This window comes from Marinovum sp. E3 (assembly GCF_055755275.1).
Map to the genome: position 1 here is coordinate 3,395,920 of NZ_CM146908.1, position 110,095 is coordinate 3,506,014.

Consider the following 110,095-nt stretch of genomic DNA (forward strand, 5'->3'; position numbering starts at 1 on the left):
GCAGCTCTGGCGAGGCGCTTCTGGTGATCATCAACGACGTGCTCGATTATTCCAAGATCGAGGCTGACAAGCTCGAGCTGCACCCCGAAACCTTCGATCTCGAACGCGCGATCCACGAGATCGTCATGCTGCTGCAACCCACGGCCCGCGACAAGGGGATCGACCTGCTGGTCGATTACGACATCTTCCTGCCGACGCAATTTTTCGGCGATCCCGGGCGCATCCGCCAGGTGCTGACCAATATCATCGGCAATGCGGTGAAATTCACCCTCAGGGGCCATGTGCTCACCCGCGTGGTGGGGGTGCCGCGCGACGATGGCACATCGGCCATCCATGTCACGGTCGAGGATACCGGCATCGGCATTCCGCCCGACCAGCTTGGCCATGTGTTCGGCGAATTCAACCAAGTTGAGAGCGAGCGCAACCGGAAATTCGAAGGCACCGGGCTGGGGCTGGCCATCACCAAGCGGCTGATCGGCCTGATGGGCGGCGAAGTCTGGGTCGACAGCGTGCAGGGCCAGGGCTCTAGCTTCGGCTTTACCCTCACCCTGCCCTGCCCCTCGGGCGAGACCGTGCAACCGCCGGTGATGCCGCGCCATCTGCGCCGGGTGCTGATCGTCGATGACAAACCGGTCAACCGGCTGATCCTGGAAAAGCAGCTTCAGGTCATGCTGGTGGAAACCGCGAGCTGCGCCAATGGTCGCGAGGCACTTGACCTGGTCAGCCAGGGGGGCGGGTTCGACCTCGTGCTGACCGATCACAACATGCCCGAACTTGACGGGCTCGAGCTTGCCGAGGCGCTGCGCGCGGCCGGGCAGGAGGCGCCGATCGTGATGCTCAGTTCGAACACCGGCTTTGCCGAGCAGGATCCGGCCGCCAGGCATTTGCATGCCATCCTGCAAAAACCGGTGCCGCGTGCCCGGCTATTCGAGGTGCTCAGCGGTGTCACCGAGGCGCCGCTGGTCGCCGCACCTCCGTCCTTACCAAAACTGCCGCCGCCGCCGGCCGCGGAAAAGCCGGAACCAGAGCCGCCCGAGGCGGTCAGGCTGCAAGTCCTCGCCGCCGAGGACAACCGGACCAATCAGTTCGTTTTCCGCAAGATGGTCAAATCCCTGCCGGTTGATCTGCATTTCGCCAACAACGGCGTCGAGGCGGTGGCGCTTTTTCGCGAGCTTCGGCCCGATATCGTTTTCATGGATATCTCGATGCCCGAGATGGACGGCAAGGCGGCCACTCTGGAAATCCGCAAGCTCGAGGAGGGCGGCGGGCACCGCACCCCGATCATCGCCTGCACCGCCCATGCGATGACCGGCGACCGCGAGGCGCTGATCGCGGCGGGGCTCGACGATTACATCACCAAGCCGCTGAAACGCGCCGCCATCGAGGAGATGTTGACAAAATACACGCCCCGGAAGGCGGCGATGCGCGCCGGCTGAGGGGTGTCGGGCGCGGAGGGGCGGGCCGACACCCGCCCGGCCTAGCCCCTGTCGTCGTGCAGGAACGCCGGGCGATCCGGTTCCGACAGCTCTTCGTTGTAGCGATAGCCGCCGAGATCGAAACCGAGCAGGTCGTCAGGCGTGGTGAGCCTGGTCTGCACCACATAACGCGCCATCGCGCCGCGCGCTTTCTTGGCAAAGAAGCTGATGATCTTGGGCTGGCCGTTCTTCATGTCATAGAATTGCGGCGTCACCACCCGCGCCTTCAGCGCCTTGAGATCAACCGCGCCGAAATATTCCTGGCTGGCGCAATTGACCAGCACCGCGCTGCCGGTGGCCTCGGCCTGGGCGTTCAGCGCCCGGGCAATCCGGTCGCCCCAGTAGTGATAAAGGTTGCTGCCGCGCCGCGTCTTGAGCCGCGACCCCATTTCAAGCCGGTAGGGCTGGATCGCATCGAGCGGGCGCAGCACGCCGTAGAGCCCCGACAGCACCCGCAGGTGATCCTGGGCATAACGCAACTCGTCCGGCTCGAGCGAACGCGCCTCGAGCCCCTGATAGGTGTCGCCGGCAAATCCGAAGACCGCCGGGCGGGTGGCCTCCGGCGTGGGCTCGGCGGCGAAGGCCTTGAATCGGTCGCGGTTGAGCCGGGCCAGATCGTCGCTGAGGCCCATCAGCCCCTTGAGGTCGCCCAGGGTCAGGTTGCGCGCGGTCTTGGCCAGCCGCAGCGCCTCTTCCTGCATCGCAGGCGCGGTCGTCTCGACATCGACCTCTGACCAATCCAGCCGCTTGGCCGGGGAAATCACCACAAGCATCGCATCCCTCCGTTTCGCCCGGACTTAGGATGCTTCGCGCAAAACGTCCAGAAAGGCCGCGCCAAAACGTTCGCTGCGCCGTTCGCCCAAGAGCCGCTCGAGCTCTTCGGGCAGCGAGGGCCGCCGTTCGGCCACCTTGGCCAGCAGCGAAGCCGAGCAAGACAGCGGTTTTTCGGTGCCACAGGCGCCGCGCGCCAGATCGGCCTGGACCTGCATCAGCCGGTCATAGACCGCGCCGGCGTCGCGCCCGGCCAGCTTGCGCCGGGTCGGGTGCATCTCTTCCGCCGCGCCGGTGATGACGGCGAGGAAATCGGCGCCGTAGCTGTCGAGCTTCTTGGCGCCGACGCCCGAGATCCGCGCCATCTGGTCGAGGTTCGACGGCTTGGTCTCGGCCATCTCGATCAGGGTGCGGTCGTTGAAGATGATATAGGCCGGCACGCTTGCCGCCTCGGCCAGCGCGCGTCGTTTGGCCTTGAGCGCCGACAGGAGCGGCGCATCCTCTTCGCTGACCATCGCCTTGACCGCCGGGCGGCGTTTCGCCTGGGCCCTGGCAATCGTGTCGCGGCGCAGGGTGATCGCGGCCTCGCCACGCAGGATCGGCCGCGCGGCCTCGGTCATCCGCAACGCGCCGTGGCGTTCGGGATCGGGGCGCATCAGGTCATGGCCCATCATCTGCCGGAACACCGCCTGCCAGCCGCGCTTGTCAAACTCGCGCCCGACGCCGAAGGTGGGCAGCTGCTCGTGGCCCTTCTGGCGCACCTTGTCGGTCTCGTTGCCCATGACGATATCGATCAGATGGCCGGCGCCGAACCATTCGCCGGTCCGCAGCGCCGCCGAGAGCGCCTTGCGGACCGCTTCAGTAGCATCAAAGGTCTCGACCGGGGTCTGGCACAGGTCGCAGTGGCCGCAGGTTTCGGCGTCTTCGCCGAAATAGCCCAGCAGGGTCTTGCGGCGGCACTCCAGCGCTTCGGCCAGACCCAGAAGCGCGTTGAGCCGGCCGTGATCGGCGGCGCGGCGTTCCGGCGGGGCAAGGCCCTCGTCGATCTGGGTGCGGCGCAGGCGGATGTCGTCGGGGCCGAAAAGAGTCAGCGTCTCGGCCGGGCCACCATCGCGGCCGGCGCGGCCGATCTCCTGGTAATAGGCCTCGATGGATTTCGGCAGGTCGGCATGGGCCACCCAGCGAATGTCGGGCTTGTCGACCCCCATGCCAAAGGCCACGGTGGCCACCACGATCAACCCGTCCTCGCGGGCAAAGCGGCTCTCGACGATGCGCCGGTCCTCGGCCTCCATACCGCCATGGTAGAAACAGGCGGTGTGGCCATCCTCGGACAGTGCGCGGGCCAGCCCCTCGGTCTTTGCGCGGGTGCCGCAATAGACGATGCCTGACTGGCTGCGGCGGGCGGCGGCAAAATCGAGGATCTGGCGACGCGGGCTGTCCTTGGGCTGAAACGCCAGGTGGATGTTGGGCCGGTCGAAGCCGCGCAGGAAACGCGCCGGTTCCTCGCCGTCAAACAGCCTTGTGACGATCTCGTCCTGGGTCTCGCGGTCGGCGGTGGCGGTGAAGGCGGCCAGCGGCACGTCGAGCGCGCGGCGCAGTTCGCCGATGCGCAGGTAGTCGGGGCGGAAATCATGGCCCCACTGGCTGACGCAATGCGCCTCGTCGACGGCGATCAGGCTGACACCGATGCGGTGCAGCATCTGCATGGTACCGCCGGCGGCCAGCCGCTCCGGGGCGAGGTAGAGCAACTTCAGCGTGCCGGCTTCGAGCGCTTGCCAGACCGCCTCGGTCTCCTCGGGGGTGTTGCCCGAGGTCAGCGCGCCGGCCGCGACGCCGGCCTCGCGCAATCCGCGCACCTGGTCGCGCATCAACGCGATCAGCGGCGAGATCACCACGGTCACGCCCGGGCGGAGCAGCGCCGGAAGCTGGAAACAGAGCGATTTGCCGCCGCCGGTGGGCATGATCGCCAGCACGTTCTGGCCGGCCGCCACGGCCTCGACGATCTCCCCCTGACCGGGGCGGAATCCGTCGAATCCGAACACGTCCCGCAATAGCGTGGCGGCGTCGTCCATGGGGCAAAACCTGCTAGATTTGTGTCAAACTGCTCTTATCCCAACAATCACACATTGAGATTCGGTGAACAAGGCCCCGACACCGCCCCGGACGTGATCCGGGGCGTGCCGCGATCGGGTCTCAGATCAGGCCGAACATCTCGGGCAGGATGAAATCGCGCAGCGAGATCAGGATGATGAAAGCCACCAGCGGCGCCAGGTCAAGCGGGCTGGTGTCCGGCAGGATGTTGCGGATCGGGCGATAGATCGGCTCGAGCAGGCGGTTCAGCCCGTACCAGATCTGCGAGACCAGCGGCTGACGCAGGTTCAGCACCTGGAAATTGATCAGCCAACTCATGATGATATGGGCAATCATGATAAAGAACGCCACATCGAGGATGAGCTTCAGGGGCCCGTAAATCGCGTACATCTGCTTTATGTCTCCGCCTTTTCGCGCAATCTAGGTAAGGCCGGCACGACCAAAGCACAAGTGTCGCCGCGTCACGGCTTGCCGCCCGTCGCGCCGCGGCGCACACCTGCGGCTGGAGGTGGCCCGCATGTATCCGTTCATCCGCATGTTCAAAGAGTTGTACCTGTTCCGCAAGGCGCCGCGCCTGCCGGTGACCGGCACCCATGTGTCGCGCCACCGCTGCTGGCCCTGGGACATCGACTTCTGGATGGAGCTGAACAACGGCCGCACGCTGACGCTCTACGACCTCGGGCGTATCCCGCTGGCCCAGCGGACCGGCTTCATGGCGGTGCTGCGACGGCGCAAATGGGGGCTGACCGTGGCCGGCTCCTGCACCCGCTACCGCCGGCGCATCCGGCCGTTTGAGAGCTTCGAGATGCGGTCGCAGGCGGTGGGGGTGGATCACCGCTTTGTCTACCTCGAACAGTCGATGTGGAAAAACAACGGCGAATGCGCCAGCCATGCGATGTACCGCACCGCGGTGACCGGCCCCAAGGGGATCGTGTCGCCGGCCGAGCTTCTGGCCGAGATCGGAGCGGAGGGGATGCCGGAGCTGCCGGATCATATCAAGGCCTGGATCGCGGCCGAGGATGCCCGCCCCTGGCCACCGATGTCCGAGGGCTGAGCCGGGATGGCGGCGGAGTTTCCGGGCGGTGACTGCCCTGGCCGGAGCAAGTAAATCTTGCGCCACGCCGCGCAGTCGGGCTTAACCGCCGCAAACCACGGGGGCATCATGGACGCGACGAAACGCAAACGGATTTGGGGCTGGTTCTTTTTCGACTGGGCGAGCCAGCCGTTCAACACCCTGCTGCTCACCTTCATCTTTGCCCCCTACGTCAAGGAACTGATGGGTGACGGCAGCGCCGCACAGGCGGCCTGGGGCTACGGCATCGGCGGTGCCGGGCTGGTCATCGCCCTGCTGGCGCCGGTTCTGGGCGCATTGGCCGACACCTCGGGCCAGCGGATGCGCTTCATCTGGCTGTTTTCGCTGATGTATGTGCTGGGCTCGGCCGCGCTCTGGTTTGCCGCGCCGGGGGATTTCAACCTCGTGCTGATCCTGCTGGCCTTTGCCATCGGGCTGATCGGGATGGAATTTGCCACGATCTTCACCAATTCCATGCTGCCGGATCTGGGCAGCCCGCAAGAGATCGGCCGGATTTCGGGCAACGGCTGGGCCTTCGGCTATTGCGGCGGGCTGGTGGCGCTGGTGCTGATGCTGGCCTTCTTTGCCGAAAGCGCCGAGACCGGCCGCACCATGCTGGGCCTCGCCCCGCCCTTCGGTCTCGACGGCGAGGCGCGCGAAGGCACCCGGTTTGTCGGGCCGCTGACGGCGCTGTGGTACGTGGTCTTCATGATCCCGTTTTTCGCCTGGGTGCGCGACCCGAAGCCCACGGCGCGGCACCCCGGCGCCCTGCGCCGCGCGCTGCATGACCTCGGGCGGACGCTGCGGCGGCTGCCGCAAACGCCGTCGCTCTTTGCCTATCTGGCCAGCTCGATGTTCTACCGCGACGCGCTCAACGGGATGTATGTCTTTGGCGGCATCTATGCCGCCGGCGTGCTGGGCTGGAGCGTGGTCGACGTCGGCATCTTCGGCATCCTCGCAATCATCTCGGGTGCGCTGTTTGCCTGGCTCGGCGGCAAGTGGGATGCGCGCTTCGGCCCCCGGCCGGTGATCACCGCCGCCATCCTGGCGCTGACCTGTGCCGCGGTCTCGACGGTGCTGGTCTCGCGCCAGTCGATCTATGGCGTGGCGCTGGCCGAGGGCTCGGCCCTGCCCGACATCGCCTTCTACGTGATCGGCGCGGTGATCGGCGCGGCGGGCGGGGTGATCCAGTCGGCCAGCCGCACGATGATGGTGCGCCAGGCCGACCCGGCGCGGATGACCGAAGCCTTCGGGCTCTATGCGCTGGCGGGCAAGGCGACCTCCTTTCTCGCGCCGCTTCTGATCGGCGTGACAACCCAGATCACCGGCTCGCAGCAATTGGGCGTGACCCCGCTCATCGGGCTTTTCCTGATCGGACTTTTGTTGCTACGCTGGGTAAAACCAGAGGGAGACCGAGCAGCATGGTCCGACATCCGTTCCGCCTAGCCGGCGCCACGATTTTATGTGCTCTCCTCGCCGCTTGCGGCGGCTCTGACGGCACAAGGACCAAGGCGACGCTGGCCAGCGCCCCGCAGCCGACGATCGGCGATTCCCTCGGCGTGCTGTCGAGCAAGCAGGCCAAACAGCTGTTTGGCGCGCAGCGCGCCGGATCGGATCAGCGCACGGCAGCTTATGGCAGCTATGCCAAGGGCTGCCTGGCGGGGGGCGTGCAATTGCCGGAAACCGGCCCGACCTGGCAGGCGATGCGCCTGTCGCGCAACCGCAACTGGGCCCACCCGGAGATGATCGATTACGTCCGCAAGCTCTCGGCCCGCGCCGCGCAGTTTCCGGGCTGGAACGGGATTTACGTCGGCGACATGTCGCAGCCCCGCGGCGGGCCGATGCTGACCGGCCACACCAGCCACCAGATTGGCCTCGACGCCGATATCTGGCTGCGCCCCGCCGCCAATCTCGGCTTGTCCCAGCAGGCGCGCGAACAGATCTCGTCGATCTCGCTGCGCCGCTCGAATGGCGCCTTTACCAATGACGACTGGACGCCCGCGCATCACGCCCTGCTGAAAGCCGCCGCCTCGGATCCGCGGGTGGCGCGGATCTTCATCTTTCCCGGCGCCAAGGTGCGGATGTGCAACGACGAAACCGGCGACCGCGCCTGGCTGCGCAAGATCCGGCCGTGGTGGGGGCATCACTATCATTTCCACGTGCGCCTCTCCTGCCCGCCCGGCGCCAGCGGCTGCGTGAACCAGAACCCGCCCCCCCCCGGCGACGGCTGTCAGGAGGCGCAGGGCTGGGTTGATCGTATCCTCAACCCGCCGCCGCCGGACCCGAACGCCCCGCCGCCCAAGCCCAAACGCGAATTGGTGCTCGCGGATCTGCCCTTGCAATGCGCCAGCGTGCTGGAGGCGAAGTAACCCCGATGACACGATTTCTCAGGGCGGCCTGCCTCGGACTGGCAGGGCTCGCCAGCGGCTGCATCGCGGCCGAAACCCCGCCCACGGCGCGGCATCTTCAGAGCTTTTCCTGGCAAAGCGACGCCGAAGGCTTTGGCGGGATGTCGGGGTTCGAGCTGGCCGAGGATGGCGAAAGCTTCGTCGCGATCTCGGACCGGGGCCGCTTTGTCGAAGGCCGGCTGATCCGCGAAAACGGCCGCATCACCCGGGTCGAGGGCACCGCCCCCCAGCCGCTGATGAACACCGGCGGCAACCCGATGCACCGCAAGGTGGCGCAGGATGCCGAGGGGCTGGCCATTGCCGCCGACGGCCGGCGCTACATCTCTTTCGAGGGCCGGGCCCGGGTCTGGGCCTATCCGACGATGGCGCGGGCGCAGGCGCTGCCCAGCCACCCCGATTTCGACGGCATGCAGAACAATTCCGCGCTCGAGGCGCTGGCGGTGGACAGCCGGGGCTGGCTTTACACGATGCCGGAACGTTCGGGCCAGTTGACCCGCCCCTTCCCGGTCTATCGTTTCAACGGCACCCGCTGGGATCAGCCCTTTGCGATCCCCCGGATCGGCGGCTTTCAACCCACCGGCGCCGATATCGGCCCCGACGGCATGTTCTATCTGCTCGAGCGCGAATTCACCGGCCTCGGCTTTCGCTCGCGGGTCCGGCGCTTTCCGCTTTCGGAAACGGCGCTCGGCCCGGGCGAGGTGCTGCTGGTGAGCCATCTCGCGCGGCACGACAATCTCGAAGGCCTCGCCGTCACCCGCGCCGCCACCGGCCAGATCAGGCTGACCATGATCTCGGACGACAATTTCAACCCGTTCCAACGCAGCGAGATCGTCGAATACCTGCTGCCCTGAGGCAATCGCCCGGATCCGACCCGGCATTCCCCGCGCCCGAAGACCACCCGCCCCGGACCCCGATCCGGGGCCCCCTGGCCCGCGGCGCGCCCCGCCTGCCCGGCTTCCCCTTGACCGAGGCGCAGCACCTCTATATGCCCCGCCCGTTCCCGTTTCGGGAGCCAAGTCGCCGCAACCTTGCAAAAACGGGCATCAGACATGAACCGCACCCATCTTCCCGGCATTCTTGCCATGGCCGCGATCGTCGTGGCTTCGAACATTCTCGTTCAATTCCTCATTCTCGACGGGCTCCTCACCTGGGGCGCCTTCACCTATCCGCTGGCCTTTCTCGTCACCGATGTGATGAACCGGGTCTATGGCGTCCGCGCCGCGCGCAAGGTCGTGCTGGCAGGCTTCGTCACCGGCGTGATCTGTTCGCTTGTGGGCAGCCAGATCATGTTGCAGGGCGACGGCTACACCTATGCCGCCGTGCCGCTGCGCATCGCCGTGGCCTCGGGCCTTGCCTTCCTCGTGGCGCAGCTCACCGATATCGCCGTCTTCAACCGCTTTCGCGCAGGCCGCTGGTGGCGTGCGCCGCTGGTCTCGACGCTGGTCGGCTCGGCGCTGGACACCGCGCTGTTCTTTACCATCGCCTTTTCCGCCTCTGTCACCCTGTTCGGCGCCGAGGCCGATGCCGCGATCAACTGGGCCTGGGAGGCTGTGCCCTTCCTGAACACCGGCCCGCTGGCGCCGCTCTGGGTGACGCTGGCCTTTGCCGACTGGCTGGTGAAGCTCTCGCTGGCGCTGATCGCATTGATCCCGTTTCGGGCAATCGTCGCACGGCTTGGGCAAAATCGCGCTCTGGCCTGAAAAAACCTTTTGCGATTTGGCCTGTCCGTGCCATGATTCGAGTACGGACAACAAACAGAAAGGAGGTGCTTCAGTGTCTAGAGAGGTATTGGAGAAAGGTGTCGGAACAGTTCGGGGAGAGGCCCTCTGAGGCAGCCCTTGGGGGAGTTTCACCCCGAATTGGTAGGACCTAACCGGCCCCACCTCCTGACATTCTCGAAGGGCCATGCCGCCGGGCATGGCCCTTTTCGATTCAAATGACTGGCGGGACCGGCGCGCGACCCCGGGGAGGTCCCGGACCAGGTCCGGGCCGTACTCGGCTCGCGAGGCCCCGCGCCGCTTGCGACCTTGCCGTTCGCCCTCAGCCTGCCATATTCACCCGCATGACCCTGCACATCAACGATCAGATCGAAATCGCCGACTGGGAGCTGACGGAGCAATTCATCCGCGCCTCGGGCCCCGGCGGGCAGAATGTGAACAAGGTCTCGACGGCGGTGGAACTCCGCTTCGAGGCCGCCCGCTCGCCCGCCCTGCCCGATCCGGTCAAACGCCGGCTGCAACGCATCGCCGGCCGCAAATGGACCCGCGACGGCGCGCTGATCATCCAGGTCGACGAAACCCGCTCCCAGGCCCGCAACCGCGAGATCGCCCGCGAACGGCTGGCCGAGATGGTGCGCAAGGCGCTGGAACGCCCGAAACGGCGCATCCCGACGCGGGTGTCGCAGAACCAGAAACGCAAACGCGTGGATGCGAAAAAGAAGCGCGGCGAAGTCAAGGCGCTCAGGGGGAAGGTCGAGGAATAGCCCGGCCTACACCACCACCTCGATCCGCTCCTGCTCGCCCACGCCGAACACCCGCTTGTAGCGCTGGATCTCCGTCTCCGGCCCCATCGCCTTTTCCGGGTTGTCCGAGAGCTTGACCGTCGGCCGCCCCTCGGCCGAGACCGCCTTGCAGACCAGCGAAAAGGCGTCGAGCCCGCCGTCCGGCACCAACCCGCGGAAATCATTGGTCAAATTCGTGCCCCAACCAAAGGACACCCGCACCCGGCCCGAGAATTGCGCGTGCAACGCCGCGATGTTCTCCACGTCGAGCCCGTCGGAAAAGATCACCAGCTTGTTGCGCGGGTCCTCGCCGCGGGCGGTCCACCAGGCGATCGCCGCCTCGGCGGCCTTGGCCGGATCGCCGCTGTCGATGCGGATGCCGGTCCAGCCGGCCAGCCAATCCGGCGCCTTGTCGAGGAAACCTTGGGTGCCATAGGTGTCGGGCAGGATGATGCGCAGGTTGCCGTCGTGCTCTTCGTGCCAGTCGGCCAGCACGTCGTAAGGCGCCCGCGCCAGGGCCGCGTCATCCTCGGCCAGCGCGGCATAGACCATCGGCAGCTCATGGGCATTGGTGCCGATCGCCTCGAGATCGCGGTTCTTGGCGATCAGGCAGTTCGAGGTGCCGACAAAGCTCTGCCCCAGCCCTTCGGTCATCGCCTGCACACACCAATCCTGCCACAGAAAGGAATGCCGCCGTCTTGTGCCGAAATCGGCGATCCGCAGATTGTCGATGGCGCGCAGGCCTTCGACCTTTTCCCAGAGCTTGGTCATCGCCCGTGCATAGAGCACCTGCAATTCGAACCGCCCCATGTCATTGAGCACCGCCCGCCCGCGCAGCTCCATCAGCACGGCAAGCGCCGGGATCTCCCAGAGCATGACCTCGGGCCAGGCGCCTTCGAAGGTCAGCTCGTACTGGCCGTCGCGCTTTTCCAGGTGATAGGGCGGCAGGCGCAGGTTTTCGAACCATTCCATGAAATCCGAACGGAACATCGACCGCTTGCCATAGAACATGTTGCCGCGCAGCCAGGTGCTCTCGCCGCGCGACAAGGACAGCGAGCGGATGTGATCGAGCTGTTCGCGCAATTCGCCCTCGTCGATCAGCTCGGCCAGGCGCACCGATTTCGTCCGGTTGATCAGCGAAAAGCTGACCTGCGTGTCGCGCTTGTTGCGAAACACCGACTGGCACATCAGCAGCTTGTAGAAATCGGTGTCGATCAGCGAGCGGACGATCGGGTCGATCTTCCATTTGTGATTCCACACGCGGGTGGCGATATCGACCATCTCGACCGTCCTTCCCTCAGCGCAGCGTGACGCCGGCGTTCTGCATGTTGGTTGTCGCCGCCGCCAGCGACCCATCCAGATCGATGGCGCGGCAGTGATCGCCCAACACCGTGACGCCAAAGCCGAGATTGGCCGCATCCACCGCCGAAAAGCCGACGCAGAAATCCAGCGCCAGCCCCACCATCACCAGCTCGCTGATCCCGCGCGTGCGCAGATAGCCTTCGAGCCCGGTGGGCGTCGCGTGATCGTTCTCGAAAAACGCCGAATAGCTGTCGATCGCCGGCCGGAACCCCTTGCGAATGATCAGATCGGCGCGCGTCGTTTCGAGTTTCGGGTGAAACTGCGCCCCCTCCGAGCCCTGAACGCAATGATCCGGCCAGAGCACCTGCGGCCCATAGTCCATATCGGTCATCGCGAAGGGCGCCTTGCCCGGGTGCTGGCTGGCAAAGGAGGAATGCCCCGCCGGATGCCAGTCCTGGGTCAGCACCACCGCCTCGAAGTCCGCCATCAGGGCATTGATCGGCGCCACGATCTCGTCGCCGCCCCCGACCGCCAGCGCCCCGCCGGGGCAGAAATCGTTTTGCACGTCGATCACGATAAGAGCGCGCATCAGGCGGCCTCCTGTAGTCCCGGTTTCGCCGCAGCTTAGAATCGGCATTGCGGAATTGCCATGGCCCATCCTTGCCGCTATAGCCGCCGCTTCGCGATGGATCAGAGGTGCGGATGGCACGGCTTGGCATAGATTTCGGAACCTCCAACACCGGCGCCGGCATCCTGCGGGATGGTCGCCCCGCCGCCCTGCCGCTCGAAGCGGGCGCGCAGACCCTGCCGACGGCGGTCTTTGTCGATTTCACCGACAAGCGCTTTGTCTATGGCGAGGCCGCGGCGCGGGCGATGATGGAGGGGCAGGACGGCCGCTTCATGCGTGGGCTGAAAAGCATCCTCGGCACGCCGCTGGCACGCGAAAAACGGCGGTTTCTCAACGAGCGGATGACGCTGATCGAGGTGATCGGCCGGTTCCTGGCCGAGATTCGATGCCGCTCGGAACGGATCACCGGTCAGAGCTTCGAGGCCGCGATCTCCGGCAGGCCGGTCAGGTTCCACTCCGAATCCGAGGACAAGGACGCCCAGGCGGAGATCGACCTGCGCGAAGCCTATGCGCTGGCGGGCTTTCGCGCGGTCGATTTCCTGCCCGAACCGGAAGCGGCGGCGCTGGCGGTGGCCGGCGAGGGCCGCATGCTGATCGTCGATATCGGCGGCGGCACCTCGGATTTCACCCTCTGCGAACGCGCGCGCGGCCAGACCCGGGTGATCGCCAGCCGCGGGCTGCGGCTCGGCGGCACCGATTTCGACCGCAGCCTGAGCCTCGCCCATGTCATGCCGCTGCTGGGCCACGGGGCCGAAATCGGCGCCGAGCTGGGCGCCAAGACCCATGCCGCCCCGCGCGCATTGTTCCACGATCTGGCCAGCTGGGAAAAGATCGCCTTTGTCTATGATGCGGCACTGCTGCGCGAGGTGAAACGCTGGATCCGGCTGGCCCGCGACCCCGTGCTCTTCGAGCGACTGGCCGAGGTGCTCGAAATGCATCTGGGCCATGACATCGCCTATGCGGTCGAGGCAGGAAAAATCGCCGCCAATGACGCCGAGCGCGGCGAAATCGCGCTCGACGTGGTGCAACGCGGGCTGCGGATCGATCTTTGGGGGGTGCAGTTGCAGCACGAACTCTCCTCCGCTGCCGCGCGCATTGGCGACATGGCGCTGGCGACGCTCAAGGACGGCGGTTGCCGGCCCGACCAGGTCGACATGGTGGTCTTTGTCGGCGGCTCCAGCCAGCTGTCCGGCGTCCGGCAGGCGCTGGCAAGGCGGCTGCCGGAGGCGCGGCAGGAAACCGCCGAGGTCTTTACCGCGGTGGTGCACGGCCTGGCCTTCGCGGCGCGGTAATCGCAGGACCGGGCGCCGGCGATCTTGCCTGCGCCGCCCGGTCTGCGTACATGCAGCCCATGTACACCGTTGCCGCGCTCTATCACTTCACCCGCTTCGAGGATCCCGCCGCCGTACAGGGCCCGCTCCGGATGCTCTGTCAAGATCAGGGCATCACCGGCACGCTCTTGCTGGCGCAGGAGGGGATCAACGGGACCATCGCCGGCCCGCGCGCCGGCATCGACGCGGTGCTGGCGCATATCCGCGCCCTGCCCGGCTGCGCTGATCTCGCGCATAAGGAAAGCCGCGCCAGCGCCCCGCCCTTTGCCCGGATGAAGGTGCGGCTCAAGCGCGAGATCGTCACCATGGGCCAGCCCGACGTCGATCCGCGCGCCCGCACCGGCCATTACGTCGATCCCGCCGACTGGAACGAGTTGATCCAGAGCCCGGATGTGGCGGTGATCGACACGCGCAACGATTACGAGGTCGCCATCGGCACCTTTGACGGCGCCATCGATCCCGGAACCGCCAGTTTCCGTGACTTTCCCAAGTGGTGGCAAGACAACAAGCACCGCTTTCACAACAAGAAGGTAGCAATGTTCTGCACCGGCGGCATCCGCTGCGAGAAATCCACCAATTACCTGCTCGGCCAGGGGGTCGAGGATGTGTTCCACCTCAGGGGCGGCATCCTGAAATATCTCGAAGAGGTGCCCGAAGCGCAGAGCAGCTGGCAAGGCGAGTGTTTCGTCTTCGACGGCCGGGTCTCGGTGGGTCACGGTCTCAGGGAAGGCCCGCATCTGCTCTGCCATGCCTGCCGCCGCCCGATCCTTCCCCAAGACCGCGCCCGCCCGGAGTACGAACACGGCGTGGCCTGCCACCATTGCGTGCGCGAGACCTCCGACGCCGACAAGACCCGCTTTCGCGAGCGCCAGAAACAGATCGAACTGTCCCGCAAACGGGGCGAGAAACACCTCGGCGGCGATCACGGCGTCTGATCCTTTTTCTGTTGGCAGATACCGCGGGTGAATCGCCGCGCGCGGCGATGGGACAGCGCCCCCGTCCTTGCCATCCACCAAACGAACGGTCATATTCGCATATGACATTATGTTTGGGAGGACGTCGTCATGGCACTCACCCGCAGAGAGATGCTGGCCGGTCTCGGCGCCGGTCTGGCCCTGGCCGGCCCGGTCTGGTCGGGCACCACCCTTGGCGCAATGCGGATCGACACGCTCAGCGATGGCAACCTGGCGCTGCCCGGCGATTTCATCTTCGGCCCGATGCCGCAACAGGCGCTGACGCCGATCCTGCGCAAATACGATCTCGATCGCGACAGCCTGACGCCGGGCTGCAACCTGACGCTGCTGCGCGATGACGAGAGAACCGTGCTCTTCGACGCTGGCGCCGGTCCGGATTTCCAGCCCTCGGCCGGCAAGCTTCAAGCTGCCTTTGATGCCCTCGGCCTGTCGCCGGACGACATCACCCATGTCGTGGTTACCCATGGCCACCCAGACCACATCTGGGGGCTGCTCGACGATTTCGGCGATCCGCTGTTTGCCGAGGCCACCCATCTGATCGGCGCGACCGAGCTGGATTACTGGCTGGACGACACCACCGTCGACACCATCGGCCCGGCGCGGCAGGCCTTTGCCGTCGGCGCGAAACGGCGGCTCGAGGCCCTGGGTGACCGGATCACCACCTTCACCGATGGCGCCGAAATCCTGCCCGGCGTTTTGGCCCATGCCAGCTTCGGCCACACCCCGGGCCATATGTCCTTCGAGCTGCGCAGCGGCACTGACGCGATGATGGTCGTCGGAGATGCCATCGGCAATCACCATGTCGCCTTCGAACGACCGAGCTGGCCCTCCGGCTCGGACCAGGACGTTGACACCGCCGCCGCCACCCGCCTGCGCCTGCTCGATCGGCTTTCCACCGAGCAGATGCGGCTGATCGGCTTTCACCTGCCCGGCGGGCTCGGCCGGGCCGAGGCCCATGGCGACGGCTATGTCTTCCTGCCGGAGGCGACGTGATGCGGATCGCCCTGGCCTTGGCCCTGCTCGCCGCGCCCGCCCTTGCCAACGAGGAGATCGCCGATCAATACCCCGGCTCGCTGCTCTATTCCAAACCGGTCGAGTTCATTCCCGGGGTCTGGTCCGCCATCGGCGCCACCGCCCCACCGACCTATGAAAACGCCGGCCACAACAACAATCTGAGCTTTATCCGGCATGATAGAATCGGCGCTTCGAAACCCTGCCAGTCTGTGCAGATCGGAGATAGGGTAGCACCATCCGGGATTTGGGGCGCCGGGAGCACGAAAGTGCGGGCAGACCGAGCTTGAGACATGGGCTGCGAGCCCGAAGCTTTATCTGGTCGCCCCTGCGGCTTGCCCGGATGTGCCGAGAGCACGGATCTGTAGTTGCCGCGTGCCCGCCTGCTCCCACGACGTGAATGCTTTTGAAGTGGAGGGAGTATGCGGATCATAGGAATGGACATTCATCGGGACTTTGCCGAAGTGGTGGCGCTGGAAGGTACCGCGCTGACCCATCTGGGCCGAGTAGAGATGACACGCGACAAACTTAGGGCCTTCGCGGCAGAATTGGAGGCCGCGGACCACGTCGTGCTGGAATCGACCGGCAATACGGTAGCGGTGGTCGACCTTCTGTCGCCGCATGTGGCACGGGTTGCGGTAGCCAACCCGCTGCAGGTGCATCTGATCGCGAAGGCCAAGACCAAGACAGACAAGATTGATGCGGGCGTTCTGGCAAAACTCTACGCCGCGGGTTTTCTACCCGAAGTGTGGATCCCGGACGAGGCGACGCTGGCGCGGCGCCGGCAGGTGGCGCGCCGCAGCCAGCTCGTGAAACAGCGTGTCCGGCTGAAGGGCTTCGTTCACTCAATCTTGCATGCGCATCTTGTCCCGCGGTGCCCCCATGCCGATATCTTCGGCGGCAAGGGGCGCGCTTGGCTGCGCGCGCAAGTGTTGCCAGACGATGAGCGCTCCGCAGTGGAGCGCCATATCGCCGAGCACGACCGACTCACAATCGCGCTGAAAGACATTGAAAAAGACATCGCCCAGGCGGCGCTGGCGGACGAAAACGTCCAACGGTTGATGACGATCCCGGGCATCGACATGATCGTGGCAGTCGGCGTGATGGCGGCCATCGGCCGGATTGATCGGTTTGGCTCACCCGACGCGCTTGTGGCCTATATCGGTCTCAATCCCAGCGTCTTTCAGTCCGGGGATGGACCTGCCCGTCATGGCCGTATCACCAAGCGCGGGCGCTCTCACGCGCGCTTCCTGCTGGTCGAGGCTGCCTGGCAGACCGTCCGTTCGCCCGGCCCTCTGCGCGCCTTCTACGAGCGCGTCCGCGCCCGCCGCGGCAATCACATTGCCGCTGTGGCCGTCGCGCGCAAACTGGCGGTCCTCATCTGGCACCTGCTGACCAAACGTGAGGACTATACCTGGGCGAGCCCGGCTCTCATGGCGCGCAAGCGCCGGTCCATGGAACTCGCTGCCGGGATGCCTTCTGAACGCGGAAAAAAGGGCGCCACGGCAGACTACAATCTGCCACATCGCCGGCGTGCCGACCGCGCAGGCGCCGAACTGTCAGAAATCGCCTATCGCCGCATGATGGAGGGCTGGCGAAAGAAGAAGCCGCGGAAGGGTGCGGGCGCCACACCCGAGGAACGACTATGACAAGGCTGCGTGACGGGACTTGAACCTCACGTCCCGTCCTTCGCCACGTGGTCACCCGCGCCTCAAGAATAGCACAAAATCGAAAAATGGGGCTGTTCAATCTCATCTGTATCGTCACCGGCGCGGGGGTGGTCGTCATCAACAGCGGCGCGGCGCACCAGCTGGCTCGGGCGCTGCATGACGAGATCAGGAAAGTGACCAACCAGCCGGTCATCGCGGTCTTCAACGAGAACGGCCAGGGGCATGCGGCGCTGGGCAATTCCTACTGGGCGGCGCAGGGCGTGCCGATCATTGCCCACGAAGATGCGGCGCGGGAGCTGGAGCACTCCGGCGGCCAGATCCTGAGCGGCATGATGCGCTACAACCGCGACCGCGGCGAGGGGACGGAGATCACCCTGCCGACCGAGACCTTCGCCGAGACATACATCCTCGAAAAAGGCGATTTCCGCATCGAAGCGCGCTATCTCGGCCCGGCCCACAGCCCCGGCGACATCGTGATCTGGCTGCCCGAGCAATCGCTGGTGATCTCGGGCGATATGGCGTTTCACGAACGCCTGCTGCCGATCTTCGAACATACGATCACCGCCGATTGGCTGGACACCTGGGACAGGGCGTTTGAACCGCTGGGCGCGACCTATGTGATCCCCGGCCACGGCCATCCCACCAACATGGCTCAGGTGCGGCGCTACACGCGCGACTACTTGGAATTCCTGCGCGGGCAGATCGGCGCCCATATCGACGCCGGCGGCGGGCTGGCCGAGGCTTATTACGTCGACCAGTCGCCCTTTGCCCATCTCGACACCTTCGAAGAACTGGCAACCAAGAACGCCGGCCGGGTCTACGAGCAGATGGAATGGGAGTGAGCCGGCTCAGAACGCCAGCGCTTCTGCGACGATCTCGCCCAGAAGCGTCTCGACCGCGTCCATCGGGCCGGCGGGATAGCTGCGATAGCCGATCTCGACCTTGCCGGCGCGGTCGGTGACAAAGACGCTGTAGGGACAATAGGCGATATTGGCGGGATCGGCCTCCATCACCTGCCGCGAGACCTGCGCCGAACAGAACAGAAAGGCATCCGCCGCATCAAACAGCGGCGCGCCGCCCACGTCCTGACGGGTGCGCGCCAGCATCTCGCCGATGTGGCTGCGGTAATCCACCACCAACCCCTGATTGACGATGGCGTTTTCGACGCTGAACAGCGCATCCTCGTAGCTGCCGTCATAGACATGGGTGATCACTGGCGCTTCGGCCATGGCGGCGCCGGCCAGGCTGGCGGCAAAAGCCAGCGGAATCAGGCGGATCATCTGTAGTGCTCTCCTCAAAGTCGGGCCCCGCCCCGGGGCAGAGCCCGCCCCGGTCCGGTTTCAGCCGAACATGTCACTGGTGATCGCGTCATACCAGCCGAGACTTTCCTCGTAGGTCGCCTTGCGCGTCGCCGCATCTTCACCGGTCTGGCTGACGAAGCCGTCGATCCGGGCGATCTTTTCTTCGGTCGCCTCATAGGTGGCGCCGACCTTGACGCCATCGTCCGCATCGATCAGCGACCAGCAGGTATTGGAGAACCGCGCCGGAAAGACACGGCTTCCGGTCAGCGCGCCGCGCACCGCATTGGCACAGACCTTGGCCTGCGAATTGGCGGAAAAGCCCGATTTCGGCATGTCGCCCTGCGCCGCAGAATCGCCCAGAACGTGGATCTCGGGATCGACCTTGGACGACATGTCGACGGCATTCACCGGCGCCCAGTTGCCCTCGGTCACCCCCGCCAGATCGGCGATATGGCCGGCCTTCTGCGCCGGGATCACGTTGCAGGCCGCCGCCTCGATCACTTCGCCATCGATGTCCACCGTCATCTCGGCCGGGTTCACGGTCACATTCTCGCCGCCGAAATCCGGGCCGATGCGGGTGATCATGCCCGGGTAATGCGCCTCCCAACCGGCCTCGAACAGCCCCTGCTTGGAGAAATTGGCCTTGGAATCGGCGATGATGATCTTGGCGGTCGGATTGCTCTGCTTGAGCACATGCGCCACCATCGACACCCGCTCATAGGGCCCCGGCGGGCAGCGGTAGGGGTTGGGCGGCGCGACCATCACGAAGGTTCCGCCTTCGGGCATCGCAAGGATCTGCGCCTTCAGCAACTCGGTCTGAGAGCCGCCCTTGTAGGCATGCGGCATGGCATTCTGCGACGTGAGGTCCCAGCCGGCCACCGAGCCCGCGACGAAATCGATGCCCGGCGAGAGGATCAGCCGGTCATACGGCACCCGGCCGCCGCCGGCGAGCGCGACGGATTTGGCGGCGCGGTCCACCCCGGTGGCCCAGTCGTGCACCACGTTGATCCCATAGTCGCTGGCCAGGGTGCCATAGGAATGCGCGATGCTCTCGATCGTCCGAAAGCCGCCGATGTAGAGATTGGAGAAAAAGCAGGTGTAATAGCTTCGCGCTGGCTCGATCAGCGTGACGTCGATCTCGCCGGCGCTGTCCTTGGCGATGTAACGTGCCGCCGTGGCGCCGCCGGCGCCGCCGCCCACGACGACAACCCGAGGCTTGCCATGGCTCCCCGCCCGCACCATCGGCGCGCGAAGCGTCGCGGCCGCCGCGGCGGTGCCGATAAAGGCCCGTCTGTTGAATGACATGTCCGTCTCCTCCCATAAAGCAGGGCCGCCCTATGGTGCGAGCGTCCCGAAATATGCGGCCAGCGCCGCAATCTCCTCGTCGGACAGGCGCCCGGCGATCATCTGCATGGCGGGATGGGATCTCTGGCCCGATTTATAGCCGTGCAGGGCGACGACGAAGGCCTCTTGCGGCCATCCGACGATCGCGGGAATGGCGTCGCTGCCAGAGGCCTGATGGCAGGTGGTGCATTCCGATGACAGGTATTCACCATACTCCGGGTCGCCCTCGATGGCGAGGATTTCGCCGATCTCCGTCTCCTCTTCGGCCGTCACCGCCGCCGCCCACCCGAGACAGAGCGCCAGGGCGACGGTCAGCGGGCGGGGGGCGACGGGCATGACTTCACTCCTCGGCGAAGGATTTCAGGTATTCGACCACCGCAGCCTGATCCGCCTCCTTGCGCAGGCCCGAGAAGGACATCTTGGTGCCTTGCAGATAGTCGCGCGGTTTGGCCAGAAAGGCTTTGAGGTCTTCCTCTGTCCATATCAGACCATCTTCGCCGGCCTGCTTCAACGCTTTCGAATACGAGAATCCGTCGATCGCGCCGGCCGGATGGCCGACAATGCCGTTCAGCGCGGGGCCAGTGCGGTTCTTGGCCCCTTCGCCGACCTGATGGCAGGACTTGCACTTCCGGAACACCCGTTCACCGGCCGCCACCAGTTCGGCATCAAGCGCGGCCGGCACCACGGCTTCGGCCTCTTCGACGGCTTCGGTCTCTTCGACCGTGGCCTTTTCGACCGCAGGCGGGTCTTCGGCCGCCCCGGCCTGATCCGGCGTCACGTCCAGAACGGTGGCGCGCATGGTGATTTCGACGCTGTCCTTGCAGTTCTCCATGCAGGGCTCGGCCCGCCATTGCGCATATTCCGCCTCGGCCCGGTCATCGACGATGAAGCCCGCGGCGTTGGGCATCTCGACTTCGAGGAAGTTCTCGTGGCTGAGGGTGAAATCCTCGTCAACGATATCGTTGGAATAGAGGATATAGGCGGTGATCGCATAGACCTCGTCATCGCTCAATGTCTGCGCCGCGCCAAAGGGCATGGAGCGGTGGACATAATCCCAGACCGTCGAGAGATAGGGCCAATAGCTGCCCACGGTCTTGACCGGGTCTTTCCGGTCCAGCGTGTCCCAGCCGCCGGCCAGCGTCGGCCAGTTGCCGACGCCCTCGGCAAAATCGCCATGACAGGCGGCGCATTGCTCGGCAAAGACCTCTTCGCCGGTCCAGACATCGCCGGAACCTTCGGGCAAGCCGGTGCCATCGGGCAGGATATCGACGTCCCAGGCGGCGATTTCCGCTTCCAATGCCGGGCGGCCGAGGCCGAGGCGGCTGTCTGTCAGGCCCTGGGCCGCTGCCATCTTCATCACCGGGGCCTCTGGCGCGCTGGCGGCGGCCCCGGCCTGCGGCACGTCCGCCGGCTCTGCCAGCCCGGCTTGCTCGGCCACTTCGGTCGCGGCCGGGATCACCTCGGCCGCCGGGGCGCCGCCACCGGGGATTTGAAAGGCGATCGTGGGCGCCGTGGCGGGCATCGGGGTGACAAAGCGGTCGGCCAGGGTGATGGCCAGACCGGCGGTCGCGGCAATGCCCGCGCCCGCGCCGACAAACAGAGCGGCTTTAGGAAACTTCGACATTTTCGGCCTCCCCGTTGGATTTGACATGCCAGGTCTGAATGCAGTTGTTGTGATAGATCGAATTTTCGCCGCGCACGTCGCGCAGCTGGGACTTGGTCGGCTGGACATAGCCGGTCTCGTCCATCGCGCGGGCCTGCAACAGCATCTCGCCACCGTCCCAGTCGGTATCGAGATAGAAGCGCACCAGCGCCTTGTTTCCGCCCTCCTGCGAAAGCCGTGCGGTCTCCCAGCTCTTGCCGCCGTCCCGGGAGACGTCGACGCGGGTGATCCGCCCGTGCCCCGTCCAGGCCATGCCAGTGACAACCAGCGGCCCGGGTCCGTGAGTGATGGGCATTTGCGGCGAGGGCGAGGTGATGACCGACTTGGCGTCCATCACCCATGTCCATTTGCGGCTGGTCCCGTCGGCCAGCGTGTCGGTGTATTTCGAGGTTTCTTCGCGGCTTTCGACCGGCTGATCGAGCACCTCGATCCGGCGCAGCCACTTGATCCACATGTTGCCTTCCCAGCCCGGCACCACCAGGCGCACCGGGTAGCCATGCTCCTTGCGCAGCGCTTCGCCATTGGCCTTGAACGCCACCAGAACGTCATCCAGCGCCTTCTCCAGCGGGATCGAGCGGCCGTTCGACGAGGCATCGGCGCCTTCGACATAGACCCATTTGCCCGCCGTCTCGCCCGACAGCCCGGCCTCTTTCAGCAGGCTGCGCAGCGGCACGCCGGTGTATTCCATGTTGTGAATCATGCCATGGGTGAACTGCGCGCCATTGAGCTGCGCGCCGGCCCATTCCATGCCGGTGTTGGCGGCGCATTCGCAGAAATAGACGTGGTTCTCGCGCGGAAAACGCTCGAGATCGGCATAGGTGAAGACCAACGGCCGATCGACCAGCCCGTTGATCATCAGGCGGTAATCCTCCTTCTTCAGGTCGATGGCGCCCGAGTGATGCCGTTCGAAGGCGCAGCCCTGCGGCGTAATCGTGCCGTCGAGCGCGTGGATCGGGGTGAAATTGATCGAGCTGATCGTATCGGCGGTGAGCCATTCGACATTGCGGCGGATCACGTCGCTCTCGAATTCGATGGGCAGGCCATAAGGCACCTCGTCGACGCCCTGGCCGAGCCCGGACGCCCAGTCCTGCACTTCGGTGATCAGCGGATCGGGGGTGGCGGCGCGGGCGGCCCCGGCGGTGACGGCACCGGCGGCGGCGGCCACGCTGCCGCGCAGGAACGCGCGGCGGGATGATTTCAGGATGTCAGACATATGGCCCTTCTCCCTTGGTTGCGGTTTGCCGCTTGGACGGCGCGATTGGAGAGCGCACTGCCCGAGGGCAGTACGGCATGTTCGGTGCGCCCGGGGTCGGGCGGTCAGGCAGGTCTTCTGTGCCTTCAGACGCCGGTCACGGCGACGCTGGTATTCGGATCAAGCCGGACAGTTCCCAGCTTGGAGATATGGGCCTCGACCACATCCCAGATCGGCGGGCCTTCGGTGCCTTCGTTCACAGAGGCCCAGCCGGCGACAACGTAGGTGCGCGCCGGGTCGATGGCCTCGCCGGTCGAAAGCAGCGTCATCTCGGAGATGCGCTCGCCCTGCGGTTTCGAAATGTCGATCCGGTAGCCCATGCCGCCAACGCGCACCATATCGCCGCCCTGCTGGTAATAGGGATCCGGGTTGAAGATGTTGTCGGCCACGTCCTCGAGCACAATTTTCAGGAATTCGCCCGTCATTTCGGTGCGGTAGGCGTTGGGATAGGTCATCGAGGTGACGTTCCAGATATCCTCGCGGGTGATCTTCTGACCGGGGATCAGCGACGGCCCCCAGCGCACGCCCGGAGACAGCGCAATCTCGGCGTCGCGTTCCGACAGCAGCGCATCGCAAATCAGGTCGTCCCACGACCCGTTGAAATTGCCGCGGCGGTAAAGCAGGCTCTCGCTCTCGCCGATCACCTCTTGCAGCTCCGCCTCATAAGGCGCGCGCTCTGCGTCGATGACGGCGGCAACCTCCTTGTCGGGGGTGATCACGTCGGAAAAGATCGGGATCAGCTTGTGCCGAAAGCCCATCATCCGCCCGTTCCGTACATCGAGATCCACGCGCGAGACGAACTTGCCGTTGGACCCGCTCGCCACGATGATCGTGTCGCCCACCAGCACCGGCTCGGGCAGCGCGTCATGGGTGTGGCCCGAGAGGATCACGTCGATGCCGGTGACGATGCCGGCCATCTTCTTGTCGACGTCGAACCCGTTGTGCGACAGGCAAACCACCAGCTCGGCGCCCTGCGCGCGCACTTCGTCGACCATGTCCTGCATGTTCTCGTCGCGGATGCCAAAGGCGTATTCCGGGAACATCCAGCCGGGGTTGGCGATCGGCATATAGGGGAAGGCCTGGCCGATGACGGCGATCTTGACGCCGCCGCGTTCAAAGAACTTGTAGGGCGGGAAGAGCTCGGCCGGTTCGTCCCATTCGGCGTCAAAGATGTTCTGCCCCAGCGCGGCGAAGGGCAGGCCCTCGACGATCTCGGCCACCCGGTCCGAACCCAGCGTGAACTCCCAGTGAAAGGTCATGGCATCGGGTTTCAGCGCGTTCATCACGTTGACCATGTCCTGGCCCTGGGTGTGATAACAGGTATAGCTGCCGTGCCAGGTGTCACCGCCATCCAGCAGCAGCGCATCGGGACGCGCGGCGCGGATCGCATTGATTACCGTGGCCACCCGGTCGAGCCCGCCAACCCGGCCATAAGTCTGCGCCAAGGCCGAGAAATCGCCCGACGACAGCGCATAATGCGCGGACGAGCCGTCGTCGATGCCGTAGAGCCGGCGGAAATCGGCGCCGGTCACATGCGGCACCGCGCCCTTGTTGTCGCCGACGCCGATATTGATCGACGGCTCGCGAAAATAGATCGGCTTCATCTGGGCGTGGATGTCGGTGACATGGATCAGCGAGACATTGCCGAAGGTGTCGAACTCCAGAAGCTGGTCCTGGGTCAGCGCCTGCTGCGCGGCCAGGCGCGACCAGGTGCCGAAACCGGAGGCGCCAAGCATGGCCGAGGCGGCCATCGAGACCTGAAGGAAATCGCGGCGGGAGATCATCGGAGGCTCCTTGTATCACACAGGGCTTTTCTCACACACGGCTTCACATGCGCATATGTGAATAAGTCAAGAACAGAAAACCCCGCGCCAGAGAAACCGGCGCGGGGCGTGGATTATTGGCGAACCGCCGGTGTCTCGACCGAGAGGCCGTTGCCGCGCGAGGCGACATAGAGCTCCAGCGCGCGGAACTCGTCGGAGCCCTCGGCAAAGGTCTCGGCGCGGGTGTCGCGGATGCAGCCGCGGAAGCGGTTGTGCTTGGAGATCAGCTTGGCCTGCTTCAGACGATAGGTCGGAAAGCCGTTGATCTGGCCCTGGCTGAGGTGATCGGCGCGGATGTAGTTGCCGTTGTTGTCCTCATGGCAGGAGGCACAGGACAGCTCGAGCTGGCCATAGCGGGTGTAATACATCTCCTTGCCCTGCTCCCAGTAATCCTGGGCCGGGCCGTCGATGGCCACGTTCATCGGCATGCCGCGCGACTGATGCGCGATGGCGGCGATCATGCCCTGCATCTCGGCGCCCGACCATTTCCACGGTTCGGCTTCCATGCGCTCGGTGCGGCAGGTGTTGACCAGATCTTCCATCACCACCAGTTCGCCGGCCTCGTTGACCTTGGGCATTTCTGCGGTGAGCCCGGCAAAACTCTCGATGTCCTCGTGACAGGAGGCACAGCTCTTGCCGGCGGCGCCTTCGACCACCTCGAACTGATCCAGCGCCTGATCGACAAAGATCATGCCGGGGTTGTCGAAATCGTCGAGCTCCAGCGCCTGGGTCTCGTTGGTGCGGTAGTGCCAGCCCGAGATCACCTTGTCGCCCAGCGCACCGTCCAGATGGGCGGGGGCGTCGGCCTTGGAGACCATCTCGACGTCGCCGTTGATGACCAGCGCGTCATCGTCAGGACCGCCGGCAAAGGCCGGTGCCGCGGCCAACAATGCTGCGGCAGTGAGTGCGGTAAATTTCATATCTTCCCTCCCTAAGCTGTCCTGCCCCGTTTTCGGGGTCAGATGGCGCGCCCGCCCCGGTCCATCCGGAGCAGGCAGGGGCCTCAGCCGACCGCGATTTCCTTGGCTTCCTCATAGACCGAGCCGTCATCGTCATACCAGGTGAACTTGAATTCACCCGATTCAGGCACCGTGGCCTGAAACTGAAAGTACGGGTTGGTCGAGATCGCCGGTTCCAGCGTGACATCGATCACGTTCTCGCCGTTGAAATCACAAGTGAACCGATTGATGATCGAGCGCGGGATGGTGTTGCCGTCCTTGTCCTTGCGCTGGCCGGATTCCATCGTGTGGCTGATCAGGGTCTTGATCGTGATCGCTTCGCCGGCCTGGGCCTTCTTGGGCACCTTGACGCGGGGTTTCACACCTTTTGCCATTGTTCTGTCTCCTTGTTAGCCGCCGCAGCCGCCGATGGTGACCTTGACGGTCTTCGAGGCGCGGACAAAGCTGCCGTCGGCCATCTGTGCGACGGCAATCACGTCCTGGGTTCCGGCAAGGCGAATCCGCGTGGCGGCCTCCTGCGCGGCGGCCAGCGGGCCGAAGTTGAACGTCGCGACCGGCGGCGCCGGGTTGCCGGCGGCAAAGACCGCGATGGCGGTGGCGCCGGGGGCCGAAACCTCGATCGGGACTGTGTTGCCGTTCTCGGCGATCTCGGGCGCGGTCAGCTCGAGCCCGCCCTCACCGGTTTCGGCTCCGCCGGTGAAATCATTGATAAGATCGTCCACCGACGCAAAGGCGCGGAACGGCAGGACGGTCAGAAGCGCGGCACCGGCACCGAGAGCCAGCGTTTCGCGTCGCGTGAAATCCATCATTTGTCTCCTTGTCTCGTCTGACGGGCGGTCACTCGTCTTTCAACGTCATCAAGAACGCCACCACGTCTTCGATCTCCTGCGCCGTCAGCAGCGGCGGCAGCGGCTCTTCGCCCGCCTTGCCGGTAAAGCCGTTGCCGGGACGGATGAAACCGCTGGTCTTGTAGAATGCCGGCATCACCGTGCCGTCATAAGTCATCTTGGCATTGGCGACGATGCCGCGCAGCTCGGCCTCTTCCCAGCGCGAACCGACGCCATCGAGGATCGGACCGACCTCGCCATGGAACGGCGCATCCTTGAGCTCGGTCACCTCGTGGCACGAGATGCAATTGCCCTTGGATTTGGTCTTCATGATCATCGCGCCGCTTTCCGGGTCGCCCGGTGCGCCCGACAGCGAAGTCGCAATGGCGCCGTAATCGTCGTAGGTCACATCCTGCGGGGCCACTTCTGCCGCGAGCGCGGCCTGCGCGCCCAGCGAGGCAACCGCCAGTGCTAGTGTCGTGAGCCTCATATTCCCTCCCTAAGTCGCTACCTTGTAATTTTTTGTATCAGGTTGCTTTGCGTACCGTAGTCCACTGCGGCAGCCGGACGCAACAACAAATTCATGAGTTTGAATTAGTTGATTTGAATCAATCGGTGCTGCCATCGTCGCGTTCCTGGATCATCCGCGCGTGGTATCGCTGAAAATCCTCGCCGTTATCAAGCAGATACCTCTTTTCCGCAACCCAAGTGAACATGTCGAGCGTGGTGCCAGCGCCAAAGGCCCCGGGCATCACCGCCACCGCCACCTGCGGCGCGGTTGCATCCTGCGCCACCTCTTCCGGCAGGAACATCACCGTCGGGGTAAAGAGAATCCCCCATTTGCGCGCCATGTCCTTTTCGCTCAGCGTCTCGCCGTCGAAATCGGTCACCTCGATGTCGCCATGCAGGTTGAGCTGCACCACGAAGTAATTGTCCTTGATCATGCGGGCGATCTCGGGGCGCGGAAACACTTCCTTGTGCATCTTGTCGCAATAGACGCAGCCGCGCTGCTCGAAGATCAGCGCCAGCCGCTTGCCTTCGGCATTGGCCTCTTCCAGATCCTCGCGCAGGTCCTTGAACGTGTCGCGCATCCAGTCCGTCTTGTACAGCCCGTCGTCGCCCAGTTCTGCCGCCCAGAGCGGCAGCGCCAGCAGCAGCGCCGCGAGGCTTGTGATCCAACGTGTCATGTCGTCCTCCCCCTTGAAGGTCGTGGTCAACCGATCTGCATGAAGACCGGAAAGGTCTCGAGCATCCATTGACCGATGTAGTTCATCGTATCGGTGGCAATCAGCACGCCAAAGACGATCAACAGCGCGCCCATCGCCTTTTCGATCTTGGGCAGGTGGCGGCGAAACCGCGCCATCCAGCGCATGAACGGCCCGATGAACATCGCCGCCAGAATAAACGGCAAGGTCATCCCGAGGCCATAGACAAACAGCAGCGCCGCGCCGGTTCCGGCGGTCTCCTGCCCCGCCGCGGTGAACAGGATCGCCGCCAGCACCGGGCCGACGCAGGGCGTCCAGCCAAAGGCAAAGGCGAGCCCGATCACATAAGCGCCGACCAGGCTCATGTTCGAGGTCGCGCCGGTGTCGGCGCGGAACTGGCGATAGAGCAACCCGATGCGGATCACGCCCAGGAAATGCAGCCCCATGACGAGGATCACCGCCGCCGCCAGCCAGCGCAGGATGTCGAAATAGTCGCGCAGCATCTGGCCAAAGACCGTGGCCGAGGCCCCGAGCGCCACAAAGACCGTGATCACGCCGAGCGCGAAACAGCTTGCCGCCAGCACGGCGCGCAGCCGCACCGCGCCCGAGATCTCGGCGCTGGCGGTCACCTGGTTCATCCCGACCCCGGCGAGGTAGCTGAGATAGAACGGCACGATCGGCAGGACGCAGGGTGACAGGAATGACAGCAATCCGGCCAGAAGAGCGCCTGCGAAAGTGACATCGAACATCGTAGGCCCGTCCCGCTTGTAAAATTCACATATTCAGATTAGGTAGTATATCAGGTTCGGATCAAATGAAATCAATTCGCATGCTGAAGATTGTCCCGCTTCTGCTGTCGGCGCTGATGCTGCTGGCCACGGCTGCCCGTGCCGAAATGGCGCTTGTGATGGTCGAGGAACCCGGCTGCGTCTGGTGCGCCAAGTGGAACAAGGAAGTCGGACCGGTCTATCCCAAGACCGACGAGGGCGCCCAGGCGCCCCTGCGGCGGATCGACATCCGCGACCGCCCGCCGGACGACATGCAGTTCGCCCGCGACCTGCATTTCACGCCGACCTTCGTGCTGATGGTCGACGGCGTCGAGAGCGGGCGCATCGAAGGTTATCCGGGCGAGGATTTCTTCTGGGGCCTGCTCGGCAGGCTGATCGATACCGCCAGGACGCAAGAGGCAGCAGGATGACCGACGCGATGAACACCACCCTTGGCGCGGCAAAGGCATCGCCGCTTCCGGCGTTCGACGAGAATACCTGCGAGGAAGACATCGAGCGGATGATGGAAAACGCCACCAACGCCGCCAATTTCCTCAAGGCGCTGGGCCACGAGGGGCGGCTAATGATCCTCTGTCATCTGGCCACCGGCGAAAAATCGGTGACCGAGCTGGAGGATCTGCTCTCGGCGCGCCAGGCGGCGGTGTCGCAACAGCTTTCGCGGCTGCGGCTCGAAGGCATGGTCAAGCCACGGCGCGATGGCAAGGCGATCTATTATTCGCTGGCCGACGACCGGCCGCGCCAGATCATGGAAATCGTCTACGACATGTTCTGCCGGCCGGACACGGAAGACCGCTAGGCCCGCGCCAGGCAGGCCCCGGCGGCCGGGATCTCGGGGAGGGAGGACCGATGCTGGACACCATGGGCGACGCCACCGCCGTGGCGCTTGTCGGACTGCTGAGCGGCCTGATGCTGGGCCTCGCGGCGCGGCTCGGGCGGTTCTGCACCCTCGGTGCGATCGAGGATTATTTCTATTCCAGCAGCGACCTGCGCCTGCGGATGTGGGGCATCGCCATCGGCAGCGCCGTGACCGGCAGCTTCGTGCTGATCGCGCTGGGCTGGCTCGACCCCGCCGCCCCGATCTACCTTGCCACCGCCTGGTCGCCTGTCGCTTCGGTGCTGGGCGGACTGGTCTTTGGCTATGGCATGGCCATCAGCGGCAATTGCGGCTTTGGCGCGCTTGCCCGCCTCGGCGGCGGCGACCTGCGGTCCTTCGTGATCGTGCTGGTCACCGGCATCTCGGCCTATGTGGTGCTGTCGGGGCCGCTGGCCGCGCTGCGCATCACGGTCTTTCCGGTGGTCGAGACCGATCCGCAGGCGCTGCCCGGCCTGGCCCATGCGCTGGCCCGGCTGACCGGCCTGCCGGTGGCGCTGCCGGGGCTGGCCATCGGGCTGGCGATCCTCGCCTTTGTCGCCGCGCCGGCGCGGGTGCGCCGCTCTCGCGAAACGCTGATCTGGGGCGCGGTGGTCGGGCTGGCGATCGTCAGCGCCTGGGCCGGCACCTCCTGGGTTGCGCGCCATGGCTGGGACGATATCGCAGTCTCGTCACATACCTTTTCCAAACCGCTCGGCGACACCCTTCTCTATGCCATGCTGTCGTCGGGGGTGGCGCTGAATTTCGGCACCGGCTCGGTGCTTGGGGTGCTGGCCGGGGCCTTCCTCGGGTCGATGATCAAAGGCCAGTTCCGCTGGGAGGCCTGCGACGACCCGCGCGAATTGCGCCGCCAGATCGGCGGTGCGGCGCTGATGGGGCTGGGGGCGGTGGTGGCCACCGGGTGCAGCGTCGGACAGGGCCTCTCGGCCATGTCCCTGCTGGCCTGGAGCGCGCCGGTGACGCTGGCCTCGATCCTCGCCGGCGGCTACATCGGGCTGCGTCAGCTGATGCTGGGGTTTGCCCCGGCCGAATGACCGGGGCACGCCCGGGCCGTCAGGCCCGGGGGGTATCCTCGCCGACGATCTCGGCGTCATCCGCCATCTTTCCCGCCGCCGGCGGCGTGTTATCCTCGGCCAGCTTCTCGGCCATGGTCTGATCGTCCTCGGCGCCTTCGGCCGAGACGTCGCCCGTGCCCGGACCGTTGTGCATTGCCTCCCCGGCAATCACGCTGTCCTGCGTCGCCATGTCCCGGCCGGAATGATCCTCGATCGCACCGACGATCAGCGGCAGCATGGCGCTGTCGGCGCTGGACGAGGCAGCCTCGGCCGGCGGCGTCTTCCAGCTCAGCGTGTCGAGCGCGCCGCAATTGGTGCAGGTCGCCGACCATTCGCTCTGGATGTTCGAGCAATTGTCGCAGACCCAATGCGGCCCGCGCGGCGCATTCAGCGCCCGGGCCAGCCAGCCCTTGACCACCGCATCCGAGGCGCCTTCGCCGCGTTCGATGGCGGCCATGATGGTCAGCGTGCGGGTGTCGGGACCGGTCTCGGCCAGATCGCCCAGCGCCCGGCGGGCACCGGGGAAATCCTCGTCCGCGATATGCAGCTCGGCCAAGAGCAGCTTGGTCTCGCGATGCTCCGGCGCCAGCCGGGTCAGATGCTGAAAGCGCTTGATCCGGGCTGCCGGCGTCTCGTCGGGCTCGATGGCGGCAAAGGTGGCGGCCAGATCGGGATGCGGCTGCGCCTCCCAGGCCTTCTTGATCACCCGCGTGGCGTATTTCGGCTTGCCCTGCTCGATATAGCTGCGCGCCGCCATCACCGCCGCCGGGATCAGCTCGGGCGAGAGCCGGTTGGCCTCGATCGCGGTTTCGCGCTGTTCGATGGTCCGGCCATCGGCGGCCACCTCGCGCGCCTCCGACAGCGCCAGAACGGCCTCGCGCCGGCGGTGCACGTCGCGCGGCAGGTTGCCGGATTTCAACTTGGCGTTCAGCGTCTTGCGCGCCCCGGCCCAATCGCCGTGATCGGCCTGAAGCTTGAGCAGGATATCCTGCGTCTCTTCATGCTTGGGCTTGATCGCAAAGGCCCGCTCGGCCAGCTTCAGCGCGGTATCGGTGTCGCCATCGGCCAGCCGCTGCTTCATCACGCCGCGCACGCCGACGAAACGGGTTTTCTCGTTGGCCACCAGCTTCTTGTAGACCGCCTCGGCCTTGCCGCGGTCGCCGGCCATCTCGGCGGCCTGAGCGGTCAGCAGGTTGGTCAGCTCGGGCTTGTTGAGATAGCGGTCGGCCTTGGCGGCCTTGGCCATCGCCAGCTTGCCCTCGCCCGAGGCCAGCGCCATCAGCCCGTCGCTCAGCGCCTGAAAGCCCTTGCGCTCGCGGTTGCGGTCGAAATAGCGCGAGATCGCGGTTTCATCGCCATTGACGAAGCGCAGCAGCGCCACGAGGAAGGACACCACCTTGAGCAACACCCAGAGCGCCACCAGCAGCGCCATCAGGGCAAGCACGGCCTGCAAGGCGGTAAAGGTGAATTCCTGACCGTTGAAGGTGACGCGCAGCCCCGCGCCATCATATTCCAGAAGCCAGCCGGCGCCCCAGGCAAGCGCCAGAACCACGGCGACAAAGACGAGGATTTTCAGAAGTGACCAAAGCATGAATTCGTCCTTATCCCTGGTTCAGGCGTGCCGCGATGGCGTTGGCTTCGTCCAGCGCCGACATCCGGGTTTCGGCATCCGCCACCCATTGGGCCAATGGCTCTTTCGCCGCATCCGGCAGAGCCGTTATTTCATCAAGTGCGACACGCAAGTTGCCGCTGCGCACCGCCGCTTCGGCGCGTGACAGAATGGCGTCGGTGTCGACGCCGTCACGCGGCTCGACCGAACGCACCTCGAACATCTTTTCCAGCACGCCGCCGATGCCGCCGTCGACGTCATCCGTTCCGGCCGCGCGCGCGGCGCGCAGCGCGGCGCGCGCGTCATCGGGGAAGCGTTCGCGCAGCGCCGCCTGGGTCACCACCCCGTCGGAGGCCGCCGCCTCAAGCGCCGTCATCGGCGCGTCCACGTTCTCGGCCAGCGTCGCCAGCGGCTCGGCAAAGGGATCGCCGGCCTCGAGCGCGGTCAGCACCTGGGTCAGCGCCGTGCGCGCGGCGGAAATCCGCGCCTCTTCCAGCGCGCGTTCCTCCATCTGGGTGGCTTCGGCCGCGATCTGCTCGATCTCGGCCTTTTCGGCGGCAATCGTCTCTTCGATCGCCAGGCGCTGCTCTTCCATCGAGCCGCGCAGCCGCTCCAGCTCGGCTTCATAGGCCGCAATCGCCTCGCGCGAGACGGTATCGGCAATCGGCCGTTTCGCCAGCGTCGTCAGGCGTTCGTCAATCGCCGCGATCTCCTCGCGCAGCGCCTCGACACCGGTCAGCCGTTCGTTCTGCGCCCCCAGCTCGCTTTCGGTGACGCCCAACGCCTCTTGCGTGGTGGCGAGGTCAGCGGCAAGCGTGTCGATCCGCACGGTTACATCGGCGGCCATGCCGGTGATCTGCTCCGACACGTCGTCCAGCCGCGCGGTCTGCGCCTCGAGCGCGGCGCGGGTCTCGGTTTCGAAGCTGTCATCCTGCCCCAGGAAATAGGCGGCACCATAGCCCAGCCCGGCGGCAACGATGCCGCCCAGCACCATCGGCACAAAGCCCCCCCGACGCTCGATCACCTTTTCAGTAACCGGCGGCGCAACCGGCGCCGCCGCCTGCGGCGGCTCGGCATCGTCAAAGACCTCGGGCTCGGGCTCATTGCCGGCATCCGCTCCGGCCTCGTCGGCGGCCATCTCGGCCTGCACCGGATCTGGGGCGGCCAGCGGATCGGCGTCTTCGACACCGCCTTCGGGCGGCTCCGCGCTGTCGCCGGCGGCTGGCGTATCCGCGCCCGACGTCAGCGTGTCGGCCTCATCGGCGGCCAGCGTATCGGCCTCATCGGCGGGAAAGGAGTCATCGCCGCCGGAAATCATGTCGCCCTCATCGACGGGATAGGTATCGTCGCCGGTGGTAATCGTGTCGGCCGCACCTTCCGGGGGGGTCTCGGGGCCCGCAGCCTCATCGGCGGTATCCGAGACCTCCGGCGCATCTGTCCGGTCGTCGGCCGCCGTCTTGTCTTCGGTTTCTTCCGGTTTCGGCTCTTTCGAATTTGACACCAAGGATCACCCTTTCCGAATCTTACTGCTGCGGCGCAATATCATTACCTTATGGCACCCTCGAGGGCCCCTCAAGCGGACTTCCCCCACCAATGACCCCGGCCACGGCTGCGCATATCGCCGCACGATCGGGCCGCGCGGCGATCACCAGCCGCTCTGGTTTCAGGGGCGCTGCACAGCTGGCCACCGCCGGGCTGAGCGCCACGACCCAGAGCGGCGCCCGCGCCCGGGCCTGCCGCACGACGATCTCGGCGCTTCGCGGGGAAAACAGCGGCAGGATCACCGGCTTCTCTGCGTCAAGTAGCGCACGCGCCTCGCGAGTAAAGTCACAGGCCTGCTGATCATAAACGATCGTTTCGCGCGCGTTCATTCCCATCGCGGTGAGCCGCGCCGCCACATCGCCGCGCGCATGCCGGCCGCGCAGGTGCAGCATGCCACCCTCGGGCCGCAACCCGGCCAGATGCGCGACAAGCTGATCGGCGGTTTCGCCCACCATTTCGGCGACATACCCGGCCGCCTGCGCCGCCTGCGTGGTCTTGCACCCGACGCAGAAGGCGCGCAGCCCGGGCGGCAGCTTGCCGGCGCGTACGCCATTTGCCGAGGTAAAGATCACCGCCGTCACCCCGGCCAGATCCGGCACCGCCCCCGTGGCCACGATCCGCAGCACCGGCGAAATCACCACGGTGCCGGGCGTGACGCTCCGGCGCAGATCGGCCAGAAAGCTCTCGGCATCGACGCGGGGCCGGGTCAGCAGCAGCGCGGGCGGGTGTTGGGCGGGATTGTTTGCCATCATGGCAAGTGTTACCTGCGCCCTGTTCCCTCCGCAACGAACCGGCGCGTCAGATGACCCAATCGCTCACCCTTCTCGGCCTTGAAAGCAGCTGCGACGACACCGCCGCCGCCGTGGTGTGCGGCGCCCCCGGCGCGGCCCAGGTCCTTGCCTCGGTGGTCGAGGGTCAGACCGGGCTGCACAAGGAGTTTGGCGGCGTGGTGCCGGAAATCGCCGCCCGTGCCCATGCCGAGCGGCTCGATGTCTGCGTCAAGGAGGCGCTGGCCCGGGCCGGGCTGGGCTTTGACGCGCTCGACGGCATCGCGGTGACCGCCGGGCCGGGGTTGATCGGCGGCGTCGTCTCGGGCGTGATGTGCGCCAAGGGACTTGCGGCGGGCACCGGCCTGCCGCTGATCGGCGTGAACCATCTGGCCGGCCATGCGCTGACCCCGCGGCTGACCGACGGCGCGGCCTTCCCCTACCTGATGCTGCTGGTGTCCGGCGGCCATTGCCAGTTCCTGATCGCCCGCGGCCCCGAAGAGTTCACCCGCCTCGGCGGCACCATCGACGACGCCCCCGGCGAAGCCTTCGACAAGACCGCGCGGCTTCTCGGGCTGGCCCAGCCCGGGGGCCCCTCGGTCGAGGCCGAGGCGGAACAGGGCGCGGCCCGGCGCTTTGCCTTTCCGCGCCCGCTGCTCGACCGGCCGGGTTGCGACATGTCGTTTTCGGGGCTGAAGACCGCCTTGCTGCGCACCCGCGACGGGGTGATCGCCGACAAGGGCGGGCTGACCCGACAGGACCGGGCCGACATGTGTGCCGGGTTTCAGGCCGCCGTGGTGGATGTGCTGGCGGAAAAGACCCGCCGCGCGCTTGCGGCCTATCTCGCCGAGTCGCCGGCGCAGCCGATGCTGGCCGTTGCCGGTGGCGTCGCCGCGAACCAGCCGATCCGCGCGGCGCTGCAAGCGGTCTGCGCCGAGGCGGGCGCGGGCTTTACCGCGCCGCCGCTGGCGCTTTGCACCGACAATGCGGCGATGATCGCCTATGCCGGGCTGGAACGCATGGCGCTGGGCAAGGTTGACGACATGACCCTCGCGGCCCGCCCCCGCTGGCCGCTGGACAAAAGCGCCGCGCCAATGCTGGGCAGCGGCAAAAAAGGAGCCAAGGCATGAGTATCGGCGTGATCGGAGCCGGCGCTTTCGGCACCTCGCTGGCCATCTCGCTGGCCGCCGCCGGCCGGGACGTGGTGCTCTGGGGGCGCGATGCCGCCGCCATGGCCGAGATGCAATCCGCGCGCGAAAACGCCCGGCGCCTGCCCGGCGCGGGCTTTCCCGAGCGCCTGACGGCCACCGGCGATTTTGCCGAGACCACCGCGCCCGACACCGTGCTGCTCTCGGTGCCGATGCAACAGCTCGAGACGTTGCTCACCGACAATGCCGGGACGCTGGCGCAAAAGACTCTGGTGGCCTGCTGCAAGGGGTTTTCCCTGCGCACCGGCGAAGGCCCGGTCAGCCTGATCAGCCGCATCCTGCCGCAGGCACAGGCGGCGATCCTGACCGGACCGAGCTTTGCCGCCGATATTGCCCGGGGGTTGCCCACCGCGCTGACGCTGGCCTGCGGCGACAAGGAATGCGGCCGGAGATTGCAGGAACAGCTCTCGACCCGCAACCTGCGGCTCTATCGCACCACCGATGTCACCGGCGCCGAACTGGGCGGCGGGCTGAAGAACGTGATCGCCATCGCCAGCGGCGTGGTGATCGGCGCCGGGCTGGGCGAGTCGGCCCGTGCCGCGCTGATGACCCGCGGTTTTGCCGAGATGACCCGCATCGCCCAGGCGCTTGGCGCCCGGTCGGAAACCCTGGCAGGCCTCTCGGGCTTTGGCGACCTGACGCTGACCTGCACCTCGACCCAGTCGCGCAACTACCGCTTCGGCCAGGCATTGGGCCGCAACGAGGAGTTTGCCGCCGGCACCACCGTCGAAGGCGCCGCCACCGCCCGCGCCATGCTCGGGGTTGCCGAGCGCCACGGGGTCGAAATGCCGATCACCCGTGCCGTCACCGCAATCATCGCCGGCGAGCTTGACGTCGGCGCAGCGATGGACCAGCTTCTCGCCCGACCCCTGAAGGAAGAGTGACATGCTGATAGCCCTGATCGCCCGCGACAAAGCCGGTGCCCTGCAAACCCGCAAGGACAACCGCGACGCCCATCTCGCCTATATCGAAGAGACCGGGGTGGTGTTTCAGGCCGGGCCGCTGATCGAAAACGACGGCATGATCGGCTCGCTGGTGATCCTCGATGTCGAGAACATGGAAGCGGCAGAGAGCTGGGCGGCGAATGACCCGTATGCCAAGGCCGCACTGTTCGACAAGGTCGAGCTGATCGAATGGAAGAAGGTCGTCGGCTGATGCGCTATTGGCTGTTCAAATCCGAGCCCTCTACATGGTCCTGGGCGGATCAACTCGCCAAGGGCGCGGCGGGCGAGGAATGGGACGGCGTGCGCAACTACCAGGCCCGCAATTTCATGCGCGAGATGGCCGTGGGCGACCGCGGCTTTTTCTACCACTCGCAAAAGGCCCGCGAGATCGTCGGCATCGTCGAGGTCTGCGCCGCGGCGCATCCCGACAGCACGACAGACGACGACCGCTGGGACTGCGTCGATATCCGCGCGGTGGAGCCGCTGCCGCAGCCGGTGACACTCGACACGATCAAATCCGATCCGGCGCTGTCGGACATGGTGCTGGTCAAGAACTCCCGCCTGTCGGTGCAGCCCGTCAGCGAAGCGGAATGGCGGCATATCTGTGGCCTCGGCGGGCTCTGATCGCGGTTAAGGGCAACAAAACAATTGAAATTGTAAGGAAACCGGTGATCCTGCGGTAAGGTTAATTTCGCCTGAATTCTCGGGCGTGCTTGCAGGGAGCGACTCACATGGATTTTCTCAGCGTCCTCATCGCCGCCGCCGTCGGTTTCGGCCTTGGCGCGGTCTGGTACATGGTGATGGCCGAGCCTTGGATGGCCGCCGCCGGCATCAAGCGCGGGGCGGATGGCAAGCCCGAGGGCGGGCAATCGCCGGCGATCTTCGCGATCACCTTTGTCATGCTGCTGCTGGTCGCCGGAATGATGCGCCACACCTTCGCGCTCTCCGGCGTCGATACCCTGGGCAAGGGCTTTTTGTCCGGCCTGGGCATCGGCTTGTTCTTTATCAGCCCCTGGATCGTCATCAACAATCTCTATGGCGGCCGGCCGTTCAAATTGTCGCTGATCGACGGCGGCTATGCAACTTCGGCCTGCGCGCTGATGGGGCTGGTGCTGGTGCTGCTTTGAAACGACCGGGCGGCAGACGGCAAAAGGGCCCTGACTTCGATCAAGTCAGAGCCCTCTCCTCTCACCCCGGACGCTCCCACACATCCTTCGTGATCTGAATTTCGGCTCCAACCTTTCTGGTCGGGATGAAACTTTAATAGCTTAACGCCGCCCCCGATCCAAATCTTAAGAAGTTAGGGTTTTCCCTAAATCGCGGATAGCTTCATCCCGCTTGGTAAAAATGGAGTAAATGTTCTCCGTCCATCCGCCAGGCGGGTCAACAAAACAAGGGCATCCGGCGCGGCCTTGCCCTTTCGCCACCAAGCCCCGGCATTGCCGGTCTTTTCTCGACAACCGGAAATGAAAAAGGCGCTTCCTTGCGAAACGCCTCTCCGAATATTCGTCAAATCGGTTTGGCTCAACCGTAGACCGATTCCTTGCCAAAGTGCTTTGTCAGGAGATAATAGACCACCGCGCGGTATTTGTTGCGCTCGGAGCGGCCATAGGTCTCGATCACCGAAGTGATTGCATCCATCAGCTCCGGCCCGTCGCCAAGACCCAGCTTCTTGACCAGGAAATTGTCTTTGACGGTCTGCAATTCCTCGGGCTGCGTGCCCGCGACCGTCGATGCATCGGCGTTGTAGATCGCCGGGCCGCATCCGATGGTCACTTTGCGCAACAGATCCATATCCGGCTCGGTCCCGCATTTCGTCCGAAGATCATCCGCATATTGCGCAATAAGATCGTCGCGTTTTCCCATGAGTGTCTCCCCTTTTTGTCCCGTACATCCGGGCTCTGGCTTGGCCCCGCGCAGCATCAGACACTCAAAGCGGTCTGGCAACGGTTAATATGGGTGGGGATTTCCCCCTTCGGGGAGCGCGTGGCACAGATGCCGCAGCGGGCCGCCCGATGGCGGCAGAAGGGCGCGCTCCCCCGGGGTCCGAGGGAGCGCGCTGTGGCTCAATAGCGGTAATGTTCCGGCTTGAACGGGCCTTCCGGCGTCACGCCGATATAGGCCGCCTGCTCGGGCGCCAGCTCGGTCAGCTTGGCACCGATCTTGTCGAGGTGCAGCTTGGCCACCTTCTCGTCCAGATGCTTGGGCAGGATGTAGACTTGGTTGTCGTACTCATCGCCCTTGGTCCAGAGCTCGATCTGCGCCAGCACCTGGTTGGTGAAGGACGCCGACATCACGAAGGACGGGTGACCGGTGGCATTGCCGAGGTTCAGCAGACGCCCCTCGGAAAGCAGGATGATCTTGTTGCCCGAGGGCATTTCGATCATGTCGACCTGTTCCTTGATGTTGGTCCACTTGTGGTTCTTCAGGCTCGCCACCTGAATCTCGTTGTCGAAGTGGCCGATGTTGCCGACGATGGCCATGTTCTTCATCTCGCGCATGTGCTCGATGCGGATCACGTCCTTGTTGCCGGTGGTGGTGATGAAGATATCCGCCGTGGCGATCTCATCTTCCAGAAGCGTCACTTCAAAGCCATCCATCGCCGCCTGCAACGCGCAGATCGGATCGACCTCGGTCACCTTCACCCGGGCGCCGGCCCCGCGCAGAGACGCGGCCGAGCCCTTGCCCACGTCGCCATAGCCGCAGACCACGGCGACCTTGCCGGCCATCATGGTGTCGGTGGCGCGGCGGATGCCGTCGACCAGCGATTCCTTGCAGCCGTACTTGTTGTCGAACTTCGACTTGGTGACAGAGTCATTGACGTTGATCGCCGGGAAGGGCAGCTGGCCCTTCTTGTGCAGATCATAAAGCCGGTGCACGCCAGTGGTGGTCTCTTCAGAAACGCCCTTGATCGCGTCGCGGGTCTTGGTGAACCAGCCGGGGCTTTCCTTCATGCGCTTTTGGATCTGCGCCTTGATCACCTCTTCCTCTTCCGAGCCCGGCACCGCGAGGATATCCTCGCCGGCCTCGGCCCGCGCGCCCAGGAGTACATAGAGCGTGGCGTCACCACCATCGTCGAGGATCATGTTGGCGCCTTCGGGGAAGGCGAAGGACTTGTCGAGATAGTCCCAGTGCTCTTCGAGCGACTGGCCCTTGACGGCAAAGACCGGCACGCCGGCCTTGGCGATGGCCGCGGCGGCATGGTCCTGGGTCGAGAAGATGTTGCAAGAGGCCCAGCGCACATCGGCGCCCAGGTCCACCAGGGTCTCGATCAGCACGGCGGTCTGGATCGTCATGTGCAGCGAGCCGACGATGCGGGCGCCTTTCAGCGGCTTGGCCGCACCATATTCTTCGCGCAGGGCCATCAGCCCGGGCATTTCGGTCTCGGCGATATCCAGCTCTTTGCGACCGTAGTCGGCGAGCGAAATATCTCGTACCTTGAAGTCACTGGTCATATCTGCGGTCCTTGCGGTAATAGCGTCGGACGGCAAATAGCACCGGTGCCCTCTCTGGGCAAGGTGAGGGGTGTCAGCCAGAAACGCCGGCCGGGACGGCTGCGCTGTCGTGCCAGTTCTGACCAGCGGCCAGCACGCAAGAAATGCCATCGGGGCGGGTCATGATGATGGTAAAAGTGCCGGAATCGGCCGAGCGCCAGACTTCGATCAGACGCTGCTCGGTCTGCAAGCCGCCGCCGGCGAGCGTTTCCGAGAACTTGCTGTTCAGCGAATCGACCAGATTGTCACGCGGCATACAGGTCGATTGCGCCACGGCAGGCGGGCCGAGGGCGACGGCGCCAAAGACCAGCGAGGCGGTGAAAAGACGTTTGAACATGGGGCTTCTCCTTGGTCGGGGCCTCATGCAAGCCGGCACGCAGGCCCGGGGTTCTCTGGTATACAAATGCGCACTCCGGCCCTTTGGTTCCATTAACACCGGGTGACGATCTCGTGCTCGGCCGTGGGTTTGGATTTGCAGCGCAGCCGCAACCGGGCTAGGACCGATGCCCGAACGGAGACACCAGATGCCCCCCAAACCCCCGCGCGCATGGCAAAGAATGCTCTCTGGCCGCCGGCTCGACCTGCTCGATCCGACGCCGATGGACATCGAAATCGAGGATATCGCCCATGGCTTGGCTTTTGTCGCCCGCTGGAACGGCCAGACCATGGGCGATTTCGCCTATACCGTGGCCGAACATTCACTGTTGGTCGAGGCGCTGTTCCGCCGGATGAACCCGCGCGCGCCGATCCGCTGGCAGCTTGCCGCGCTGCTGCATGATGCGCCGGAATATGTGATCGGGGACATGATCTCGCCGGTCAAGGCCGCCGTCGGCGCCAGCTACGGCGAGCTCGACAGCCGGCTCACCGCCGCCATCCACATCCGTTTCGGCCTGCCCGCCGCCCTGCCGGTCAGCGTCAAGAAACAGATCAAGCGCGCCGACCGCGTCAGCGCCTGGATGGAAGCCACCCAGATCGCCGGGTTCACCGAAAAAGAGGCCAACGGTTTCTTTGGCCGCCCCGACAAGACCCTGATCGAGGGCCTGTCGATCACCCTGCGCCCCCCGCGCGAGGTGCGCGACGATTTCACCGCCCGACACGCGGCGCTGCTGCAACTCTGCTGATCCCCGGCTTCTTCCGTTCGAAGACACCGCGGGGAGTGTGAGGGGATGCCCCCTCACTCCGGCGCCGGTCCCGGCCGCGCCCGCGGCTATTTCGGCGAGCGTTTCGCCAGGATCCGCTGCAAGGTCCGGCGATGCATGTTGAGCCGCCGCGCGGTCTCGGATACGTTGCGGTCGCAAAGCTCGTAGACCCGCTGGATATGCTCCCAGCGCACCCGGTCGGCCGACATCGGGTTTTCCGGCGGCGGCGGCAGGTCGTCGCCCTTGGCCAGCAGCGCGTTGGTGATATCGGTGGCATCCGCGGGTTTCGAGAGATAATCGGTGGCACCGATCTTGACCGCCGCCACGGCGGTGGCAATCGCGCCATAGCCGGTCAGCACCACGACCCGGCTGTCGGGCCGGCGTTCGCGCAGCACTTCGACGACATCGAGCCCGTTGCCATCGTCGAGCCGCAGGTCGACAACGGCAAAGGCGGGCGGCCGGGCGGTGGCAATGGCGCGGCCGGCGGCGACCGATCCGGCGGTCTCGACATCGAACCCCCGCTTTTCCATCGCCTTGGCCAGCCGCCGCAGAAAGGGTTCGTCATCGTCGACCAGCAAAAGCGATTTGTCTTCGCCCAGTTCGTGCCCCGTCATTTCGGCCAAATCGTCGCTCCTCCCGATCGGTTGCTCACCGTTTCACGCGATTATTGAGAGTGTCCCCGGTCGTGTCAAACCTGCAAACCGGCGCAAAAGGTAGCAGCTGGCAAGTTAATGCACGAAAGTTCTGCACCGTGGTCACAGCCGGTTTCCCGCTCACCCGGCCGCCTCGATGAAACAGGCCGTGTGCGCCGCCATGTCTTCCGGCGAGATGTCGCGGCGGAAGTATTCGACAAAGCCATGCTCGGGCAGCACCAGGTAGGAAAAGGTCGAATGATCGACAAGGTAATATTCGTCGCTCTTGTCCTGTGCCTTGTAATAGGTGCGATAGGCCCGGCTGGCCACCTGCACCTGTTCTTGCGTCCCGGTCAGGCCGATGGCCTTTTCATGGTTGTTATAGGCGAAATCGCCCACAACCTCGGGGGTGTCGCGCTCGGGATCGACGGTGATGAAGACCGGCGTGGCGCTGTGGCCCTGCGCGGCCAGCAGATCGACCGCCTGCGCATTGCGGGCGAAATCCAGCGGGCAGACATCGGGGCAGAAGGTATAGCCGAAATAGAGGATCGAGGGTTCGGTGATCACATCGGCATCGGTCACCGACGCGCCGGCGCTGTTGATCAGGGTGAAGGGCCCGCCGATGGCATCGGTGCCGCCGGCCACGGCCGTGCTGCGGCACTGGGCGAACGGATCGCCCGACGCGTCGCCCTGAAAATACTTGTACCCCACGACGCCGCCAAATGCGATCACGGCTACTCCGGCAAACAAGGCGGCGATGCGGCCCATCGGCTTCTCCTGTAACATGATGATGATTGATCGAAACTCGCGGGAGACGTATCAATCTCGGGTTGGGGATCAAGGGGCAAAACGTAGCAGATGACGGATTTGGGATCGGACTTTCTGACCGAGCACCGCAGAGGCAACTGGGTCCGCCTGCGCACCATGATCATGCTGCGCTGGGCCGCCATCTTCGGTCAGCTCACCGCCCTGATCGTCGCCCAGCGCTGGTTCAACCTCTCGCTCGAGATCGGGCTGTGTTATTTCGCCATCGGCCTGTCGGTGGTGGGCAACCTCGTGGCGATCGCGATCTTTCCGGAAAACAAGCGCCTGAGCTCGACCGAGAACATGTTGATGGGCCTGTTTGACCTGTTGCAGCTGGCGTTCCTGTTGTTTCTCACCGGCGGGCTGCACAATCCCTTTGCCATCCTGATGCTCGGTCCGGTGCTGATCTCGGCGGCGGTTCTGAACACCCGGCCGACGATCTTCATCGCCGCCACCGCCATCCTCATGGTCTCGTTGCTGGCCGTCTATCACCTGCCGCTGCGAACCGAAGAGGGCTTTCTGCTGCGCACGCCCAACATCTTCGTCTTTGGCAAATGGCTAGCCATGGTGATCGCGCTGATCTTTCTCTCGGTCTATTCCCGCCGGGTCACCAGCGAGCTGCACACCATGTCCGACGCCGTGACCGCCACCCAGATGGCGCTGGCGCGCGAACAGAAGCTGACCGATCTGGCCGGCGTGGTGGCCGCCGCCGCACATGAGCTGGGCACGCCGCTGGCGACGATCAAGCTGGCCAGCGCCGAGATCGCCGAAGAGCTGGACGACCGTCCCGACCTGAAGGAAGACGCGCTGCTGATCCGCGCCCAGGCCGACCGCTGCCGCGATATCCTGCGGTCGATGGGCCGCGCCGGCAAGGAGGACATGCAGCTTCGTCGCGCGCCGCTGTCGGAACTGATCCGCGAGGCCGCCGAGCCGCATGAGGAACGCGGCAAGACGATTCACTATGAACATGCGCCGGGCCCCGGCGGCGAATTCACCGTGCCCACTGTCAGCCGCAAACCCGAGATCATCCACGGGTTGCGCAATCTCGTGCAGAACGCCGTCGATTTCTCGCGCGGGACGGTCTGGATCGACACCATGTGGACCGATGACCTGATCTCGGTGCGCATCGTCGATGACGGCGCCGGCTATCCGCCGCAACTGCTGGGCCGGATCGGCGATCCTTTTGTCCGGCGGCGGCGCGGCGAGGCCGACAGGAAGCGCCGGCCGGGGTACGAAGGCATGGGTCTGGGGCTGTTCATCGCCAAGACCCTGCTGGAACGCTCCGGCGCCGAACTGAGCTTTGCCAATGCCTCCGATCCCTATGAGCCGCGCGGCGCGGCGGGCGAAAAATGCGGCGCCGTGGTCGAGGTGATCTGGCCCCGCAGCAAGCTTGACGCCCAGTTGGGCGCAGGATCGGAGCCGTTGGGAGAGAACCGGCCGATCGAGATCTGACCGGCGGGGCAGCAAGACCGCTTAAGACATTGTTAACCCTGGCGTCCGATGGTGAGGCGAGGGAGAGATTCGATGCCTGTCGACCTGACCATCCCCGAAATCACCGTGCTGCTCTTCGGCAGCCTGCTCGGGACACTGCTGACCGCGGTGGCCCTGCGCCGCGCCGGTCCTGTTTCCCTGAACACCCCGGCCGACGACCGGACCTGCTTCGTGTTTTGCGACACCGAGCTTGTGGATGCCACCGGACCGGCCTCGGTGCTGGCCCAGCAGGCCGGATCGGACGCCGGCGACCATTGGCAGGATCTGCGCGCGGTGTTTCGCGCCCGCTTTGGCGATCTGCCCGACCGGCCCGGCGATGTCTTTGCCGCCATGGCCGAGCGCCGCCGCACCTATGCCGCGCTGGCACAGGACGATGGCGGGCGGCTGGTGTTTTCCCGGGTCGGCGACCGGGTGCACGTCTCCCTGCTCGACAATGCGCCCGAGGAGTTCGACCGGCAGATTTCCTTTGATCGGGCCAACGAATTGCGCTTTCTGCGCAATGCGGTGGCCGAGGCGCCGACGCCGATCTGGCTGGTCGATGACGCTGGCCGGGTGAGCTGGCACAACCACGCCTACAGCCGCCTCGCCGCGCAGGCCGGCGCCACGCAACCCGGCGACGAGCCGCTGTTTGCCCTTCCCGAGGATGGCCCGCCCGAGGCCCCGCTGCGCGTGCCGCTGCAACCGGGCGAAGGCGCGGCCACCAACTGGTTTGCGGTCACCAGCCGCAAGACGCCCGGCGGGTTGCTGTCTTATGCCAGCAATATCGACGCCGTGGTGCATGCCGAGCAGGCGCAGCGCAATTTCGTCCAGACCCTGAGCAAAACCTTTGCCCATCTTTCGACCGGGCTGGCGATTTTCGACCGCAACCAGCGGCTGGCGCTGTTCAATCCGGCGCTGCTCGATCTGACGTCGATGCCGGTGGACTTTCTTACCGCCAAGCCCAGCCTGGCGGCGTTCTTTGACTATCTGCGCGAACACCAGATCATGCCGGAGCCGAAGAATTATGCCAGCTGGCGCGACAAGATCGGCGCGCTGATCGCCGCCGCCCGCGACGGCCGCTATTCCAAGACCTGGAACCTGCCCTCGGGGCTGACCTACCGGATCACCGGCAAACCGCATCCCGACGGCGCCATCGCCTTTCTGTTCGAGGATATCAGCGCCGAGATCTCGCTCACCCGGCGGTTCCGGGCCGAGCTGGAAACCAGCCACGCGGTGCTCGACCGTCAGGAAAAGGCGCTGGCGGTGTTCTCTCAGCTTGGCATCCTGACCTTTTCCAACGAAGCCTTTCGCCAGATGTGGCGTTTTGATCCCGACAGCAGCTTTGCCGAAACCACGGTGCCCGACGTGCTGCGCATCTGGCAATCGGAATGCGCGCCCTGCCCGGCGTGGGAGGGGTTGCAGGGCTTTGTCACCTCCTTCGGCGAAAGGGTGCCGCGCAGGGCCGAGGTGCTGCACCAGCAACAGGGCCGGCTGGTCTTCTGCGCCGAACCGCTGTCCGGCGGGGCGACGCTGGTCTCCTTTACCCGTCCCAGCCTGTCGCCCGACGCGCCGGAAACGAGCGACCGGTTGCCGGTCGGCCGATGATCGGCCACAATCTGAGGTTTCATGGGTTGCACGGGGCGATGTGCACGGTAATGTCCGGCCATGAACGCCACGCAGATGCTGACCCTGTGCCTGACCTCGCCGGAGGCCACCTGCCGCTTTGCCGCCCGGCTGGGGGCGCGGCTGATGGCGGGCGACGTGCTCCTGCTCGAAGGCGGCATCGGCGCCGGCAAGACGCATTTCTCGCGCTGCCTGATCCAGAGCCGCCTGCCGCTGCCCGAAGACGTGCCCTCGCCGACCTTTACCCTGGTTCAGACCTACGAGACCCAGGGCTGCGAGATCTGGCACAGCGATCTCTACCGGCTGGGCGATGTCTCAGAGGTCGAGGAACTGGGTCTGACCGAGGCCTTCGAGGCGGCGATCTGCCTGGTGGAGTGGCCCGACCGGCTGGGCTCGCTAATCCCGGCCAATGCGCTGCACCTGAAATTCGAGCCCGGCCAGGCCGAAAATTCCCGCATCCTGACCCTGAGCTGGAGCGCGCCACGCTGGGATGACCTGCCCGGAGCGCTCGCCGCATGAGCCGTGAAGAGGCGCTGTTGCACTTCCTCGCGCGAGCCGGGCGGGCGGGCTGGACGCGCCGCGCGCTGGCCGGCGACGCCTCGGCCCGGCGCTACGAACGGATATCCGGCGACACCGGCAGCCTCATCCTGATGGACGCCGATCCCGCCACCTGCGGACCGGTGCAGCCCTTTCTCGCGATCCGCGAGCATCTCTATCACTACGGCTTTTCCGCCCCCGCGCTCTGGGCCGAGGATCAAGAGGCCGGCTTCCTGCTGCTCGAGGATTTCGGCGACGCGCTGTTCACCCGGGTCATGGCCGACGACCCCGCACGCGAGCTGCCGCTCTACCGGTCCGCGGCCGCGCTTCTGGCCCGGCTGCACGGCAAACCGCTGCCGGGCGGCCTGACCCCGATGACGGCCGAAGCCCTGGCGGCCATGATCGCCCCGGCCTTCGACTTCTATGCGCCCGGACAGTCCGGCCAGCTGCCGGCGGTGCAGGCGGCCTTTGCCGAGGCGCTGCGCCCGGTGGCCGCGCAGCCGGCGGTGCTCGCCCTGCGCGATTTCCACGCCGAGAACATGGTCTTTCTGTCCGACCGGAAAGGCGACCGCCAGGTCGGGCTGCTGGATTTTCAGGACGCATTCGCCACCCATCCGGCCTATGATCTGGTATCTATGCTGCAAGACGTCCGCCGCGACGTCTCGCCCGGAACCGAGGAGGAGATCATCGCCTTTTTCATCGCCCGTACCGGAGCCGACAGCGCCACGTTCCGCGCCGCCTATGCTCTGCTGGGCGCCCAGCGCAACCTGCGGATACTGGGCATCTTTTCCCGCCTCGCGGCGGCCCGCCACAAACCGCAATACCTGGCCCTGCAACCCCGCGTCTGGCGCCATCTTCAGGCCGACCTGGCGCATCCCGCCCTGGCGCCGATCCGCGAGGCCCTCGCCCCGCTGCCCAGCCCCGTGGTGCCGGCATGAGCCAGCCCGACGCCGCCCTGCTCTTTGCCGCCGGTCTGGGCACGCGGATGCGACCGCTGACCGACGACCGGCCAAAACCGCTGGTCAAGGTGGCGGGGCGCACGCTGATTGACCATGCGCTCGAGCTGGTGACGCCGCTGGGCCTGCCCCGGGTGGTCGCCAATGCGCATTATCGCGGCGACATGCTGGCGGCGCATCTGAACGGCTCGGGGGTGGCGATTTCACATGAGGCGCCGCAGGTGCTGGAAACCGGCGGCGGGCTGAAACAGGCGTTGCCGCTGCTCGGCGCGGGGCCGGTCTTTACCCTCAACACCGATGCGGTCTGGCGTGGCCCCAATCCGCTGCATGCGCTTTGCGCTGCGTGGAATGCAGAACGGATGGACGCGCTCCTGCTCTGCGTGCCCCGGGCACAGGTGCATGGCCACAAGGGCAAGGGCGATTTCCTGATCGGCGACGACGGCCGGCTCAGCCGCGGCCCCGGTGCGGTCTATTCCGGGGTCCAGATCATCAAGACCGAGGGGCTGGCGCAGATCGAGGCGCGGGTGTTCTCGATGTGGGATCTCTGGCGGCCGATGCTCGCGGCGGGGCGGATGTACGGCCTTGCCTACCAGGGCGACTGGTGCGACGTCGGCCACCCCGATGCCATTGAAATCGCAGAGGACATGCTGGCCTATGTTTGAGCGCCTCGCCGCCCCCCGCGTCTTTGGCCTGCCCCCCGGGGTGGATTTTCCCCAGGCGCTGGTCGACGGGCTTCTGGCGCGGTGCCAGGGCCAGCCGCCAGAGGCGCTGGCGCGGGTCGAGCTGATCGTCAACACCGAGCGCATGCGCCGCCGCATCCGCGCGATCTTTGATGCCGGCCCGCCCCGCATCCTGCCCCGAATTCGCGTGCTTTCCGAGGTCGAGCCCCCTTGGACCGCTGAGATCCCCGAACCGGTCGCGCCGCTGCAACGCCGGCTGGAGCTGGTGCAGCTGGTCTCCGGCCTGCTCGAGGCTCAGCCCGACATGGCCCCGCGCGCCGCGCTGTTTGATCTGGCGGACTCGCTGGCCGGGCTGATGGACGAGATGCAGGGCGAAGGCGTGACCCCCGCCGATATCGAGGCGCTCGACGTCACCGACCAATCCGGCCACTGGCAGCGCGCCCGCGATTTCCTGGCGCTCGTGCAGCAATTCTTCGACCCCGAGACCGACGCGCCGGATGGCACCGCGCGGCTGCGGATGATCTCCGAGGCGCTGGCGCAGCATTGGCAGAGCGATCCGCCGGAGCATCCGGTGATCCTCGCCGGCTCGACCGGCTCGCGCGGGGCGGCCTCGGCGCTGATGCGGGCGGTGGCGCATCTGCCGCAGGGCGCGCTGGTGTTGCCGGGCTTCGATTTCGACATGAAACCGGCCAATTGGGCGGCGCTGGACCAAGCGCTGGTCTCCGAAGACCACCCGCAATACCGCTTTGCCAAGCTGATGCGCGCGCTGGAGCGTGGCCCCGAGGATGTGCACCACTGGCACCGGGTCGTCGCCCCCTGCCCGCCACGCAACCGGCTGATTTCCCTGGCATTTCGCCCGGCCCCGGTTACCGACGCCTGGCTTGCCGAAGGCCCGAAGCTCAGCGAGCTGGACCGTGCCTGCGCGGATGTCACCCTGATCGAGGCGCAAAGCCGGCGGGAGGAGGCGCTGACCATCGCGCTGCGTCTGCGTAAGGCCGCCGAAACCGGCCAGAGCGCCGCGCTGATCACCCCCGACCGTCAGCTTACCCGGCAGGTCTCCGCCACGCTCGACCGCTGGGGCATCATCCCCGACGACAGCGCCGGCATCCCGCTGCAACTGACCGCGCCGGGCCGGTTCCTGCGGCATGTGGCGGCGCTATTCGCCGCGCCGCTGGATGCGCCGGCGCTGCTGACGCTCTTGAAACACCCGCTCTGCCATTCCGGCGAGGGCCGCAACGATCACCTGCGGCTGACCCGCGATCTTGAGCTGCACCTGCGCCGCCATGGCCCGCCCTTCCCCGATGCGGCGATGCTCACGCGCTTTGCCGAGGACCGCAAGGCGCCGGACTGGGGCGCCTGGCTGGTGCGGCTCTGCGGGCAGGACGGGCGGGGGCCGCTGCCGCTCACCGAGTGGCTGGCGCGACACCGTACGCTGGCCGAAGCGCTGGCGGCGGGGAACACGCGCGACGGCGCCGGCAATCTCTGGGTGCAGGTCGCCGGCATCGAGACCCTGGCACTGGTGCGCAAGCTGGAAGAGGCCGCGCCGCATGGCGGCACGCTCTCGGCGCGCGATTACGTCGATCTCTTCGGCGCGGTGCTCGGGCGCGAGGAACAGCGCGACCGCGACCTCGGCCATCCGCATATCCGTATCTGGGGCACGCTCGAGGCCCGCGTCATGGGCGCGGATCTGCTGATCCTCGGCGGGCTGAACGAAGGCTCCTGGCCGGAGCCGCCAACGCCCGACCCCTGGCTCAACCGGGTGCTGCGCGACAAGGCGGGGCTCTTGCTGCCCGAGCGGCGGATCGGCCTTTCGGCGCATGATTTCCAACAGGCGGTCGGCGCGCGCGAGGTCTGGCTGACCCGCGCGGTACGCTCTGACGATGCCGAAACCGTGCCCTCGCGCTGGCTCAACCGGCTGACCAACCTGCTGCGCGGACTGGGCAATACCGGGCGCGAGGCCCATGCCGGCATGCAGGCGCGCGGCCAGTCGTGGCTGGCGCTGGCCCATGCCGTCGAAAAGGTCATCCCCGCCGCCCCGGCGACGCGCCCCTCGCCGAAACCGCCCGCCGAGGCGCGACCGAAACAGCTCTCGGTGACCGAGATCAAGCGGCTGATCCGCGATCCCTATGCGATCTATGCCAAACATGTGCTGCGCCTGCGCCCGCTCGACAGTCTAGCCAAGGCGCCCGACGCGCTGTTGCGCGGCATCATCGCGCACAAGGTGCTGGAAGATTTCGTCGACGCCAGCGTGAAACACCCGGACAGGCTCAGCCGGGCCGAGCTTTTGGCGACCACCGCCCAGGTTCTGGGCGCGCAGGTGCCCTGGCCTTCGGCGCGGGCGATGTGGCAGGCGCGGATGGCGCGGGTGGCCGATGGCTTCATCGCGGACGAGACCGAAAGGCAGGCCGAGGCGCTGCCGATCCGCTTCGAAGTCAAGGGCGGCCGCGACATTCCGCGCCTGGGCTTCCGTCTGACCTGCGAGGCCGACCGCATCGATCGGGCGCGCGAGGACGGGCGGCTGCTGCTCTATGATTACAAGACCGGCAAGCCCCCCGGCCCGGCCGAACAGAAACATTTCGACAAGCAACTGCTGCTCGAGGCGGCGGTGGCCGAGGCCGGCGGCTTCGAGGGGCTGGCGCCGGCACAGGTCGCGCGCGCGGTCTATCTCGGCCTCGGCTCCAGCCCGGAAAACCGCGAGGCGCCGCTGGCCGAGGCGCCGCCCGCCGCCGTCTGGGCACAGTTCGAGACGCTGATCGCGCGCTACATGGACGAGATCCAGGGCTTTACCGCGCGCCGCGCCATGCAAAAGGCCGGTGACGTCGGCGATTACGACCAGCTTGCGCGCTTTGGCGAATGGGAGCTGACCGACCTGCCCGATGCGAGGCCCGTGCCATGACCCAACGCGACGAGGCCACCCAGCGCCAGATCGAGGCGGCGCACCCCGACCGTTCCACCTGGCTGGCCGCCAATGCCGGCTCGGGCAAGACCCGGGTGCTCACCGACCGGGTGGCGCGGCTGTTGTTGCAGGGCGTGCTGCCCGAACACATCCTCTGCCTGACCTACACCAAGGCCGCCGCCAGCGAGATGCAGAACCGGCTGTTCCAGCGCCTGGGTGACTGGGCGATGAAGGACGACGCGGCGCTGCATCACGCGCTGCACGATCTGGGGATCGAGGGGCATATTTCCGAGGATGCGCTGCGCCGCGCCCGCACGCTGTTTGCCCGCGCCATCGAAACGCCGGGCGGGCTCAAGATCCAGACCATCCACTCGTTCTGCGCCGCCATCCTGCGACGGTTTCCGCTCGAGGCCGGGGTTTCGCCGCAATTCAAGGAGATGGAGGACCGCGCCGCCGCGCTGCTCCAGGCCGAGATCGTCGACGAGATGGCCGACGGCGCGGCCGCCGGAACGGTCGAGGCGCTGGCCGCGCATCTCACCGCCGCCGATTTCGCCGAGATCACCACCGAGGTGGTGCGCCACCGGCAATTGCTGTTCCGGCGCCTGCCGCGGACCGAGTTGCATGCGCTTTTCGGCCTGCCGGAGACGGCTGGCGAGGACTGGCTGCTGGATCAGGTCTTTCTGGGCGGCGAGCTCGAGATGCTGCATCAGATCGCGGATGTTCTGGCCGGCAGCGGCGCCAACGATCAGAAGGCGGCGGCGAAACTGCGGACGATCACCGCGCCCGACCTGGGCGCGCTGGCGGTGCTGGAGGGCGTGCTACTCAATGGTGCCAGCGCCAAGGCCGGGCCCTACAGCGCCAAGATCGGCGGCTTTCCCACCAAGGGGCCGCGCGAGGGCGCGCTGGCCGACGTCATGGACCGGCTCGAAGACCTGATGCGCCGGGTCGAGGCGGCGCGCGATGCCCGTTGCGCCCTGGCGGCGGTCGGGAAAACCCAGGCCCTGCAAGCCTTTGCCGCCGAATTCCTGCCGCGCTACGAAGCCGCCAAGCTGGCCCGCGGCTGGCTCGACTTCGACGACCTGATCCACAAGACGCTGGCGCTTCTGACCGATCGCAAGGTGGCGCAATGGGTGCTCTACCGGCTTGATGGCGGCATCGATCACATCCTCGTCGACGAGGCTCAGGACACCAGCCCGGTGCAATGGCGGGTGATCGAAGAGCTGGCACGCGAGTTCACCAGCGGCGAAGGCGCCCGGGCCGAGACGCCGCGCACGATATTTGTGGTCGGCGACAAGAAGCAATCGATCTATTCCTTCCAGGGCGCCGATCCAGCCGAGTTCGACCGGATGAAGGCCGAATTCGCCACCCGCCTGCGCGCCGCCGATCAACCGTTGCAGGACACCACGCTGCAATTTTCCTTCCGCTCGGCCGAGGCGATCCTGCGGCTGGTCGATACCCTGTTCGAAGCCCGCGCCCGCTCGGGCTTTTCGCGCGAGGAAACCCACCGCGCGTTCAAATCCGACATGGGCGGGCGGGTCGATCTCTGGCCGCTGGTCGAAAAATCCAGCGATGCCGAACAGGGCGACTGGGACGATCCCGTCGACCTGCCCGCCGACACCCACCACAATGTCACCCTCGCCCGAAGGATTGCCGGCGAGATCAAACGGATGCTTGCCGAAAACACCCCGATCCCGTGGAAAAAGGAGCCGCATGGCTGGGCCGGGCGCACCGTGACCCCGGGCGATTTCCTGATCCTGGTTCAACGCCGCTCGGATCTCTTTGCCGAGATCATCCGCGCCTGCAAGGAAGAGGCGCTGCCGATTGCCGGGGCCGACCGGCTCAAGGTCGGGGCCGAGCTGGCCGTGCGCGATCTGGCGGCGCTCCTGAACTGGCTGGCACTGCCGGAGGACGATCTGAGCCTCGCCACGGTGCTGAAATCGCCGTTGGGCGGCTGGGACGAGGGGCAGCTTTACCAGCTGGCCCAGGGCCGCGAACAGAAATACCTCTGGCGCGAGCTGGCGGCGCGGCAGGCGGACTTCCCCGAACTCTGGGCAATGCTCACCGATCTTCAGAACGCCGCCGATTTCATGCGGCCGTATGATCTGATCGAGCGCATCCTGACGCGGCATGACGGCCGGCAGAAGCTGCTGGCGCGGCTCGGCACCGAGGCCGAGGATGGCATCAACGCCCTGCTCAGCCAGGCGTTGGCCTACGAGAAGACCGAGATCCCCAGCCTCACCGGCTTCCTGATCTGGATGGAGACCGACGATCTCGAAATCAAGCGCCAGATGGACGCCGCCGGCGACCGCATCCGGGTGATGACGGTGCATGGCTCCAAGGGGCTGGAAGCGCCAATCGTGATCCTGCCGGACACCGCCAAGCGGACCGTGCAGCTGCGCGACGCCCTGCTGCCGATGGGCGAAACGGCGGTGTGGAAAAGCGCCGCCACCGACTGCCCCCGCGCCATGTCGGACGCGCTGGAAGCGGCCAAGGAGCGGCAAAGGCAGGAACGCGACCGGCTGTTGTATGTGGCAATGACCCGGGCGGAAACCTGGCTGATCGTGGCGGCGGCGGGCGATCTCGGCAAGGATGGCGAGAGCTGGTACGCCGGCGTCGAAACGGCGATGAGCGCCGCCAATGCCGCACCGCAGACCTTCGCCTTTGGCGCAGGGCTGCGGTATGAAAGTGGCGACTGGCCGCGCGTCGCCGCAGTGCCCGAGCCGCCGGAAGACCCTGCCGCCGTTGTCCTGCCGGCCTGGGCTACCTGCCCGGCCGCGGCGCCGCCTGCGCCAGCAGAAACCCGCGCGCCCTCCGATCTCGGCGGCGCCCATGCGCTGGCGGGCATGCTGGGCCAGGACGAAGAGGCGGCAAAGCGCCACGGCACGCTGGTGCATCTGGCGCTCGAACGGCTGTCCGACCTGCCCGAGGCCGCCCGCGACCGGCGGCCCGGGGACGCGCTGCGCGCCCTGGCGCATGACGAGGCCTGCGCGGTTCTGGCGAACCCCGGTCTGGCCGCGCTCTTTGCCCCCGGCACCCTGTCCGAGGTGGCGGTGAGCGCCGATGTGCCCGGGCTCGGCCGGATGCATGGGGTGATCGACCGGCTGATCCTGGACGAGACCCGCGTTCTGGCGGTGGATTTCAAGACCAACGCCACCGTGCCCGACCGCCCCGACGCCACGCCGGAGGCGCTGCTGCGGCAGATGGGCGCTTATGCCGAAATGCTTAAGCATCTCTATCCAAAGCACGAAATCGAAACCGCCATTCTCTGGACCCGGTCGGCCGCGCTGATGACCCTGCCACACGATCTTGTGACGGCCGCGCTGGCGCGCACTACATCGCCTTGACGCCACCGGGGGGCGTACTTACTTTCGCCCTCCAAGCGACCCATACGACTCATCAGGAGAAAGCCCATGGCCACCGTTGCCGTAACCGACGAGACATTCGACGCCGAAGTCCGCAATTCCGACATCCCCGTCGTAGTGGATTTCTGGGCCGAGTGGTGCGGCCCCTGTAAACAGATCGGCCCGGCGCTCGAGGAGCTTTCGGCACAGTACGACGGCAAGGTGAAGATCGCCAAGGTCGACGTCGACAGCAACCCCGACACCGCTGCCAAGCTGGGCATCCGCGGCATTCCCGCCCTGTTCATCTTCAAGGGCGGCGAGCCGGTGTCCAACAAGACCGGCGCCGCGCCCAAGGCCGCGCTGCAAGGCTGGATCGAAGAGAACATCGGCTGAGATCAGCCCCAGGTTCGCACGTGAAAGGGTCGCCCATCCGGCGGCCCTTTTGCATGGGGCACGACCGGCCCGGCCCCTTGCATGGGCTGTCCCCGGGTTCCATATAGGCCGAAACCCGAAGCAAGCCCCCCAGGAGGCCCCATGAGCGAAGAATTCCCCGGCTGGCACGGCACGACGATCATTGGCGTCAAGAAGGGCGGCCAGGTGGTGATTGCCGGCGACGGACAGGTCAGCCTTGGCCAGACCGTGATCAAGGGCACCGCCCGCAAGGTGCGCCGCATCAGCCCCGGCGGCTCGGATGTGGTCTGCGGCTTTGCCGGCTCGACCGCCGATGCCTTCACGCTGCTCGAACGGCTCGAGGCCAAGCTGGAGAGCACGCCGGGCCAGTTGGCGCGCGGCTGTGTCGAGCTGGCCAAGGACTGGCGCACCGACAAATACCTGCAAAAGCTCGAAGCGATGCTGATCGTCTCGGACGGTGCCCAGATGTTCGTGATCACCGGCGCCGGCGATGTGCTCGAGCCCGAGCATGACGTCACCGCCATCGGATCGGGCGGCAACTACGCCCTGGCGGCGGCACGCGGGCTGATCGAGACCGACCTTTCGGCGGAAGAGGTGGCGCGCAAGGCGATGGCAATCGCCGCCGACATCTGCGTCTATACCAATGGCAACCTGACGGTGGAGACGATTTCGGCATGACCGAGCTTCTTGCCGCAATTCTTGGCGGTCTTGTCGGCGGTGTAATCGGCCCCATCCTTCTTCAGGAATACCGGGACTGGAAACACGGCAAGACCTGGGCCAAACCCCGACGGAGGCGGCTGGAAGCCATGCTGAAGGACCGAAAGGTCGCCCCGACAGGATGGCGCACGATTTCGCGGCTTTGCCTTGAAACCGGAATGGAAGCAGAAGACTGCCGCACCTTGCTGATCGAGATTGGCGCGCGCGGCGGATTGATCGAAGAAAACAATCAGGAGGTCGAGGCCTGGATCCTCGACGACCCAACAACATGACAGACCTCACCCCCCGCGAAATCGTCTCGGAACTCGACCGGTTCATCATCGGTCAGGCCGATGCCAAACGCGCCGTGGCCGTGGCGCTGCGCAACCGCTGGCGGCGCAAGCAGCTGGCCGATGACCTGCGCGACGAAGTCTATCCCAAGAACATCCTGATGATCGGCCCCACCGGCGTCGGCAAGACCGAGATCTCCCGCCGCCTCGCCAAGCTGGCCAAGGCGCCCTTCATCAAGGTCGAGGCCACCAAATTCACCGAAGTGGGGTACGTCGGCCGCGACGTCGAGCAGATCATCCGCGATCTCGTCGATGCCGCCATCATCCAGACCCGCGACTGGATGCGCGAGGACGTCAAGGCCAAGGCGCATCAGGCCGCCGAGGACCGGGTGATCGCCGCAATCGCCGGCGAGGACGCCCGCGAAGGCACCCGCGACATGTTCCGCAAGAAGCTCAAGGACGGGCTGCTCGACGACACGATGATCGAGCTGGAGCTGACCGACCATTCCAACCCGATGGGCATGATGGACATCCCCGGCCAGCCCGGCAGCCAGATGGGGATGATGAACCTCGGCGATATCTTCGGCAAGGCCTTTGGCGGCCGGACCGTGCGCAAGCGGATGAGCGTGCGCGAGAGCTATGACGTGCTGATTTCCGAAGAGGCCGACAAGCTGCTTGACGACGAGACGGTCAACAAGGCGGCGCTGGAAGCGGTGGAACAGAACGGCATCGTCTTTCTCGACGAGATCGACAAGGTCTGCGCCCGCAAGGACGCGCGCGGCGGCGATGTCAGCCGCGAGGGCGTGCAGCGCGATCTGCTGCCGCTGATCGAGGGCACCACCGTCAGCACCAAACATGGTGCGGTCAAGACCGACCACATCCTCTTTATCGCCTCCGGCGCCTTCCACATCGCCAAGCCATCGGATCTGCTGCCGGAATTGCAGGGCCGTCTGCCGATCCGGGTCAACCTGCGGGCGCTGACCGAAGACGATTTCGTCCGCATCCTGACCGAGACCGACAATGCGCTGACGCGGCAGTATACGGCGCTGATGGGCACCGAAGAGGTGGCGGTGGATTTCACCGAAGAGGGCATCGCGCAGCTCGCGAAGATCGCCTTCGAGGTCAACGACAGCGTCGAGAACATCGGCGCGCGGCGGCTCTACACGGTGATGGAGCGGGTGTTCGAGGAGCTGAGCTTCCATGCGCCCGACCGCGCCGGGCAGTCGGTGACGGTGGATGCGGACTTTGTCGAGAAGAACCTCGGCGAGCTGACCCGTTCGACCGATGTGAGCCGCTACGTGCTATGATCAGAGCGTGAGGCCCCGGGTCAGGCCCGGGGCGCGGGTGCGCGACCTCAAGATGAGCCGCGCATCTCCGGGGCTGCGGTCCGGCGATGCGCGGCGGGGATAATGCCCGGCCGGAGGGGCCGAGACCCCGCCCGCGAAACCCGCGGGCGGGCGCTTCACACCTCTCAGGCCATTGCCCAGCGCTCGGCCATCCTTGCGTTGTCCATGCCCCAGAGGTTGCCCACCGTGCCCGGCACCGACAGCTTGTTCGACACCGCCTGCACCCAGTTGGCGAACATCGGGATGATCACCCCGCCGTCGTCGCGCAGGATCATCTGCATCTCGGTGTACATCTCGCGGCGCTTGTCGCTGTCGAGTTCGGCGCGCGCCGTCACCAGCAGTTCCTGGAAGCGCTCGCTGTCCTCGGTGCCCCATTGGCTGTCGTTCCACGGCACGCCGTCCTCGTAGGCGGAAGAGAACATCCAGTCCTCGGTGGCGCGACCCGACCAGAAGGCGGCGCTGAAGGGTTTCTTCAGCCAGACGTTCGACCAGTAGCCATCCGCCGGTTCCTGCACGACGTTGATGTTGATGCCCGCCGGTTTCGCCGAGGATTGATAGAGCTGTGAGGCATCCACCGCGCCGGCAAAGGCCGCGGAAGAGGCCGACAGATCGATGTTGAGCTGATCCATCCCGGCCTCTTTCAGATAAAAGGCGGCCTTGTCGGGGTCATAGGGGATCGGCTCCATATCGGCGGCGTAATACTGGTTGGCGGGGCCGATCGGCGTGTCATAGGCGATGCTGCCGTGGCCGAGCAGGATCTTGTCGACCATCTCCTGGCGGTTGATGCCGTGCTTGAGCGCGCGGCGCACGTTGACGTCATCGAACGGCGCGACATTGGTGAGCATCGGGAAGGTGAAATGCCGATTGCCGGTCACCTCCTGGATGCTGACCAGCGGGTTGGCATTGAGCAGCGCCTCGGTCTTGACGTCGACGCGGTTGATCGTCTCGACCTGGCCGGTCAGCAGCGCGTTCATCCGCGCCGTGGGATCGTTGATCGCGATGAACTCGATCTCGTCGAAGAAGCCGGCGGCATCGCCCTTGTAGTGGCTGTCGACCCGCTTGCCGACGAACCGCACGCCGGGATCGAAGCTGACCACCTGATAAAGGCCGGTGCCGATACCCTTGGAGATCGCCTCGTCGATCTGGCCGGCCGGGTACATCATCAGGTGATAATCCGACAGCAGATACGGCAGATCGGCATTGCCCGCCGCCAGCACAAGCTGCACCTGATGCTCGCCCAGTTTCTTCATTTCGGTGATCGCAGAGACAATCGGCTTGGCGGCGGATTTCGAATCCTCGGCGACGTGCATTTGCAGCGATTCGATCACGTCGTCGGCGCCAAAGGCCTTGCCGTTGTGGAAGGTCACGCCCTGGCGCAGGTTGAAGGTCCAGGTCTTGGCGTCGGGGCTGGCCTCCCAGCTTTCGGCCAGTTCGCCCACAAGCGTGCCATCGGCGGCCACTTCGGTCAGCGCATCGAACACCGCCCCCTGCGAGGCGTTCTGCATGAAGGCGTCGGTATGGGTGCGTGCATCCCAGTTGTCCGAGGTATTGGCCCCGGCAAGGCCCGCGCGCAGCCGTCCGCCACGCTTCATCTGGGCCTTCAGCGGCAGGCCCGAGGCGGCCAGAACACCGGCAGCGGCACCGGTGCGCAGAAGCCCGCGTCGTGTCAATCTTGTCATTGTCGTCTCCCTGTTTTTGTTATTTGAAATCCCGCCCCTCGTGCGCGATTCGCCCTACATCTTATCAACAGCGGCATCGCCGATGTTATCAACTCCACGTTCTGCCAGCAGTTTGTCGAGCCAGTCCGGATCCATCTCGGGCACCGAAGACAGCAGAAGATCGGTGTAGGCATGATGCGGCGGGGTGAACATCTCGGTCTTGGGCCCCTGTTCCACCACCACGCCATCCTTCATCACCACCACCTCGTCGGCGATCGATCGCACGGTGGCGAGGTCATGGGTGATGAACATGTAGCTGAGCTGCAATTCGTCCTGAAGCCGCGCCAGCAACCGCAGGATGCCCTCGGCCACAAGCTGATCGAGCGCCGATGTCACCTCGTCACAGATAATGAACTTGGGTTCCGCCGCAAGGGCGCGGGCAATGCCGACGCGCTGTTTCTGGCCGCCGGACAGCTCGCCCGGCAGCCGGCCGGCGAATTGCGCCGGGTCGAGCTCGATATGCTCGAGCAGCTCGTTCACCCGGCGACGCTTCTCCTTGCCGCGCAGACCGAGGTAGAATTGCACCGGCCGGCCGATGATCTGGGCGATGGTCTTGCGCGGATTGAGCGCGGTATCGGCCATCTGATAGATCATCTGTACTTGGCGAAGCTGCATCTTGGAGCGTTTGCGATAGTCCGGCGGCAGCGCCTCGCCATCGAGCAGGATCTGCCCCTGACGGGGCGGCAGCAGCCCGGTGATGCAGCGCGCGGTCGTGGATTTGCCCGATCCGCTCTCGCCCACCACCGCGACGGTGCGGGCCTCGTGAATGTCGAAGCTGACGTCTTGCAGAACGTCGATCTTGCCATAGCCGGCGGTGACATTCCTGACCGAGATCACCGGCACTGCCCCCTTGGGCGCCAGCGGCTTTTCCGCATGCTGGAACTCGCGCACCGCCCAGAGGCTCTTGGTGTAATCCTCCTGCGGATGGTCGAGCATCTCGCGGGTCGTGGCCTCTTCCACCTCGTCCCCCTTGAGCAGCACCTTGATCCGATCGGCCATCTGCGCCACCACCGCCAGATCGTGGGTGATGTAGATCGCAGCGGTGTCGAAATCCTCGACGATCTTGCGGATCGCCGCCAGCACCTCGATCTGGGTGGTCACGTCGAGCGCGGTGGTCGGCTCGTCAAAGATGATGAGATCCGGCCGGCAGGACATCGCCATCGCCGTCATTGCCCGCTGCAACTGCCCGCCCGAGACCTGATGCGGATAGCGAAAGCCGATTTCCTCGGGGTTGGGCAGGCGCAGCCGGCGGTAAAGCTCGATACCGTCCTCGGCGCTCTCGCCCCGGCCCATGACGCCATGCACCACCGGTCCTTCGGTGTGCTGGTCGATCAGCCGATGCGCCGGGTTGAAGCTGGCGGCGGCGGATTGCGCCACATAGGCGATGCGTTTGCCCAGCAGGTTGCGCTTGGTATTGGCCGACGCATTGACCAGGTCGATGCCGTCGAACTCGACCGAGCCGCCGGCAATCCGCACCCCGTCGCGGGTAAAGCCCATGGCGGCCAGACCGACGGTGGATTTGCCGGCCCCGCTTTCGCCGATCAATCCCAGCACCTCGCCCTTGTCGAGCGTCAGGCTCACGCCATTGACGATCCGGCTCCAGCTTTCGTCGCTGCGGCCCTCGAGCACGAGGTCGTTGATCGTCAGCAGGCGGCTCATTCCTTCAACCCCGAGGACTTGTGCAGCATCCAGTCGACCACGAAATTCACCGCCACGGTCAGCAGCGCAATCGCCCCGGCGGCCAGCAGCGGCAGCGTCGCGGTCAGCGGCGAAAAGGCGGCGAAATTGATGAACTGCGCCAGATCGCGCACCATGGTGCCCCAATCCGCCAGCGGCGGCTGGATGCCGACGCCAAGGAACGACAGCGAGGCGATGGTCAGGAAGACAAAGCAGAAGCGCAGGCCGAACTCGGCCAGCAGCGGCGCGAGGGCGTTGGGCAGGATCTCGTCAAAGATCAGATAGCGCAGCCCCTCGCCGCGCAGCTTGGCGGCCTCGATGTAATCCATGACCACGATGTTCAGACCCACCGCGCGCGCCAGACGAAACACCCGCGTCGAATCGATCACCGCGATGATGATCACCATATAGACCGTCAGCAGCCATTTCTCCGATCCCGCCCAGGCGCTGGCGATGGTCATCAGCAGCAGCGCAAAGATCAGCGAGGGGATCGCCATCAACACATCGACGCCGCGGCTCAGCAACTGGTCGAGCCAGCCTTGCAGCGTCGCCGCCAGAAAGCCGAGGCTGCCGCCGATGAAAAAGGCCAGCAAGGTGGTGATGAAAGCGATGCCGACGGTGTTCTGCGCGCCATAGATCAGTCGCGACAGCAGATCGCGGCCGATCTGGTCGGTGCCCAGCGGAAACTCCGGGTTGCCGCCGGTGGCCGGGTTGCCGCCGGGCAGAACGTTGACGGCGTTGAACACCTCGGCCTGGCCATGCGGCGCGATCTGGCCGGCAAAGATCGCCACCACGGCATAGATCAGGATCATCAGGATGCCGAAGGCGGCGGTCAGCGGCATGTTGCGGAACATCTTGCGGCTGCCCGCCGGGCCGACATGCCGGCCCGCCAGGCGAAAGACAAAGGCCGCCAGCGCGAAGATCACAAAGCCCTGCACCGCCCAGCGAAAGAACATCACGCTGGCGCGCGGAATGCCCGCCTCGGTCGCCGTGGGCTGAAAGTAGAACCAGACGCCAAGCCCCAGAAGCAGCGCCGAAAACGCATACCCGAAGGCCACCGCCAACGGCATGTCGCGATAGCGTGGCGCATTGCCGGTGGTTGTCTGTGCGATCCGGCGGCCCAGCCAGCCCAGAGCCAGACAGGCCAGCAGCGCGCCCGAAACGTAAAGCAGAGCGGTCATTTCGGATGCCTCAGACGCGGGTTGGACAGAATCGACAGGATATCCGCCGTCAGGTTCAGCAGGATATAGGCGGCGGCAAAGATCAGGCAGCAGGCCTGCACCACCGGGATATCGCGGATTTTCACCGCATCGACGAACAGCTGGCCGATGCCGGGATAGACAAAGACCACCTCGACCACGACCACCCCGGTGATCAGATAGGCCAGGTTCAGCGCGATGACGTTGATGATCGGCGCCAGCGCATTGGGCAGCGCGTGGCGCACGATGACCCGCATCGGGCTGATGCCCTTGAGCCGCGCCATCTCGATATAGGGCGAGGCCAGCAGGTTGATGATCGCCGCCCGCGTCATCCGCATCATCTGCGCCAGCACGATCAGCGTCAGCGTCAGCGCCGGCAGCATGGTCGCCCGGAGCCGTTCGGAAAACGCCATGCCGTCATAGATGTTCGACAGCGACGGCAGCATTGGATTGAGCACCGCCAGGAACAGGATCAGCATGTAGGCCAGAAAGAACTCGGGGCTGGAGACCGAAGAGAGCGTGAAGATATTGGTGAACCGGTCGAACACCGAGCCGCGATAGAGCGCCGCCAGCACCCCCAGCGCCACCGCCACCGGCACCGCGATCGCCGCCGTCACCCCGGCCAGAAAGATCGTATTGGCAAAGCGTGGCGCGATCTGCGAAGCCACGGTCTTCATCTCGCCACCGCCGAGCGAGGACTGGAAGTTGAGCTGCGCAAAGGAGGTGCCCAGATCGCCGGTCAGGATGGCCCCCAGCCAGCCGACGTAACGCGTCACCAGGGGTTCGTCCAGCGCCAGGTCGCGCCGGATCGCCGCCACAGCCTCGGGCGTGGCGCCCTGACCCAGAATCACCTGGGCGAAATCCCCCGGAAGCGCGTTGACGGCGACGAAAATGACGATGGAAACCACAAAGAGCGTGACAAGGCCCAGAGCGAGCCGCTGAAGTACGATTTTCAAGACGCCAGGCACGTGGCAGGTCATCCCGGTATGGTGAGTGGTTGGGAAAGCCTAGCGATCCCCTCTCAAATGTAAACCGGTTTGATAAATCAGCGCTCGGCCAGATGGTCCATCGCCCGCACCAGTTCCGCCGAGATGCCCGGCTCCGACAGCGCATGGCCGGCATTGCGGATCATCCGCAGCTCGGAATTGGGCCAGCGGCGCGACAGCTCCCAGGCGCGGCGCGGCGGGCAGATCATGTCATAGCGGCCCTGCACGATGACGCCGGGGATCTGCGCGATGCGGTCCACCTGGTCGAGGATCTGGCCGTCGTAATCCAGGAAACCGCCATTGATGAAATAGTGATTCTCGAGCCGGGCAAAGGCGCGGGCATACTCCCCCGGCGTCTCGCCGCCATGGCCCGAGGAATAGACCGAGGCCAGCGCATTCTCCCAGGCCGACCAGGCCTTGGCATAACGGGTTTCCTCGGGAAGATTGCCGGAAAACAACCGCTTGTGATAGGCGGCGATCATGTCGTCCTGCTCGTCCTCGGGGATCAGGTCGGCAAAGCGCTGCCAGGTTTCGGGCCAGAACTGCCCGGCGCCGCCGCCATAGAACCAGCGGAGCTCGGCCTGGGTCATCATGAAAACGCCGCGCAGCACCAGCGCCCGCACCGCCTCCGGGTGGGTCTCGGCATAGATCAGCGCCAGGGTGGCGCCCCAGCTGCCGCCGAAGACCGTCCACCGGCCGATGCCAAGCACCTCGCGGATGCGTTCGATATCCGCCACCAGATGCCAGGTGGTGTTGTGTTCGACGCTGGCATGCGGCCGCGACCGGCCACAGCCGCGCTGATCGAAAAGCACGACACGATAGACCCGGGGGTCGAAATAGCGCCGCATCGCCGGGCTGCATCCGCCGCCCGGGCCGCCATGCAGCACCACCACCGGGAGGCCGTCGGGCCGGCCGGACTGCTCGACATAGACCTTGTGGCCATCTCCGACGTCGAGCATGCGCTGATCGAAGGGATCGATCTGCGGATAGAGATATTGCACTGCGCGCTTTTGGCCTGAGAACTTGTCCATAATCATCCTATATGAGACCGAGGGACCGAAAGACCATAGGGAGCATGCCATGCAAACCGCCCAGACCACAGTCGATCCGTCGGAAATCTCGAAATTCGAGGCGATGGCCGCCGAATGGTGGGATCCCGCCGGCAAGTTCAAGCCGCTGCACATGCTCAACCCCTGCCGGCTGGACTATATCACCAGCCAGATCGCCGGCGAGTTCTCGCGCGACCTGAGCGCGCCGCGCCCCTTCGAGGGGCTGCGCCTGCTCGACATCGGCTGCGGCGGCGGGCTGCTCTGCGAACCGATGGCGCGGCTCGGGGCCACCGTGGTCGGCGCCGATGCCGCCGCCGGCAATATCCCGGTGGCGCGGCTGCACGCCGAACAGCAGGGGCTCGAGATCGACTACCGGCATGTCACCGCCGAGGCGATGGTGGAGCAGGGCGAACAATTCGACGTGGTGCTCAACATGGAGGTGGTGGAACATGTCGCCGATCCGCCGGCCTATCTCACCGCCTGCCAGCGCCTGCTGAAACCCGGCGGCATGCAGATCTGTTCGACCATCAACCGCAACCCCAAGAGCTTTGCCATGGCCATCCTCGGCGCCGAATGGGTGATGCGCTGGCTGCCCAGGGGCACCCATGAATGGTCGAAATTCATCACCCCCGAAGAGCTGTTCGAACTGCTCAAGCAATCCGGCATGAACCCGGTCGACCGCAAGGGCTTCGTCTTCAACCCGGTCACCTGGGGCTGGTCGATCTCGTCGCGCGACCTGAGCGTGAACTATGTCACCACCAGCCTGAAACCGGCCTGATACCCCCGCCCTGTCCTCTTGCTTCAAATACCGCGGGGAGCGCGAGGGGCTGGCCCCTCGCTCCGCCACCGGCCCAAGGGCGCCCGCTCAGCCTTCGTCTTCCAGCTTCAGCCGCAGGTCGCGCAGGATCGGCAGCGCCGCCCGGACCCGCTCCTGCCCCAGTTCGCCCACCAGATCGGTGATCAGCGGCGTGATCGCATCCAGCGCCGCATCCCGCGCCTGCACCCCGGCCGGCGAGATCGTCACCAGCTTCGACCGGGCGTCGTCCCAATCGGGCCGGATATGGATGAACCCGGCCGCCTCGAGCTTGCTCAGCGTGTTGGTCATCGCCCCCCGGGTCACGTGAAACGACCGGGCAAGCTGCGCCGGCGTCCGCTCCTGCTTGAAGCGCGCCAGGTGGTTGAGCACCGAAAAATGCGACAATTCCATGCCTTTGGGCAGCATCCGGCTGAGCCGGTTGCGCAACATCTGATCGGCGGTGAACAGCTCCGAGAACAGCGCCACCGCGAGGCCATTGGCAGTCTGATCGGCCATCAGGGTCCTGTGAAGTCACGGTCATGGGTGAGCGAGGGCACCCGCTCGCGGGCTTTGTCCACCGCTTCCCGGCTCAGGTCAACCCAAAGCACCTCCGGCGCCTCGCCGGCCTCGGCCAGGATCTCACCCCAGGGCGCCACTGCCATGGAATGCCCATATGTTGTGCGCTGCTTGCCACGCACCGCATCATGCGTGCCGCATTGCGCCGCCGCCAGCACCCAGGCCCCGCTCTCGATCGCCCGGGCGCGCAGCAGCGGTTGCCAATGGGCGGCGCCAGTGACCGGCGAAAAGGCCGATGGCACCAGCAGCACCTCGGCCCCGGCATGGGCCAGCGCGCGGTAAAGCTGCGGGAACCGCAGATCGTAGCAGATGCTCAGGCCGAGGGTGGCAAAGGGCGTCTCGGCCACCACCGCCGCGGTGCCGGGGCGGAAGCCCGCGCTTTCGCGATAGGTCTCGGTCTCGCTGACCTGCACGTCGAACATGTGGATCTTGTCATACCGCGCGACGATGTCGCCCGCCGGTCCGATCAGGAAGGAGCGGTTGGCGAAACGCCCGTCGGCCGCGCCGGTTTTCAACGCCAGCGACCCGATCGAGAGCCAGATCCCCCGCCGCGCCGCCAGATCGCGCAATCCGGCGAGCGTGATGTCGTCTTTCTCCTGTTGCAGCACCGCCTGCTGCCGGGACCGGCTGGCCGAGACGCAATTCGTCACCTCGGGCGTCAGAACGAACCCCGCGCCCTCGGTCACCGCGGCGTCGATCCGCGCCGCCGTGATGGCGAGGTTTTCCGCCGGATCGTCGGTGGACGACAGTTGCAGCAGCGCGCTGCGCATCAGGCGGCGTCGAGCAGCGGGTCGAGCTTGCCGGAGCGTTCCAGCGCAAACAGGTCGTCACAGCCGCCGACATGGGTTTCGCCCACGAAGATCTGCGGCACGGTACGGCCGCCATTGGCGCGCTGGATCATCTCGGGCTTGCGGTCGGGGTTTTGCAGCACGTCGATCTCGTCATAGGCAACACCCTTCTGGTCCAGCAGCCGTTTGGCGGCGTGACAGAAGCCGCAGAGCGGCGAGGTGTAGATTTCAATCCGGGGCATTCTGGCTTTCCTTTGCTGTTGCCCCTTACCTAGTCCTCCCGCACCGCTCTTGCCAGTACACCGGCGCATATCGGCCCGGCGCCCGCCGCACGCAGCGCCGCGCCACAGGCCGAGAGCGTCGCGCCGGTGGTCAGAACATCGTCGATCAGCAGCACCGGGCGGTGCGCCGCCACCCGATGCCGCCGTCCGGGGTGCAGCCGGATCGCGCCCGCCAGCACGGCGCGCCGCTCCTCCCCCGTCATCCGGCCAAGACTGCGGGTGCGCCGCACCCGTTGCAGCAGATCGGGGCAGTAGGACAGACCCAGCTCGCCCGCCAGCGCCCTGGCCAGCCGCGCGGATTGATTGTAACGGCGTGACATCAGCCGCAGCCAGTGCAGCGGCACCGGCGCCACCAGCATCTGCGGCAGGATCAGCGGCCGCAGCACGCGGGCCAGCCAGAGCGCGCCGATGCGGGCGATGTCATTGCGGTCATTGTGTTTCATCCCCAACACCAGCCGCCGGCCATTATCATGATAGAGCAGCGCCGCGCGGGCCCGGTCCCAGCCGCGCGGATAGGCCAGACAGGCATCGCAGTGGGCGATCTCGTCGGGGTTGCTGCCCGGCAGGGGCGTGCCGCAGCCGTCACAGACCAGCCCGCCCAGAAACGGCGTGTCGCGCCAGCAGGCCCCGCAGAGACCGAAATCGCTTTCGACCATCTCGCGGCAGATCAGACATTGCGGCGGATAGATCATCCGCAGAGCGGTTTGAACAATCTCTCCCATGGCTCTATCTACCCCACATGCAGCCACGCCTCACCGATACCGCGGCCCTCGCCCGCAACCGTCAGCGCGCCCGTCAGGAGGCGCTGTTCCTGTTTCAGACCGCGCGCGACGACCTTCAGGATCGGCTGACATTGGTTAACAGAACCTTTACGGCGCCGGCGATCGTCACCGGCCAGCCGCAGATCTGGCGGGGCACGCTGCCCGGGGCGCGGCTGGTGGCCGACAGCGACACTCTGGCACTTGATCAGCAGGCGCATGACCTGATCCTGCACAGCCACACGCTGCACTGGGCCGAAGACCCGGTCGGCCAGTTGATCCAATGCCGCCGCGCACTTCGGCCCGATGGCTTCTTTCTTGCCTCGCTGTTCGGCGGCCGCACCCTGCAAGAGCTGCGCGCCTGCCTTGCCACCGCCGAGGCCGAGGTCACCGGAGGGTTGTCGCCGCGCATCGCGCCGATGGCCGAGATCCGCGACATGGGCGGGCTGTTGCAGCGCGCGGGCTTTGCCCTGCCGGTGGCCGATGCCTTTGCGCTCACTGTGACCTATGCCTCGGCGCTGCACCTGATGCGCGATCTGCGGGCGATGGGCGAGGCCAATGCGCTGGACGCGCGCCTGCGCCATCCGACCCGCCGCGCGGTGCTGCTCCGCGCCGCCGAGATCTATGGCGAGGCCCATGCCGATGCCGGCGGCCGTATCCCCGCCACTTTCGAAATCATCGTGCTCACCGGCTGGGCGCCCGACGAGAGCCAGCCGCAGCCGCTGCGGCCGGGATCGGCCAAGGCGCGGCTGGCTGACGCATTGGCAACCCGTGAAACCAAGCTGAATGATTGACGGCGGGGGGACAGTCGTTATCTGTCTCCCGATCCTATGCCAGCGGAGACCCTGATGCGCGACACCAGCCAGCCCGGAGCCACCTGCCCGGCCCATGCCCCGAAAGACCACCCCGCGATACCGGCGCAGAAAGTGGGCATCCTTCTGGCCAACCTCGGCACGCCGGACGGCACCGATTACTGGTCGATGCGCCGCTATCTGGGCGAATTCCTGTCAGACAAGCGGGTGATCGACTATCCGGCGTGGAAATGGCAGCCGCTGTTGCAGCTCATCATCCTGAGCAAGCGGCCTTTCACCTCGGGCGCGGCTTATCGCACGATCTGGAACACCGAGGCCGACGAAAGCCCGCTGATGACGATCACCAAGGCCCAGACCGCCGCGATCCGCGAGACCCTGACCGACCAGTACGGCGACCGGGTGATGGTCGAATTCTGCATGCGCTACGGCAACCCCTCGACCCGGTCCAAGGTGCGCGAGATGGTCGCCGCCGGCTGCACCAAGATCGTGTTTTTCCCGCTTTATCCGCAATATGCCGGGGCCACTTCGGCCACCGCCAACGATCAGTTCTTTCGGGCGCTGATGCAGGAGAAATGGCAACCCACGGCGCGCATCGTCGATCCTTATTTCGAACATCCCGCCTATATCGACGCCCTGGCGCAATCGGTCGAGCGGCGCTACGCCGATCTCGAGACGCGGCCGGATATCCTGGTGTGTTCCTACCACGGGGTGCCCAAGCGCTATCTGATGGAAGGCGACCCCTACCACTGCCAATGCCAGAAGACGACGCGCCTGCTGAAGGAACGGTTGGGCTGGGCGGATACCGAGATCACCACCACCTTTCAGTCGCAGTTCGGCCCCGAGGACTGGCTCCGGCCTTACACGGTGGACGAGGTGGCGCGGCTGGCCCGCGAGGACGGCAAAAAGAACATCGCGGTGATCGCGCCGGCATTTTCCGCCGATTGCATCGAGACGCTGGAAGAGATCAACGAAGAGATCCGCGAGAGCTTTGAAGAAGCCGGCGGCGCGCGCTTTACCTATGTGCCCTGCCTGAACGACGATCCGGCGCATATCGCGGCGCTGAGCACGGTGATCCGCGAGAACCTCGGCGGCTGGCTCGACTGACCGGGCGGCCGGCGCCGAACCGGCCCGATGCAGAATAGAAAAAGCGGCGCCCGAGGACGCCGCTTTCTCTTTTTTCGATCAGGTCGTGCTTAGTCAGCCGAAGCGACAGCAACAACCAGGGCAAGCAGGATCAGCGGAACCAGGATACCGGCCGACGTGGATGCTTGCGTGGTTTCTTCAACGATCACCGGTGCTTCGATGATGACGTCGTCTTTTGCATACGAACCGGCGAATGCGGTCGAAGCTGCTGCGGACAGGGCCGCTGCGAGTGCGAGTTTCTTCATATCATATCCTCCAGATATTCACTTACCGCTCTTTAACCATACTGGTTGCGGCAAGCACCCAAGACTTACCTCGTGGTTTTTTTCTAAGCAGCTTATCTGGGGGATTGCAAACTCATCTTTGTTGTGGGCTCTCGCAGAGCGCCGATTTGTCGTCAAATTAGCAACACTTGTGTGCCCACTTTGGCCCGGCTGAAAAGTTCCGCAATGTGCTGATTATAAAGGCCAATACAGCCGTTCGACGAGCGACGGCCGATCTTGCGCGTGTCATGTGTGCCGTGGATACGGTAGTAGGTCCAACTCAGATAGAGCGCATGGGTTCCAAGCGGATTGTCAGGCCCCGGACCGACGTAATCCGGCCACTCGGGATTGCGCTTTTTCATCGACGGCGTGGGGCGCCATTCCGGCCCCTCGACCTTGCGGATCACCGAGGTGCGGCCGCGTCGCGTCAGATCTTCGGTCAGCGGCACCGAGGTGGGATAAAGCCGGTAGGTCTCGCCGTTCTGCGACCAGTAGTGCAGCGCCCGGCTGGTGATGTCGACGAGGATCGCGCCGTTGGAGAGCGAATTGAAATAGGGCCGCCAGTCGAGCGATCGAAAGCTCGAGATATTGCGCCGCACCGCCGAGGAGATATCCTGCTCGATCTCGATGCTGCCCTGGGTCTGCGCCAGTGCGGGCGCGCCGATCAGTGCGGCGGATCCGGCCACGAAGGCGCGGCGATTTAATTGAGTCGCTGAAGTCTTGGTCATAATCCCGTTCCTCGCAAACGCCGTCATGATCACGACAATTTTAGTGCGCGAAAGCCTCAGTCGCAAATCAAACCGCCGTCAGCGCGCGGATCGCCGCCGAGGTGGGTTTGAAAGGCCACTGCTTTCCGGATAAGTCGGACAAAACGAATTTCGGGTGGATCCAGTCATGAAACGTTTCGCAGTCCTGCTTCTGCCTCTGGTCTTTCTGGTTGCGGCCTGCACCACGACGCCCTCGGGCCCGCCGCAGCTTGGCCCCGACGGCAAGCCGCTGCCCAAGGTCTATCGCCTCGGCGCCGGCGACGAAGGCCGGGTGCAGTTCCGCATGCTCGACGCGGTCAACGCTCTGCGCGAAGCGCGCGGGCTGGCAAACGTGCAGCTCAACGCCCAGCTCAACGCCGCCGCCGCCACCCATGCGCGCGACATGTCAGTGCAGAACCGGCCCTGGCACTTCGGCTCTGACGGCTCTTCGCCGATCGACCGGGTGGCGCGGGTCGGCTATCGCGGCCGGATGCTGGGCGAGGCGATCTCGGAAACCTATGAGACCGAGCTGGAAACCCTGGCCGCCTGGATGGAAGAGCCGGGCACGCGCGACGTGATCCTCGCGCCCGATGCCCGCGACATGGGCTTTGCCTACTTCCAGGAATCCAACGGCAAGATCTGGTGGACCATGGTTCTGGGTGCCCCCGGCGCGCCGGGCTATCGGCCAGATGCCGCGATCGCCACCGGCCCGGCCGGCCTGCAACCGATCGAGGATATCGCCGCCGCCGCGATCAACCTGTCCGAAGACGGCTCCTGAACGCCGTCAAACCGCCGCCCGCGACCGGGTGAGCGACAGGAAGACGTCTTCGAGATCGGCCTCCTGGGTCTTGACGTCGCGAATGCGGATACCCGCGGCCCGCACCGCGCCCAAAACGTCCTCGGCGCTGGTGTCCTGGCTGCGGTACTGCACGAAGATCGCATCGCCCTTGCGGCTGACATCCAGCCCCGGCGCCTCGGGCAGGGTCTCGACCGCGCCTTCGGGGTGAATGACCATCGCCTTGGCATCCAGCCGCCCCAGCAGGTTGGCGGTGGAATCCCGTGCCGCCACCTCGCCGTGGTTGACGATGGCGATCTCGTCGCACATTTCCTCGGCCTCTTCGAGGTAATGCGTCGTCAGTATGATCGTCATGCCTCGCTCGCGGTTGAGCTTGCGCACGTTGTCCCAAAGCATCTGCCGCAGCTCGATGTCGACCCCGGCGGTCGGTTCATCGAGCACGAGTATGCGTGGATGATGCACCAGCGCCTTGCCCAACAGCAGCCGCCGCCGCATCCCGCCCGACAGTGTGCGGGCATAGGCATTGGCCTTGTCCTCGAGCCCGACCATGGCAAGGATCTCGTCGCTCCGACGTTCCGATTTCGGCACGCCGTAGAGCCCGGCCTGCACCTCGAGCGCGGCGCGCGGGGCAAAGAACGGATCGAGATTCAGCTCCTGCGGCATCACGCCGATGGCGGCGCGCGACTGGCGCGGGTTCACATCCTGGTCGAAGCCCCAGATCTTGACCGAGCCCGCGGTCTTGATCACCAGCCCGGCGAGGATGTTGATCAGCGTCGACTTGCCCGCGCCATTGGGGCCGAGCAGGCCAAAGACCGAGCCCTCGGGGATATCGAGATCGATCCCTTTCAGCGCCTCCTTGGCAGGGGCATTCTTTTGCGCGGCATAGGTCTTTTTCAAGCCGCGAATCTCGATGGCTGACTGGGTCATGCAGAGTTCCGTTTGATCGTGACGCCCTTGGGATACCGTGCCTGAGGCCCGGCTTAAACCGGCAATCAGGCCGGCGTCTCCGCTTTGTCGCCGGCGTCGCCCCGCCGCGACAGCGCGGTTTCGATCCGCGCCGCACGGGGATTTTTGCCATCGGCATTGGCCGGCCAGCCTTCGCGCTGCGCGTTGCGGTCGCCGTCGGTCTCTTCGGTCTGGTCGTGAAACAGCACCATCCGCGTCGGATAGGGCATGTCGACCCCCTTGGCATCGAGCGCGTTGTAGACCTCCTTGATCACCCGCGCAAAGACTTGCACCACGTCGGCGCGCGGCGATTTCGTCCACCAGCGCAGCCGGACCGTGTTGCCGTCGGCATCCATCGACCAGGGCAGCGCCTCGGGGGCCGGATCGCCCAGCACGCCGTCGACCTGAGTGCAGGTCTCGACCATGATCTTGCAGGCGCGGTCGAAATCGTCGGAACAGCCGATCTGGATGTCATATTGCGAGCGCCGGGTGTCATAGGCGGTATTGACGGTGACGGCATCGGTATAGATGTCGGCATTGGGGATGACGACCCGGCGGCCGTCATAGGTCTTGATCAGCGTCGCCCGGGTCTCGATCCGTTCGACCGTGCCTTCGAAACCGCCCGAGACGATCTGATCGCCGACTTCGAAGGGCTGGCGCAGCAGGATCAGGATGCCGGCCAGCATGTTTTGCAGGATGTCCTTGAAGGCAAAACCGATGGCCACCGAAGAGATGCCGAGGCCGGCAAAGAGATCGCCCGGCGTCACCGAGGGCGCAATGATGGTGATCGCCAGCATGACGCCGACAATGATGATCGCCCAGCGCACCAGCGCGCCGCCGACGTCGCCCAGGCTCGGGCGGTCGTGCTTGTGGCCCGCGCGCGCCAGAAGGCGGCCGATCCAGCCGGCGGCAAACCAGAACAACAAGAGCACGACAAGGCCGACCGCGAGGTTCGGCAGCAGGCGAAAGAAGCCGTCGAGCCAGGTATCGATCTTTTCAAAGATGTTGCCGACGTCCGCGTCAACCTGTTCGATCCCGGTTTCGTCCTGCTCCATCCTGTCCCGCCTTTCGTGCTGCACGTGGCAAAGGACATGGCGCGGCCGCCTGCGAGGTCAAGCGGGCCGGGCCGAAGCTCTTGCCGAAGCGCCATGGATCGCTATCATGCAGCCCGATTGCGCGGCCCGCCGCGCCGACCGGAAACAAGCGAGACTGACATGACCATCGCCCCGCCCGAAACCAAGATCGTTGCCGCCAACCGGGTTGCCTGCGACGGCGGCGAATCCGCGCTGGGCCATCCCCGCGTCTGGCTGATGATCCCGGCCAAGACCGGCTGGGTCGAATGCCCCTATTGCGACACCAAATACGTGCACCGCGATTTCGCCGAGGCGGCGGAAAAATGACGCTGCGTCGCGTCTCGGCGGGGCTTCTGGCACTGGCGGTGGTGGCAACGCTCGCCACCCGCATCGCGCTCAACATGGAAGCCAATGGCACCACGCTGCCCGAGGCGCTCTGGGGGATCTATCGCTATTTCACCATCTGGACCAATACCGCCGTGGCCCTGGCCGCCGGGCTGATCGCCCTGCGCGGTCGGCTTGACGGGCGGATCAGCGGCGGGCTGGTGATGGCGATTGCCGCCGTCGGCCTCGTCTATCACGCGCTGCTGGCCCATCTCAGCGATTATGCCGGGCTCGAGCTGCTGCTCGACGAGATGCTGCATACCGTGGTGCCGATCTGGTTCGTACTGCACTGGCTGGCCTTCGAACCGAAAGAACGCGCCCGCCCGGCCGCTCTGCCCGCCTGGCTGGCCTTTCCGGCGGTCTATTGCTTCTATGCGCTGGGCCGCGCCGCGTTCGACGGGGTCTATCCCTATTTCTTCCTCGACATCCCCGAACAGGGGCTGGTGCAGGTGCTGATCAACATCGCCGGGCTGATTGCCGCCTTCGCGGTGCTCGGCGGCATCATCCTGCTAGTGGCGCGCATGCTCTCGGTCCGGCAGCTGGCGCAGCACGGCTGAGGCCGGAAACCGCGGAACCGAAAAAGAGACGCAGAGGGCGGCTGGCCTTGCCCGGCCGGGCGTGGCATGAAACGGGCCGACGCCAGTGGAGGGATGCGCAATGTCGCAACAATTCGGCAAGGGATGCCATCTGCATCTGATCGACGGATCGGCCTATATCTTTCGTGCCTATCACGCGCTGCCGCCGCTGACGCGCAAGTCCGACGGGCTGCCGATCGGCGCGGTCTCAGGGTTCTGCAACATGTTGCAGAAGTTCGTCGAGGACAACGCCGGCCCCAATGCGCCGACCCATGTGGCGGTGATCTTCGACAAGGGCAGCCATACCTTCCGCAACGACCTCTACGATCTCTACAAGGCCAATCGCGAGGCGATGCCCGAGGATCTGCGGCCGCAAATCCCGCTGACCCGCCGCGCCACCGAGGCGTTCAACATCGCCTGCAAGGAGCTGGAAGGCTTCGAGGCCGATGACATCATCGCCACCCTCGCCTGCCAGGCGCGCGCGGCCGGGGGGCGGGTGACCATATTGTCATCTGACAAGGATCTGATGCAGCTCGTGGGCGACGGCGTCGACATGCTCGACCCGATGAAGAACAAGCGCATCGACCGCGAGGGCGTGATGGAGAAATTCGGCGTCGGGCCGGAGCGGGTGGTGGATGTACAGGCCCTGGCCGGCGACAGCGTCGACAACGTGCCCGGCGCGCCCGGCATCGGCATCAAGACCGCCGCGCTCTTGATCAACGAATACGGCTCGCTCGAGGATCTGCTCGACCGCGCCGCCGAGATCAAGCAGCCCAAGCGCCGCCAGACCCTGATCGAGAAACGCGAACAGATCGAGATTTCCAAGAAGCTGGTGCAGCTTGATTGCGACATGGTCCTGCCCTTCACGCTGGACGATCTGGAAGTGCGCGACCCGCATGCCGAGACGCTGCTGGCCTTTCTGTCCGAGATGGAATTCCGCACCCTGACCAAGCGCATTTCCGACAAGCTGGGCGTCGAGGCGCCGGCGATCCCGGAGCCGGTGCAAGAGGCGCCGGAGGCGCAGGCCGAGCAGGTGCCTATCGCCCCGGAGACCTATGAATGCGTGCGCGACGCCGCGGCGCTTCAGCTCTGGATCGACCGGATCAACGACCGGGGCTATGTGGCGGTGGACACCGAGACCACCGGGCTCAACGAGATGCGCGCCGATCTGGTGGGCCTCTCGCTCTGTGTCACGCCGGGACAGGCCTGCTACATCCCGCTGGCCCATCGCGCCGCCGGCACCGACGATCTCTTCGGCTCGGACGATCTGGCCGAGGGGCAGATGGACCTCGAGGAATGCCTGGCGCTGCTGAAGCCGGTGTTCGAGGATCCGGCGGTGCTCAAGATCGGCCAGAACATGAAGTATGACGCCAAGATTCTGGCCCGCAACGGCATCAACGTGGCGCCGATCGACGACACCATGCTGATGTCTTATGCGATGAACGCCGGGCTGCACAATCATGGCATGGACGCGCTCTCGGAACGCTACCTGTCGCACAGCCCGATCCCGATCAAGGAGCTGCTGGGCACCGGCAAGGCCCAGATCACCTTTGACAGGGTCGCGATCGACAAGGCCGTCGGCTATGCGGCCGAGGATGCCGACATCACGCTGCGGCTCTGGCAGGCCTTCAAGCCGCAACTGCACCGCAAGAGCGTGACCCGGGTTTATGAACGGATGGAACGGCCGCTGGTGCCGGTGCTGGCGGAGATGGAGATGCATGGCATCAAGGTCGACCGCGACACGCTCTCGCGCATGTCGAACGCCTTTTCCCAGAAGATGGCGGCGCTGGAGGACGAGATCCACGAGCTGGCGGGGCGCAAGTTCAACGTCGGCTCGCCCAAGCAGCTGGGCGAGATCCTGTTCGACGAGATGGGCATCGAAGGCGGCAAGAAGGGCAAGACCGGCGCCTATGGCACCGGCGCCGATATCCTCGAGGATCTGGCGACGCTGCACGACCTGCCGGCGCGGGTGCTGGACTGGCGGCAGTTGTCGAAGCTGAAATCCACCTATACCGACGCGCTGCAAGAGCATATCCATCCCGACACCGGGCGGGTGCACACCTGTTATTCGATTGCCGGGGCCAACACCGGGCGTCTCGCCTCGACCGACCCCAACCTGCAAAACATCCCGATCCGCACCGAGGAAGGCCGCCGCATCCGCGAGGCTTTCGTGGCCGAGCCGGGCAATGTGCTGGTCTCGCTCGACTACAGCCAGATCGAACTGCGCATCCTGGCGCATATCGCCGGCATCGACGCGTTGAAAGAGGCCTTCCGCGAGGGTCAGGACATCCACGCCGCCACCGCCTCGGAAATGTTCGGCGTGCCGCTGGACGAGATGACACCCGAGGTGCGGCGACAGGCCAAGGCGATCAACTTTGGCGTCATCTACGGCATTTCCGGCTTCGGCCTAGCGCGCAACCTGCGGATCCCGCGCGCCGATGCCCAGGGCTTCATCGACCGCTATTTCGAGCGCTTCCCGGGGATCAAGGAATACATGGATCAGACCGTGGCCTTCGCCAAGGAACACAAGCGCGTCGAAACGCTCTTTGGGCGGCAGATTCACACACCCGAGATCGGCGCCAAGGGGCCGCACGCCGGATTCGCCAAACGCGCGGCGATCAACGCGCCGATCCAGGGCACGGCGGCGGATATCATCCGCCGGGCGATGATCCGCATGCCCGAGGCGATTGCGGGGCTGCCGGCCCGGATGTTGTTGCAGGTGCACGACGAACTCTTGTTCGAGGTGGATGCGGCGGCGGCCGAAGAGCTGATTTCGGTGGCGCGCGCGGTGATGGAAGGCGCGGCAGACCCGGTGGTGAAGCTCGACGTGCCGCTGGTGGCGGATGCCGGGCAAGGGGCCAACTGGGCGGAGGCGCATTGATCGGGGCGACTTTGGCGGGCGCGCCCCGGACCTGATCCGGGGCCTCCCGCGCCAAGAGGTCCCGGATCACGTCCGGGACGGGGTCAGGGAAGCTCGGCAGACGGAATCACTGGGAAGAAAGTGCCAGAAGACCACAGCCCGAACCAGCGCTCGCCCTCGACCTCGTGATGCGCGCCGATCTCGACCAGCCGGTAGAAACTCTTCCGGTCGATCAGCGCCTCCAGCTCGGCCCGCACCAACACATAAGGCGAAGGCTCGCCGGTCTCGGCATCGCGCTCCACCCGGATCGGCGCCTCCGGCCCCGCCACCGTGAAATCGCCGACATTGGTCTCGAAGGTCAGCACCTGGTCGCGGCCCTCTCCGGCAACCTCGAAATCCACCGCCACAAACGGCGCATCGTCGACGGTGATTCCGACCTTTTCGACCGGCGTCACCAGCACGTAGCGCGCGCCGTCCTTGCGCAGGATGGTGGAAAACAGCCGCACCAGCTCTTTTCTGCCGATCGGCGTCCCGAGATAGAACCAGGTGCCATCCCGCGCGATCCGCATGTCGAGATCGCCGCAATCCGGCGGATTCCACAGATGCACCGGCGGCAGGCCCTTGCCCTGCGACGCCGCCTTGGCCGAAGCGGCGATCCCCTCGGCCGAGGGCTGCACGCGATTTTGTGACGTCATTGCTTTTGCCATTTCCCGTTTCAACGATACACTCACAGCCAAGGACAAAGTGTGCAAGGAGCCTTTTTCATGAATGACGTCCCCGATCTCGTCGCCGAAATCGAGGCGCTGGAAGACAAGCTCGCCCTTGCACGCGCCTCGATCACCAAGCGGTTCATCGGCCAGGAGCGGGTGGTCGACCTGACGCTTTCGGCGCTGCTCTGTGGCGGCCATGCGCTGCTGATCGGCCTGCCCGGCCTGGGCAAGACCCGGCTGGTCGAAACCCTGTCGACCGTCATGGGCCTCGATGGCAACCGCATTCAGTTCACCCCCGACCTGATGCCTGCCGACATCCTCGGCTCCGAGGTTCTGGAAACCTCGTCGGACGGCAGCCGGGCCTTCAAGTTCATCGAGGGCCCGGTGTTCTGCCAGCTCCTGATGGCCGACGAGATCAACCGCGCCAGCCCGCGCACGCAGTCGGCGCTGTTGCAGGCGATGCAGGAGAAACAGGTGACGGTGGCGGGCGAAAACCGCACCTTGGCGGCGCCGTTCCACGTGCTGGCCACGCAGAACCCGATCGAGCAGGAAGGCACCTATCCGCTGCCCGAGGCGCAGCTCGACCGCTTTCTGGTGCAGATCGACGTGCTTTACCCCGACCGCGACACCGAGCGCGACATTCTGCTGGCCACCACCGGCGCCACCGAGGAAGCGGCGCATGAGGTCTTTACCGCCGAAGAGCTGATCGCGGCGCAGGCCCTGCTGCGGCGCATGCCGGTGGGCGAAAGCGTGGTCGAGATGATCCTCGATCTGGTGCGGGCCTTCCGGCCGGACGAGCCGGAAGCCTCTGACAAGGTGCGCGAAAACGTCGCCTGGGGCCCCGGCCCGCGGGCCGCGCAGGCGTTGATGCTGACGGTGCGCGCCAGGGCGCTGATCGATGGCCGGCTGGCGCCCTCGGTCGAGGATGTGCTCGACATGGCGCGGCCGGTGCTCACCCACCGCATGGCGCTCAATTTCGCAGCGCGGGCACGCGGCATGTCGCTGAGCGACCTGATCGACGAGACCGCAACAGGCTTGATGCGGGCCGAGGCGGCTGCGTGAGCCACAGCCCCGCCCATCTGCGCGCAAGATCCGAGGCCGAGGCGGCCACCCTGCCGCCGCTTCTGGCCAAGGCCGAGCATCTGGCCGGCACGGTGCTCCTGGGTGAACACGGCCGGCGGCGCGCCGGCATGGGCGACGATTTCTGGCAATACCGGCCGGCGCAACCCGGCGACCGACGGCGCAGTATCGACTGGCGCCGCTCGGCCCGGTCCGATGGCACCTATGTGCGCGAACGCGAATGGCAGATCGCCCAGAGCGTCATGCTCTGGGTCGATCAGGCGGCCTCGATGCGGTTTGCCTCTGACACGGCCTTGCCGGAAAAGGGCGACCGGGCACGGCTCATTGCCATGGCCACCGCCGTGCTGCTGATCCGCGGCGGCGAACGGGTCGGTCTGACCGGTGGCGTGCTGCCGCCGCGACGCGGCGAGCCCCAGCTGTTGCGGCTGGCGCAGGCGTTTTCCACCGACCAGCCCGAGGATTACGCCGAACCGGAAGCCCGGCTGATGCTGCCGCACGCCCGGGCGATCTTCATCTCGGATTTCCTTGCCGACAGCGCCCCGGTCGAGGCGGCGCTGACCAAGGCGGCCGACCGCGGGGTGCGCGGCGTGATCCTGCAAGTGCTCGACCCCAGCGAAGAGGCCTTTCCCTTCCGGGGCCGCACCATATTCGAAAGCGTCGGCAAGACGGTGCAGCATGAGACGTTGAAGGCGGGCGAACTGCGCGCCCGGTATTTGCAGCGGCTGGCGGACCGCAAGGATTGGCTGACGCAGGTGTCGCGGGCGACCGGCTGGCAATATGCGGTGCACCACACCGACCGCTCGGCGCATGAGGCGCTGCTCTGGCTCTATCGGGCGATGGAAGGCGTGCGATGACTTTGTTTGGTATAGGGTTCCTGTCCCCCTGGTTGCTTTTGGGGCTTCTGGCGCTGCCGATCCTCTGGATCATCCTGCGCGCGGTGCCGCCGGCACCGATCCGGCGGATGTTTCCGGCGGTGGTCCTGCTTCTGGGCCTGAAAGACGACGATCAGGTCACCGACCGCACCCCCTGGTGGCTGCTTCTGCTGCGCATCCTGGCGGTGGCGGCGGTGATCCTCGGCCTTGCCGGGCCGATCCTCAACCCGCGCGAGGCCGGCGAACGCGGCTCCGGGCCGCTGCTCATCGCAATGGATGCAAGCTGGGCCAGCGCCGGCGACTGGGCGGCGCAGCAGGAGGCTCTGGAGGCGCTGCTGCTCGAGGCGCAGCGCGACGGGCGGACGGTGGCGATGCTCCGGGTCAGCGACCCCGAGCCGTTGCAGTTCCAGGCCGCCGAGACCTGGCGGTCGCGCCTGCCGGGGCTGGCGCCGGAGCCCTGGCTGCCCGGTCAAGACCTCTATGCCGAGGCGGAAGCGGCCTTGGATGACGGCGCCTTTGACACGCTCTGGCTGTCTGACGGGCTGGCGCATGACGGACGCGCCGATTTCCTCGCGGCGCTGGAATCGCGTGGCGCGGTGCGGGTGGTGCAATCGGCCCGGCCGCTGGTGGTGATGGCGCCGCCGGGCTTTGCCGACGGGGCGATCGAGCTGACGCTGTGGCGGGTCGAGACCGCCGGCAGCTATGCCGCGCATATTGCCGCCCATGGCCGCGATCCCTCGGGCAATGCCGCCGTGCTGGCCCGCGCCGGGGCGGAATTTGCCGATGGCGCCGCCGAGGCGCAGGTCTCGCTGTCGCTGCCCGCCGAGCTGCGTGGAAGGATCACCCACTTCGAGGTCGAGGGCCAGCGTTCGGCCGGCGCGGTGGCGCTGTCCGACGATTCCCTCAGGCGGCGCGAGGTGGCGCTGATCGCCGGCCGGGACGACCGCGAGGGGCTCGAGCTGCTCTCGCCGCTGCATTATCTCGAAAAGGCGCTGGAACCCAATGCCGACCTGTTGCAGGGCGCGCTGGGTGACATCCTGCCGGCCAACCCCGATGTGGTGGTACTGGCAGATGTGGCGACCCTCGCCCCGGCCGAGGAAGAGGCGCTGCTCGCCTGGGTGGAAAAGGGCGGGCTGCTGCTGCGCTTTGCCGGGCCCCGGCTTGCCGCCTCCGACGTGAGCCGCGCCGAGGAAGATGCGCTGATGCCGGTGCGCCTGCGCGCAGGCGGCCGCACCGTCGGCGGCGCCATGTCCTGGGGCGAGCCCAAAGCGCTGGCGCCCTTTGCCGAGGACAGCCCCTTTGCCGGGCTGCCGGTGCCGGAGGACGTGCGGGTCAGCGCTCAGGTCATGGCGCAGCCCGATCCGGTGCTGGCCGACCGGGTGATCGCGCAACTGGCCGACGGCACGCCGCTGGTGACCCGCAAGCGGATCGATCAGGGGCAGGTGGTGCTGGTGCATGTCACTGCCAATGCCGAATGGTCGACGCTGCCGCTGTCGGGGCTCTTCGTGCAGATGCTCGACCGGCTGGCGGTCTCCTCCTCGGCCACGACCCCCGATGCCGAAAGCCTCGAAGGCACCACCTGGGAGCCGTTGCAGGTGATGGATGCCTTCGGCGCGCTGGAAGATGCCGGCACCCGGCCCGGTGTCGACGGGCCGGAGCTGGTGGCCGCCCGGCTTGGTCCCGATCTCTTGCCCGGTCTCTATCAGAGCGAGGACCGCCGGCTGGCGCGCAACGTGATCACCGCCGAAACCGAGCTTGCCGCCGCCAGTTGGCCGGCGCGCATCCCGGTCGAAGGGCTGAGCCGGCCGCGGGAAACCCCGCTGGCGGGACTGTTGCTGAGCCTCGCCCTGGCGCTGCTGGCGGTGGATGTGGTGGCCTCGCTGGCGCTGGCCGGACGGCTCACCGGCGGGATGAGAACCGCCGCCGTGGTGCTTCTGGCGTTGGGCGCAAGCCCGCCCCCGGCCGCCGCCCAGAGCACCGACGATTTCGCCCTGGCGGTCACCTCGGAGGTGGTGCTGGGCCATGTGCTGACCGGCGATCCGCAGCTCGACCAGATGGCCTATGAGGGGCTGACGGGGTTGAGCGAAACGCTGTTCTTCCGCACCTCGGTCGAACCGGCAGAGCCGATCGGCGTCGATCTCGAGACCGACGAACTGGCGTTCTTTCCCTTTCTCTACTGGCCGGTGGCAGCGGATCAGCCGATCCCCTCGGATGAGGCCTATGCCAAGCTGAACGAATACCTGCGCTCCGGCGGGATGATCCTGTTTGACACCCGCGATGCCGATATCGCCGGCTTTGGCGCCGCCTCGCCCAACGGCCAGCGGCTGCAACGGCTGGCACAGCCGCTCGACATTCCGCCGCTGGAGCCGGTGCCGGAAGATCACGTGCTGACCCGCACCTTCTATCTTTTGCAGGATTTCCCCGGCCGTCATGTCGGCCGCGACGTCTGGGTCGAGGCCGCGCCGCCGGATGCCGAACGGATCGAGGGCATGCCGTTCCGCAATCTCAATGACGGGGTGACGCCGGTGGTGATCGGCGGCAACGACTGGGCGGCGGCCTGGGCGATGGACGAGAGCGGCAACCCGATCTATCCGGTCGGCCGGGGCTATTCCGGCGAACGCCAGCGCGAGCTGGCCTATCGCTTCGGCGTCAACCTGATCATGCATGTGCTGACCGGCAACTACAAATCCGACCAGGTGCATGTGCCTGCTCTGCTCGACAGGTTGGGCCAATGACCGGAACGCTCATCTTCGACCCGATGCTGCCCTGGCCGGTGCTGGCGGGCGTCGGCCTGCTGGTGCTCTTTGCCGCCGGGCTGGCGCTCTGGCGCGGACTTTCCGGCTGGGGCCCCAGGCTTCTCGGCGGCCTGGTGGTGCTCGCCGCGCTGGCGCAGCCGGCCTATCAGGAGGAAGACCGCGCGCCACTGACCGATATCGTCATGCTGGTCGAGGATCAGAGCGCCTCGCAGCAGCTCGACGACCGCGCCGAGGTGACGGCGCAGGCCGCCGAAACGCTTGAGGCGCAGCTTTCGGCCCGCGACAATACCGAGGTGCGGCGGGTGCGCGTCGGCGATGGCGAGGGCGATCTCGGCACCCAGATGATGACCACGCTCAATTCGGCCCTGGCCGAAGAGCCGCGCGGGCGGATCGCCGGGGTGATCGCGCTCTCTGACGGCCGGGTGCATGACATGGCCCGCGCGACGCAGCTTCCGGCGCCGATGCACCTGCTGATGACCGGCCATGACGACGATTGGGACCGGCGGCTGATCGTGTCGAACGCCCCGGCCTTTGCCATCCTCGGCGAGCCGGTCACCCTGACTCTGCGGGTCGAGGACAGCGGCGCCGCGCCCGAGGCGGCCCGGACGCCGCTGCATGTCTCGGTCGATGGCGGCGAACCGATGGAATTCGACGTGCCGCTGGGCGAGGATATCGAGATCCCGGTCACCCTGCCGCATGGCGGGCGCAACGTGCTGCAATTCACCGTGCCGGAGGCCGAGGGCGAGCTGACCGGGCGCAACAATACCGCGCTGATCCAGATCAACGGCGTGCGCGACCGGCTGCGGGTGCTGCTGGTCTCGGGCGAGCCGCATCCCGGCGGCCGGACCTGGCGCAACCTTCTGAAATCCGACAGTTCGGTCGACCTGGTGCATTTCACCATCCTGCGCCCGCCGGAAAAGCAGGATGGCGTGCCGGTGCGCGAGCTGTCGCTGATCGCCTTTCCCACCCGCGAGCTGTTTCTGGAGAAGATCGACGACTTCGACCTGATCATCTTTGACCGCTACAAGCGGCGCGGCATCCTGCCGGCGATCTACCTCGACAACGTGGCGCGTTATGTCGAAGAGGGCGGCGCGGTGCTGATCGCCTCGGGCCCGGATTTCGCCAGCGCCGATTCGCTTTATCGTTCGCCGCTGTCGGAGGTGGTGCCGGCCGCACCCACGGCACGGGTGATCGAACAGGGCTATGCGCCCAGCGTCACCGAACAGGGCGCGCGCCACCCGGTCACCGTGGGGCTGGGCGATCCCGAGACCTGGGGCCGCTGGCTGCGCCAGATCGAAGTCGAGCCGGAACGCGGCGATATCCTGATGTCCGGCGTCGAGGACCGGCCGCTGCTGGTGCTGGACCGGGTCGGCGAGGGCCGCGTGGCGCTTCTGGCCTCGGACCATGCCTGGCTCTGGAGCCGCGGTTTCGAGGGCGGCGGGCCGCAGCTCGAATTGCTGCGGCGGCTGGCGCATTGGATGATGAAGGAGCCCGAACTCGAGGAAGAGACGCTTTATGCCGAGGCCAGCGGCCAGACCATGCGGATCATCCGCCGCACGCTGGACGAAGCGGCCGGGCCGGTGACGGTGACCGGGCCGGACGGCGCCGAGGTGGTGCTCGAGCTGGAGGAGGTCAGCCCGGGCCGCTTCGAAGCGGTCTACGAAGGCCCGGAGATCGGGCTCTACCGGCTGCGCGACGGCGATCTCGAGAGCGTGATCGGCCTGGGGCCGGCGGCACCGAAGGAATTCGAGCAGACGATCGCCACCGGCGCGGTGCTGGCGCCGCAAATCGACAGCCTGCGCGGCGGGGTGATGCCGCTCGACGACGGTCTGCCGCGGATTCGCAACGTGCGCGAAGGCCGGCCGGCGGCGGGGCGTGGCTGGATCGGGCTGACCCCGCGCGGCGCCTTCGAGACCCGCGACGTGACCCAGGTTGCCCTGCTGCCGCCCTGGCTGGTGCTGCTGCTGGCCTCGGGGCTGATCGTCGGCGCCTGGCTGCGCGAGGGGCGCCGCTAGGACCGGGGGGGGCGCTGCCCCCGTCCCTGCGGGACTCCCCCGAGGGTATTTTCGGCAAGAGGAAGATATCAGTAGGTGCCGCGGCCCGCCGGCGAGAGCTTGACCTTGATCGGGCGGGACGACCAGCCATCCTCGGTGCAATGCACCCGGATCATCACCATGCGGATGCCATCGGGGATCATCACGCCGCGCAGCGAGCGGGTGAAGGGCTGTTCGTTGACATGCGGATGGGTCAGCCTGCGGAAGCCCAGCCGGTTGCCGTGGCGGTCGAGCACCTCCCAGCCATCGGCATAGTGATCCCAGCCGGTGTCGGCATGGCGCAGGGTGACCTCGAAGAGCCAGCCCATGTCGGGCTTGCTGACCTGGACCTTGACAATCTCGGGTTCGGCGGCCCGGGCGGTGAGTGGCAGCATGAGAAGCAGGGCGGCAATGGCGGCGCGGATCATCGGATCTCCGGTGTTTGCGCGGTCTGACCTTCGTCGGCAAGCAGCGCCTCGCGCGATTGCGAGGCAAATTCCCGGCGGTAGACCACGGCCAGCGTGAAGAGCACCGCCAGTATGAGAGGAACCGCGCCCAATAGCCATGCCGTCGCGGCCATGGCGAAGTAAATTGATCGTAATCCCTTGTTATAACTTCGTGCGGCGGTGATGTTGAGCGCCGCCGCCTTGCGCGCCCGGGGGTAGGCCGCCGGATCGGCCGGATCATTGGGCACCGCCGCCATGATCACCGCGCAGTAGCCGAACAGCCGGTGCGACCAGACGAATTTCAGGAAGCCGTTGACCGCCAGCAGGATCACCACCAGGAGCTTGAGTTCCCAGACGATGATCGGCGCGGTGTCGAGGGTGAGATCCTGGGCCACGCCGGCCAGGCGTTCGGCATTGCCGATCAGCGCCAGCATGCCGCCAATGGCGATCATGCAGGCCGAGGCAAAAAACGCCGTGCCCTGCCGCAGGATGCCGAGGATCTGGCTGTCGAAGATGCGCGGATCGCGGGTGACCATCTGCTCCATCCAGACGCGGCGGTATTCGGCGGTGAGATGCGAGACCGAGCCGCGCTTGCCGGGGTTTTCGATCACGAAACCGATGCCGATCCAGGCAACGAAGAGCAGCGTCAGCGCGGCGTAGTCCCAGGCGGTGAAGAAAAAGAGGCGGTCGGTCCAGGTCATCGCAGCACCGTAGCCGCGGCCGCGCGCAAGCGAAAGAGGGGCTGCGCGACAAGCGGGTTGCACTTTGGGTTAATTGGTTATATTTTCTTACCAATATCAGGAGAGCACCATGGATATGCCCCCTCCCCGGCCAGAGCGGCTGGCGCTGAAAACCGAGCTTGTGGCGCGGCTGACCGAGGCCTTGGGGCCAACGGGCGTGATTCATCAGCTGGCGGAACTGCGGGCCTATGAATGCGATGCGCTTTCGGCCTATCGCTGCCCGCCGATGGCGGCGGTGCTGCCGCGGGACACCGCCGAAGTGGCCGCCGTGCTGCGCATCTGCCACCGGATGTCGGTGCCGGTGGTGCCGCGCGGCGCCGGCACCTCGCTGGCCGGGGGCGCGCTGCCGACGGCGGATTGCGTCATCCTGGGCGTGGCGCGGATGAATGCGGTGCTGGAGACCGATTTTGCCAACCGGGTGATCCGGGTGCAGACCGGGCGCACCAACCTGAGCGTGACCGGCGCGGTGGAGGAGGACGGGTTCTTTTACGCCCCCGATCCCTCGAGCCAGCTCGCCTGCGCCATTGCCGGCAATATCGCGATGAATTCCGGCGGGGCGCATTGCCTGAAATACGGGGTGACCACCAACAACCTGCTCGGCGTCACCATGGTGCTGATGGATGGCAGCGTGGTCGAGATCGGCGGCGCGCATATGGACGCCGGCGGGCTCGACCTTCTGGGGGTGATCTGCGGCAGCGAGGGGCAATTGGGCGTGGTGACCGAGGCCAGCTTGCGCATCCTGCCCAAGCCCGAGGGCGCGCGCCCGGTGCTGATGGCCTTTGACAGCAATGCCGTGGCCGGGGCCTGTGTCTCGGATATCATCAAGGCCGGGATCCTGCCGGTGGCGATCGAATTCATGGACCGGCCCTGCATCCGCGCCTGCGAGGATTTCGCCCAGGCCGGCTATCCCGATTGCGAGGCGCTGCTGATCGTCGAGGTCGAGGGCTCGGAGGCCGAGATCGACGACCAGCTGACCCGGATCAAGGCGATTGCCCGGCGCCATGACCCGCTGGAGCTGCGCGAGGCGCGCGATGCCGATGAGGCCGGGCGCATCTGGCTCGGGCGCAAGAGCGCCTTTGGCGCCATGGGGCAGATCAACGACTACATGTGTCTCGACGGTACGATCCCGGTGTCGGCGCTGCCGCAGGTGTTGCAGCGGATTGGCGAGATGAGCCGCGACTACGGGCTGGAGGTGGCCAATGTGTTTCACGCCGGCGATGGCAACATGCATCCGCTGATCCTCTATGACGCCAACAAGCCCGGCGATCTCGAGCTTTGCGAGCGCTTCGGGGCGGATATCCTGAAGCTCTGTGTCGAGGTCGGCGGCTGTCTGACCGGCGAGCACGGGGTCGGCATCGAGAAACGCGACCTGATGTGGCACCAGTACGAGGCGGCGGATCTTGAAGCGCAGATGGCGGTGAAGGATGTGTTTGATCCGGCCTGGCTGCTCAACCCGGCCAAGGTGTTTCCGCTTGATGCCTCCGAGGCGCGGCGCGGGCGGCCGGCGGCGGCGTGAATGCGGCCTCGGGCCTGCCCGAAGGCAATCTCAAACAGAAGAAGACGGATCATGCGACCTGACAGCGAGGCCGAACTGGCGGAGATGATTGCGGCGGCCGAAGCGCCGCTGCGGATAGGCGGCGGCGGGACGCGGGATGTGGGGCGCGCGATTGCGGGTGACATGCTGGAGACCGGCGGGCTGTCGGGCATCCGGCTTTACGAACCCGGCGCGCTGACCATGGTGGCCGGGGCCGGAACGCCGCTTGCCGAGATCGAGGCGGCGCTGGCGGCGGAAGGCCAGCGGCTGGCCTTTGAACCGGGCGACTGGCGCGGGCTTCTGGGCACCGAGGGCGAAAGCACCATCGGCGGCGTCGTGGCGGCCAATGTCAGCGGGCCGCGGCGGGTGACGGCGGGGGCCTGTCGGGATTTCATGCTGGGAGTGCGCTTTGTCGATGGCGCCGGGCGCATCGTCAAGAACGGCGGGCGGGTGATGAAGAATGTCACCGGTTACGACCTAGTGAAGCTGATGAGCGGGTCCTGGGGCACCTTGGGCGTGCTGAGCGAGGTCTCTTTCAAGGTACTGCCCGAGGCCGAGGCCAGGGGGGTGCTGCTGTGCGAAGGGCTGAGCGACGTGCAGGCGGTTTCGGCCCTGTCGCGCGCCCTTGGCGCACCTTGGGAGGTCAGCGGCGCGGCGCATTTGCAGCGCGGTCTCGACGGGGCGCCGGTGACGATGATCCGGGTCGAGGGGCTGGCGGATTCGGTCGCCTATCGCTGCGGAGAATTGCAGAAGCTGCTGGCCGATATCGGCGATTTCACCGTGGAGCGCGATCCCGAGCGGACCGCGGCCGGCTGGCGGTATATTCGCGACGTGGCGCCGTTTCACGGGCGCGCCGGCGAGGTCTGGCGGCTTTCGGTCACGCCGAGCCAGGCGCCGGAGATCGTCGCGCGGCTGGACGGGGCCGAGGCGGTATACGACTGGGGCGGCGGGCTGGTCTGGGTGCTGGTGCCCGACGGGACGCCGGTGCGCGCGGCCCTGACCGGCGGCCATGCGACGCTGTTCCGGGCCTCGGCGGCACGGCGGGCCGAGGCCGGGGTGTTCCAGCCGCAGCCCGCGCCGCTGGCCGCGCTCGAGGCCGGGCTGCGGGCGAAATTCGATCCGAAGGGCATCCTCAATCCGGGGCTGATGGGGTAACAGATGCAGACGACATTCACCGAAGAGCAGTTGCAGGATCCCGGCACCGCGCGCGCCAACGAGATCCTGCGCGCCTGCGTGCATTGCGGCTTTTGCACTGCCACCTGCCCCACCTACCAGGTGCTGGGTGACGAGTTGGACAGCCCGCGCGGCCGCATCTACCTGATCAAGGACATGCTGGAGAACGAGCGGGTGCCCGACCCGACGACGGTCAAGCACATCGACCGCTGCCTGTCCTGCCTGGCCTGCATGACGACCTGCCCGTCGGGCGTGCATTACATGCACCTGGTCGATCACGCGCGGGCCTATATCGAGGAACACTACGACCGGCCCTGGGGTGACCGGGCGCTGCGCTGGCTGCTGGCGCGGATCCTGCCTTATCCGGGGCGGTTCCGGCTGGCGTTGCTGGGCGCCAAAATCGGCCGGCCCTTTGCGCGCTTTCTGCCCGATCCGCGGCTGCGCGCCATGCTGGAGATGGCGCCGAAGCGCATTCCGCCGGTCAGCCGCAACGACGATCCGCAGAGCTTTGCGCCCGAGGTGCCGCGCAAGACGCGGGTGGCGCTGATGACCGGCTGTGCGCAGAAGGCGCTCAACACTGATATCAACGACGCCACCATCCGCCTGCTGACCCGGCTGGGCTGCGAAGTGGTGGTGGCCCGCGGCGCCGGCTGTTGCGGTGCGCTGACCCATCACATGGGCAAGACCGGCGAGAGCCATGCCGCGGCGGCAAAGAACATCCGCGCCTGGACGGCCGAGATCGACGGCGCGGGCCTGGATGCCATTGTCATCAACACCAGCGGCTGCGGCACCACGGTCAAGGATTACGGACATATGTTTCGCAACGATCCGCTGGCGGCAGAGGCGGCGCGGGTGTCGGAGATCGCGATGGATATCAGCGAGCTCTTGATGACGCTCGACCTGCCGGAAGGCGCCGACAAGGGGCTCTGCGTGGCCTATCACGCCGCCTGTTCGCTGCAACACGGGCAAAAGATCAAGACCCATCCCAAGACCCTGCTGAAACGCGCCGGTTTCACCGTCGCCGAACCGGCCGACAGCCATCTGTGCTGCGGCTCGGCCGGCACCTACAACCTGATGCAGCCGGAGATTTCCGGCCAGCTCAAGGCGCGCAAGGTCACGACACTCGAGGCGGTCAGCCCGGATGTGATCGCCGCCGGCAACATCGGCTGCATGATGCAGATCGGCAGCGGCACCGGCGTGCCGGTGGTGCATACGGTCGAGCTTCTGGATTGGGCCACCGGTGGGCCGACGCCGCCCGCGCTCGCGCCGGAATGATACACCGAAAATGCCGCATTTTCGCCCAAAGTGCTTGATAGCCCGGTGAAAAGACCATCGGGAGGCAGACCGTGCGCATCCTTTTCCTGCTTTTCGCCGCGCTGCTTTCGGCGACGGCGGCCTGGGCTGACATCCATCGCCTGCGACAGCTCAACACCGGCGACGAAAGCCGGGGATGGGAGGCCGTGGGCCGGATCGATTTTGACACCTCGGGGTTCTGCACCGGGGTGCTGGTGGCCCCCGACCTGGTGCTGACCGCCGGGCATTGCCTTTATGACAAGACCACCGGCCGCAAATTCACCGCGTCGGAAATCCGCTTCAGCGCCGGGCTGCGCAATGGTCGCGCCTCGGCCTATCGGGCGGTGAAACACGCGGTGCTGCACCCGCGCTATCGGTTCTCGCGCAACACCGATGCCGCCCAGGTCAGGAACGACGTGGCGTTACTGCAACTGGCCCGGCCGATCCGCACCACCGAGGTGGCGCCGTTCGACACCGCCGGCCGGCCCGGGCCGGGCGCGCGGATCAGCGTGGTGAGCTATGCCCATGACCGCGCCGAGGCGCCCTCGCTGCAAGAGGCCTGCGAAGTGGTCGACCGGCGGCGCGGCGTGCTGGTGATGTCCTGCGATGCCGATTTCGGGGCCTCGGGCGCGCCGGTATTTTCGCTGGCCAGCGGCGAGCCGCAGATCGTGTCGCTGATCTCGGCCAAGGCGGAATCGAACGGCACGCCGGTCTCGCTCGGCACCTCGCTGGCGGAGCCGCTGGCGGTGCTGATGGTCGAGCTCAAGGCCCAGTCGCTGTTCCGGCAGGCCTCTGACAGAACGCGGCCGGGCGGGGCCAAGTTCATCCGCCCCTGAGCCGATGCCGACTGCGATCACGCTTGCGTGATCTTTCGTTCGAGGCGGGGTTCCGACCCTCTTGAAACCGCGAAATCCATCCCCAAATCAGCCCTGTCCGGACGCCACAACGGGTCTGGACGCCTGACGCGCCTGTCCCCAAGGGAAGGCGCAACATAATGGTATCGCTCAATGGAGGATGACCCATGCGTAGCTTTGATTTTGCACCGCTTTACCGTGCAACCGTCGGTTTTGACCAAATGGCCGACCTGATGGATCGCGTTCTGGCCAATGATGTCCAGTCGCAGACCTATCCCCCCTACAACATCGAAAAGACCGCCGAAGATGCCTATCGCATCTCGATCGCCGTCGCAGGCTTTGCCGATCAGGACCTGAACGTCGAGGTGAAGGAAAAGGCGCTTGTAGTTTCGGCCCGCAAGGCCGAAGAGGACGAAGAGCGCAGCTATCTGCACCGCGGCATCGCCACCCGTGCCTTTGAACGCCGGTTCCATCTGGCCGATCACGTCAAGGTGGTGGGCGCCAGCCATGAAAACGGCATGCTGCACATCGACCTCGAGCGCGAGATCCCCGAGGCGCTGAAACCGCGCCGGATCGAGATTGCCAATGGCACCAAGGCGATCGAGAAAGACGTGGTTGACGCCAAGGCCGTCAACTAACGCACTTCGGCCCGTGTTTCGAGCCCCTCGGTTTTTCCGGGGGGCTTTTTCATGTCCGGGCGCCGTTTGCCTCTGGCAACCTCGGGCCGTTCTGCCATGATCCCCGCCGGGGGCGCAGACATGAAACTCGATCACATCGCAATCTCCGGTGAAACCCGCGATGCCGCCGCGGCCCATGTGCAGGCGGCCTTGGGCATGGCATTGCGGCCGGGGGGCGCGCACCGATATTTCGGCACCCACAACCACCTGCTGGGGCTGGCCGAGGGGCTCTATCTGGAGGCGATTTCGATCGACCCCGCGGCCCGGGTGCCGGCCTATCCGCGCTGGTTCGGCCTCGATGACTTTGTCGGCGCGCCGCGGCTGACAACCTGGATTTGCCGCACCGAAGACCTGTCGACGCTGGTGCGCGACCTGCCCGAGGCGGGCGAGATCGTGGCCCTGGAGCGCGGCGATCTGAAATGGCGCATGGCGGTGCCGCCGGACGGGCACCTGCCCTTCGATGGCTGCTTTCCGGCCCTGATCCAGTGGGACAGCCCGACCCCGCCGGGCGAGACCCTGCCATCCTCGGGCTGCACGCTCGAAACGCTCACGGTCGCGCATCCCGAGGCCGACCGGTTGCACCAGCGGCTGGCGCCCTATCTGATGGACGCCCGCGTGCAGTTTCAGCCCGGATCGGCGCATCTTGAGGCGCGCCTGACGGGCCCGGCCGGCCCGGTAACCTTGCGATGATCGTCCGTCCGGCTACGCCGCGCGACGCCCGCGGCATTGTCGATCTGGTCAATCCGGTGATCCGCGACACCGCCATCACCTTTACCACCGCCGAGAAATCCACCCGCGATATCGTCACCGCGATCCGCGATGGTGGCGCCTATTTCGTGGCCTGCGACGGCGACCGGATCATCGGCTATGCCTGTTACTTCCCGTTTCGCAGCGGGCCGGGCTATCGCCATACCAAAGAGCATTCCATCGCCCTTCTGCCCGAGGCGCGCGGCACCGGCGTCGGGCGGCGGCTGATGGCACTGCTCGAGGACCACGCACGCGCCCGCGAGGTGCATTCGCTTTTTGCCGGCGTTAGCGGCGAAAATCCCGATGGCGTCGCCTTTCACAAGGCGATCGGCTTTGCAGAGGTGGCGCGGCTGCCGGAGGTCGGACACAAGTTTGGCCGCTGGATGGACCTGGTTCTGCTGCAAAAAATGTTATGATTGTCACACTGACTTATGCCGCGCTGCGGTATAGGCTTGTCGCATGTCGATCTGGTCTCGCATATCCGCCGCCCTTTCCGCGCTTGCCAGCGGGGAACCGCTGAGCGACGTCTTTGACCGCCTGCGCACCCCGCCGGAACGCAGCGTGGCCTTTACCATCGCCGTCATCGCCCTGGGCGCCAAGATGGCCAAGGCCGACGGGCTGGTCAAAAAGGTCGAGGTCACGGCCTTTCGCGAGGTGTTTTTCATCGCCCCCGAGGACGAGGCGCAGGCCGCCCGTGTCTTCAACCTCGCGCGGCAGGACGTCGCCGGCTATGAGGATTACGCCCGCCGCGTGCGCGCGATGTTCGATGACACCCGCGCGCCGCTGACCGACCTGCTCGAGGGGCTGTTTCACATCGCCGTCTCCGATGGCAGCTATCATCCGGCCGAGGATGAATTCCTGCGCAATGTGGCCGCGATTTTCGGGCTGGATGATCGCCAGTTTCTGGCCCTGCGCACCCGCTTTGTCCCGGATGCCGACAAGGATCCCTATTCGGTGCTCGGCGTCAGCCCCGACATGCCGCTGGCCGAGATCCGCCGGATCTGGCGTAAGGCGGTCCGCGACAGCCACCCCGACCGGATGATCGCACGCGGCGTACCCGAAGAGGCGGTGCGGATGAGCGAAAAGCGCCTGATCGACATCAACAAGGCCTGGGAAGAGATCCAGGCCAGCCAGAGCGAACCCGCCTGATCAGGGCCGGATGGTGATCGGCGTGCCATTGCGCACCATGGCATAGATGTCGCGCATTTCGGCATTGCTCACCGCGATACAGCCCGCCGTCCAGTCGCGCCCGCCCTTGCGGTTCTTCCACGGTCGGCCGTGGATGAAGATGTCGCCGCCGGGGCTGACCCCGGCGTCCCGCGCGCGGCGGATGTCCTCTTCATTCGGGTAATCGATGCCGATCGAGAGATAGAAGCTGCTGTTGGGATTGCGCCGGTCGATGCGGTATTCGCCCTCGGGGGTGCGGCCGTCGCCCTCCTGCGCCTTGTGGCCGGCGGGCGCAAATCCCAAGCCCACGTCATATTGTTCGAGCACCTGGGTGTCATGCAGCAGATACATCTTGCGCGCACCCTTGTCGACGACCACGCGGGTGACCTCGGGGCCGGTATATGTATAGAACTTGCTGCACGCCGTGGCCGTGAGGGCCAAGGATACCAACAGGATTGCTCGAAGAACCCGCATCTGCACTGCCCCGGTTTTGATTTTTTCCCCTTATACCATGGGGCAAATCAGCCGCGAAGAGACTTTATCGGCGCTGAGCGTCTTCCAGCCGTTTCTCGATCGCCTCAAGCCGCACCAGAACCTCGTCGCGATAGGTGTTGGTGGCGGCGGTATCCTCTTCGCTGTGGGCGTCCTGCATCGAGTTGACGATCAGGCCGACCAGAAGGTTCACCACCGCGAAGGTGGTGACCATGATGAAGGGCACGAAGAACGCCCAGGCGTAGGGATAGACCTCCATCACCGGGCGCACGATGCCCATCGACCAGCTTTCCAGCGTCATGATCTGGAACAGCGAATAGGCCGAGGCGCCAAGATCGCCGAACCAGTCGGGGAAGCTGTCGCCAAAGAGCTTGGTCGCCATCACCGCCGCGATATAGAAGATCAGCGCCATCAGAAGGAAGACACTGGCCATCCCGGGCAGCGCGGTCAGAAACCCCTCGACCACCCGGCGCAGGCGCGGCGCCACGGTCAGCAGGCGCAGCACCCGCAGGATGCGCAGGGCGCGCAGCACCGAAAGGCCCTGCGCCGCAGGCACCAGCGAAATGCCGACGATCACGAAATCGAAAATGTTCCACGGCCGGCGAAAGAAGCCGAGGCCCTGGGCGTACATCTTGAGCGCCAGTTCCACCACGAAGACCGCTAGGCAGGCCATGTCGAGCGCCACGATCAGCGGGCCGGCCTGCGCCATCAGCGGATCCGAGGTCTCGAGCCCGAGGATCATCGCGTTGAACAGGATCACCCCGATGATCGTGTTGCGCACCCATGCCTGTTCCAGCCATGCCGCCAGTCTGTCCCGCATCTGCCTGCCCCTTTTGTCCGGCGTCAGATATGTGCGCGCGAAAACCGCGCTGCAAGCTCGATATGGCTGGACCAGCGGAATTGGTCCACCACCTGCACCCAGTCGAGCAGATAGCCGCCGGCCCGCAGCACCGCCGCATCGCGCGCGAAAGTGACCGGGTTGCAGGAGACAAAGCCCAGCACCGGCACCTTGCTTTCCGCGATCTGGCGCACCTGCGCCTCGGCCCCGGCGCGCGGCGGATCGAGCACCAGCGCGTCGTACCGCTCCAGCTCCTGCGGCAGCAGCGGGTTGCGAAACAGGTCGCGGGCTTCGGTGGTGACCTTCTTCAGCCCCTCGGCCTTGCGCCAGCCCCCGTCGAGCGCCCGCAGCATCGCGGCCTCGCCCTCGACCGCATGCACCTCGGCGCCGCGCGCCAGCGGCAGGGCGAACGTGCCGCAGCCGGCAAAGAGATCGGCGATATGGCCGGCCCCGCCCACCGCTTCGATCATCGCCGCCGTCAGCACCGCCTGGCCATGGGCGGTGGCCTGAAGAAAGGCGCCAGGCGGCGGGACGACACGGATGCCGTCAAAGCGCTGGCCCGGAGGGGTGCGCATGGCGATCGGCTCGTCCTCCCAGACCAACCGGGCGATCCGCTGCTGGCCGGCCAGCTCCGCCAGCGCCACCTCGAGCGCGCGATCCAGCGGTTTGCCGCCCCGGGCCAGCACGTCCAGCCCGTCCTCTGACAGGGTGATCTGTACCGACACTTCGCCCTTGCGACTGCCACCCAAGGCCGCCAGCGCTTCGGCCAGCGGGCGTGCGGCCAGCAGATCGGGATGCAGCAGGTGGCAATCGGGGATCTCGACGATCACACCCGAGGCACGGCCGTGAAAACCCGCCATCGCGCCTTTCTTGGTGCGCCGGGCGGAAAAGGTCGCCCGCCGGCGGCTCTGCGCCGGCGAGGTGGCGATGGGGCGAAAAGCGGCCTCGATGCCCTGGGCCGACAGCGCGCGGATGACGATGTCCTGTTTCCAGCCGGCGACGAAGTCATCCGAGGCATGCATCAGCTGACAGCCGCCGCAGGCCTTGAAATGGCGGCAGGGCGGCGCCACGCGATGCTCCGAGGGTGCGAGGATTCTGACGTCGCGCAGCCGGTCCCCCTCAACGGTGCCGCTGACGGTCTCGCCGGGCAGGGTCAGGGGCGCAAACAGCGGGCCTTCGGCGATGCCGTCGCCCTGATGGCCGAGGCGGAGTATGTCATGCTGGGTCATGCCCGGGCTTTTGCCTGCAATCGCCGGCGCTGTCGAGAGAGGCGAGAAAGGCCCGCACCGCCCGCGGCGAGCGCAACACATGCCCCGGCAGGCCCGGACGCACACCGATCAGCCGGGCCAGGATGGATTTGCCGCCGCCCGGCTGGCCGACGATCGTGATCCGCTTCATTCCGCGGCTTCGACCAGGTTGAGGAACCCGCCCGACTGCCGCTCCCAGTAGCGCGCGTAGAGCCCGCCCTTGTCGAGCAGCACCTCGTGGCTCCCCTCTTCGACGATCCGGCCCTTGTCGAGCACGACGATGCGGTCCATCCGCGCGATCGTCGAGAGACGGTGGGCGATGGCCAGCACGGTCTTGCCCTCCATCACCCGTTCCAGCGCCGATTGGATCGCCGCTTCGACCTCGCTGTCCAGCGCGCTTGTCGCCTCGTCCAGCACCAGGATCGGCGCGTCCTTGAGGATGGCCCGGGCCAGCGCGATCCGCTGCCGCTGGCCGCCCGACAGTTTGACCCCGCGTTCTCCCAGATGCGCGTCATAGCCGGTGCGATGCTCGTGGTCCTCGAGATCGAGGATGAAATCATGCGCCTCGGCGCGTTCCGCCGCCGCGATGATGTCTTGCTCGGTGGCGTCGGGCCGGCCATAGGCGATGTTGTCGCGCGCCGACCGGTTGAACATGGCGGTTTCCTGGGTGACCATGCCAATCTGGCGCCGCAGGCTCTCCTGGGTGACGCCGGCAATGTCCTGCCCGTCGATGCAGACCTCGCCCTTTTCGGCGTCGTAGAGCCGCAGGAGCAGTGCCACCAGCGTCGATTTGCCGGCCCCCGAGGCGCCGACGATGCCAAGCTTTTCCCCCGGCGAGATTTCAAGGCGGATGTGCTCGACCCCGCCGATATCGCGGCCATAGGCGAAATCCACGTCGCGAAAGGCGATCCTTCCGTCGGTCACCTTTAGCTGCGTGGCATTGGCGACATCGGTCAGCCCATGCGGCGGGGTCAGCGTGCGCATGCCGTCCTCCACCTCGCCGACATTGGCATAGAGGCCCATCAACGTGAACGAGACCCAGCCGGTCATCTGCGCCAGCCGCAGGCTGACCGCGCCGGTGGCGGCAATATCGCCCGCACTGACCAGCCCGCGCGACCAGTACCAGAGCGCGCCGCCCACCAACAGCACCGGCAGAACGCCGGCCAGCGCCATCAGCCAGAACCGGAACTGAACCGAGACCTGGCCGAAATCGAGCTGTCGGTCGCGAAACCGCGCCATCGCGCCCAGCGCCGCCTGATCCTCGTGATCGGCATGGGCGAACAGCTTGACCGTCTTGATGTTGGTCACCGTATCGACGACCTGGCCGGTCACCATTGCCCGCGCCGAGGCCCGCGCCTTGGAGCGCAGGCGGATCCGCGGCATGAAATAGCGGATCATCAGCAGGTAGCCGGCGATCCACAGCAGGAGCCCAAGGGCGATCCGCGCATCGACGGTGCCGAGCAGCAGGATCGAGCCCACCACCGAAGCCAGGGCAAAGAGCACCGTATGCACCACCTCGACGACCACATCGGTGATGGCGCGGGCGGTCTGCATCTCCTTTTGCGCGATCCGGCCGGCAAAATCATTGTCGAAAAAGGTGACATCCTGCCCCAGCGTGAAGCGATGCAGACGCGACAGCACGAGGCTGAGCAGATTGGGCTGCAACACGATCGATTGCAGCCAGGCCGAGGCCATCAGAACCAGCGGCCGCAGCAGCAGGAAAAACAGCGTGACACCGATCAGCAACCAGAGGTTTTCAGCAAAGACGCTCTCAGCCGTGCCGTTCAGCGCCACGTCCACCACCAGCCCCAGGGTCATCGCGGCCAGCACCTCGAGCACCCCGGCAAAGGCCGAGGTCGCGCCGGCGATGCCGATCACGCCGAAGCTGCCCCTGAGCGCCCAGCGCAAAAACGCGCCAAGGCTGCGCGGCGGCGGCGTATCCGCCTCGGCAAAGGGATCGATCCAGGATGGTGCCGTCATTCCGCTGCCTCCGATTCTTCCGTCTTGCTCTGGTCTTCGACCGCCAGGAACCCGCCGGACTGGCGCGCCCAGAACCCGGCATATAGCCCGCCGCGAGCCAAAAGGTCGTCATGGCTGCCCTGTTCGACGATGCGACCGTCATCCATCACCAGGATCCGGTCGAGCTGGGCAATCGTCGAAAGCCGATGCGCGATGGCGATCACCGTCTTGCCGGCCATCATGCCGTAAAGCGTCGACTGGATCGCCGCCTCGACCTCGCTGTCGAGCGCGCTTGTCGCCTCGTCCAGGAGCAGGATCGGCGCGTCTTTCAGGATCACCCGCGCCAGGGTGATCCGCTGCCGTTGCCCGCCGGACAGTTTGACGCCGCGTTCGCCGACCTGCGCGTCATAGCCGCGCCGGCCTTTCTGGTCTTCGAGATCGAGGATGAACGCATGGGCCTCGGCCTGTTTGGCGGCGGCGATCATCTCGGCTTTGGTGGCGTCGGGGCGGCCATACAGCAGGTTGTCGCGGATCGAGCGGTGCAGCAGCGAACTGTCCTGTTGCACCATGCCGATCTGTCGCCGCAGGCTGTCCTGGGTGACCTGCGAGATGTCCTGCCCGTCGATCAGGATGCGGCCGCTTTCGGCGTCATAGAACCGCAGCAGCAGCTTCACCAACGTCGATTTTCCGGCGCCCGACCGGCCGACCAGCCCGATCTTTTCGCCCGGCGCGATGCTCAGGCTGATCCGGTCCAGCCCGCCGCGCCCGCGTCCGTAATGATGCGACAGCCGGTCCAGTTCGATCCGCCCGTCGCCGAGCTGCAAGGGCGTGGCCTCCGGCCCGTCGCGCAGGGCGATCGGCTGGGCGATGGTTTCCATGCCTTCCCTCACCACGCCCAGCTCGCGAAAGAACGAGGTCAGCGCCCACATGATCCAGCCGGTCATGGCATTGAGCCGCAGGGTCAGCGCCGTCGCGGCGGCCACCGCACCGACACTGGCAAGCCCCTGCATCCAGAGCCAGAGCGCCCAGCCGACCACCCCGACGATCAGAAAGCCGTTCAGCAGGGTCAGCACCACATCCATGATGGTAAAGATCCGCATTTCGGCCTGAAAGGTCCTGCGCGCGCGCTCGATCGCCTCTTTGGCAAAGTCCATCTCGCGGCCATGGTGGGCAAACATCTTGACCGAATGGATGTTGCTGTAGGCATCCACCACCCGGCCTGTCACCTCGCTGCGGGCGTCGCTTGCCGCCTGCGAGGCGGGGCCGACGCGCCTGATCGTCCAGCGGATCAGCAGGCCGTACAACCCGAGCCAGGCCAGCAGCGGCAAGGACAGCCGCCAGTCGGCCTGCCCCAGCAGCACCACGGCGCCAACCACATAGGCCAGCGAAAAGGTGATCGCGTCGAACACCTGAAACACCGCCTCGCCGGCGGCGGGCGGGGTCTGCATGATGCGGTTGGCAATGCGGCCGGCAAAATCGTTCTCGAACCAGCCGACCGACTGGCGCAGCACATGGGCATGGGCACGAAACCGGATCAGCGTGCCGAAATTCGGCAGGATGGTATTGTTGAGCAGCGCCACATCCACCGCCTGCAACACCGGCCGCAGCACCAGCAGGAAGACCGCCAGCGCAATCAGCCAGCCGCCGTAGTCCTGCCACACCTGCTCTGGTGACCCCGCGAGGATGTCGACCACCCAGCCCATCGCCCAGATCAGCCCGATCTCGATCACCGCCACCACCACCGACATCACGGCGGCGACGGCAAAGACCCGTTTGAACGGCTGCGCATAGGCCAGGAGAAACGGCCAGAGCCGCTGGGGCGGATGATCCGAGGCGGGGTAGGCACAATAGGGATCGACAAGATTTTCGAAAAATTTGAACATGGAGCGCTCCTGCGAGCAAATGGGCAACTGATGGACATGGCGTGGAACATCCACGCAAACAGAGAACGTGGCTTAGCCGTGGCGGAAGCTGATCTCTGTTTCCATGCTGCACTCTCCTGTTCAGATGCGCCTTTCATACCCCGACTGTGACGGTTTGTCACCCCCCGGGGGGGCGGGTCAGTCCTTCCGCAGCAGTTCGTCGCGCGTCAGTTCGAAGCCGGAGGTGATCCAGAGCGTTTCGAGCAGCCGCAGTCTTTCGCCCAGCGCCGGGCCTTCGTACTCCGGCATAAGATCGGCGGCCCGGATCGGAAACACCGCGTTGGCGCCCTCTTCCATCTCGGCAAAGGCCTTGCGGTCGATATGTTCCTGCAAGAGCGCGGCGCGCAGGGCGAGCAGCTTCTCCGATTCCTCCGCGCCATGGCGATAGCCGATCTCGGCCGGCGGCGTGGCGGCGCCGACCTCGTGGCGAAAGAAGGCAAGCGCCTTGGCCTGGGCCTTCGACAGCCGCAGCCGCTCGGCCACATCCTCGCCGCCCAGCGCCGCCAGCCGCAACACCGGGTCGGGGGCAAGGCCGGCCTCGTCCTCGACATAGACCAGCGGCCCCAGCGCGGAAATGACGGCGCCCGGCAGGATGCGCAGCAGCACGCCGGCCTTGTCCATCGCCGCCACCGCGCGGGTCGGATCGGGGGCCGAGAGCAGCTTGATCATCTCGGCGCCGACACGTTCGCGCGACAGGGTTTCCAGCCCGTCGAGGTTGTCGGCAATCGCCGCCAGCGCCTCGCGGTCGAACCCGCCCTTTGCGCGACCATACCAGGCGTTGAAGCGGAAAAACCGCAGGATGCGCAGGTAATCCTCCCGGATGCGCGCCGCAGGATCGTCAATGAACCGCACGTGATGCGCCTTGAGATCGTCGAGCCCGCCCACCGGATCGCGCACCGCGCCCGAGGCATCGGCATAAAGCGCGTTCATGGTGAAATCGCGGCGCCGGGCATCCTCTTCGATGCTGTCGGCAAAGGCCACCACGGCACGGCGGCCATCGGTTTCGACATCCCGGCGATAGGTTGTGATCTCATGCGGAACCTTGTGCGAGATCACGGTGACCGTGCCATGATCGATGCCGGTGGGCACCGCCTGCAAACCGGCTGCGCGGGCCAGCTCCATCACCCGTTCGGGGCGCGCGTCGGTGCTGATGTCGATGTCCGCCACCGGTTCGCCCATCAGTGCGTTACGCACGCAACCGCCGACGAAATAGGCCGAATGCCCGGCCTCGGTCAGCATCGCGCAGACCGCCTGGGTCGCCGGGGTGATCAGCCAGTCGCCTGTTATCCTCATGCCACCATCCTGTCTGCCAGCCCGCGCAGGATACGGGCCGTCGCACCCCAGATGTAATAGGGGCCGTAGGGCACAGTGTAATAGGACCGCCGCAGCCCGCGCCAGCGCCTTGATTGCACGGAAAACCGCGCCGGATCGGCGAAATGGGTGAGCGGCACGGTGAACACCTCGGCCACTTCGCCCGGCTCCGGCCGTGGGGTGAAATCGCCCCGGACCCGCGCCACCACCGGCGTCACCAGAAAGCTGGTCACCGTCTCATGCGTCGGCAAGAGGCCCAGAACCTCGACCTGCGCCGGATCGAGCCCCACCTCCTCCTGCGCCTCGCGCAGGGCGGCGGCGGTGACATCGGCGTCGCCCTCATCCTGCTTGCCACCAGGAAAGGCGATCTGGCCGGGGTGATGCTTGAGCGCCGAGGAGCGTTTGGTCAGGATCACTTGCGGCACGCCATCCTGCATGACGAAACCCGCAAGCACGCCGGCGGGACGCAGCTTGCGGGATTGCGGAAGCTTGAAATCCGGGTTCAGATCGAAATCCGACGAGGCCGCGCCATCCCGGGACAGCGCGGCGACGAGCGGATCGAGCGGATCAATCGTCATTCGCCTCGAAACCCACGGTGGCGGGGTCGAGATCGTAATGCGCACCGCAGAACTGGCAGTCGGCGGTCACCCGGCCGTCTTCCGTGGTCATCTTTTCGATGTCCTTGGCGGAATAGATCGACAGGCTCTGCCGCACCCGATCCTCGGAACAGGTGCAGCCGAAATGCACCGGCTGGGTCGGATAGACCCGCGGCTGTTCCTCGTGAAACAGCCGCACCAGAAGATCAGTCGGCGGCACCTGCGGCCCGATCAGCTCCATCAGCTCGACCGAATCGAGCAGGATATTGGCGCGGTTCCAGTTCTCTGCCGTTTCTTCGTCATCCAGAAGATCATCGACGGTGAGCAACCCGCCCTCGCCGGAGCCGCCTTCGCCGCTGGCAAAGGGCGAGGCCTTGGGCATATGTTGCAACATGATGCCACCGGCGCGCCAGCGCTCGGCCTCGCCGGGCTCGGTCGAGCGGCCAAAGCTCAGGTTGAACCGCGTCGGAAGCTGTTCCGACTGGGCGAAATAGCTTTCGGCACAGGCGCGCAGGGTGCCCCCGGCCAGCGGCGTGATGCCCTTGTAAGGCTGCATCCCCTGCCCCTGATCGATCATGATGGCGAAATAGCCCTCGCCGAGCTGGTCAAAGGGGTTGTTGCCCGACAGCCGCGCCGCATCATAGCTGGCATAGGCGCGGATGCGCGCCGGTTCGCCCTCTTTGCTCGGGCCGTAATAATCGGTGGCGATCATCCGCACCGGGCCGTTCGACTGCACCTGCAACGACAGTTTCCAGCGCAGCTTGACGGTCTGGCCGATCAGCGCGGTCAGCAGCGCCATTTCGGCCACCAGCGCCTCGACCACCGGGGGGTAATCGTGTTGTTTCAGGATGCCTTCCAGCACCCCGTCCAGCCGCGCGACGCGGCCGCGGATGTCCGAGCGGTCAAGCTGAAACGGCAGGACGGTATCGTCCCAGGCGATGGCATTCACAGAGATCATGGGAGTTCCTTGTTGCCCAGATTTGGCATATCGCCTCTATATAGCCGTGAAAGCGCAGCATTAAAGGGGTATGCCATGATCCGCCGCGTCGGCACCGCACCAGCCCGGGACAAGCGCCACCGGCTGCGCCCCGGGGTCTATGCGCTGCTGCCGATCGGGAACCGGCTGCTTCTGACCTGGCAGAGCGGATCGGACGAGCCGCTGCAACTGCCCGGCGGCGGCATCGATCCCGGCGAGGCGCCGGTCGCGGCGCTGCATCGCGAAGTGCGCGAGGAAACCGGCTGGAAGATCGCCGCGCCGCGCCGGATCGGGGCCTGGCGGCGATTTGTCTTCATGTCGGAATACGACCTCTGGGCCGAAAAGCTCTGCACCATCTACCTTGCCCGCCCGGTGCATCGCCTGGGCCCACCCGAGGAAGCCGGTCACAGGGTGCGGGTCGTGCCGATGGCCGACGCCGGGCACTGGCTGTCGAACCCGGTGGACCGCGCCGCGCTCCGCCGTGTCAGAGCGACGCCGGGCCTGTTGGGCTAGAACTCCAGCAGGGCGGCAGAGATATCGTCCGGGAAATCCTCGCTGCCGGTGCTTTCCGCCAGGGTCCAGACCATCGCCTCGAGAAACTCGCGCCCCGGCAGGTGGTGCAGATCGCCGGCCAGCCGGATCAGCCCCTCCTCCTCGAAGAACCCGCCGCCGGCGTCGGGGCATTCGGTGATGCCGTCGGAATACAGCAGCAGCCGGTCGCCCTTGTTCAGATCGATCTCGAACCGGTCAAACGCCGCGTCTTCGATCAGCCCGACCGGCAGGCCGCCAGCACCGATCAGCTCGATCCTGTTGTCGGCCCGTTGCACCAGCGGATGCGGATGCCCGGCCTGGGCCAACCGCACCCGTCCCGAGGCAAGATCGACATCGGCCAGCAACATGGTGAAGTAATGCTCGGTCTCCATCTCCTCGAGCACCAGTCGGTTGAGCCGCCCGATCACCTGGTCGGGCGGATGCATCGCATAGGCGCCCTCCTCGGTCTCATACAGAGCGACGTTCTGATCCGGGGTCGTGGCCGAGAGATAGCCGGCCAGCCGGGCCGTCATCAGCGCCGAGGAAATGCCATGGCCCGAAACGTCGATCGCATAGATGCCCAGCCGCGTCTTGCCGACCGGGAAGAACCCCACCAGATCGCCGCCGACATGGCCCGAAGGCCGCAGCAGCAGCGACAGATCGGCATTGCCGAACCGGCGATACCGGTCGCGCACCAGCGATTGCTGAAGCTTCTTGGCCTCGATCAGATCATTGTCGAGCGCATCGTAAAGCCCCTGCAATTCGGTCAGCGTGCGCGAGATCACCCGGTTCTGCTCGCTCAGCTGGCGCTGCATCTCGAGAATGCGCTCGCCGGCGGTGATCCGGGCGCGCAGCTCGTCGACATAGACCGGTTTCGTCAGGAAATCATCGGCGCCATTGTCGAGCCCGCGCGCCACCGCGCCTTTCTCGCTCTTAGACGTGAGCAGGATGAAATAGCCATAGCCGTCCCGCTCCATCGCGCGGAACCGCTTGCAGAATTCCAGCCCGTCCATGCCCGGCATCATCCAGTCGCTGAGCACCAGATCGGGCGGATTGGCCTCGCACAGCGCCAGCGCCTCCTGCCCTCCGGCGGCCACATCGACGATATAGCCCTGCCGAAGCAACGAAGCCGAGAGGATCTTGCGCTGCATCTTGCTGTCATCGACAACCAGAATGCGCGGGCGCCGGGCGCTGACCCCGGCCGAAAGGGTATGTCTGGCTGCCAAATCCAATGGTCGCTGATTCCGTCCTGCGTGTTCCTTTCCCCCGGTATGACCTGTCGGCCTTAACCCGGAATGAAGGCCGGAAATTTCCGAAAATCCGCGCGGATTCGGCAACCAAATCTTAGCCTCGTGCGCGTAGAACCCTGACCAGTAACCAGGAGAAGTGTATAATGATTGACTGGTCCCGGGTCTCCGAGCTCCGCGAGGAAGTGGGAGAAGAGGATTTTGCCGAAGTGGTCGAGCTGTTCCTCGACGAGGTCGACGGCGTGATCGGCACGCTTGCCCCCGAAACGGCCGATCTCGAGGCGCAGCTGCATTTCCTCAAGGGCAGCGCGCTGAACCTCGGGTTCGCGGCCTTTGCGGCGCTGTGCCAAGCGGGCGAAACCGCGGCGAATGCCGGCCAGGGCGGGCGGGTGGACGTCGCCGCTATCCGCGACGCCTATGCCCGTGCGCGCAGCGAATTCGCCAGCGGGCTGACCACCCGCCGCGCCGGTTAGTCGGCGCCGATCAGAAAGACCTGGACATCGGCCACGTTGGTGCCGGTCGCCCCGGTCATCAGCAGGGCATCGGCCCGGCGCAACGCCTCGAAGCTGTCGTTGTTGGCCAGCAGCGCCTGCGCCTCGGCGCCGATCGCCGCAGCGGTGCCGGGGCCGACAATACCGCCGGCGGCATCGGTCGGGCCGTCGCGCCCGTCGGTGCCGCCGGAGAGAAACAGCCAATTGGCCGGCAGATCGAAATTCCCCGCCGAGAGCGCGACCCGCAGCGCCAGCTCCTGGTTGCGGCCGCCACGTCCGTCGCCGCGCAGGGTGACCGTGGTCTCGCCGCCAAAGATCAGCGCCTGCGGCGTGCCTTTCGGAGCAGCCGCCGCGGCGCGCAGCACCTGCTGGGCGGCATCGTCCACATCGCCTTCGAGCGCGTCCGACACGATCCGCGCCGTTCCCCCCTCGGCCGCCGCAAGCATCGCCTCGAGGCTCTTGCGGTTCGAACCGATCAGATGGTTTTGCGCCGCCGGCGTCTCCGGCGTCGGGGCCTCGGCCGAAAGATGTGCCCGCACCGAGGCCGGGCAGGCCTCCCAGACGCCGGCCTCTTGCAGCACCGCCCTGGCTTCGGCACGGGTGCCGATCGGGCCGACGGTGGGGCCCGAGGCAATGGCGCGCAGATCGTCGCCGATCACATCCGACAGGATATAGGCGGTCACCGGCGCCGGCGCGGCCTGGCGCGACAATCCGCCCCCCTTGAGCCGGGACAATTGCTGCCGCACCAGGTTCATCCGCACGATATCGAGCCCGGCGCCCAGCAACAGGCGGTTGACCTCGGCCTTGTCTTCCAGCGTCACGCCCTCGACCGGGGCGGGCACCAGCGCCGACCCGCCACCAGAGACCAGCACAGCCACGGCATCCTGTGGCCCCAGCGACGACAACCGCGAGATAAGCTCTTGTCCGGCCCTCAGTCCGGCGGCATCTGGCACCGGATGCGCGGCGCGGATCACCTCGGCCCCGGGCACGTCCATGTCGTTTTCGTAATGCGTGATCGCCAGCGCGGGAACCGCGCCATCCAGATGCGCCAGCGCCTCGCGCAGCATCGCCGGGGCGGCCTTGCCGATGGCGATGACATGCAGCTGCCCGTCCGGTTGCGGCAGCGGATGCGCGGCCAGGGCGCGGCGCAGGGCAATCGCCGGATCGGCGGCCTCGACCGCCTTGTCGAACAGGTGCAGGGCGCATTGGCGCAAATCGGACGTCATGAAGCAATCTCGCATTGGCTGATAACAGTGCCGGCCCGCCAGTGCTGCGCAATCTCGAAAACGCAGCCTGCCGGCCAGCCCGTTGATAGGGGTTTTGTCAGGCGCAAGGCCAGTCCATCCGGTCGAATTTCGGCGATTTCGGCGTGATCGAAGCCGAAAAACCGCCCGACGCGCGGAAACAGCGCCTTGTAGAGCGCCTCCTTGGCGGAAAACACTGCGGTGGCACCGGCGGCATCCGGCGTCGCTCCCAGATGCACCCTGTCGCCCGGCGTCAGCACCGAATGACAGATCGCGCGCACGGCGCGTGGATCGGCCAGCGCCTCGAGATCAAGACCAAGGGTCGCCGCCCCCTGCCCCAGCCAGACGCCGACCATGCCGTGACTGTGCGAAATCGAGCCCTGAATGCCCCGGGGCCAGACCGGCGCACCATGGGAATCGCGGCCTACCGCACCGGTCGCCCCCAACCGCGCCAGCGCCTGCCCCGCCAGCGCCCGCCCCGCGAGGAATTCGGCCCGCCGCTTCGGCACGGCACGCGACAGGAAATCGGGCAGGGCCAGCCCGGCAACGGCATAATCGCTGTCGCGATAACGGGCGATGTCGTATTGCGCGAACAGCAGGCAGCGCCCGGCGCCCTGCGGCCACAGCTCGGGCTCGGAGAGGAAAACCGGCAGCTTATCCGGAAAAGGTGCCAAAATGCCCGCCCTGAAAGATCAGCGGATCGCCCTCGCGATAGCTCAGCTGGTCGACCCGGCCGACGATCACCGAATGATCGCCCACCGCCACCGTCTGTTCGAGCCGGCATTCGAACACCGCCAGCGCATCGCGCAGCACCGGTGCGCCCAGCGCCCCGGCAAAGGAATTGGCCTCGGTGAAATGGCCGCCATCCTTGGCAAACACCATCGCCAGTTCGTATTGCCCGGAATGCAGTACGTTGATCGCATAGGTTCTGGCGCCGCTGAACACGTCATAGCGCTGCGAATTGTCGGCCAGGCACCAGAGCACCAGCGGCGGATCGAGCGACACCGAGGTGAAGGAATTCACCGTCATCCCGGTGGGGCCGTCGTCGGTCATCGTGGTGATGACGGTGACCCCTGTCGCGAACTGGCCCAGCGCGCTGCGGTAGAGCCGCCGGTGCGCCTCATCGGGCCGGAACGGGATGGGTGTCAGCATGGGCATGGTCCAGACAGGGCTTTCATAGGCTCTTCGCATTCACGGGCTCCGCGGTAAAGCATGCTCCGCCATATACCGTGAATACCGGGCGAAAATGGGGCGAATACGCCGCGAGGCAAGCCTAGTCGACGCCGCGCCCCTCGACGCAATGGCCATAGACCGTAGTCAAGAGCGAGATCCCGATCATCGTGGCAAACCAGCCGACGACGATGGAATAGACCAGGCTGAGCGGCGAATTCGGGTCGCCGGACAGCATCGTCGGGATCTGCAACGCCAGCGAGCCGAGGATCATCAGCCCGGCCAGCCCGACGATGGTGCCGGCCTCGCCACGCGTCGCCTCCCAGGCTTCGCGAAAGCCCAGGCTGTTGCCCAGCGCGATGGCCGGCAGGATCGGCGAAAGGCGGAAGAACACGAAAGAGGCCACCCCCACGGTGACCGCCAGCATCAGCACCGGTGGCAGGATCACCGCGCTGATCGCGCCCACCGGCACCGCCGCCAGCGCCACCACCAACCCCAGGAGCACCGAGCGCCAGAGATAGCCGGGGATCGCCGCGCCGGGCCAGTTCGGAAGCCAGCCCGCCGGCTCTTCGCCCAGAAGCACATAGCGATGCCAGGCCACCGCGATCCAGAGCGACGCCAGAAGCGCGGCAATGCCCAGCAGCAACATGACAAACCCTTCGCCGGCGGAAATGTCGGGATAGGGGATCCCGTCGGGGCCCTGCACCATTTCGCCGCTATTGGCCGAAAAGGTGTAGATCTGCGAGATCGCCTGCACCGAATAAAGCACCAGCGAGACCCTGAGCGCCACATCGAGATTGTTGATCACAAGCCGCAGGGAATGGACGAACATCGACCAGGCTTTCATCTGTCGCTCCTCGGACACCGGTTTCGGGCGCACATTGGGCGTAAGCCGGACCAAGGTCAACGCCGCCACCTTGCCCCGCGCCCGAAAACCCGGTATCGCGCTTGCGTCTTTCAAGAAGGAAACGCCCATGTCCGCGCCCAAGAAAGTTGTCCTGGCCTATTCCGGTGGCCTCGATACCTCGATCATCCTGAAATGGCTTGAAACCGAGTATGGCTGTGAGGTCGTGACCTTCACCGCCGATCTGGGCCAGGGCGAAGAGCTCGAACCGGCGCGCAAGAAGGCCGAGATGATGGGCGTCAAGGAGATCCACATCGAGGATCTGCGCGAGGAATTCGTGTCCGACTTCGTGTTTCCGATGTTCCGCGCCAATGCGGTTTACGAAGGGCTCTACCTGCTCGGCACCTCGATCGCCCGGCCGCTGATCTCCAAGCGTCTGGTCGAGATCGCCGAAGCCACCGGCGCCGATGCCGTGGCCCATGGCGCCACCGGCAAGGGCAATGATCAGGTGCGCTTCGAGCTGGCCTGCTATGCGCTCAACCCCGATATCAAGGTAATCGCGCCCTGGCGCGAATGGGATCTGACCTCGCGCACCCGTCTGCTGGAGTTTGCCGAGGCGCATCAGATCCCGGTCGCCAAGGACAAGCGCGGCGAAGCGCCGTTTTCGGTCGATGCCAACCTGCTGCACACCTCGTCCGAGGGCAAGGTGCTGGAAGACCCCGCCGAAATGGCACCGGATTATGTCTATCAACGCACCGACGATCCCGTCGGCGGGCCGGACCAGCCGGAATACATCGAGATCACCTTTGAAAAAGGTGACGCCGTGGCGATCAACGGCACCGCCAAGAGCCCGGCAACGATCCTGACCGAGCTGAACGAATACGGCCGCAAACATGGCATCGGCCGTCTGGATTTCGTCGAGAACCGCTTTGTCGGCATGAAGTCGCGCGGCATCTACGAGACCCCCGGCGGCACCATCCTGCTCGAGGCGCACCGCGGCATCGAACAGATCACGCTGGATTCCGGCGCTGGTCACCTCAAGGATTCGATCATGCCGCGCTATGCCGAGTTGATCTACAACGGGTTCTGGTTCTCGCCCGAGCGCGAGATGCTGCAAGCGCTGATCGACAAGAGCCAGGAGCATGTCTCGGGCACGGTCAGGGTGATGCTGTTCAAGGGCATGGCGCGCACCGTCGGCCGCTGGTCGGATCATTCGCTTTATTCCGAGGCGCATGTCACCTTCGAGGACGACGCCGGCGCCTATGACCAGAAGGATGCGGCGGGCTTCATCCAGCTCAATGCGCTGCGGCTGAAGCTTCTTGCAGCACGGGACCGCCGATTGAAGGGCTGACGGCCCCGCACCTTACTCGTTAAAACGCTTCGGCAGGGCTCACGGTCCCTGCCGAGCGTGCCAAGCCAACTCTACTGTGCGGTAATGGTTCCCATCACGAGCTTGTCATCCACGCGGATCGGGCCGTCTTCCTTGGCGCCGAGCGTGTATTCGAAAACGCCGGTTTCCATCCCGCCGGCTTCGCTGTGAACCATCAGCATCAGCATGTCGCCCGAGGCCACGTCTTCTTGCAGAATGGCGGCGACATCCATGGTTTCCCCCATGCGGATCGGCGCATAAGCGACAACCGGGCCCGGCTTCATGTCGGTGTCGGTGCGGTGCACCACCAGCCAGCCGTTCTCGGACGCAGTGACCTTGTCGGCCGACACGACGCCATTGGAAAGGTCCTGATCAACCGCCTCGACGGCGGGGGTCATGCCGTGACCGCCGGCAAAGGCAGCGGTGGCGGACAGGGTGGCGGCGGCAAGGCTCAGTGTAAAACGGGTCATCGTCAAGTCTCCTTGGAAATCTGTTTTCACGTCCGGATCGCGTCCGGCGTTCACAGCTACGTGGCCGGTCCGGCAATAGTTTCATGTTGTCTGGGAATGTTTGGCGAATGCGGTCGGTCACACCGTCTCACCTCTGCGTGACAGGGGGCGGTGGCGGCTTGCCTGACGTGCCGCTTTTGCAACAGGCTTGGCGCAGGAGGTATCACCCATGTCCCGTTTCTCATCGCTCAAGCCAGCGCTGCTGGCAGCCCTGATCGCCCTCGGACTGATCGTGCATTCCGGAAAGGCCCGCGCCGCGGAGACCGAGGTACTGACGGTCGCCGGCGGCTGTTTCTGGTGCGTCGAGGCTGATTTCGAAAAGGTCAGAGGCGTGGCAGAGGTGGTCAGCGGCTATACCGGCGGCAACGTGGAAAACCCCAGCTACAAACAGGTGACCCGCGGCGGCACCGGCCATTACGAGGCGGTGCAGATCCGCTATGATCCCGATCAGGTCAGCCGCGCGCAGCTGCTCGGCCTGTTCTTCCGCTCGATCGACCCGACCGACGCGGGCGGCCAGTTCTGTGACCGGGGCAACAGCTACCGCACCGCCGTCTTTGTCGAAAATGCCCAGGCCAGAGCCGAAGCCAGCCGCGCCAAGGCCGAGGCGCAGGCAGCGCTTGGACAGGAGATCGTGACCCCGGTGCTCGACGCCAAACCCTTCTATCTGGCCGAAGACTTTCACCAGAATTACTACAAATCGAGCAAATCCACGCTCACCCGCTTCGGCTATATCTCGCGGGCCGATGCCTACAAGCGTTACCGCGAGGCCTGTGGCCGCGATGATCGCGTGCGCGCGCTCTGGGGCGAAGACGCGCCTTTTGTCGGCGGTTGATCAGGGGCGGAAGTCTTCCAGATCCCTGAGATCGGGGATGACATCCGCCGTGCCCTGCCGGGTCACCATCAGCGCCCCGGCGCGCTGGGCCCGGCCGATTGCCTGGTCCATCGGCATGCCCCGGTCGAGCCCGGCCACAAGATAGCCGGTAAAGGTGTCGCCGGCCCCGGTGGTATCGACCGCCGCGACCTTGATCCCGGGATAATGCCGGTCGCTGCCGCTCTGGCGCTCCAGATGCCGACAGCCCTCGGCCCCGAGGGTGACCACGATATCGGAAATCCCGAGATCGCCCAGCCCCCGCCCC

At 66.1% G+C, this 110,095-nt stretch carries 112 protein-coding genes and 1 pseudogene (2 of these 113 running past the window's edge); 56 read left to right on the forward strand and 57 right to left on the reverse strand.

Annotated features, from left to right (window positions below; genetic code table 11):
* Nucleotides 1-1,436 carry the 3' portion of a response regulator gene (locus AC0J5K_RS16555; RefSeq protein WP_274565710.1) on the forward strand. 772 nt of this gene lie to the left of the window's left edge, so only the last 1,436 of its 2,208 coding nucleotides appear in the window; its start codon lies off the left edge, out of view; it ends in the stop codon at nt 1,434-1,436.
* A gap of 41 nt (nt 1,437-1,477) precedes the next feature.
* Here the strand turns inward: AC0J5K_RS16555 and yaaA are convergent, their stop codons facing one another.
* From yaaA to AC0J5K_RS16570, 3 genes are all read right to left on the reverse strand, one after another.
* Complete coding sequence (gene yaaA / locus AC0J5K_RS16560; protein ID WP_274565709.1) at nt 1,478-2,248, reverse strand: peroxide stress protein YaaA; 771 nt, start codon at nt 2,246-2,248, stop codon at nt 1,478-1,480.
* Between the two features lie 24 nt (nt 2,249-2,272).
* Nucleotides 2,273-4,318, reverse strand: a complete 2,046-nt coding sequence (gene recQ / locus AC0J5K_RS16565; protein ID WP_274565708.1) for a DNA helicase RecQ — start codon at nt 4,316-4,318, stop codon at nt 2,273-2,275.
* 121 nt (nt 4,319-4,439) lie between these two features.
* Nucleotides 4,440-4,727: a YggT family protein gene (locus tag AC0J5K_RS16570; protein ID WP_048533453.1), complete on the reverse strand. Its 288-nt coding sequence runs from the start codon at nt 4,725-4,727 to the stop codon at nt 4,440-4,442.
* Nucleotides 4,728-4,854: 127 nt separating this feature from the next.
* On the opposite strand from AC0J5K_RS16570, the gene AC0J5K_RS16575 reads away from it, so the two are divergent.
* From AC0J5K_RS16575 to arfB, 6 genes are all read left to right on the forward strand, one after another.
* The gene (locus AC0J5K_RS16575) at nt 4,855-5,391 is read left to right on the forward strand and encodes an acyl-CoA thioesterase (RefSeq protein ID WP_274565707.1); all 537 of its coding nucleotides are present in this window, start codon (nt 4,855-4,857) and stop codon (nt 5,389-5,391) included.
* Nucleotides 5,392-5,499: 108 nt separating this feature from the next.
* Nucleotides 5,500-6,855: an MFS transporter gene (locus tag AC0J5K_RS16580; RefSeq protein ID WP_074839535.1), complete on the forward strand. Its 1,356-nt coding sequence runs from the start codon at nt 5,500-5,502 to the stop codon at nt 6,853-6,855.
* Entirely contained in the window at nt 6,831-7,778 is a 948-nt protein-coding gene (mepA, locus tag AC0J5K_RS16585) for a penicillin-insensitive murein endopeptidase (RefSeq protein ID WP_274565706.1), read from the forward strand. Before AC0J5K_RS16580 ends, mepA begins: the two co-directional genes overlap by 25 nt.
* A 5-nt stretch (nt 7,779-7,783) precedes the next feature.
* Entirely contained in the window at nt 7,784-8,668 is an 885-nt protein-coding gene (locus AC0J5K_RS16590; protein WP_074839540.1) for an esterase-like activity of phytase family protein, read from the forward strand.
* Between the two features lie 198 nt (nt 8,669-8,866).
* Nucleotides 8,867-9,517, forward strand: a complete 651-nt coding sequence (locus AC0J5K_RS16595; RefSeq protein WP_274565705.1) for a queuosine precursor transporter — start codon at nt 8,867-8,869, stop codon at nt 9,515-9,517.
* Nucleotides 9,518-9,879: 362 nt separating this feature from the next.
* The gene (gene arfB / locus AC0J5K_RS16600; RefSeq protein WP_048533459.1) at nt 9,880-10,299 is read left to right on the forward strand and encodes an alternative ribosome rescue aminoacyl-tRNA hydrolase ArfB; all 420 of its coding nucleotides are present in this window, start codon (nt 9,880-9,882) and stop codon (nt 10,297-10,299) included.
* Between the two features lie 6 nt (nt 10,300-10,305).
* Here the strand turns inward: arfB and pncB are convergent, their stop codons facing one another.
* Nucleotides 10,306-11,598: a nicotinate phosphoribosyltransferase gene (pncB, locus tag AC0J5K_RS16605; protein ID WP_048533460.1), complete on the reverse strand. Its 1,293-nt coding sequence runs from the start codon at nt 11,596-11,598 to the stop codon at nt 10,306-10,308.
* A gap of 16 nt (nt 11,599-11,614) precedes the next feature.
* The gene (pncA, locus tag AC0J5K_RS16610; RefSeq protein ID WP_274565704.1) at nt 11,615-12,208 is read right to left on the reverse strand and encodes a bifunctional nicotinamidase/pyrazinamidase; all 594 of its coding nucleotides are present in this window, start codon (nt 12,206-12,208) and stop codon (nt 11,615-11,617) included.
* 113 nt (nt 12,209-12,321) lie between these two features.
* On the opposite strand from pncA, the gene AC0J5K_RS16615 reads away from it, so the two are divergent.
* The 6 genes and pseudogenes from AC0J5K_RS16615 (at nt 12,322) to AC0J5K_RS16640 (ending at nt 18,075) form a co-directional block, all read left to right on the forward strand.
* On the forward strand, nt 12,322-13,539 hold the full coding sequence (locus tag AC0J5K_RS16615) for an Hsp70 family protein (protein WP_274565703.1): 1,218 nt from the start codon (nt 12,322-12,324) through the stop codon (nt 13,537-13,539).
* Nucleotides 13,540-13,598: 59 nt separating this feature from the next.
* Nucleotides 13,599-14,513, forward strand: coding sequence for an oxygen-dependent tRNA uridine(34) hydroxylase TrhO (trhO, locus tag AC0J5K_RS16620; protein ID WP_074839550.1), 915 nt, complete (start codon nt 13,599-13,601; stop codon nt 14,511-14,513).
* Nucleotides 14,514-14,642: 129 nt separating this feature from the next.
* Nucleotides 14,643-15,545, forward strand: coding sequence for an MBL fold metallo-hydrolase (locus tag AC0J5K_RS16625; protein ID WP_074839552.1), 903 nt, complete (start codon nt 14,643-14,645; stop codon nt 15,543-15,545).
* Nucleotides 15,545-15,736, forward strand: a pseudogene (locus AC0J5K_RS16630) (MBL fold metallo-hydrolase); the annotation flags it as partial. The gene AC0J5K_RS16625 and the pseudogene AC0J5K_RS16630, both read left to right, overlap by 1 nt.
* A gap of 249 nt (nt 15,737-15,985) precedes the next feature.
* A complete protein-coding gene (locus AC0J5K_RS16635; protein ID WP_274565301.1) occupies nt 15,986-17,212 on the forward strand; it encodes an IS110 family RNA-guided transposase in 1,227 nt (408 codons plus the stop codon).
* Nucleotides 17,213-17,298: 86 nt separating this feature from the next.
* Nucleotides 17,299-18,075, forward strand: coding sequence for an MBL fold metallo-hydrolase (locus AC0J5K_RS16640; RefSeq protein WP_420398611.1), 777 nt, complete (start codon nt 17,299-17,301; stop codon nt 18,073-18,075).
* Nucleotides 18,076-18,081: 6 nt separating this feature from the next.
* Here AC0J5K_RS16640 and AC0J5K_RS16645 read toward each other — a convergent pair whose 3' ends face one another.
* From AC0J5K_RS16645 to AC0J5K_RS16700, 12 genes are all read right to left on the reverse strand, one after another.
* A complete protein-coding gene (locus tag AC0J5K_RS16645; protein ID WP_139211524.1) occupies nt 18,082-18,513 on the reverse strand; it encodes a DUF302 domain-containing protein in 432 nt (143 codons plus the stop codon).
* Nucleotides 18,514-18,573: 60 nt separating this feature from the next.
* The gene (locus tag AC0J5K_RS16650) at nt 18,574-19,839 is read right to left on the reverse strand and encodes an NAD(P)/FAD-dependent oxidoreductase (RefSeq protein WP_274561787.1); all 1,266 of its coding nucleotides are present in this window, start codon (nt 19,837-19,839) and stop codon (nt 18,574-18,576) included.
* 30 nt (nt 19,840-19,869) lie between these two features.
* Nucleotides 19,870-20,214 carry a c-type cytochrome gene (locus AC0J5K_RS16655; protein WP_139211525.1) on the reverse strand — a complete coding sequence of 115 codons (345 nt, stop codon included), beginning with the start codon at nt 20,212-20,214 and terminating at the stop codon, nt 19,870-19,872.
* Between the two features lie 4 nt (nt 20,215-20,218).
* Nucleotides 20,219-21,502 carry a c-type cytochrome gene (locus tag AC0J5K_RS16660; RefSeq protein ID WP_083416167.1) on the reverse strand — a complete coding sequence of 428 codons (1,284 nt, stop codon included), beginning with the start codon at nt 21,500-21,502 and terminating at the stop codon, nt 20,219-20,221.
* Nucleotides 21,486-22,754: a sulfite dehydrogenase gene (gene soxC / locus AC0J5K_RS16665; protein ID WP_274561788.1), complete on the reverse strand. Its 1,269-nt coding sequence runs from the start codon at nt 22,752-22,754 to the stop codon at nt 21,486-21,488. The genes AC0J5K_RS16660 and soxC overlap by 17 nt, the downstream gene beginning before the upstream one ends.
* A 125-nt stretch (nt 22,755-22,879) precedes the next feature.
* Nucleotides 22,880-24,577 (reverse strand): thiosulfohydrolase SoxB, encoded by a 1,698-nt coding sequence (soxB, locus tag AC0J5K_RS16670; protein WP_274561789.1) that lies wholly within the window; start codon nt 24,575-24,577, stop codon nt 22,880-22,882.
* A gap of 113 nt (nt 24,578-24,690) precedes the next feature.
* Nucleotides 24,691-25,536 (reverse strand): sulfur oxidation c-type cytochrome SoxA, encoded by an 846-nt coding sequence (gene soxA, locus AC0J5K_RS16675; RefSeq protein ID WP_274561790.1) that lies wholly within the window; start codon nt 25,534-25,536, stop codon nt 24,691-24,693.
* A gap of 83 nt (nt 25,537-25,619) precedes the next feature.
* Nucleotides 25,620-25,949, reverse strand: coding sequence for a thiosulfate oxidation carrier complex protein SoxZ (soxZ, locus tag AC0J5K_RS16680; protein WP_048533471.1), 330 nt, complete (start codon nt 25,947-25,949; stop codon nt 25,620-25,622).
* Nucleotides 25,950-25,964: 15 nt separating this feature from the next.
* Nucleotides 25,965-26,381 (reverse strand): thiosulfate oxidation carrier protein SoxY, encoded by a 417-nt coding sequence (soxY, locus tag AC0J5K_RS16685; protein ID WP_048533472.1) that lies wholly within the window; start codon nt 26,379-26,381, stop codon nt 25,965-25,967.
* Nucleotides 26,382-26,412: 31 nt separating this feature from the next.
* Nucleotides 26,413-26,892 (reverse strand): sulfur oxidation c-type cytochrome SoxX, encoded by a 480-nt coding sequence (soxX, locus tag AC0J5K_RS16690; RefSeq protein ID WP_274561791.1) that lies wholly within the window; start codon nt 26,890-26,892, stop codon nt 26,413-26,415.
* A gap of 118 nt (nt 26,893-27,010) precedes the next feature.
* Entirely contained in the window at nt 27,011-27,589 is a 579-nt protein-coding gene (locus AC0J5K_RS16695) for a thioredoxin family protein (RefSeq protein ID WP_048534060.1), read from the reverse strand.
* A gap of 26 nt (nt 27,590-27,615) precedes the next feature.
* Nucleotides 27,616-28,356 (reverse strand): cytochrome c biogenesis CcdA family protein, encoded by a 741-nt coding sequence (locus AC0J5K_RS16700; protein WP_274561793.1) that lies wholly within the window; start codon nt 28,354-28,356, stop codon nt 27,616-27,618.
* A gap of 80 nt (nt 28,357-28,436) precedes the next feature.
* Between AC0J5K_RS16700 and AC0J5K_RS16705 the strand changes: the two genes are divergently transcribed.
* From AC0J5K_RS16705 to AC0J5K_RS16715, 3 genes are read left to right on the forward strand one after another with little or no spacing between them, the layout of a single operon-like run.
* Nucleotides 28,437-28,805, forward strand: a complete 369-nt coding sequence (locus AC0J5K_RS16705) for a thioredoxin domain-containing protein (protein ID WP_170850633.1) — start codon at nt 28,437-28,439, stop codon at nt 28,803-28,805.
* Entirely contained in the window at nt 28,802-29,191 is a 390-nt protein-coding gene (locus tag AC0J5K_RS16710; protein WP_371398825.1) for an ArsR/SmtB family transcription factor, read from the forward strand. Before AC0J5K_RS16705 ends, AC0J5K_RS16710 begins: the two co-directional genes overlap by 4 nt.
* Before the next feature lie 50 nt (nt 29,192-29,241).
* Nucleotides 29,242-30,300: a YeeE/YedE family protein gene (locus tag AC0J5K_RS16715; protein ID WP_274561796.1), complete on the forward strand. Its 1,059-nt coding sequence runs from the start codon at nt 29,242-29,244 to the stop codon at nt 30,298-30,300.
* 19 nt (nt 30,301-30,319) lie between these two features.
* Here AC0J5K_RS16715 and AC0J5K_RS16720 read toward each other — a convergent pair whose 3' ends face one another.
* From AC0J5K_RS16720 to AC0J5K_RS16730, 3 genes are read right to left on the reverse strand one after another with little or no spacing between them, the layout of a single operon-like run.
* Nucleotides 30,320-31,912, reverse strand: coding sequence for a heme biosynthesis protein HemY (locus AC0J5K_RS16720; protein WP_274561798.1), 1,593 nt, complete (start codon nt 31,910-31,912; stop codon nt 30,320-30,322).
* Nucleotides 31,913-31,922: 10 nt separating this feature from the next.
* On the reverse strand, nt 31,923-33,431 hold the full coding sequence (locus AC0J5K_RS16725) for a hypothetical protein (RefSeq protein ID WP_274561800.1): 1,509 nt from the start codon (nt 33,429-33,431) through the stop codon (nt 31,923-31,925).
* 49 nt (nt 33,432-33,480) lie between these two features.
* Nucleotides 33,481-34,221 carry a uroporphyrinogen-III synthase gene (locus AC0J5K_RS16730; RefSeq protein ID WP_274561802.1) on the reverse strand — a complete coding sequence of 247 codons (741 nt, stop codon included), beginning with the start codon at nt 34,219-34,221 and terminating at the stop codon, nt 33,481-33,483.
* Between the two features lie 53 nt (nt 34,222-34,274).
* Here AC0J5K_RS16730 and tsaD point away from each other — a divergent pair, with 53 nt between their 5' ends.
* The 5 genes from tsaD (at nt 34,275) to AC0J5K_RS16755 (ending at nt 37,518) form a co-directional block, all read left to right on the forward strand.
* Nucleotides 34,275-35,369, forward strand: a complete 1,095-nt coding sequence (gene tsaD / locus AC0J5K_RS16735) for a tRNA (adenosine(37)-N6)-threonylcarbamoyltransferase complex transferase subunit TsaD (RefSeq protein WP_274561804.1) — start codon at nt 34,275-34,277, stop codon at nt 35,367-35,369.
* Nucleotides 35,366-36,331, forward strand: coding sequence for an NAD(P)H-dependent glycerol-3-phosphate dehydrogenase (locus tag AC0J5K_RS16740; RefSeq protein ID WP_274561806.1), 966 nt, complete (start codon nt 35,366-35,368; stop codon nt 36,329-36,331). Before tsaD ends, AC0J5K_RS16740 begins: the two co-directional genes overlap by 4 nt.
* Before the next feature lies 1 nt (nt 36,332).
* Nucleotides 36,333-36,602 carry a YciI family protein gene (locus AC0J5K_RS16745; protein WP_048533481.1) on the forward strand — a complete coding sequence of 90 codons (270 nt, stop codon included), beginning with the start codon at nt 36,333-36,335 and terminating at the stop codon, nt 36,600-36,602.
* A complete protein-coding gene (locus AC0J5K_RS16750; protein WP_274562184.1) occupies nt 36,602-37,015 on the forward strand; it encodes an EVE domain-containing protein in 414 nt (137 codons plus the stop codon). Before AC0J5K_RS16745 ends, AC0J5K_RS16750 begins: the two co-directional genes overlap by 1 nt.
* A 107-nt stretch (nt 37,016-37,122) precedes the next feature.
* Complete coding sequence (locus tag AC0J5K_RS16755; protein WP_274561809.1) at nt 37,123-37,518, forward strand: DUF1761 domain-containing protein; 396 nt, start codon at nt 37,123-37,125, stop codon at nt 37,516-37,518.
* A gap of 397 nt (nt 37,519-37,915) precedes the next feature.
* Here the strand turns inward: AC0J5K_RS16755 and AC0J5K_RS16760 are convergent, their stop codons facing one another.
* The 3 genes from AC0J5K_RS16760 to AC0J5K_RS16770 all read right to left on the reverse strand — a co-directional run bounded on the left by AC0J5K_RS16760 (nt 37,916) and on the right by AC0J5K_RS16770 (nt 40,222).
* On the reverse strand, nt 37,916-38,257 hold the full coding sequence (locus AC0J5K_RS16760; RefSeq protein ID WP_048533484.1) for a DUF2853 family protein: 342 nt from the start codon (nt 38,255-38,257) through the stop codon (nt 37,916-37,918).
* 200 nt (nt 38,258-38,457) lie between these two features.
* Nucleotides 38,458-39,846 carry an adenosylhomocysteinase gene (gene ahcY, locus AC0J5K_RS16765; RefSeq protein WP_274561814.1) on the reverse strand — a complete coding sequence of 463 codons (1,389 nt, stop codon included), beginning with the start codon at nt 39,844-39,846 and terminating at the stop codon, nt 38,458-38,460.
* A gap of 73 nt (nt 39,847-39,919) precedes the next feature.
* Nucleotides 39,920-40,222, reverse strand: coding sequence for a hypothetical protein (locus tag AC0J5K_RS16770; RefSeq protein WP_274561816.1), 303 nt, complete (start codon nt 40,220-40,222; stop codon nt 39,920-39,922).
* Between the two features lie 187 nt (nt 40,223-40,409).
* On the opposite strand from AC0J5K_RS16770, the gene AC0J5K_RS16775 reads away from it, so the two are divergent.
* On the forward strand, nt 40,410-41,006 hold the full coding sequence (locus AC0J5K_RS16775) for an HD domain-containing protein (protein WP_048533487.1): 597 nt from the start codon (nt 40,410-40,412) through the stop codon (nt 41,004-41,006).
* A gap of 86 nt (nt 41,007-41,092) precedes the next feature.
* Here AC0J5K_RS16775 and AC0J5K_RS16780 read toward each other — a convergent pair whose 3' ends face one another.
* Complete coding sequence (locus AC0J5K_RS16780) at nt 41,093-41,638, reverse strand: ActR/PrrA/RegA family redox response regulator transcription factor (protein ID WP_139211333.1); 546 nt, start codon at nt 41,636-41,638, stop codon at nt 41,093-41,095.
* A 159-nt stretch (nt 41,639-41,797) separates the two neighbouring features.
* Complete coding sequence (locus AC0J5K_RS16785; RefSeq protein ID WP_274561821.1) at nt 41,798-42,424, reverse strand: SCO family protein; 627 nt, start codon at nt 42,422-42,424, stop codon at nt 41,798-41,800.
* A gap of 90 nt (nt 42,425-42,514) precedes the next feature.
* On the opposite strand from AC0J5K_RS16785, the gene regB reads away from it, so the two are divergent.
* The 11 genes from regB to hslU all read left to right on the forward strand — a co-directional run bounded on the left by regB (nt 42,515) and on the right by hslU (nt 56,667).
* Nucleotides 42,515-43,912, forward strand: a complete 1,398-nt coding sequence (gene regB / locus AC0J5K_RS16790) for a sensor histidine kinase RegB (protein ID WP_048533490.1) — start codon at nt 42,515-42,517, stop codon at nt 43,910-43,912.
* Between the two features lie 72 nt (nt 43,913-43,984).
* Nucleotides 43,985-45,535 (forward strand): PAS-domain containing protein, encoded by a 1,551-nt coding sequence (locus tag AC0J5K_RS16795; protein WP_274561825.1) that lies wholly within the window; start codon nt 43,985-43,987, stop codon nt 45,533-45,535.
* A gap of 60 nt (nt 45,536-45,595) precedes the next feature.
* Nucleotides 45,596-46,072 carry a tRNA (adenosine(37)-N6)-threonylcarbamoyltransferase complex ATPase subunit type 1 TsaE gene (tsaE, locus tag AC0J5K_RS16800; RefSeq protein WP_048533491.1) on the forward strand — a complete coding sequence of 159 codons (477 nt, stop codon included), beginning with the start codon at nt 45,596-45,598 and terminating at the stop codon, nt 46,070-46,072.
* Complete coding sequence (locus AC0J5K_RS16805; protein ID WP_274561828.1) at nt 46,069-47,028, forward strand: aminoglycoside phosphotransferase family protein; 960 nt, start codon at nt 46,069-46,071, stop codon at nt 47,026-47,028. The genes tsaE and AC0J5K_RS16805 overlap by 4 nt, the downstream gene beginning before the upstream one ends.
* Nucleotides 47,025-47,708: a nucleotidyltransferase family protein gene (locus AC0J5K_RS16810; RefSeq protein ID WP_274561829.1), complete on the forward strand. Its 684-nt coding sequence runs from the start codon at nt 47,025-47,027 to the stop codon at nt 47,706-47,708. The genes AC0J5K_RS16805 and AC0J5K_RS16810 overlap by 4 nt, the downstream gene beginning before the upstream one ends.
* Entirely contained in the window at nt 47,701-50,622 is a 2,922-nt protein-coding gene (addB, locus tag AC0J5K_RS16815) for a double-strand break repair protein AddB (protein ID WP_274561831.1), read from the forward strand. Before AC0J5K_RS16810 ends, addB begins: the two co-directional genes overlap by 8 nt.
* Complete coding sequence (addA, locus tag AC0J5K_RS16820) at nt 50,619-53,966, forward strand: double-strand break repair helicase AddA (protein ID WP_274561833.1); 3,348 nt, start codon at nt 50,619-50,621, stop codon at nt 53,964-53,966. The genes addB and addA overlap by 4 nt, the downstream gene beginning before the upstream one ends.
* A gap of 66 nt (nt 53,967-54,032) precedes the next feature.
* Nucleotides 54,033-54,356 carry a thioredoxin gene (trxA, locus tag AC0J5K_RS16825; protein WP_048533496.1) on the forward strand — a complete coding sequence of 108 codons (324 nt, stop codon included), beginning with the start codon at nt 54,033-54,035 and terminating at the stop codon, nt 54,354-54,356.
* 141 nt (nt 54,357-54,497) lie between these two features.
* On the forward strand, nt 54,498-55,052 hold the full coding sequence (gene hslV / locus AC0J5K_RS16830; protein ID WP_048533497.1) for an ATP-dependent protease subunit HslV: 555 nt from the start codon (nt 54,498-54,500) through the stop codon (nt 55,050-55,052).
* Complete coding sequence (locus tag AC0J5K_RS16835; RefSeq protein ID WP_274561840.1) at nt 55,049-55,363, forward strand: hypothetical protein; 315 nt, start codon at nt 55,049-55,051, stop codon at nt 55,361-55,363. The genes hslV and AC0J5K_RS16835 overlap by 4 nt, the downstream gene beginning before the upstream one ends.
* Nucleotides 55,360-56,667: an ATP-dependent protease ATPase subunit HslU gene (gene hslU, locus AC0J5K_RS16840; RefSeq protein WP_048533499.1), complete on the forward strand. Its 1,308-nt coding sequence runs from the start codon at nt 55,360-55,362 to the stop codon at nt 56,665-56,667. The genes AC0J5K_RS16835 and hslU overlap by 4 nt, the downstream gene beginning before the upstream one ends.
* Nucleotides 56,668-56,831: 164 nt before the next feature.
* On the opposite strand, the gene AC0J5K_RS16845 is transcribed toward hslU, so the two are convergent.
* The 5 genes from AC0J5K_RS16845 to pip all read right to left on the reverse strand — a co-directional run bounded on the left by AC0J5K_RS16845 (nt 56,832) and on the right by pip (nt 63,317).
* The gene (locus AC0J5K_RS16845) at nt 56,832-58,385 is read right to left on the reverse strand and encodes an ABC transporter substrate-binding protein (protein WP_048533500.1); all 1,554 of its coding nucleotides are present in this window, start codon (nt 58,383-58,385) and stop codon (nt 56,832-56,834) included.
* A 54-nt stretch (nt 58,386-58,439) separates the two neighbouring features.
* Nucleotides 58,440-60,083, reverse strand: coding sequence for an ABC transporter ATP-binding protein (locus AC0J5K_RS16850; protein ID WP_074836475.1), 1,644 nt, complete (start codon nt 60,081-60,083; stop codon nt 58,440-58,442).
* Nucleotides 60,080-61,282, reverse strand: coding sequence for an ABC transporter permease (locus AC0J5K_RS16855; protein ID WP_170850533.1), 1,203 nt, complete (start codon nt 61,280-61,282; stop codon nt 60,080-60,082). Before AC0J5K_RS16855 ends, AC0J5K_RS16850 begins: the two co-directional genes overlap by 4 nt.
* On the reverse strand, nt 61,279-62,268 hold the full coding sequence (locus AC0J5K_RS16860; RefSeq protein WP_139211315.1) for an ABC transporter permease: 990 nt from the start codon (nt 62,266-62,268) through the stop codon (nt 61,279-61,281). The genes AC0J5K_RS16855 and AC0J5K_RS16860 overlap by 4 nt, the downstream gene beginning before the upstream one ends.
* Nucleotides 62,269-62,345: 77 nt before the next feature.
* The gene (gene pip / locus AC0J5K_RS16865) at nt 62,346-63,317 is read right to left on the reverse strand and encodes a prolyl aminopeptidase (protein ID WP_048533503.1); all 972 of its coding nucleotides are present in this window, start codon (nt 63,315-63,317) and stop codon (nt 62,346-62,348) included.
* A 49-nt stretch (nt 63,318-63,366) separates the two neighbouring features.
* On the opposite strand from pip, the gene ubiG reads away from it, so the two are divergent.
* Nucleotides 63,367-64,113: a bifunctional 2-polyprenyl-6-hydroxyphenol methylase/3-demethylubiquinol 3-O-methyltransferase UbiG gene (gene ubiG / locus AC0J5K_RS16870; protein ID WP_274561855.1), complete on the forward strand. Its 747-nt coding sequence runs from the start codon at nt 63,367-63,369 to the stop codon at nt 64,111-64,113.
* A gap of 87 nt (nt 64,114-64,200) precedes the next feature.
* Here the strand turns inward: ubiG and AC0J5K_RS16875 are convergent, their stop codons facing one another.
* From AC0J5K_RS16875 to AC0J5K_RS16890, 4 genes are read right to left on the reverse strand one after another with little or no spacing between them, the layout of a single operon-like run.
* Nucleotides 64,201-64,647, reverse strand: coding sequence for a MarR family winged helix-turn-helix transcriptional regulator (locus AC0J5K_RS16875; protein ID WP_048533505.1), 447 nt, complete (start codon nt 64,645-64,647; stop codon nt 64,201-64,203).
* Nucleotides 64,647-65,477 carry a carbon-nitrogen hydrolase family protein gene (locus AC0J5K_RS16880; RefSeq protein WP_274561858.1) on the reverse strand — a complete coding sequence of 277 codons (831 nt, stop codon included), beginning with the start codon at nt 65,475-65,477 and terminating at the stop codon, nt 64,647-64,649. The genes AC0J5K_RS16875 and AC0J5K_RS16880 overlap by 1 nt, the downstream gene beginning before the upstream one ends.
* Complete coding sequence (grxC, locus tag AC0J5K_RS16885; RefSeq protein WP_048533507.1) at nt 65,477-65,737, reverse strand: glutaredoxin 3; 261 nt, start codon at nt 65,735-65,737, stop codon at nt 65,477-65,479. Before grxC ends, AC0J5K_RS16880 begins: the two co-directional genes overlap by 1 nt.
* Nucleotides 65,738-65,766: 29 nt before the next feature.
* Nucleotides 65,767-66,498, reverse strand: a complete 732-nt coding sequence (locus AC0J5K_RS16890) for a ComF family protein (RefSeq protein ID WP_074836479.1) — start codon at nt 66,496-66,498, stop codon at nt 65,767-65,769.
* A gap of 17 nt (nt 66,499-66,515) precedes the next feature.
* On the opposite strand from AC0J5K_RS16890, the gene AC0J5K_RS16895 reads away from it, so the two are divergent.
* The gene (locus AC0J5K_RS16895; RefSeq protein ID WP_274561862.1) at nt 66,516-67,328 is read left to right on the forward strand and encodes a methyltransferase domain-containing protein; all 813 of its coding nucleotides are present in this window, start codon (nt 66,516-66,518) and stop codon (nt 67,326-67,328) included.
* 54 nt (nt 67,329-67,382) lie between these two features.
* Nucleotides 67,383-68,450, forward strand: a complete 1,068-nt coding sequence (gene hemH, locus AC0J5K_RS16900) for a ferrochelatase (RefSeq protein WP_048533510.1) — start codon at nt 67,383-67,385, stop codon at nt 68,448-68,450.
* An 89-nt stretch (nt 68,451-68,539) separates the two neighbouring features.
* Here the strand turns inward: hemH and AC0J5K_RS16905 are convergent, their stop codons facing one another.
* Both AC0J5K_RS16905 and AC0J5K_RS16910 read right to left on the reverse strand, forming a co-directional pair.
* Nucleotides 68,540-68,734 carry a hypothetical protein gene (locus AC0J5K_RS16905; protein ID WP_048533511.1) on the reverse strand — a complete coding sequence of 65 codons (195 nt, stop codon included), beginning with the start codon at nt 68,732-68,734 and terminating at the stop codon, nt 68,540-68,542.
* 152 nt (nt 68,735-68,886) lie between these two features.
* Nucleotides 68,887-69,480, reverse strand: a complete 594-nt coding sequence (locus tag AC0J5K_RS16910; protein WP_048533512.1) for a L,D-transpeptidase — start codon at nt 69,478-69,480, stop codon at nt 68,887-68,889.
* Nucleotides 69,481-69,646: 166 nt separating this feature from the next.
* Here AC0J5K_RS16910 and dalA point away from each other — a divergent pair, with 166 nt between their 5' ends.
* Entirely contained in the window at nt 69,647-70,276 is a 630-nt protein-coding gene (gene dalA, locus AC0J5K_RS16915; protein ID WP_083416013.1) for a divisome-associated lipoprotein DalA, read from the forward strand.
* Between the two features lie 6 nt (nt 70,277-70,282).
* Here the strand turns inward: dalA and AC0J5K_RS16920 are convergent, their stop codons facing one another.
* On the reverse strand, nt 70,283-71,221 hold the full coding sequence (locus AC0J5K_RS16920; protein WP_048533513.1) for an ABC transporter ATP-binding protein: 939 nt from the start codon (nt 71,219-71,221) through the stop codon (nt 70,283-70,285).
* A gap of 65 nt (nt 71,222-71,286) precedes the next feature.
* Complete coding sequence (locus AC0J5K_RS16925) at nt 71,287-72,294, reverse strand: mechanosensitive ion channel family protein (protein ID WP_244526480.1); 1,008 nt, start codon at nt 72,292-72,294, stop codon at nt 71,287-71,289.
* 159 nt (nt 72,295-72,453) lie between these two features.
* Here AC0J5K_RS16925 and AC0J5K_RS16930 point away from each other — a divergent pair, with 159 nt between their 5' ends.
* From AC0J5K_RS16930 to polA, 3 genes are all read left to right on the forward strand, one after another.
* Nucleotides 72,454-72,639 carry a zinc-finger domain-containing protein gene (locus AC0J5K_RS16930; RefSeq protein WP_048533515.1) on the forward strand — a complete coding sequence of 62 codons (186 nt, stop codon included), beginning with the start codon at nt 72,454-72,456 and terminating at the stop codon, nt 72,637-72,639.
* Nucleotides 72,636-73,253: a Pr6Pr family membrane protein gene (locus tag AC0J5K_RS16935; protein WP_048533516.1), complete on the forward strand. Its 618-nt coding sequence runs from the start codon at nt 72,636-72,638 to the stop codon at nt 73,251-73,253. The genes AC0J5K_RS16930 and AC0J5K_RS16935 overlap by 4 nt, the downstream gene beginning before the upstream one ends.
* Nucleotides 73,254-73,353: 100 nt before the next feature.
* Entirely contained in the window at nt 73,354-76,152 is a 2,799-nt protein-coding gene (polA, locus tag AC0J5K_RS16940) for a DNA polymerase I (protein WP_074836482.1), read from the forward strand.
* Between the two features lie 83 nt (nt 76,153-76,235).
* On the opposite strand, the gene AC0J5K_RS16945 is transcribed toward polA, so the two are convergent.
* Complete coding sequence (locus AC0J5K_RS16945) at nt 76,236-76,826, reverse strand: DUF1285 domain-containing protein (protein WP_048533518.1); 591 nt, start codon at nt 76,824-76,826, stop codon at nt 76,236-76,238.
* A 69-nt stretch (nt 76,827-76,895) separates the two neighbouring features.
* Here AC0J5K_RS16945 and AC0J5K_RS16950 point away from each other — a divergent pair, with 69 nt between their 5' ends.
* Genes AC0J5K_RS16950 through AC0J5K_RS16965 form a run of 4 tightly spaced genes read left to right on the forward strand, consistent with a single transcriptional unit; the run spans nt 76,896 to nt 83,564 of the window.
* A complete protein-coding gene (locus AC0J5K_RS16950; protein WP_048533519.1) occupies nt 76,896-77,903 on the forward strand; it encodes an AAA family ATPase in 1,008 nt (335 codons plus the stop codon).
* A complete protein-coding gene (locus AC0J5K_RS16955; RefSeq protein ID WP_048533520.1) occupies nt 77,900-78,775 on the forward strand; it encodes a DUF58 domain-containing protein in 876 nt (291 codons plus the stop codon). The genes AC0J5K_RS16950 and AC0J5K_RS16955 overlap by 4 nt, the downstream gene beginning before the upstream one ends.
* A complete protein-coding gene (locus tag AC0J5K_RS16960; RefSeq protein ID WP_274561885.1) occupies nt 78,772-81,528 on the forward strand; it encodes a DUF4159 domain-containing protein in 2,757 nt (918 codons plus the stop codon). The genes AC0J5K_RS16955 and AC0J5K_RS16960 overlap by 4 nt, the downstream gene beginning before the upstream one ends.
* Complete coding sequence (locus tag AC0J5K_RS16965) at nt 81,525-83,564, forward strand: hypothetical protein (RefSeq protein ID WP_274561887.1); 2,040 nt, start codon at nt 81,525-81,527, stop codon at nt 83,562-83,564. The genes AC0J5K_RS16960 and AC0J5K_RS16965 overlap by 4 nt, the downstream gene beginning before the upstream one ends.
* A 68-nt stretch (nt 83,565-83,632) precedes the next feature.
* Here the strand turns inward: AC0J5K_RS16965 and AC0J5K_RS16970 are convergent, their stop codons facing one another.
* Both AC0J5K_RS16970 and AC0J5K_RS16975 read right to left on the reverse strand, forming a co-directional pair.
* Nucleotides 83,633-84,010, reverse strand: a complete 378-nt coding sequence (locus tag AC0J5K_RS16970; protein WP_048533523.1) for a hypothetical protein — start codon at nt 84,008-84,010, stop codon at nt 83,633-83,635.
* Nucleotides 84,007-84,729: a DUF599 domain-containing protein gene (locus tag AC0J5K_RS16975; RefSeq protein WP_048533524.1), complete on the reverse strand. Its 723-nt coding sequence runs from the start codon at nt 84,727-84,729 to the stop codon at nt 84,007-84,009. Before AC0J5K_RS16975 ends, AC0J5K_RS16970 begins: the two co-directional genes overlap by 4 nt.
* Before the next feature lie 109 nt (nt 84,730-84,838).
* Between AC0J5K_RS16975 and AC0J5K_RS16980 the strand changes: the two genes are divergently transcribed.
* The 8 genes from AC0J5K_RS16980 to AC0J5K_RS17015 all read left to right on the forward strand — a co-directional run bounded on the left by AC0J5K_RS16980 (nt 84,839) and on the right by AC0J5K_RS17015 (nt 92,195).
* Nucleotides 84,839-86,284 carry an FAD-linked oxidase C-terminal domain-containing protein gene (locus tag AC0J5K_RS16980; RefSeq protein ID WP_074836485.1) on the forward strand — a complete coding sequence of 482 codons (1,446 nt, stop codon included), beginning with the start codon at nt 84,839-84,841 and terminating at the stop codon, nt 86,282-86,284.
* A gap of 51 nt (nt 86,285-86,335) precedes the next feature.
* Nucleotides 86,336-87,457 (forward strand): FAD-binding protein, encoded by a 1,122-nt coding sequence (locus AC0J5K_RS16985; protein WP_074836486.1) that lies wholly within the window; start codon nt 86,336-86,338, stop codon nt 87,455-87,457.
* A gap of 3 nt (nt 87,458-87,460) precedes the next feature.
* Entirely contained in the window at nt 87,461-88,750 is a 1,290-nt protein-coding gene (glcF, locus tag AC0J5K_RS16990) for a glycolate oxidase subunit GlcF (protein WP_274561893.1), read from the forward strand.
* A gap of 71 nt (nt 88,751-88,821) precedes the next feature.
* Nucleotides 88,822-89,604, forward strand: coding sequence for a trypsin-like serine peptidase (locus tag AC0J5K_RS16995; protein ID WP_083416014.1), 783 nt, complete (start codon nt 88,822-88,824; stop codon nt 89,602-89,604).
* A 185-nt stretch (nt 89,605-89,789) separates the two neighbouring features.
* On the forward strand, nt 89,790-90,260 hold the full coding sequence (locus AC0J5K_RS17000) for an Hsp20 family protein (RefSeq protein ID WP_048533529.1): 471 nt from the start codon (nt 89,790-89,792) through the stop codon (nt 90,258-90,260).
* A gap of 120 nt (nt 90,261-90,380) precedes the next feature.
* Nucleotides 90,381-90,989 (forward strand): VOC family protein, encoded by a 609-nt coding sequence (locus tag AC0J5K_RS17005; RefSeq protein WP_074836489.1) that lies wholly within the window; start codon nt 90,381-90,383, stop codon nt 90,987-90,989.
* Entirely contained in the window at nt 90,986-91,462 is a 477-nt protein-coding gene (locus AC0J5K_RS17010) for a GNAT family N-acetyltransferase (RefSeq protein ID WP_139211317.1), read from the forward strand. The genes AC0J5K_RS17005 and AC0J5K_RS17010 overlap by 4 nt, the downstream gene beginning before the upstream one ends.
* A 43-nt stretch (nt 91,463-91,505) precedes the next feature.
* Nucleotides 91,506-92,195 carry a molecular chaperone DjiA gene (locus tag AC0J5K_RS17015; RefSeq protein ID WP_074836490.1) on the forward strand — a complete coding sequence of 230 codons (690 nt, stop codon included), beginning with the start codon at nt 91,506-91,508 and terminating at the stop codon, nt 92,193-92,195.
* Here the strand turns inward: AC0J5K_RS17015 and AC0J5K_RS17020 are convergent, their stop codons facing one another.
* The 9 genes from AC0J5K_RS17020 to hslO form a co-directional block, all read right to left on the reverse strand.
* Complete coding sequence (locus AC0J5K_RS17020) at nt 92,196-92,687, reverse strand: L,D-transpeptidase family protein (RefSeq protein ID WP_048533531.1); 492 nt, start codon at nt 92,685-92,687, stop codon at nt 92,196-92,198.
* 64 nt (nt 92,688-92,751) lie between these two features.
* Nucleotides 92,752-93,525 (reverse strand): ion transporter, encoded by a 774-nt coding sequence (locus AC0J5K_RS17025; protein ID WP_074836491.1) that lies wholly within the window; start codon nt 93,523-93,525, stop codon nt 92,752-92,754.
* 23 nt (nt 93,526-93,548) lie between these two features.
* On the reverse strand, nt 93,549-94,772 hold the full coding sequence (locus AC0J5K_RS17030; RefSeq protein WP_074836492.1) for a class I SAM-dependent RNA methyltransferase: 1,224 nt from the start codon (nt 94,770-94,772) through the stop codon (nt 93,549-93,551).
* Complete coding sequence (locus AC0J5K_RS17035; protein WP_074836493.1) at nt 94,759-94,941, reverse strand: hypothetical protein; 183 nt, start codon at nt 94,939-94,941, stop codon at nt 94,759-94,761. Before AC0J5K_RS17035 ends, AC0J5K_RS17030 begins: the two co-directional genes overlap by 14 nt.
* Nucleotides 94,938-96,770, reverse strand: coding sequence for an ABC transporter ATP-binding protein (locus AC0J5K_RS17040; protein ID WP_274561903.1), 1,833 nt, complete (start codon nt 96,768-96,770; stop codon nt 94,938-94,940). Before AC0J5K_RS17040 ends, AC0J5K_RS17035 begins: the two co-directional genes overlap by 4 nt.
* Entirely contained in the window at nt 96,767-98,632 is a 1,866-nt protein-coding gene (locus AC0J5K_RS17045) for an ABC transporter ATP-binding protein (protein ID WP_274561904.1), read from the reverse strand. Before AC0J5K_RS17045 ends, AC0J5K_RS17040 begins: the two co-directional genes overlap by 4 nt.
* Before the next feature lie 177 nt (nt 98,633-98,809).
* Complete coding sequence (locus AC0J5K_RS17050) at nt 98,810-99,964, reverse strand: CCA tRNA nucleotidyltransferase (protein ID WP_074836496.1); 1,155 nt, start codon at nt 99,962-99,964, stop codon at nt 98,810-98,812.
* Nucleotides 99,961-100,560 (reverse strand): CoA pyrophosphatase, encoded by a 600-nt coding sequence (locus AC0J5K_RS17055; protein ID WP_074836497.1) that lies wholly within the window; start codon nt 100,558-100,560, stop codon nt 99,961-99,963. Before AC0J5K_RS17055 ends, AC0J5K_RS17050 begins: the two co-directional genes overlap by 4 nt.
* A complete protein-coding gene (gene hslO, locus AC0J5K_RS17060) occupies nt 100,550-101,536 on the reverse strand; it encodes an Hsp33 family molecular chaperone HslO (protein ID WP_048533539.1) in 987 nt (328 codons plus the stop codon). Before hslO ends, AC0J5K_RS17055 begins: the two co-directional genes overlap by 11 nt.
* A gap of 75 nt (nt 101,537-101,611) precedes the next feature.
* On the opposite strand from hslO, the gene AC0J5K_RS17065 reads away from it, so the two are divergent.
* Entirely contained in the window at nt 101,612-102,067 is a 456-nt protein-coding gene (locus AC0J5K_RS17065; RefSeq protein WP_048533540.1) for an NUDIX domain-containing protein, read from the forward strand.
* Here AC0J5K_RS17065 and AC0J5K_RS17070 read toward each other — a convergent pair.
* Nucleotides 102,064-103,311 carry a PP2C family protein-serine/threonine phosphatase gene (locus AC0J5K_RS17070; protein ID WP_274561908.1) on the reverse strand — a complete coding sequence of 416 codons (1,248 nt, stop codon included), beginning with the start codon at nt 103,309-103,311 and terminating at the stop codon, nt 102,064-102,066. The two genes, AC0J5K_RS17065 and AC0J5K_RS17070, sit on opposite strands and share 4 nt — an antisense overlap.
* 167 nt (nt 103,312-103,478) lie before the next feature.
* On the opposite strand from AC0J5K_RS17070, the gene AC0J5K_RS17075 reads away from it, so the two are divergent.
* On the forward strand, nt 103,479-103,805 hold the full coding sequence (locus tag AC0J5K_RS17075; RefSeq protein ID WP_274561910.1) for an Hpt domain-containing protein: 327 nt from the start codon (nt 103,479-103,481) through the stop codon (nt 103,803-103,805).
* Here the strand turns inward: AC0J5K_RS17075 and AC0J5K_RS17080 are convergent.
* The 4 genes from AC0J5K_RS17080 to AC0J5K_RS17095 form a co-directional block, all read right to left on the reverse strand.
* Nucleotides 103,802-105,049, reverse strand: a complete 1,248-nt coding sequence (locus AC0J5K_RS17080; protein ID WP_074836499.1) for a glycerate kinase type-2 family protein — start codon at nt 105,047-105,049, stop codon at nt 103,802-103,804. The genes AC0J5K_RS17075 and AC0J5K_RS17080 overlap by 4 nt on opposite strands.
* Nucleotides 105,046-105,741, reverse strand: coding sequence for a 4'-phosphopantetheinyl transferase family protein (locus tag AC0J5K_RS17085; RefSeq protein WP_274561914.1), 696 nt, complete (start codon nt 105,739-105,741; stop codon nt 105,046-105,048). The genes AC0J5K_RS17080 and AC0J5K_RS17085 overlap by 4 nt, the downstream gene beginning before the upstream one ends.
* A complete protein-coding gene (locus AC0J5K_RS17090; protein ID WP_274561916.1) occupies nt 105,722-106,219 on the reverse strand; it encodes a flavin reductase family protein in 498 nt (165 codons plus the stop codon). Before AC0J5K_RS17090 ends, AC0J5K_RS17085 begins: the two co-directional genes overlap by 20 nt.
* Before the next feature lie 121 nt (nt 106,220-106,340).
* Nucleotides 106,341-107,084 (reverse strand): hypothetical protein, encoded by a 744-nt coding sequence (locus AC0J5K_RS17095; RefSeq protein WP_274561918.1) that lies wholly within the window; start codon nt 107,082-107,084, stop codon nt 106,341-106,343.
* A 127-nt stretch (nt 107,085-107,211) separates the two neighbouring features.
* On the opposite strand from AC0J5K_RS17095, the gene AC0J5K_RS17100 reads away from it, so the two are divergent.
* A complete protein-coding gene (locus tag AC0J5K_RS17100) occupies nt 107,212-108,432 on the forward strand; it encodes an argininosuccinate synthase (protein ID WP_074836502.1) in 1,221 nt (406 codons plus the stop codon).
* 71 nt (nt 108,433-108,503) lie between these two features.
* Here AC0J5K_RS17100 and AC0J5K_RS17105 read toward each other — a convergent pair whose 3' ends face one another.
* Nucleotides 108,504-108,920, reverse strand: a complete 417-nt coding sequence (locus tag AC0J5K_RS17105) for a DUF7282 domain-containing protein (protein WP_048533548.1) — start codon at nt 108,918-108,920, stop codon at nt 108,504-108,506.
* A gap of 208 nt (nt 108,921-109,128) precedes the next feature.
* Here AC0J5K_RS17105 and msrA point away from each other — a divergent pair, with 208 nt between their 5' ends.
* A complete protein-coding gene (msrA, locus tag AC0J5K_RS17110) occupies nt 109,129-109,791 on the forward strand; it encodes a peptide-methionine (S)-S-oxide reductase MsrA (protein ID WP_074836503.1) in 663 nt (220 codons plus the stop codon).
* Here msrA and AC0J5K_RS17115 read toward each other — a convergent pair whose 3' ends face one another.
* Nucleotides 109,792-110,095, reverse strand: partial view of a ribokinase gene (locus AC0J5K_RS17115; protein ID WP_274561926.1) — the 3' end only. 569 nt of this gene lie beyond the right edge of the window; the window shows 304 of its 873 coding nt (coding positions 570-873); the start codon falls outside the window, past its right edge; it ends in the stop codon at nt 109,792-109,794.

Bases quoted from the DNA above. Each gene is read 5' to 3' on its own strand.
- yaaA (WP_274565709.1), bottom strand. From the start codon at position 2,248: ATGCTTGTGGTGATTTCCCCGGCCAAGCGGCTGGATTGGTCAGAGGTC.
- recQ (WP_274565708.1), bottom strand. From the start codon at position 4,318: ATGGACGACGCCGCCACGCTATTGCGGGACGTGTTCGGATTCGACGGA.
- AC0J5K_RS16570 (WP_048533453.1), bottom strand. From the start codon at position 4,727: ATGTACGCGATTTACGGGCCCCTGAAGCTCATCCTCGATGTGGCGTTC.
- AC0J5K_RS16575 (WP_274565707.1), top strand. From the start codon at position 4,855: ATGTATCCGTTCATCCGCATGTTCAAAGAGTTGTACCTGTTCCGCAAG.
- AC0J5K_RS16580 (WP_074839535.1), top strand. From the start codon at position 5,500: ATGGACGCGACGAAACGCAAACGGATTTGGGGCTGGTTCTTTTTCGAC.
- mepA (WP_274565706.1), top strand. From the start codon at position 6,831: ATGGTCCGACATCCGTTCCGCCTAGCCGGCGCCACGATTTTATGTGCT.
- AC0J5K_RS16590 (WP_074839540.1), top strand. From the start codon at position 7,784: ATGACACGATTTCTCAGGGCGGCCTGCCTCGGACTGGCAGGGCTCGCC.
- AC0J5K_RS16595 (WP_274565705.1), top strand. From the start codon at position 8,867: ATGAACCGCACCCATCTTCCCGGCATTCTTGCCATGGCCGCGATCGTC.
- arfB (WP_048533459.1), top strand. From the start codon at position 9,880: ATGACCCTGCACATCAACGATCAGATCGAAATCGCCGACTGGGAGCTG.
- pncB (WP_048533460.1), bottom strand. From the start codon at position 11,598: ATGGTCGATATCGCCACCCGCGTGTGGAATCACAAATGGAAGATCGAC.
- pncA (WP_274565704.1), bottom strand. From the start codon at position 12,208: ATGCGCGCTCTTATCGTGATCGACGTGCAAAACGATTTCTGCCCCGGC.
- AC0J5K_RS16615 (WP_274565703.1), top strand. From the start codon at position 12,322: ATGGCACGGCTTGGCATAGATTTCGGAACCTCCAACACCGGCGCCGGC.
- trhO (WP_074839550.1), top strand. From the start codon at position 13,599: ATGTACACCGTTGCCGCGCTCTATCACTTCACCCGCTTCGAGGATCCC.
- AC0J5K_RS16625 (WP_074839552.1), top strand. From the start codon at position 14,643: ATGGCACTCACCCGCAGAGAGATGCTGGCCGGTCTCGGCGCCGGTCTG.
- AC0J5K_RS16635 (WP_274565301.1), top strand. From the start codon at position 15,986: ATGCGGATCATAGGAATGGACATTCATCGGGACTTTGCCGAAGTGGTG.
- AC0J5K_RS16640 (WP_420398611.1), top strand. From the start codon at position 17,299: ATGGGGCTGTTCAATCTCATCTGTATCGTCACCGGCGCGGGGGTGGTC.
- AC0J5K_RS16645 (WP_139211524.1), bottom strand. From the start codon at position 18,513: ATGATCCGCCTGATTCCGCTGGCTTTTGCCGCCAGCCTGGCCGGCGCC.
- AC0J5K_RS16650 (WP_274561787.1), bottom strand. From the start codon at position 19,839: ATGTCATTCAACAGACGGGCCTTTATCGGCACCGCCGCGGCGGCCGCG.
- AC0J5K_RS16655 (WP_139211525.1), bottom strand. From the start codon at position 20,214: ATGCCCGTCGCCCCCCGCCCGCTGACCGTCGCCCTGGCGCTCTGTCTC.
- AC0J5K_RS16660 (WP_083416167.1), bottom strand. From the start codon at position 21,502: ATGTCGAAGTTTCCTAAAGCCGCTCTGTTTGTCGGCGCGGGCGCGGGC.
- soxC (WP_274561788.1), bottom strand. From the start codon at position 22,754: ATGTCTGACATCCTGAAATCATCCCGCCGCGCGTTCCTGCGCGGCAGC.
- soxB (WP_274561789.1), bottom strand. From the start codon at position 24,577: ATGATCTCCCGCCGCGATTTCCTTCAGGTCTCGATGGCCGCCTCGGCC.
- soxA (WP_274561790.1), bottom strand. From the start codon at position 25,536: ATGAAATTTACCGCACTCACTGCCGCAGCATTGTTGGCCGCGGCACCG.
- soxZ (WP_048533471.1), bottom strand. From the start codon at position 25,949: ATGGCAAAAGGTGTGAAACCCCGCGTCAAGGTGCCCAAGAAGGCCCAG.
- soxY (WP_048533472.1), bottom strand. From the start codon at position 26,381: ATGGATTTCACGCGACGCGAAACGCTGGCTCTCGGTGCCGGTGCCGCG.
- soxX (WP_274561791.1), bottom strand. From the start codon at position 26,892: ATGAGGCTCACGACACTAGCACTGGCGGTTGCCTCGCTGGGCGCGCAG.
- AC0J5K_RS16695 (WP_048534060.1), bottom strand. From the start codon at position 27,589: ATGACACGTTGGATCACAAGCCTCGCGGCGCTGCTGCTGGCGCTGCCG.
- AC0J5K_RS16700 (WP_274561793.1), bottom strand. From the start codon at position 28,356: ATGTTCGATGTCACTTTCGCAGGCGCTCTTCTGGCCGGATTGCTGTCA.
- AC0J5K_RS16705 (WP_170850633.1), top strand. From the start codon at position 28,437: ATGCTGAAGATTGTCCCGCTTCTGCTGTCGGCGCTGATGCTGCTGGCC.
- AC0J5K_RS16710 (WP_371398825.1), top strand. From the start codon at position 28,802: ATGACCGACGCGATGAACACCACCCTTGGCGCGGCAAAGGCATCGCCG.
- AC0J5K_RS16715 (WP_274561796.1), top strand. From the start codon at position 29,242: ATGCTGGACACCATGGGCGACGCCACCGCCGTGGCGCTTGTCGGACTG.
- AC0J5K_RS16720 (WP_274561798.1), bottom strand. From the start codon at position 31,912: ATGCTTTGGTCACTTCTGAAAATCCTCGTCTTTGTCGCCGTGGTTCTG.
- AC0J5K_RS16730 (WP_274561802.1), bottom strand. From the start codon at position 34,221: ATGGCAAACAATCCCGCCCAACACCCGCCCGCGCTGCTGCTGACCCGG.
- tsaD (WP_274561804.1), top strand. From the start codon at position 34,275: ATGACCCAATCGCTCACCCTTCTCGGCCTTGAAAGCAGCTGCGACGAC.
- AC0J5K_RS16740 (WP_274561806.1), top strand. From the start codon at position 35,366: ATGAGTATCGGCGTGATCGGAGCCGGCGCTTTCGGCACCTCGCTGGCC.
- AC0J5K_RS16745 (WP_048533481.1), top strand. From the start codon at position 36,333: ATGCTGATAGCCCTGATCGCCCGCGACAAAGCCGGTGCCCTGCAAACC.
- AC0J5K_RS16750 (WP_274562184.1), top strand. From the start codon at position 36,602: ATGCGCTATTGGCTGTTCAAATCCGAGCCCTCTACATGGTCCTGGGCG.
- AC0J5K_RS16755 (WP_274561809.1), top strand. From the start codon at position 37,123: ATGGATTTTCTCAGCGTCCTCATCGCCGCCGCCGTCGGTTTCGGCCTT.
- AC0J5K_RS16760 (WP_048533484.1), bottom strand. From the start codon at position 38,257: ATGGGAAAACGCGACGATCTTATTGCGCAATATGCGGATGATCTTCGG.
- ahcY (WP_274561814.1), bottom strand. From the start codon at position 39,846: ATGACCAGTGACTTCAAGGTACGAGATATTTCGCTCGCCGACTACGGT.
- AC0J5K_RS16770 (WP_274561816.1), bottom strand. From the start codon at position 40,222: ATGTTCAAACGTCTTTTCACCGCCTCGCTGGTCTTTGGCGCCGTCGCC.
- AC0J5K_RS16775 (WP_048533487.1), top strand. From the start codon at position 40,410: ATGCCCCCCAAACCCCCGCGCGCATGGCAAAGAATGCTCTCTGGCCGC.
- AC0J5K_RS16780 (WP_139211333.1), bottom strand. From the start codon at position 41,638: ATGACGGGGCACGAACTGGGCGAAGACAAATCGCTTTTGCTGGTCGAC.
- AC0J5K_RS16785 (WP_274561821.1), bottom strand. From the start codon at position 42,424: ATGGGCCGCATCGCCGCCTTGTTTGCCGGAGTAGCCGTGATCGCATTT.
- regB (WP_048533490.1), top strand. From the start codon at position 42,515: ATGACGGATTTGGGATCGGACTTTCTGACCGAGCACCGCAGAGGCAAC.
- AC0J5K_RS16795 (WP_274561825.1), top strand. From the start codon at position 43,985: ATGCCTGTCGACCTGACCATCCCCGAAATCACCGTGCTGCTCTTCGGC.
- tsaE (WP_048533491.1), top strand. From the start codon at position 45,596: ATGAACGCCACGCAGATGCTGACCCTGTGCCTGACCTCGCCGGAGGCC.
- AC0J5K_RS16805 (WP_274561828.1), top strand. From the start codon at position 46,069: ATGAGCCGTGAAGAGGCGCTGTTGCACTTCCTCGCGCGAGCCGGGCGG.
- AC0J5K_RS16810 (WP_274561829.1), top strand. From the start codon at position 47,025: ATGAGCCAGCCCGACGCCGCCCTGCTCTTTGCCGCCGGTCTGGGCACG.
- addB (WP_274561831.1), top strand. From the start codon at position 47,701: ATGTTTGAGCGCCTCGCCGCCCCCCGCGTCTTTGGCCTGCCCCCCGGG.
- addA (WP_274561833.1), top strand. From the start codon at position 50,619: ATGACCCAACGCGACGAGGCCACCCAGCGCCAGATCGAGGCGGCGCAC.
- trxA (WP_048533496.1), top strand. From the start codon at position 54,033: ATGGCCACCGTTGCCGTAACCGACGAGACATTCGACGCCGAAGTCCGC.
- hslV (WP_048533497.1), top strand. From the start codon at position 54,498: ATGAGCGAAGAATTCCCCGGCTGGCACGGCACGACGATCATTGGCGTC.
- AC0J5K_RS16835 (WP_274561840.1), top strand. From the start codon at position 55,049: ATGACCGAGCTTCTTGCCGCAATTCTTGGCGGTCTTGTCGGCGGTGTA.
- hslU (WP_048533499.1), top strand. From the start codon at position 55,360: ATGACAGACCTCACCCCCCGCGAAATCGTCTCGGAACTCGACCGGTTC.
- AC0J5K_RS16845 (WP_048533500.1), bottom strand. From the start codon at position 58,385: ATGACAAGATTGACACGACGCGGGCTTCTGCGCACCGGTGCCGCTGCC.
- AC0J5K_RS16850 (WP_074836475.1), bottom strand. From the start codon at position 60,083: ATGAGCCGCCTGCTGACGATCAACGACCTCGTGCTCGAGGGCCGCAGC.
- AC0J5K_RS16855 (WP_170850533.1), bottom strand. From the start codon at position 61,282: ATGACCGCTCTGCTTTACGTTTCGGGCGCGCTGCTGGCCTGTCTGGCT.
- pip (WP_048533503.1), bottom strand. From the start codon at position 63,317: ATGGACAAGTTCTCAGGCCAAAAGCGCGCAGTGCAATATCTCTATCCG.
- ubiG (WP_274561855.1), top strand. From the start codon at position 63,367: ATGCAAACCGCCCAGACCACAGTCGATCCGTCGGAAATCTCGAAATTC.
- AC0J5K_RS16875 (WP_048533505.1), bottom strand. From the start codon at position 64,647: ATGGCCGATCAGACTGCCAATGGCCTCGCGGTGGCGCTGTTCTCGGAG.
- AC0J5K_RS16880 (WP_274561858.1), bottom strand. From the start codon at position 65,477: ATGCGCAGCGCGCTGCTGCAACTGTCGTCCACCGACGATCCGGCGGAA.
- grxC (WP_048533507.1), bottom strand. From the start codon at position 65,737: ATGCCCCGGATTGAAATCTACACCTCGCCGCTCTGCGGCTTCTGTCAC.
- AC0J5K_RS16890 (WP_074836479.1), bottom strand. From the start codon at position 66,498: ATGGGAGAGATTGTTCAAACCGCTCTGCGGATGATCTATCCGCCGCAA.
- AC0J5K_RS16895 (WP_274561862.1), top strand. From the start codon at position 66,516: ATGCAGCCACGCCTCACCGATACCGCGGCCCTCGCCCGCAACCGTCAG.
- hemH (WP_048533510.1), top strand. From the start codon at position 67,383: ATGCGCGACACCAGCCAGCCCGGAGCCACCTGCCCGGCCCATGCCCCG.
- AC0J5K_RS16905 (WP_048533511.1), bottom strand. From the start codon at position 68,734: ATGAAGAAACTCGCACTCGCAGCGGCCCTGTCCGCAGCAGCTTCGACC.
- AC0J5K_RS16910 (WP_048533512.1), bottom strand. From the start codon at position 69,480: ATGACCAAGACTTCAGCGACTCAATTAAATCGCCGCGCCTTCGTGGCC.
- dalA (WP_083416013.1), top strand. From the start codon at position 69,647: ATGAAACGTTTCGCAGTCCTGCTTCTGCCTCTGGTCTTTCTGGTTGCG.
- AC0J5K_RS16920 (WP_048533513.1), bottom strand. From the start codon at position 71,221: ATGACCCAGTCAGCCATCGAGATTCGCGGCTTGAAAAAGACCTATGCC.
- AC0J5K_RS16925 (WP_244526480.1), bottom strand. From the start codon at position 72,294: ATGGAGCAGGACGAAACCGGGATCGAACAGGTTGACGCGGACGTCGGC.
- AC0J5K_RS16930 (WP_048533515.1), top strand. From the start codon at position 72,454: ATGACCATCGCCCCGCCCGAAACCAAGATCGTTGCCGCCAACCGGGTT.
- AC0J5K_RS16935 (WP_048533516.1), top strand. From the start codon at position 72,636: ATGACGCTGCGTCGCGTCTCGGCGGGGCTTCTGGCACTGGCGGTGGTG.
- polA (WP_074836482.1), top strand. From the start codon at position 73,354: ATGTCGCAACAATTCGGCAAGGGATGCCATCTGCATCTGATCGACGGA.
- AC0J5K_RS16945 (WP_048533518.1), bottom strand. From the start codon at position 76,826: ATGACGTCACAAAATCGCGTGCAGCCCTCGGCCGAGGGGATCGCCGCT.
- AC0J5K_RS16950 (WP_048533519.1), top strand. From the start codon at position 76,896: ATGAATGACGTCCCCGATCTCGTCGCCGAAATCGAGGCGCTGGAAGAC.
- AC0J5K_RS16960 (WP_274561885.1), top strand. From the start codon at position 78,772: ATGACTTTGTTTGGTATAGGGTTCCTGTCCCCCTGGTTGCTTTTGGGG.
- AC0J5K_RS16965 (WP_274561887.1), top strand. From the start codon at position 81,525: ATGACCGGAACGCTCATCTTCGACCCGATGCTGCCCTGGCCGGTGCTG.
- AC0J5K_RS16970 (WP_048533523.1), bottom strand. From the start codon at position 84,010: ATGATCCGCGCCGCCATTGCCGCCCTGCTTCTCATGCTGCCACTCACC.
- AC0J5K_RS16975 (WP_048533524.1), bottom strand. From the start codon at position 84,729: ATGACCTGGACCGACCGCCTCTTTTTCTTCACCGCCTGGGACTACGCC.
- AC0J5K_RS16980 (WP_074836485.1), top strand. From the start codon at position 84,839: ATGGATATGCCCCCTCCCCGGCCAGAGCGGCTGGCGCTGAAAACCGAG.
- AC0J5K_RS16985 (WP_074836486.1), top strand. From the start codon at position 86,336: ATGCGACCTGACAGCGAGGCCGAACTGGCGGAGATGATTGCGGCGGCC.
- glcF (WP_274561893.1), top strand. From the start codon at position 87,461: ATGCAGACGACATTCACCGAAGAGCAGTTGCAGGATCCCGGCACCGCG.
- AC0J5K_RS17000 (WP_048533529.1), top strand. From the start codon at position 89,790: ATGCGTAGCTTTGATTTTGCACCGCTTTACCGTGCAACCGTCGGTTTT.
- AC0J5K_RS17005 (WP_074836489.1), top strand. From the start codon at position 90,381: ATGAAACTCGATCACATCGCAATCTCCGGTGAAACCCGCGATGCCGCC.
- AC0J5K_RS17010 (WP_139211317.1), top strand. From the start codon at position 90,986: ATGATCGTCCGTCCGGCTACGCCGCGCGACGCCCGCGGCATTGTCGAT.
- AC0J5K_RS17015 (WP_074836490.1), top strand. From the start codon at position 91,506: ATGTCGATCTGGTCTCGCATATCCGCCGCCCTTTCCGCGCTTGCCAGC.
- AC0J5K_RS17020 (WP_048533531.1), bottom strand. From the start codon at position 92,687: ATGCGGGTTCTTCGAGCAATCCTGTTGGTATCCTTGGCCCTCACGGCC.
- AC0J5K_RS17025 (WP_074836491.1), bottom strand. From the start codon at position 93,525: ATGCGGGACAGACTGGCGGCATGGCTGGAACAGGCATGGGTGCGCAAC.
- AC0J5K_RS17030 (WP_074836492.1), bottom strand. From the start codon at position 94,772: ATGACCCAGCATGACATACTCCGCCTCGGCCATCAGGGCGACGGCATC.
- AC0J5K_RS17035 (WP_074836493.1), bottom strand. From the start codon at position 94,941: ATGAAGCGGATCACGATCGTCGGCCAGCCGGGCGGCGGCAAATCCATC.
- AC0J5K_RS17040 (WP_274561903.1), bottom strand. From the start codon at position 96,770: ATGACGGCACCATCCTGGATCGATCCCTTTGCCGAGGCGGATACGCCG.
- AC0J5K_RS17045 (WP_274561904.1), bottom strand. From the start codon at position 98,632: ATGTTCAAATTTTTCGAAAATCTTGTCGATCCCTATTGTGCCTACCCC.
- AC0J5K_RS17050 (WP_074836496.1), bottom strand. From the start codon at position 99,964: ATGAGGATAACAGGCGACTGGCTGATCACCCCGGCGACCCAGGCGGTC.
- AC0J5K_RS17055 (WP_074836497.1), bottom strand. From the start codon at position 100,560: ATGACGATTGATCCGCTCGATCCGCTCGTCGCCGCGCTGTCCCGGGAT.
- hslO (WP_048533539.1), bottom strand. From the start codon at position 101,536: ATGATCTCTGTGAATGCCATCGCCTGGGACGATACCGTCCTGCCGTTT.
- AC0J5K_RS17065 (WP_048533540.1), top strand. From the start codon at position 101,612: ATGATCCGCCGCGTCGGCACCGCACCAGCCCGGGACAAGCGCCACCGG.
- AC0J5K_RS17075 (WP_274561910.1), top strand. From the start codon at position 103,479: ATGATTGACTGGTCCCGGGTCTCCGAGCTCCGCGAGGAAGTGGGAGAA.
- AC0J5K_RS17080 (WP_074836499.1), bottom strand. From the start codon at position 105,049: ATGACGTCCGATTTGCGCCAATGCGCCCTGCACCTGTTCGACAAGGCG.
- AC0J5K_RS17090 (WP_274561916.1), bottom strand. From the start codon at position 106,219: ATGCTGACACCCATCCCGTTCCGGCCCGATGAGGCGCACCGGCGGCTC.
- AC0J5K_RS17095 (WP_274561918.1), bottom strand. From the start codon at position 107,084: ATGAAAGCCTGGTCGATGTTCGTCCATTCCCTGCGGCTTGTGATCAAC.
- AC0J5K_RS17100 (WP_074836502.1), top strand. From the start codon at position 107,212: ATGTCCGCGCCCAAGAAAGTTGTCCTGGCCTATTCCGGTGGCCTCGAT.
- AC0J5K_RS17105 (WP_048533548.1), bottom strand. From the start codon at position 108,920: ATGACCCGTTTTACACTGAGCCTTGCCGCCGCCACCCTGTCCGCCACC.
- msrA (WP_074836503.1), top strand. From the start codon at position 109,129: ATGTCCCGTTTCTCATCGCTCAAGCCAGCGCTGCTGGCAGCCCTGATC.